99 protein-coding genes, 2 tRNA genes, 1 other RNA gene, 1 pseudogene and 1 riboswitch (2 of these 104 running past the window's edge) are annotated in these 111,795 nt (G+C 73.6%); of the genes and pseudogenes, 71 read left to right on the top strand and 32 right to left on the bottom strand.

The window, feature by feature from the left end; all coding sequences use genetic code 11:
* Positions 1 to 454, top strand: the 3' portion of a protein-coding gene (locus tag ACFZBX_RS13460) for a hypothetical protein (RefSeq protein ID WP_391533684.1). It extends 17 nt beyond the left edge of the window; the window shows 454 of its 471 coding nt (coding positions 18–471); the start codon falls outside the window, past its left edge; its stop codon occupies positions 452 to 454.
* A 172-nt stretch (positions 455 to 626) separates the two neighbouring features.
* On the opposite strand, the gene ACFZBX_RS13455 is transcribed toward ACFZBX_RS13460, so the two are convergent.
* Positions 627 to 3,446, bottom strand: a complete 2,820-nt coding sequence (locus ACFZBX_RS13455; RefSeq protein ID WP_391533683.1) for an FtsK/SpoIIIE domain-containing protein — start codon at positions 3,444 to 3,446, stop codon at positions 627 to 629.
* Between the two features lie 423 nt (positions 3,447 to 3,869).
* Here ACFZBX_RS13455 and ACFZBX_RS13450 point away from each other — a divergent pair, with 423 nt between their 5' ends.
* The 3 genes from ACFZBX_RS13450 to prfB all read left to right on the top strand — a co-directional run bounded on the left by ACFZBX_RS13450 (position 3,870) and on the right by prfB (position 8,487).
* Positions 3,870 to 5,789 carry a protein kinase gene (locus ACFZBX_RS13450; protein ID WP_391533681.1) on the top strand — a complete coding sequence of 640 codons (1,920 nt, stop codon included), beginning with the start codon at positions 3,870 to 3,872 and terminating at the stop codon, positions 5,787 to 5,789.
* A gap of 223 nt (positions 5,790 to 6,012) precedes the next feature.
* Positions 6,013 to 7,272 carry a serine/threonine-protein kinase gene (locus tag ACFZBX_RS13445; protein WP_391533680.1) on the top strand — a complete coding sequence of 420 codons (1,260 nt, stop codon included), beginning with the start codon at positions 6,013 to 6,015 and terminating at the stop codon, positions 7,270 to 7,272.
* 102 nt (positions 7,273 to 7,374) lie between these two features.
* Positions 7,375 to 8,487 (top strand): peptide chain release factor 2, encoded by a 1,113-nt coding sequence (gene prfB / locus ACFZBX_RS13440; protein ID WP_355372900.1) that lies wholly within the window; start codon positions 7,375 to 7,377, stop codon positions 8,485 to 8,487.
* Between the two features lie 83 nt (positions 8,488 to 8,570).
* Here prfB and ACFZBX_RS13435 read toward each other — a convergent pair whose 3' ends face one another.
* Entirely contained in the window at positions 8,571 to 8,765 is a 195-nt protein-coding gene (locus tag ACFZBX_RS13435) for a hypothetical protein (RefSeq protein ID WP_344325125.1), read from the bottom strand.
* A 351-nt stretch (positions 8,766 to 9,116) separates the two neighbouring features.
* Here ACFZBX_RS13435 and ftsE point away from each other — a divergent pair, with 351 nt between their 5' ends.
* The 8 genes from ftsE to ACFZBX_RS13395 all read left to right on the top strand — a co-directional run bounded on the left by ftsE (position 9,117) and on the right by ACFZBX_RS13395 (position 18,219).
* Entirely contained in the window at positions 9,117 to 9,806 is a 690-nt protein-coding gene (gene ftsE, locus ACFZBX_RS13430) for a cell division ATP-binding protein FtsE (RefSeq protein WP_344325128.1), read from the top strand.
* A gap of 76 nt (positions 9,807 to 9,882) precedes the next feature.
* The gene (gene ftsX / locus ACFZBX_RS13425) at positions 9,883 to 10,794 is read left to right on the top strand and encodes a permease-like cell division protein FtsX (protein ID WP_344325131.1); all 912 of its coding nucleotides are present in this window, start codon (positions 9,883 to 9,885) and stop codon (positions 10,792 to 10,794) included.
* Positions 10,795 to 10,937: 143 nt separating this feature from the next.
* The gene (locus ACFZBX_RS13420; RefSeq protein ID WP_391533679.1) at positions 10,938 to 12,083 is read left to right on the top strand and encodes a S41 family peptidase; all 1,146 of its coding nucleotides are present in this window, start codon (positions 10,938 to 10,940) and stop codon (positions 12,081 to 12,083) included.
* Between the two features lie 44 nt (positions 12,084 to 12,127).
* The gene (smpB, locus tag ACFZBX_RS13415) at positions 12,128 to 12,604 is read left to right on the top strand and encodes an SsrA-binding protein SmpB (RefSeq protein WP_350544683.1); all 477 of its coding nucleotides are present in this window, start codon (positions 12,128 to 12,130) and stop codon (positions 12,602 to 12,604) included.
* A gap of 88 nt (positions 12,605 to 12,692) precedes the next feature.
* Positions 12,693 to 13,074, top strand: a transfer-messenger RNA (tmRNA) gene (ssrA, locus tag ACFZBX_RS13410).
* Positions 13,075 to 13,202: 128 nt separating this feature from the next.
* Entirely contained in the window at positions 13,203 to 15,518 is a 2,316-nt protein-coding gene (locus ACFZBX_RS13405) for a HelD family protein (protein ID WP_391533677.1), read from the top strand.
* Between the two features lie 372 nt (positions 15,519 to 15,890).
* A complete protein-coding gene (locus tag ACFZBX_RS13400; RefSeq protein WP_391533675.1) occupies positions 15,891 to 17,363 on the top strand; it encodes an NAD-dependent malic enzyme in 1,473 nt (490 codons plus the stop codon).
* A 574-nt stretch (positions 17,364 to 17,937) separates the two neighbouring features.
* On the top strand, positions 17,938 to 18,219 hold the full coding sequence (locus ACFZBX_RS13395; RefSeq protein ID WP_030308200.1) for an HU family DNA-binding protein: 282 nt from the start codon (positions 17,938 to 17,940) through the stop codon (positions 18,217 to 18,219).
* A 75-nt stretch (positions 18,220 to 18,294) separates the two neighbouring features.
* On the opposite strand, the gene murA is transcribed toward ACFZBX_RS13395, so the two are convergent.
* Positions 18,295 to 19,647 (bottom strand): UDP-N-acetylglucosamine 1-carboxyvinyltransferase, encoded by a 1,353-nt coding sequence (gene murA, locus ACFZBX_RS13390; RefSeq protein ID WP_391533674.1) that lies wholly within the window; start codon positions 19,645 to 19,647, stop codon positions 18,295 to 18,297.
* A gap of 331 nt (positions 19,648 to 19,978) precedes the next feature.
* Here murA and ACFZBX_RS13385 point away from each other — a divergent pair, with 331 nt between their 5' ends.
* The 6 genes from ACFZBX_RS13385 (at position 19,979) to ACFZBX_RS13360 (ending at position 27,470) form a co-directional block, all read left to right on the top strand.
* On the top strand, positions 19,979 to 20,563 hold the full coding sequence (locus ACFZBX_RS13385) for a YqgE/AlgH family protein (protein ID WP_391533672.1): 585 nt from the start codon (positions 19,979 to 19,981) through the stop codon (positions 20,561 to 20,563).
* Between the two features lie 91 nt (positions 20,564 to 20,654).
* On the top strand, positions 20,655 to 20,933 hold the full coding sequence (locus ACFZBX_RS13380) for a DUF3039 domain-containing protein (RefSeq protein WP_391533670.1): 279 nt from the start codon (positions 20,655 to 20,657) through the stop codon (positions 20,931 to 20,933).
* Between the two features lie 90 nt (positions 20,934 to 21,023).
* Complete coding sequence (locus ACFZBX_RS13375) at positions 21,024 to 22,631, top strand: beta-N-acetylhexosaminidase (RefSeq protein ID WP_391533668.1); 1,608 nt, start codon at positions 21,024 to 21,026, stop codon at positions 22,629 to 22,631.
* Positions 22,632 to 22,951: 320 nt separating this feature from the next.
* Entirely contained in the window at positions 22,952 to 23,818 is an 867-nt protein-coding gene (locus ACFZBX_RS13370) for an FAD binding domain-containing protein (RefSeq protein WP_380764367.1), read from the top strand.
* A complete protein-coding gene (locus tag ACFZBX_RS13365) occupies positions 23,815 to 25,146 on the top strand; it encodes a 2Fe-2S iron-sulfur cluster-binding protein (protein WP_391533666.1) in 1,332 nt (443 codons plus the stop codon). The genes ACFZBX_RS13370 and ACFZBX_RS13365 overlap by 4 nt, the downstream gene beginning before the upstream one ends.
* Positions 25,143 to 27,470: a xanthine dehydrogenase family protein molybdopterin-binding subunit gene (locus tag ACFZBX_RS13360; RefSeq protein ID WP_391533664.1), complete on the top strand. Its 2,328-nt coding sequence runs from the start codon at positions 25,143 to 25,145 to the stop codon at positions 27,468 to 27,470. Before ACFZBX_RS13365 ends, ACFZBX_RS13360 begins: the two co-directional genes overlap by 4 nt.
* A 106-nt stretch (positions 27,471 to 27,576) precedes the next feature.
* Here ACFZBX_RS13360 and ACFZBX_RS13355 read toward each other — a convergent pair.
* A tRNA-Cys gene (locus ACFZBX_RS13355) sits at positions 27,577 to 27,648 on the bottom strand.
* Between the two features lie 257 nt (positions 27,649 to 27,905).
* A riboswitch (guanidine-III (ykkC-III) riboswitch) is annotated at positions 27,906 to 27,972 on the top strand.
* 45 nt (positions 27,973 to 28,017) lie between these two features.
* On the opposite strand from ACFZBX_RS13355, the gene ACFZBX_RS13350 reads away from it, so the two are divergent.
* Both ACFZBX_RS13350 and ACFZBX_RS13345 read left to right on the top strand, forming a co-directional pair.
* Positions 28,018 to 28,332 carry a DMT family transporter gene (locus ACFZBX_RS13350; RefSeq protein WP_391533662.1) on the top strand — a complete coding sequence of 105 codons (315 nt, stop codon included), beginning with the start codon at positions 28,018 to 28,020 and terminating at the stop codon, positions 28,330 to 28,332.
* An 84-nt stretch (positions 28,333 to 28,416) separates the two neighbouring features.
* Positions 28,417 to 29,856 (top strand): MFS transporter, encoded by a 1,440-nt coding sequence (locus ACFZBX_RS13345; RefSeq protein ID WP_391533660.1) that lies wholly within the window; start codon positions 28,417 to 28,419, stop codon positions 29,854 to 29,856.
* Between the two features lie 4 nt (positions 29,857 to 29,860).
* Here the strand turns inward: ACFZBX_RS13345 and ACFZBX_RS13340 are convergent, their stop codons facing one another.
* Positions 29,861 to 31,126 (bottom strand): hypothetical protein, encoded by a 1,266-nt coding sequence (locus ACFZBX_RS13340; RefSeq protein ID WP_391533658.1) that lies wholly within the window; start codon positions 31,124 to 31,126, stop codon positions 29,861 to 29,863.
* A gap of 425 nt (positions 31,127 to 31,551) precedes the next feature.
* Between ACFZBX_RS13340 and ACFZBX_RS13335 the strand changes: the two genes are divergently transcribed.
* Genes ACFZBX_RS13335 through ACFZBX_RS13325 form a run of 3 tightly spaced genes read left to right on the top strand, consistent with a single transcriptional unit; the run spans position 31,552 to position 36,154 of the window.
* A complete protein-coding gene (locus tag ACFZBX_RS13335; RefSeq protein ID WP_391533656.1) occupies positions 31,552 to 32,196 on the top strand; it encodes a class F sortase in 645 nt (214 codons plus the stop codon).
* Entirely contained in the window at positions 32,193 to 33,524 is a 1,332-nt protein-coding gene (locus ACFZBX_RS13330; protein ID WP_391533654.1) for an alpha/beta hydrolase, read from the top strand. Before ACFZBX_RS13335 ends, ACFZBX_RS13330 begins: the two co-directional genes overlap by 4 nt.
* A complete protein-coding gene (locus tag ACFZBX_RS13325) occupies positions 33,521 to 36,154 on the top strand; it encodes a bifunctional lysylphosphatidylglycerol flippase/synthetase MprF (RefSeq protein WP_391533652.1) in 2,634 nt (877 codons plus the stop codon). Before ACFZBX_RS13330 ends, ACFZBX_RS13325 begins: the two co-directional genes overlap by 4 nt.
* 63 nt (positions 36,155 to 36,217) lie before the next feature.
* Here ACFZBX_RS13325 and ACFZBX_RS13320 read toward each other — a convergent pair whose 3' ends face one another.
* The gene (locus tag ACFZBX_RS13320) at positions 36,218 to 36,649 is read right to left on the bottom strand and encodes an SsgA family sporulation/cell division regulator (RefSeq protein WP_391533650.1); all 432 of its coding nucleotides are present in this window, start codon (positions 36,647 to 36,649) and stop codon (positions 36,218 to 36,220) included.
* A gap of 330 nt (positions 36,650 to 36,979) precedes the next feature.
* Here ACFZBX_RS13320 and ACFZBX_RS13315 point away from each other — a divergent pair, with 330 nt between their 5' ends.
* The 4 genes from ACFZBX_RS13315 (at position 36,980) to ACFZBX_RS13300 (ending at position 41,135) form a co-directional block, all read left to right on the top strand.
* Positions 36,980 to 38,812: a DEAD/DEAH box helicase gene (locus ACFZBX_RS13315; RefSeq protein ID WP_391533738.1), complete on the top strand. Its 1,833-nt coding sequence runs from the start codon at positions 36,980 to 36,982 to the stop codon at positions 38,810 to 38,812.
* The gene (locus ACFZBX_RS13310; RefSeq protein WP_391533648.1) at positions 38,800 to 39,210 is read left to right on the top strand and encodes a DUF2752 domain-containing protein; all 411 of its coding nucleotides are present in this window, start codon (positions 38,800 to 38,802) and stop codon (positions 39,208 to 39,210) included. Before ACFZBX_RS13315 ends, ACFZBX_RS13310 begins: the two co-directional genes overlap by 13 nt.
* A gap of 376 nt (positions 39,211 to 39,586) precedes the next feature.
* Positions 39,587 to 40,237 carry an IclR family transcriptional regulator gene (locus ACFZBX_RS13305; RefSeq protein WP_270146684.1) on the top strand — a complete coding sequence of 217 codons (651 nt, stop codon included), beginning with the start codon at positions 39,587 to 39,589 and terminating at the stop codon, positions 40,235 to 40,237.
* Positions 40,238 to 40,328: 91 nt separating this feature from the next.
* The gene (locus ACFZBX_RS13300; RefSeq protein WP_391533646.1) at positions 40,329 to 41,135 is read left to right on the top strand and encodes a S16 family serine protease; all 807 of its coding nucleotides are present in this window, start codon (positions 40,329 to 40,331) and stop codon (positions 41,133 to 41,135) included.
* 18 nt (positions 41,136 to 41,153) lie between these two features.
* Here the strand turns inward: ACFZBX_RS13300 and ACFZBX_RS13295 are convergent, their stop codons facing one another.
* A complete protein-coding gene (locus ACFZBX_RS13295) occupies positions 41,154 to 41,729 on the bottom strand; it encodes an Lrp/AsnC family transcriptional regulator (protein WP_391533645.1) in 576 nt (191 codons plus the stop codon).
* A 277-nt stretch (positions 41,730 to 42,006) separates the two neighbouring features.
* Here ACFZBX_RS13295 and ACFZBX_RS13290 point away from each other — a divergent pair.
* Positions 42,007 to 42,453 (top strand): annotated as a pseudogene (locus ACFZBX_RS13290) (VOC family protein); the annotation flags it as partial.
* Between the two features lie 25 nt (positions 42,454 to 42,478).
* Here the strand turns inward: ACFZBX_RS13290 and ACFZBX_RS13285 are convergent.
* Positions 42,479 to 43,030: a hypothetical protein gene (locus tag ACFZBX_RS13285; RefSeq protein WP_391533643.1), complete on the bottom strand. Its 552-nt coding sequence runs from the start codon at positions 43,028 to 43,030 to the stop codon at positions 42,479 to 42,481.
* Positions 43,031 to 43,184: 154 nt separating this feature from the next.
* Here ACFZBX_RS13285 and ACFZBX_RS13280 point away from each other — a divergent pair, with 154 nt between their 5' ends.
* The 4 genes from ACFZBX_RS13280 to ACFZBX_RS13265 all read left to right on the top strand — a co-directional run bounded on the left by ACFZBX_RS13280 (position 43,185) and on the right by ACFZBX_RS13265 (position 48,957).
* Positions 43,185 to 43,910 (top strand): response regulator transcription factor, encoded by a 726-nt coding sequence (locus ACFZBX_RS13280; protein WP_344324670.1) that lies wholly within the window; start codon positions 43,185 to 43,187, stop codon positions 43,908 to 43,910.
* Positions 43,907 to 45,505, top strand: a complete 1,599-nt coding sequence (locus ACFZBX_RS13275; protein WP_391533641.1) for a sensor histidine kinase — start codon at positions 43,907 to 43,909, stop codon at positions 45,503 to 45,505. The genes ACFZBX_RS13280 and ACFZBX_RS13275 overlap by 4 nt, the downstream gene beginning before the upstream one ends.
* A 214-nt stretch (positions 45,506 to 45,719) precedes the next feature.
* Positions 45,720 to 47,393: a cellulose binding domain-containing protein gene (locus tag ACFZBX_RS13270; RefSeq protein WP_391533640.1), complete on the top strand. Its 1,674-nt coding sequence runs from the start codon at positions 45,720 to 45,722 to the stop codon at positions 47,391 to 47,393.
* 163 nt (positions 47,394 to 47,556) lie between these two features.
* Positions 47,557 to 48,957: a glycosyltransferase 87 family protein gene (locus tag ACFZBX_RS13265; protein WP_391533638.1), complete on the top strand. Its 1,401-nt coding sequence runs from the start codon at positions 47,557 to 47,559 to the stop codon at positions 48,955 to 48,957.
* 104 nt (positions 48,958 to 49,061) lie between these two features.
* Here ACFZBX_RS13265 and ACFZBX_RS13260 read toward each other — a convergent pair whose 3' ends face one another.
* Positions 49,062 to 49,478, bottom strand: coding sequence for an SsgA family sporulation/cell division regulator (locus ACFZBX_RS13260; RefSeq protein ID WP_350544727.1), 417 nt, complete (start codon positions 49,476 to 49,478; stop codon positions 49,062 to 49,064).
* A 411-nt stretch (positions 49,479 to 49,889) separates the two neighbouring features.
* Here ACFZBX_RS13260 and ACFZBX_RS13255 point away from each other — a divergent pair, with 411 nt between their 5' ends.
* The 6 genes from ACFZBX_RS13255 (at position 49,890) to mycP (ending at position 56,415) form a co-directional block, all read left to right on the top strand.
* Entirely contained in the window at positions 49,890 to 51,233 is a 1,344-nt protein-coding gene (locus ACFZBX_RS13255; protein ID WP_391533637.1) for an RDD family protein, read from the top strand.
* Between the two features lie 91 nt (positions 51,234 to 51,324).
* Positions 51,325 to 52,050, top strand: a complete 726-nt coding sequence (locus ACFZBX_RS13250; RefSeq protein ID WP_391533635.1) for an RDD family protein — start codon at positions 51,325 to 51,327, stop codon at positions 52,048 to 52,050.
* A 201-nt stretch (positions 52,051 to 52,251) separates the two neighbouring features.
* Positions 52,252 to 52,968: an endonuclease V gene (locus ACFZBX_RS13245; RefSeq protein WP_391533634.1), complete on the top strand. Its 717-nt coding sequence runs from the start codon at positions 52,252 to 52,254 to the stop codon at positions 52,966 to 52,968.
* A gap of 93 nt (positions 52,969 to 53,061) precedes the next feature.
* Entirely contained in the window at positions 53,062 to 53,514 is a 453-nt protein-coding gene (locus ACFZBX_RS13240; protein WP_391533633.1) for a hypothetical protein, read from the top strand.
* The gene (locus tag ACFZBX_RS13235) at positions 53,511 to 55,040 is read left to right on the top strand and encodes a hypothetical protein (protein ID WP_391533632.1); all 1,530 of its coding nucleotides are present in this window, start codon (positions 53,511 to 53,513) and stop codon (positions 55,038 to 55,040) included. The genes ACFZBX_RS13240 and ACFZBX_RS13235 overlap by 4 nt, the downstream gene beginning before the upstream one ends.
* Before the next feature lie 127 nt (positions 55,041 to 55,167).
* Positions 55,168 to 56,415 (top strand): type VII secretion-associated serine protease mycosin, encoded by a 1,248-nt coding sequence (gene mycP / locus ACFZBX_RS13230; RefSeq protein WP_391533630.1) that lies wholly within the window; start codon positions 55,168 to 55,170, stop codon positions 56,413 to 56,415.
* Here the strand turns inward: mycP and ACFZBX_RS13225 are convergent.
* Positions 56,406 to 57,002 carry a GNAT family N-acetyltransferase gene (locus ACFZBX_RS13225; RefSeq protein WP_391533628.1) on the bottom strand — a complete coding sequence of 199 codons (597 nt, stop codon included), beginning with the start codon at positions 57,000 to 57,002 and terminating at the stop codon, positions 56,406 to 56,408. The genes mycP and ACFZBX_RS13225 overlap by 10 nt on opposite strands.
* 67 nt (positions 57,003 to 57,069) lie before the next feature.
* Entirely contained in the window at positions 57,070 to 57,717 is a 648-nt protein-coding gene (locus ACFZBX_RS13220; protein ID WP_391533627.1) for an NAD(P)-dependent oxidoreductase, read from the bottom strand.
* Positions 57,718 to 57,862: 145 nt separating this feature from the next.
* Here ACFZBX_RS13220 and ACFZBX_RS13215 point away from each other — a divergent pair, with 145 nt between their 5' ends.
* Both ACFZBX_RS13215 and ACFZBX_RS13210 read left to right on the top strand, forming a co-directional pair.
* Positions 57,863 to 58,336, top strand: a complete 474-nt coding sequence (locus ACFZBX_RS13215; RefSeq protein WP_391533626.1) for a winged helix-turn-helix transcriptional regulator — start codon at positions 57,863 to 57,865, stop codon at positions 58,334 to 58,336.
* Positions 58,333 to 58,905 (top strand): DinB family protein, encoded by a 573-nt coding sequence (locus ACFZBX_RS13210; protein WP_391533624.1) that lies wholly within the window; start codon positions 58,333 to 58,335, stop codon positions 58,903 to 58,905. The genes ACFZBX_RS13215 and ACFZBX_RS13210 overlap by 4 nt, the downstream gene beginning before the upstream one ends.
* A gap of 33 nt (positions 58,906 to 58,938) precedes the next feature.
* Here ACFZBX_RS13210 and ACFZBX_RS13205 read toward each other — a convergent pair whose 3' ends face one another.
* Both ACFZBX_RS13205 and ACFZBX_RS13200 read right to left on the bottom strand, forming a co-directional pair.
* Positions 58,939 to 59,418, bottom strand: coding sequence for an RNA polymerase sigma factor (locus ACFZBX_RS13205; RefSeq protein ID WP_391533623.1), 480 nt, complete (start codon positions 59,416 to 59,418; stop codon positions 58,939 to 58,941).
* Positions 59,419 to 59,970: 552 nt separating this feature from the next.
* Entirely contained in the window at positions 59,971 to 60,783 is an 813-nt protein-coding gene (locus tag ACFZBX_RS13200; RefSeq protein ID WP_391533621.1) for a hypothetical protein, read from the bottom strand.
* A 256-nt stretch (positions 60,784 to 61,039) separates the two neighbouring features.
* On the opposite strand from ACFZBX_RS13200, the gene ACFZBX_RS13195 reads away from it, so the two are divergent.
* Positions 61,040 to 62,068: a hypothetical protein gene (locus ACFZBX_RS13195; RefSeq protein ID WP_391533619.1), complete on the top strand. Its 1,029-nt coding sequence runs from the start codon at positions 61,040 to 61,042 to the stop codon at positions 62,066 to 62,068.
* Positions 62,069 to 62,102: 34 nt separating this feature from the next.
* Here ACFZBX_RS13195 and ACFZBX_RS13190 read toward each other — a convergent pair whose 3' ends face one another.
* Positions 62,103 to 62,693 carry an isochorismatase family protein gene (locus tag ACFZBX_RS13190; protein ID WP_380762476.1) on the bottom strand — a complete coding sequence of 197 codons (591 nt, stop codon included), beginning with the start codon at positions 62,691 to 62,693 and terminating at the stop codon, positions 62,103 to 62,105.
* A 218-nt stretch (positions 62,694 to 62,911) separates the two neighbouring features.
* Positions 62,912 to 64,228: a nicotinate phosphoribosyltransferase gene (locus ACFZBX_RS13185; RefSeq protein WP_391533617.1), complete on the bottom strand. Its 1,317-nt coding sequence runs from the start codon at positions 64,226 to 64,228 to the stop codon at positions 62,912 to 62,914.
* A 200-nt stretch (positions 64,229 to 64,428) separates the two neighbouring features.
* Here ACFZBX_RS13185 and clpS point away from each other — a divergent pair, with 200 nt between their 5' ends.
* The 8 genes from clpS to ACFZBX_RS13145 all read left to right on the top strand — a co-directional run bounded on the left by clpS (position 64,429) and on the right by ACFZBX_RS13145 (position 70,211).
* Positions 64,429 to 64,722, top strand: a complete 294-nt coding sequence (clpS, locus tag ACFZBX_RS13180; protein ID WP_350544761.1) for an ATP-dependent Clp protease adapter ClpS — start codon at positions 64,429 to 64,431, stop codon at positions 64,720 to 64,722.
* Positions 64,723 to 64,787: 65 nt separating this feature from the next.
* A complete protein-coding gene (locus ACFZBX_RS13175; protein WP_391533615.1) occupies positions 64,788 to 65,366 on the top strand; it encodes a DUF2017 domain-containing protein in 579 nt (192 codons plus the stop codon).
* Between the two features lie 208 nt (positions 65,367 to 65,574).
* Positions 65,575 to 67,032 carry an amino acid permease gene (locus ACFZBX_RS13170; RefSeq protein WP_391533613.1) on the top strand — a complete coding sequence of 486 codons (1,458 nt, stop codon included), beginning with the start codon at positions 65,575 to 65,577 and terminating at the stop codon, positions 67,030 to 67,032.
* Positions 67,033 to 67,086: 54 nt separating this feature from the next.
* Positions 67,087 to 67,518 (top strand): Mov34/MPN/PAD-1 family protein, encoded by a 432-nt coding sequence (locus ACFZBX_RS13165; protein ID WP_391533611.1) that lies wholly within the window; start codon positions 67,087 to 67,089, stop codon positions 67,516 to 67,518.
* A 150-nt stretch (positions 67,519 to 67,668) separates the two neighbouring features.
* Positions 67,669 to 67,788 (top strand): putative leader peptide, encoded by a 120-nt coding sequence (locus ACFZBX_RS13160; RefSeq protein ID WP_326846449.1) that lies wholly within the window; start codon positions 67,669 to 67,671, stop codon positions 67,786 to 67,788.
* A 104-nt stretch (positions 67,789 to 67,892) separates the two neighbouring features.
* A complete protein-coding gene (locus ACFZBX_RS13155) occupies positions 67,893 to 68,171 on the top strand; it encodes a MoaD/ThiS family protein (RefSeq protein ID WP_344324737.1) in 279 nt (92 codons plus the stop codon).
* An 85-nt stretch (positions 68,172 to 68,256) separates the two neighbouring features.
* The gene (locus ACFZBX_RS13150) at positions 68,257 to 69,225 is read left to right on the top strand and encodes a PLP-dependent cysteine synthase family protein (protein ID WP_391533609.1); all 969 of its coding nucleotides are present in this window, start codon (positions 68,257 to 68,259) and stop codon (positions 69,223 to 69,225) included.
* A gap of 239 nt (positions 69,226 to 69,464) precedes the next feature.
* Positions 69,465 to 70,211 carry an MBL fold metallo-hydrolase gene (locus ACFZBX_RS13145; protein WP_391533607.1) on the top strand — a complete coding sequence of 249 codons (747 nt, stop codon included), beginning with the start codon at positions 69,465 to 69,467 and terminating at the stop codon, positions 70,209 to 70,211.
* 4 nt (positions 70,212 to 70,215) lie between these two features.
* Here the strand turns inward: ACFZBX_RS13145 and ACFZBX_RS13140 are convergent, their stop codons facing one another.
* Positions 70,216 to 71,133 carry a branched-chain amino acid transaminase gene (locus tag ACFZBX_RS13140; RefSeq protein WP_391533605.1) on the bottom strand — a complete coding sequence of 306 codons (918 nt, stop codon included), beginning with the start codon at positions 71,131 to 71,133 and terminating at the stop codon, positions 70,216 to 70,218.
* Positions 71,134 to 71,275: 142 nt separating this feature from the next.
* Here ACFZBX_RS13140 and ACFZBX_RS13135 point away from each other — a divergent pair, with 142 nt between their 5' ends.
* The gene (locus ACFZBX_RS13135) at positions 71,276 to 72,316 is read left to right on the top strand and encodes a LuxR C-terminal-related transcriptional regulator (RefSeq protein ID WP_391533604.1); all 1,041 of its coding nucleotides are present in this window, start codon (positions 71,276 to 71,278) and stop codon (positions 72,314 to 72,316) included.
* A 22-nt stretch (positions 72,317 to 72,338) separates the two neighbouring features.
* Here the strand turns inward: ACFZBX_RS13135 and ACFZBX_RS13130 are convergent, their stop codons facing one another.
* The 4 genes from ACFZBX_RS13130 to ACFZBX_RS13115 all read right to left on the bottom strand — a co-directional run bounded on the left by ACFZBX_RS13130 (position 72,339) and on the right by ACFZBX_RS13115 (position 78,105).
* Positions 72,339 to 73,628 carry an LLM class flavin-dependent oxidoreductase gene (locus ACFZBX_RS13130; RefSeq protein WP_391533603.1) on the bottom strand — a complete coding sequence of 430 codons (1,290 nt, stop codon included), beginning with the start codon at positions 73,626 to 73,628 and terminating at the stop codon, positions 72,339 to 72,341.
* Complete coding sequence (locus tag ACFZBX_RS13125) at positions 73,625 to 74,677, bottom strand: LLM class flavin-dependent oxidoreductase (RefSeq protein ID WP_391533601.1); 1,053 nt, start codon at positions 74,675 to 74,677, stop codon at positions 73,625 to 73,627. The genes ACFZBX_RS13130 and ACFZBX_RS13125 overlap by 4 nt, the downstream gene beginning before the upstream one ends.
* Before the next feature lie 452 nt (positions 74,678 to 75,129).
* The gene (locus ACFZBX_RS13120; protein ID WP_391533600.1) at positions 75,130 to 76,407 is read right to left on the bottom strand and encodes a PTS transporter subunit EIIC; all 1,278 of its coding nucleotides are present in this window, start codon (positions 76,405 to 76,407) and stop codon (positions 75,130 to 75,132) included.
* A gap of 408 nt (positions 76,408 to 76,815) precedes the next feature.
* Positions 76,816 to 78,105 carry a PTS transporter subunit EIIC gene (locus ACFZBX_RS13115; RefSeq protein ID WP_391533599.1) on the bottom strand — a complete coding sequence of 430 codons (1,290 nt, stop codon included), beginning with the start codon at positions 78,103 to 78,105 and terminating at the stop codon, positions 76,816 to 76,818.
* Positions 78,106 to 78,487: 382 nt separating this feature from the next.
* Between ACFZBX_RS13115 and ACFZBX_RS13110 the strand changes: the two genes are divergently transcribed.
* The 4 genes from ACFZBX_RS13110 to rdgB all read left to right on the top strand — a co-directional run bounded on the left by ACFZBX_RS13110 (position 78,488) and on the right by rdgB (position 80,857).
* Positions 78,488 to 78,721 carry a glucose PTS transporter subunit EIIB gene (locus tag ACFZBX_RS13110; RefSeq protein WP_030060521.1) on the top strand — a complete coding sequence of 78 codons (234 nt, stop codon included), beginning with the start codon at positions 78,488 to 78,490 and terminating at the stop codon, positions 78,719 to 78,721.
* Positions 78,722 to 78,895: 174 nt separating this feature from the next.
* On the top strand, positions 78,896 to 79,630 hold the full coding sequence (rph, locus tag ACFZBX_RS13105) for a ribonuclease PH (RefSeq protein WP_391533598.1): 735 nt from the start codon (positions 78,896 to 78,898) through the stop codon (positions 79,628 to 79,630).
* Between the two features lie 193 nt (positions 79,631 to 79,823).
* Positions 79,824 to 80,213 (top strand): hypothetical protein, encoded by a 390-nt coding sequence (locus tag ACFZBX_RS13100; protein ID WP_380764588.1) that lies wholly within the window; start codon positions 79,824 to 79,826, stop codon positions 80,211 to 80,213.
* Positions 80,214 to 80,251: 38 nt separating this feature from the next.
* Positions 80,252 to 80,857: an RdgB/HAM1 family non-canonical purine NTP pyrophosphatase gene (gene rdgB / locus ACFZBX_RS13095; RefSeq protein ID WP_391533597.1), complete on the top strand. Its 606-nt coding sequence runs from the start codon at positions 80,252 to 80,254 to the stop codon at positions 80,855 to 80,857.
* A 66-nt stretch (positions 80,858 to 80,923) separates the two neighbouring features.
* Here rdgB and ACFZBX_RS13090 read toward each other — a convergent pair.
* The 3 genes from ACFZBX_RS13090 to ACFZBX_RS13080 all read right to left on the bottom strand — a co-directional run bounded on the left by ACFZBX_RS13090 (position 80,924) and on the right by ACFZBX_RS13080 (position 82,404).
* Positions 80,924 to 80,998 (bottom strand) — tRNA-Leu (locus ACFZBX_RS13090).
* 14 nt (positions 80,999 to 81,012) lie between these two features.
* Entirely contained in the window at positions 81,013 to 81,843 is an 831-nt protein-coding gene (locus ACFZBX_RS13085; protein WP_391533596.1) for an HNH endonuclease, read from the bottom strand.
* A gap of 75 nt (positions 81,844 to 81,918) precedes the next feature.
* Positions 81,919 to 82,404, bottom strand: coding sequence for an HPP family protein (locus ACFZBX_RS13080; protein ID WP_391533594.1), 486 nt, complete (start codon positions 82,402 to 82,404; stop codon positions 81,919 to 81,921).
* Between the two features lie 127 nt (positions 82,405 to 82,531).
* Here ACFZBX_RS13080 and ACFZBX_RS13075 point away from each other — a divergent pair, with 127 nt between their 5' ends.
* Positions 82,532 to 83,113, top strand: a complete 582-nt coding sequence (locus ACFZBX_RS13075; RefSeq protein ID WP_391533737.1) for a CGNR zinc finger domain-containing protein — start codon at positions 82,532 to 82,534, stop codon at positions 83,111 to 83,113.
* Positions 83,114 to 83,383: 270 nt separating this feature from the next.
* A complete protein-coding gene (locus ACFZBX_RS13070; protein WP_391533736.1) occupies positions 83,384 to 85,750 on the top strand; it encodes a chitinase C-terminal domain-containing protein in 2,367 nt (788 codons plus the stop codon).
* Between the two features lie 105 nt (positions 85,751 to 85,855).
* On the opposite strand, the gene ACFZBX_RS13065 is transcribed toward ACFZBX_RS13070, so the two are convergent.
* Entirely contained in the window at positions 85,856 to 86,563 is a 708-nt protein-coding gene (locus ACFZBX_RS13065) for a hypothetical protein (protein WP_391533593.1), read from the bottom strand.
* 165 nt (positions 86,564 to 86,728) lie between these two features.
* On the bottom strand, positions 86,729 to 87,205 hold the full coding sequence (bcp, locus tag ACFZBX_RS13060) for a thioredoxin-dependent thiol peroxidase (RefSeq protein WP_391533591.1): 477 nt from the start codon (positions 87,203 to 87,205) through the stop codon (positions 86,729 to 86,731).
* A 141-nt stretch (positions 87,206 to 87,346) separates the two neighbouring features.
* Between bcp and ACFZBX_RS13055 the strand changes: the two genes are divergently transcribed.
* From ACFZBX_RS13055 to ACFZBX_RS13045, 3 genes are all read left to right on the top strand, one after another.
* A complete protein-coding gene (locus tag ACFZBX_RS13055; protein WP_380764210.1) occupies positions 87,347 to 87,688 on the top strand; it encodes a DUF3618 domain-containing protein in 342 nt (113 codons plus the stop codon).
* 199 nt (positions 87,689 to 87,887) lie between these two features.
* Complete coding sequence (locus ACFZBX_RS13050; protein ID WP_078881937.1) at positions 87,888 to 88,190, top strand: co-chaperone GroES; 303 nt, start codon at positions 87,888 to 87,890, stop codon at positions 88,188 to 88,190.
* A 140-nt stretch (positions 88,191 to 88,330) separates the two neighbouring features.
* Positions 88,331 to 89,491, top strand: coding sequence for a winged helix DNA-binding domain-containing protein (locus tag ACFZBX_RS13045; RefSeq protein ID WP_391533589.1), 1,161 nt, complete (start codon positions 88,331 to 88,333; stop codon positions 89,489 to 89,491).
* A gap of 6 nt (positions 89,492 to 89,497) precedes the next feature.
* Here ACFZBX_RS13045 and ACFZBX_RS13040 read toward each other — a convergent pair whose 3' ends face one another.
* On the bottom strand, positions 89,498 to 91,969 hold the full coding sequence (locus tag ACFZBX_RS13040; RefSeq protein WP_391533587.1) for a transglycosylase domain-containing protein: 2,472 nt from the start codon (positions 91,967 to 91,969) through the stop codon (positions 89,498 to 89,500).
* Between the two features lie 333 nt (positions 91,970 to 92,302).
* Here ACFZBX_RS13040 and ACFZBX_RS13035 point away from each other — a divergent pair, with 333 nt between their 5' ends.
* From ACFZBX_RS13035 to ACFZBX_RS12985, 11 genes are all read left to right on the top strand, one after another.
* On the top strand, positions 92,303 to 93,103 hold the full coding sequence (locus tag ACFZBX_RS13035) for an ABC transporter permease (RefSeq protein ID WP_391533735.1): 801 nt from the start codon (positions 92,303 to 92,305) through the stop codon (positions 93,101 to 93,103).
* On the top strand, positions 93,096 to 93,971 hold the full coding sequence (locus tag ACFZBX_RS13030; RefSeq protein ID WP_391533585.1) for an ABC transporter permease: 876 nt from the start codon (positions 93,096 to 93,098) through the stop codon (positions 93,969 to 93,971). Before ACFZBX_RS13035 ends, ACFZBX_RS13030 begins: the two co-directional genes overlap by 8 nt.
* A gap of 29 nt (positions 93,972 to 94,000) precedes the next feature.
* A complete protein-coding gene (locus tag ACFZBX_RS13025; RefSeq protein ID WP_391533583.1) occupies positions 94,001 to 94,960 on the top strand; it encodes an ATP-binding cassette domain-containing protein in 960 nt (319 codons plus the stop codon).
* A 180-nt stretch (positions 94,961 to 95,140) separates the two neighbouring features.
* Positions 95,141 to 96,496, top strand: coding sequence for a glycosyltransferase family 2 protein (locus ACFZBX_RS13020; protein ID WP_391533581.1), 1,356 nt, complete (start codon positions 95,141 to 95,143; stop codon positions 96,494 to 96,496).
* Positions 96,493 to 97,839, top strand: coding sequence for a nucleotide sugar dehydrogenase (locus tag ACFZBX_RS13015; protein ID WP_391533580.1), 1,347 nt, complete (start codon positions 96,493 to 96,495; stop codon positions 97,837 to 97,839). Before ACFZBX_RS13020 ends, ACFZBX_RS13015 begins: the two co-directional genes overlap by 4 nt.
* A 159-nt stretch (positions 97,840 to 97,998) precedes the next feature.
* Positions 97,999 to 99,258 (top strand): DUF445 domain-containing protein, encoded by a 1,260-nt coding sequence (locus tag ACFZBX_RS13010; RefSeq protein WP_391533733.1) that lies wholly within the window; start codon positions 97,999 to 98,001, stop codon positions 99,256 to 99,258.
* A 120-nt stretch (positions 99,259 to 99,378) separates the two neighbouring features.
* Complete coding sequence (locus ACFZBX_RS13005; RefSeq protein WP_391533731.1) at positions 99,379 to 100,446, top strand: adenosine deaminase; 1,068 nt, start codon at positions 99,379 to 99,381, stop codon at positions 100,444 to 100,446.
* A 146-nt stretch (positions 100,447 to 100,592) separates the two neighbouring features.
* Positions 100,593 to 101,159 carry a hypothetical protein gene (locus tag ACFZBX_RS13000; protein WP_391533579.1) on the top strand — a complete coding sequence of 189 codons (567 nt, stop codon included), beginning with the start codon at positions 100,593 to 100,595 and terminating at the stop codon, positions 101,157 to 101,159.
* A gap of 112 nt (positions 101,160 to 101,271) precedes the next feature.
* A complete protein-coding gene (locus tag ACFZBX_RS12995; RefSeq protein ID WP_391533577.1) occupies positions 101,272 to 102,108 on the top strand; it encodes a DUF4097 domain-containing protein in 837 nt (278 codons plus the stop codon).
* A gap of 41 nt (positions 102,109 to 102,149) precedes the next feature.
* Positions 102,150 to 103,112, top strand: a complete 963-nt coding sequence (locus tag ACFZBX_RS12990; RefSeq protein WP_391533575.1) for an ATP-binding cassette domain-containing protein — start codon at positions 102,150 to 102,152, stop codon at positions 103,110 to 103,112.
* On the top strand, positions 103,109 to 103,885 hold the full coding sequence (locus ACFZBX_RS12985) for an ABC transporter permease (protein ID WP_391533574.1): 777 nt from the start codon (positions 103,109 to 103,111) through the stop codon (positions 103,883 to 103,885). The genes ACFZBX_RS12990 and ACFZBX_RS12985 overlap by 4 nt, the downstream gene beginning before the upstream one ends.
* Before the next feature lie 69 nt (positions 103,886 to 103,954).
* Here ACFZBX_RS12985 and ACFZBX_RS12980 read toward each other — a convergent pair whose 3' ends face one another.
* A complete protein-coding gene (locus ACFZBX_RS12980; protein ID WP_391533572.1) occupies positions 103,955 to 104,686 on the bottom strand; it encodes a TetR/AcrR family transcriptional regulator in 732 nt (243 codons plus the stop codon).
* 161 nt (positions 104,687 to 104,847) lie between these two features.
* Here ACFZBX_RS12980 and ACFZBX_RS12975 point away from each other — a divergent pair, with 161 nt between their 5' ends.
* On the top strand, positions 104,848 to 106,374 hold the full coding sequence (locus ACFZBX_RS12975) for an MFS transporter (protein ID WP_391533571.1): 1,527 nt from the start codon (positions 104,848 to 104,850) through the stop codon (positions 106,372 to 106,374).
* Between the two features lie 79 nt (positions 106,375 to 106,453).
* On the opposite strand, the gene ACFZBX_RS12970 is transcribed toward ACFZBX_RS12975, so the two are convergent.
* From ACFZBX_RS12970 to ACFZBX_RS12950, 5 genes are all read right to left on the bottom strand, one after another.
* On the bottom strand, positions 106,454 to 107,113 hold the full coding sequence (locus tag ACFZBX_RS12970; RefSeq protein ID WP_391533570.1) for a peptidase inhibitor family I36 protein: 660 nt from the start codon (positions 107,111 to 107,113) through the stop codon (positions 106,454 to 106,456).
* Between the two features lie 95 nt (positions 107,114 to 107,208).
* Positions 107,209 to 108,255, bottom strand: a complete 1,047-nt coding sequence (locus tag ACFZBX_RS12965; RefSeq protein WP_391533569.1) for a CU044_5270 family protein — start codon at positions 108,253 to 108,255, stop codon at positions 107,209 to 107,211.
* Entirely contained in the window at positions 108,252 to 108,857 is a 606-nt protein-coding gene (locus ACFZBX_RS12960) for an RNA polymerase sigma factor (protein WP_391533567.1), read from the bottom strand. The genes ACFZBX_RS12965 and ACFZBX_RS12960 overlap by 4 nt, the downstream gene beginning before the upstream one ends.
* 521 nt (positions 108,858 to 109,378) lie before the next feature.
* A complete protein-coding gene (locus ACFZBX_RS12955) occupies positions 109,379 to 110,575 on the bottom strand; it encodes a serine hydrolase domain-containing protein (RefSeq protein ID WP_391533565.1) in 1,197 nt (398 codons plus the stop codon).
* Between the two features lie 262 nt (positions 110,576 to 110,837).
* On the bottom strand, positions 110,838 to 111,795 hold the 3' portion of the coding sequence (locus ACFZBX_RS12950) for a serine hydrolase domain-containing protein (protein ID WP_391533563.1). 296 nt of this gene lie beyond the right edge of the window; the window shows 958 of its 1,254 coding nt (coding positions 297–1,254); its start codon lies beyond the right edge, outside the window — the gene reads right to left on this strand; it ends in the stop codon at positions 110,838 to 110,840.

The following is a 111,795-nucleotide window of genomic DNA, read 5'->3' as shown; positions in this document are numbered from 1 at the left end:
CGCCCTGACGCTGGCCGGTGCTGCCGGTGCCGTGGCGATGCTGGCGGCGCCGACCCAGGCGGGTGCCGCCCAGGCCGGGGCGACGAGCACGACCGCCACCGCGGAGATCTGCAGCTCGACCAAGCTGCAGGCCGGGCTGTCGACCTGGCTGTGTGCCGAGGTGAACGGCAGCGATGTTCAGCTGGTGGGCTGGATCTACCTGGCCGGTCCGCCGAGCCCGGGCGGCCCGTACCCGCAGCCCGAGGACGTCGTGACCGTGCTCAACGGCGAGGTCGTGGGGGGTGCCTCGCTCGGCACGGTCAACAAGTGGACCCGGTTCAATCTCACCCAGACCGCCGTGCGCGGCGTCGGCGGGACCGTGGCCTGCGGCTCCACCGTGCACGGCAGCTTCAGCGTCACCAAGCCCGGCTGGGGATCGACCCCGGTCACCCTCGACGCCGTGGTGCCCTGCTGACCGGTAGGTCAGCGAGGTAGGTGCGGGTACGGGGGTCCCGGGCCTGCCAGGGGCTCTCTCGCCGGGCCCGCGTCTGTGGACGCGGGCCCGGCGTTTCCGGTCTGTCCGGAGTCGAGCCGCGACGGCCTCCGCCCCGCCGCGGCCGCGGCGGGGCGGTCGGGCGCTTCCCGGGTCAGCGCGCGGCGGCGCGTTGGAGGGCGCTGGCGAGGAGGGCGAGGTCGGTGGGGCCGTTGCCGAGTTCGCGGACGGGGCGGCGGGCGGGTGGGGCGCCGAGGGTGTGGGGGTCGATGGCGACGACGGTGGGGCGCAGGGTGGCGGTGCGGGGGATCCGGCCGCTGATCCGCGCGGTCTGGAAGGCGGTGACGCCGCCGTCGGGGAGGCGGAGGTAGCCGCGGCCGGGGGTGGAGTCGGGCAGGGCGGCGGCGTCGCCGAGGTGGATGAGGAGGTCGGAGTCGGTCGGGTCCTCGGTGCGCAGGGCGATGCGCAGCAGGGCGGCCTCGTCGACGTCGGTGCCGGTGGTCTCGTCCGGGCGGCCGGTGGTGACGGCGAGGTGGATGCCGAGCGGGCCGCCGCGGCGGGCGATGGCGGCGAGGGCGCGGGCGAGCGGGCGGCCGACCGGGGAGGTCGGGGCGAGCAGGGCGTCGTAGTCGTCGACCACGACGACCAGGCGGGGCGGGCACGGCCCGGAGACGGACGGCGCGGCCACCGGGGCGGCGGGGGAGTCGGGGCTGCGCGGGTGGATGACCCGGGCGGCGGCCGGGGCGGCCGGGGCGCCGACGGTGGCCGGGACCGGGACGGGCTCCCCGTCGAGGATGCGGGCGGCGTGCCAGGAGGCGAAGTCCAGCCCGTCGAAGAGCCGCTCGCGCAGCGCCAGTTCGTCCTCCAGCGCCTCGGCGGAAAGCAGCGCGGCGCGCGGGTCGGTGGCGGCGTTGACCCGGCCGGTGACGTGCGGCAGCTCGCTGCACCCGGCGAGCCCGTCCTCGGTGGCCCGTCCCTCGACGATGGTGACGGCGAGGCGTTCGGGCCGCTCGGAGACGGCCAGCGAGGCGACCAGGGTGCGCAGCAGCTCGGTCTTGCCGGAGCCGCGGGCGCCGCCGATCAGCAGGTGCGGGCCGCCGGGGTCGGGGGAGGGGAGGGCGAGTTCGGGGTCGGCGAGGTCGAGGACGCACAGCTCGTCGCGGGTGGTGCCGAGCAGGGCGGTGGCGGCGCCGATGCCGCCGGCGTGGGCGGTCCAGCGGGCGGAGAGCTTGGCCGGGGTGACGGTGTCGAGCTGGAGCAGGTCGAGCAGGCGCAGCGCGTCCGGCAGCGGACCGCGGTTGGCCGGGGCGGCTTCGCGCAGCGGGGCGAGGACGCGGGCGAGCCGCTCGGCCCAGGCGTCCGAGACGGCGTCCAGGGAGACCTCGTGCACGGTCTCGCGGCCGCGGGCGGTGGGGCTCGGGCGGTCGATCGAGAGCTGGGTGCCGACCTCGCCGGTGATCAGCGCGGTGGCGCCGAGGCCGCGGGGCAGCAGTTCGGGCTGTTCGGCGAGGCAGACCGGGAAGATGCCGACGGCCGGGCCCTGGCGCAGCAGCAGGTCGAGCGCCAGCCGGGCGGACTCGGTGCCCGGGCGGCCGTCGACCACGACGACGGTGGCGGGGTGGCCGCCGAGGCCGACCGGGCCGCTGAGCCGGCCGGTGAGCTCGGTGAGCCGGGCGGCGGCCTGCTCGTCGTCGAGGCCGAGCAGCAGTCGGCAGTCCTGGCCGTCGGTGGGACGCAGGTGGGGCAGCCACAGCGCCCAGGCCCAGGTGTCGGCGCGGTCCTGCGGGGTGCGGGCCGGGTCGGCGTCGACCACGACCAGGCTGAGCCCGGTCGGCGGGTGCAGGGCGGCGAGCTGGGCGACGACGGCGCGGACGAGCGCGTCGAGGCGCTCGCGCGGGCCGCTGAGGCCGAGGCTGCCGGCGGTCTGCAGGTCGACGGTGACCGGGACGGCGGGCAGCACGGTGCCGGGGGAGGTGCCGGGGCCGCCGGGCCGGTCGGCGGTGCCGAGCCGCAGGGTGAGCGCGTCGGGGTGGCCGGGCCCGCGCTCCCAGAGCCGGGGGCCGGGGCCGAGCGCGTTGAGCAGCAGGGTGGCGAGGTCGGGCCAGCGCTCGCGCTGGGCGGCGGCCTGTCGGACCCGGGCGGCGGTGTGGTGGCGTTCGGCGCTCTCCTCGGCCGGTTCAGCGGCGGAGCGGCCGAGCCGCAGCGAGAGCAGGCCGCGGCCGCGCCCGGCGGGCGGTTCGGGGGCGGCCGGCGGTTCGGCGGCGGGCGGCGCGGGGCGGACCGGGGCCGGGGCGGCGAGCTGGAGGTGGCCGTGGCCGTCGGGCAGTGCGGCGCGGGTGGGCGCCGCGGTGCCGTCCCGGGGGTCGGGGACGGTGATCCGCAGGGTGGTCTCGCCGATCCGCACCAGGCCGGTGCCGTCGAGCGGGACGGCCTCCTCGGGGGGGCCGGGCGGGACGATCCGGCCGTCGACGGTGGTGCCGTTGGTGGAGCCCAGGTCGCGGACGGTCACCGTGCCGTCGTCGGCGAGGTGCAGGGCGAGGTGGAGCCGGGAGACGTCGGGGTCGTCGACCGGGACGTCGGCCTCGCCGGAGCGGCCGACCCGGATCTCCCGGCCGTGCAGGCGGTGCACGCCGCCGGCGTCGGGGCCGCCGACGACGCGCAGCTCGGCGGAGGCCGGGGCGTCGTCGGGGTCGTCGGCGGTCGGGTCCGGCTCGTTGAGGGAGAGGACGGCGCCGTCGAGCAGCGGGGGGTGGCCGAGCAGGGTGTGCTCGTCCACGCGGTGCGCCCCGGAGTACAGGTGCACATGGGTGGCGGCCCGTGGTCCGCGCACTCCCACGGCACCCGCGAGGGCGCCCGCCAGGGAGCCGAGCGCGGTTCCGACGGGCGCGGTGACCAGCACGTCCACATAGGGGATGGCGGAGCCGGCGGCTGCCGGGCCGCTGCGCGGTCGGAGGACGGTCAGCCGGATCTGCATCTCGCCCGCGGTCCCTTCTGCTGGTGTGACGCCTTGTGCCGCTGTCTCGGGCCGCTGCGGGTGAGCGGGGGTGGCCGCGACACCGCTTGGGCCACAAGAGTGGCGAGTGTCATCCTGCCATCCGTCACGGACAGTCCGCGCACCGTACCGGATTTGACGATCTTGCGATCATCGCCATGGTGGAGGCGACGGGGAATCAGGTCAACCGGCGCCCGGAAGGGCACGGTCCGCGGCCCCCGTGGAACCGTTCGCGAACGCTCCGGGTCTTCCCGTAGGGGATGTCCCCCAACCCGGGCGAACGCCCCTGCCGGTCGCCTCAAAAACGTCAACGGACCCCGTTAGAGTGGCCGGAAACACGGGCCCGGCAGGCTCACCGCACCGGCGGAGGAGCGCCCCGCGCGGGCGGCACGACGAGGAGTGCGAGTGCGGCCAGTCGGCAGCAAGTATCTGCTGGAGGAGACCCTCGGACGAGGGGCCACCGGCACTGTCTGGCGCGGCCGGGTCCGCGCCGACGTCGAGGTGCCCGGCAGCGCGCCCGGGCAGCTGGTGGCGATCAAGGTCCTGCGCGAGGAGCTCGCCGCCGACCCGGACGTGGTGATGCGCTTCCTGCGGGAGCGCTCGGTGCTGCTGCGGCTGACCCACCCGAACATCGTCAAGGTCCGCGACCTGGTCGTCGAGGGCGAGCTGCTGGCGCTGGTGATGGACCTGGTGGACGGCCCGGACCTGGCCCGCTACCTGCGCGAGCAGGGCCCCTTCAGCCCGATCGCGGGCGCCCTGCTGATGGCCCAGATCGCCGACGCGCTGGCCGCCAGCCACGTCGACGGCATCGTGCACCGCGACCTCAAGCCGGCCAACGTGCTGCTCGCCACCGCCGTCATGGACGGCACCGAGCAGATGCACCCGATGCTGACCGACTTCGGCATCGCCCGGCTCGCCGACTCCCCGGGCATCACCCGCAGCCACGAGTTCGTCGGCACCCCCGCGTACGTCGCGCCGGAGTCCGCCGAAGGCCGGCCGCAGACCTCCGCGGTGGACGTCTACGGCGCCGGGATCATGCTCTACGAGCTGGTCACCGGCCGCCAGCCGTTCCAGGGGGACAACCCGCTGGCGATCCTGCACGCGCACCTCGCCCAGGAGCCGCAGCGGCCGTCGACCATGCCGGAGCCGCTCTGGACGGTGATCGAGCGCTGCCTGCGCAAGGATCCGGCGCAGCGGCCGAGCGCGGTGTCGCTGGCGGGCGCCCTGCGGGTGGTCGCGGCGGGGGTGGGCGTGCACGCCTCCCCGGCGGCGGTGGACGCGGCGCTCGCCGTCGGGGCGCTGCTCGTCCCGGACCCGCAGCCGGCCGCCGTGCCGGGGGCGCCGACGGGCGTGCCGGGCGGGCTGCCGGCGGACGCGTCGTTCGGCGCCGAGGACCGCACCCAGGTGCTCCCGGCCGGCCAGCAGCCTGCTCAGCCCGGCCAGGGGTACGACCCCGCGGCGGCGACCCGGGTGATGGGCACCCAGCCGCCCCCGTTCGACCCGGCGGCCGCGACCCGGGTGATGCCGCCCACCGCCGTGCCGCCGCCCCCGCCCGGCCCGCCGCAGGCCGAGACCCCGCACCCGTGGCAGACCCAGCTGCGGGCGGCCCGGGACCGCAACCAGCAGACCGAGATCGCCTACTTCGGACCCGAGGACTTCGAGGCCCCGCCGGTCGCCCCGCAGCCCTACCAGGCGGGCCAGGCCGGGCCGGGGGCCCGTCCGCCGCAGGGCGCCCCCCAGGACTACCAGCAGCCGGGCCGGCACCAGGGCCGGCAGCCCCCGGCCGGCTACCGACAGGCCCCGCCGCCCGGCTACGCCCAGCGCCCGCCGGTCGCCCCGCCGCCCTACCAGGCCGGCCAGGGCGGGCACGGCGGCCAGGCCGGTCCGGGCGCGGGCCGTCCGCAGCCGCCCGGCGGCTACAACCAGCCCCCGCAGCGCGGGCAGCAGCAGGCGCCCGGCGGCCACCGCCCCGCGCCCGCCCCGCAGCACCCCGCCCCGCAGCAGGCGGCCCCGCCCGCCCCGCCGCGCCGGGCCGAGCCGCCCGCCCCGCAGCACCGCGAGCCCCCGCAGCGCCGCGCCGAGCCGCCGCACGAGGCGCCCCGCGAGGCGCCGCGCCGCGAGCCGCGCCAGCGCAGCCGCAACCGGATGTACATCCCGGGCCTGGGCTGTCTGAAGGGCTGCCTCATGGTGCTGCTGGTGCTGGCACTGGCCGTGGTGGCGCTGTGGAACTTCACCCCGCTGCCGGAATACTGGGCCAATGTCCAGGACTGGTTCTCCGGCGCGAAGGACTGGGTGACCGGCCTCTTCGACAAGGTGGGCGGCTGACGCGACGGGTCCCGGTGGCCTCCCGGGAGGCCACCGGGACCGGACCGGGCAACGGGATTGACGCTTTGTCGACAATTCCCGGGATTTCCCGCCGCTCAGGACCCGCCGAGCGCCCTCAGGCGGCCCGCGGAGGGCGTCCGGGCGCGTAGGTTGGTCGCTGTTGTCCCGCCCCACCGAGCGCTCCGGACCCTCCCGGGGCACTCCCGCCGCCCACGGAGCAGCATTGGCACGCAAGATCGGCAGCCGCTACACCGTCCACCAGGTGATCGGCCGCGGCTCGGCCGGGACGGTCTGGCTCGGCGAGGGCCCGGACGGTCCGGTCGCGGTCAAGCTGCTGCGCGAGGACCTGGCCGCCGACCAGGTGCTGGTGGGGCGCTTCGTCCAGGAACGCGCCGCGCTGACCAGCCTCGACCACCCCCGGGTGGTCGGCGTGCGCGACATGGTCGTCGACGGCAGCGACCTCGCCCTGGTGATGGAGCTGGTCCAGGGCACCGACCTGCGCTCCCGGCTGGAGCGCGACGGTGCGCTGCCCCCGCAGCTCGCGGCCTCGGTGATCGCGGACGTCGCCGACGGCCTGGCCGCCGCGCACGCGGCGGGCATCGTGCACCGGGACGTCAAGCCGGAGAACGTCCTGCTGGACCTCGCCGCCGCCCCCGGGCCCGGCGGCGCCCCGCGCGCCAAGCTGACCGACTTCGGCGTGGCCCGGCTGGTCGACGCCCCGCGCCGCACCCGTGCCACCCGGATCATCGGCACCCCCGACTACCTCGCCCCCGAGATCATCGAGGGCCTGGAGCCGCGCGCCGCCGTCGACATCTACGCCCTCGCCACCGTGCTCTACGAGCTGCTGGCCGGCTTCACCCCGTTCGGCGGCGGCCACACCGGCGCGGTGCTGCGCCGGCACGTCACCGAGCAGGTGCCGGCGATCCCCGGCCTGCCCGACGGCCTGTGGCGGATCATCGCCGAGTGCCTGGCCAAGGCCCCGGCCTCCCGGCTGCGCGCCGCCGAGCTGGCCGCCCGGCTGCGCGAGCAGCTGCCGGCCCTCGCCGGGCTGCCGGTGCTGGCCGTCCCGCAACAGGGCCGGGCGCCCGTCGAGGAGCAGCTGACCCCCGGCGAGGCGGTGTACGCCGAGGTGGACGCCGCCCCCGGCACCCACAAGCGCCGCCGCGGCCCGGCCGTACCGCTGGTGCCCGGCGTCGCCCCCGACTCCACCCGGGACACCCACACCAGCCTGCGCCGCCCCTCCGCGCACGAGCTGGCCTCCTACGCGGCCGAGTCGCGGGCCCAGCGCACCGCCCCGGGCGCGGGCCACCGCCGGGACCGCCAGGCGCTGCTGCGCCGCCGCCGGGTGCTGGCCGTGCTGCTGGCCGTGGTCCTGCTGCTGGCCGGCGCGGCCGCGGCCTGGACCGCCTTCGCCGCCACCGCCCCGGACGCCGGACCCGGACCCCGCCCGACCGGCGTGTCCGGCGCCCCGAGGGCGCCGTAGCGGAGCGCTCCGGGCCCCTCGGCGGCGCGCTCCGGGGGTCCGCGGGCCCCAGGACGTACCCGGGGTCGTCATGAGCACCCCGGGAACCATTACCCTGGGGGCGTGGCAGCCGTCGATCCTTCCGAAGAGCTCAAGAACCTCGAAACGACCATGGGGTCGATCGAGGCCGTCCTCGACCTGGACAAGATCCGGGCCGACATCGCGCGCCTGGAGGAGGAGGCAGCCGCCCCCGACCTGTGGGACGACCTGGCGAACGCGCAGAAGGTGACCAGCAGGCTCTCCTTCCTCCAGGGCGAACTGCGCAGGGTCGAGGGCCTCCGCGGCCGCATCGACGACCTGGGCGTCCTGTTCGAGCTGGCCGAGGCCGAGGACGACGCGGACACCCGCGCCGAGGCCGAGACCGAGCTGGCGGCCGTCGCCAAGGCGGTCGAGGAGCTGGAGGTCCGCACCCTCCTGTCGGGCGAGTACGACGCCCGCGAGGCGCTGATCAACATCCGCGCCGAGGCCGGTGGCGTGGACGCCGCCGACTTCGCCGAGCAGCTGATGCGCATGTACCTGCGCTGGGCCGAGCGGCACGGGTACCCGACCGAGGTGTACGACACCTCGTACGCGGAGGAGGCCGGCATCAAGTCCGCGACCTTCACCGTCAAGGCCCCCTACGCCTACGGCACCCTCTCCGTCGAGCAGGGCACCCACCGCCTGGTCCGGATCTCCCCGTTCGACAACCAGGGCCGCCGGCAGACCTCGTTCGCCGGTGTCGAGGTGCTCCCGGTCGTCGAGCAGTCCGACCACGTCGACATCGACGAGTCGGAGCTGCGCATCGACGTGTACCGCGCCTCCGGCCCCGGCGGCCAGGGCGTCAACACCACCGACTCGGCGGTGCGCATCACGCACATCCCGACCGGTGTCGTGGTCTCCTGCCAGAACGAGCGCTCGCAGATCCAGAACAAGGCGTCCGCGATGAACGTCCTCCAGGCCAAGCTGCTGGAGCGGCGCCGCCAGGAGGAGCGGGCCGCGATGGACGCGCTCAAGGACAGCGGCAGCTCCTGGGGCAACCAGATGCGCTCCTACGTGCTCCACCCGTACCAGATGGTCAAGGACGTCCGCACCGAGTTCGAGGTCGGCAACCCGCAGGGCGTGCTGGACGGCGACATCGACGGCTTCATCGAGGCCGGCATCCGGTGGCGCAAGCAGCGCGAGACCGCCGCGCAGTAGTCGCGGCCGCCGTCAGGCGGAACGAGCGAAGGCCCCCGACCGGTTCACCCCGGCCGGGGGCCTTCCCCGTACGCGTACGTCTCTCAGGCCAGCGCCTGCCGCGCGATCAGCGCCACCGCGAGCAGTCCGGCCAGCACGGCCAGCAGCATCGCGGGGGAGAGCGCGGCGAACGGACCCTGCTGCTCCTGCAGCCGGGCCCGGGTGGCACGGCACGCGGGGCAGCGGCCCTCGCTGACGCGGCCGTTGCAGTGGGCGCACACCAGATGGTCGCAGGTCATGCGATCTCCTCCTCGCTGCTACTGCAAACGCACCGGACCGGGCCTTGGTTCCTTCTCGTGCCCTGTGCGGCGGAGCGGTCGTGCCCGACCGCACCCTCCACTGTGCCAGGTTCCGGGCGTTCCGGCCCCCGCGCTGTGAGATGGCTCCCAATTTTCGGGGCATACCAGGGCATTTTCCCCCAGCTCCGTTCGGCTGTCGCGGCCTGAACCTGCGGGCCGGGCGCCCGTTCGCGTATGGTCCCAAGCCGGGAGCGGCCGTTCCGCTCCCCTCGCCCGCCCCGGGCCGGGCATGCCCGAGGGGCGGACCGACCCAGGACTGGCGCCGCCTAGGATGGCCTCCGTGATGCAGCCGTGATCAGATTCGACAACGTCTCCAAGACCTATCCCAAGCAGAACCGTCCCGCCCTGGACAACGTCTCGCTGGAGATCGAGAAGGGTGAGTTCGTCTTCCTGGTCGGCTCGTCCGGCTCGGGCAAGTCCACCTTCCTGCGCCTGTGCCTGCGCGAGGAGCGGCCCAGCAACGGCGAGGTGCACGTCCTGGGCAAGGACCTGGGCAAGCTGTCCAACTGGAAGGTGCCGCACATGCGCCGCCAGCTGGGCACCGTCTTCCAGGACTTCCGCCTGCTGCCCAACAAGACGGTCGCGCAGAACGTCGCGTTCGCGCTGGAGGTCATCGGCAAGCCGAAGAGCGCCATCAACAAGGTGGTGCCCGAGGTGCTCGACCTGGTCGGCCTCGGCGGCAAGGAGGACCGCATGCCGGGCGAGCTGTCCGGTGGTGAGCAGCAGCGCGTGGCGATCGCCCGGGCGTTCGTCAACCGCCCGATGCTGCTGATCGCGGACGAGCCCACCGGCAACCTCGACCCGCAGAACTCGGTCGGCATCATGAAGCTGCTCGACCGGATCAACCGCACCGGCACCACCGTGCTGATGGCCACCCACGACCAGGCCATCGTCGACCAGATGCGCAAGCGCGTCATCGAGCTCGACAAGGGGCTGCTGGTCCGCGACCAGGCCCGCGGCGTCTACGGGTACCAGCACTGACCTCTCGGCGCTGACCCCGTGGGCCGCCCGCCCGCCTCGCCCGACCAGCAGTACCGACCCTGGAGTTGTTGAACGCATGCGCGCCCAGTTCGTCCTGTCGGAGATCGGTGTGGGTCTCCGCCGCAACCTGACGATGACCATCGCGGTCGTCGTCAGCGTCGCGCTCTCCCTCGCCCTCGCCGGTGCCTCCCTCCTGGTCCGCGACCAGGTGAACTCGATGAAGGGGTACTGGTACGACAAGGTCGAGGTGAGCATCTACTTCTGCACCAAGGCCGATGCCCGGAACTCGCCCCAGTGCGACAAGGGCGCGGCCACCGACCAGCAGATCGCCGACATCAAGACCCAGCTGGACAAGATGGACTCGGTGGTCCAGTCCTCGACCTTCGAGAACTCCGCAGAGGCGTACAAGCACTGGAAGGAGATGAACCCGGACAACCCGCTCATCTCCGTCCTCGGCCCGGAGGCCATCCCGCAGTCCTGGCGGGTCAAGCTGAAGGACCCGACCAAGTACGACGTCATCCAGAGCGCCTTCGCCGGCAAGCCCGGCGTCAAGTCGGTCGAGGACCAGCGGAAGATCCTGGAGAACCTCTTCGGCCTGCTGAACGGCCTCCAGACGGCGGCCTTCGTCATCATGGTGCTGATGCTGTTCGTCGCCCTGCTGCTGATCGTCAACACCGTCCGGGTGTCGGCGTACAGCAGGCGGCGCGAGACCGGCATCATGCGCCTGGTCGGCGCCTCGAACTTCTACGTGCAGATGCCGTTCATCGCGGAGGCCGCGTTCTCCGCGCTGCTCGGTGCGGTGATGGCCTCCGGTCTGCTGCTCGGCGGTCACTTCTTCGTCCAGAACTGGCTCGCCGAGCGGGTGCAGTTCATCCACTTCATCGGCCTGTCCTCGGTGCTGGCGGTGATACCGCTGCTGGTCGTGGTGGGTATGGGCATGGCCGGCATCGCGGCCTTCTTCACCCTCCGCAAGTACCTCAAGGTCTGACACCCCGACGGGCCCGGGCGGCCCGGCGGAACCGGACGGCCCCGAACGGCCCCGGACGGCACTGCGCCGTCCGGGGCCGTCGGCGTTTCGCCGCCACCCCTTTCCGGGCCGGGGCGTTCGCGGAACGCCCTAGACTCCGGTCCATGCCAGTCACTCCCCGCGCGGCACGTCAGGTGGCCACCCTCAGCCTGGTGTTCGGCGTGGCCCTGCTGGCGGGAGCCGCCACCGGCGCCTGGGGCGAGTCCGGTACGACGCCGCGCCCGCCGTCGGCCGACACCGCCGGGGTCGCCGCGACCATCGGCGCGGGCCAGGACCCGGCCGGCGCCGACCTCTCCGAGCAGCAGGCCGAGCACCTGATCGGTGCCACCGGCGACCGCTGGGGCGCGTACTACAGCGCCCAGGAGTACGCCGAGTTCAGCCAGGGCCTGGACGGCCGCTACCTCGGCGTGGGCCTGTCCGTGGGCCGCGGCGAGGACGGCGTCACCACCGTCTCCCAGGTGCGGCCCGCCGGGCCGGCCGCCGCGGCCGGGATCGCGGTCGGCGACCGGCTGCTGCGGATCGGCGACGATCAGGCGGACCGGCTGCCGGTCACCGAGGTGGTCGCCCGGCTGCGCGGGCGCGAGGGCGCCGAGCGGCAGCCCGGCTCGGAGGTCGTGCTGGCCGTCCAGCGCGAGGAGGGCGAGGAGCGCGAGGTCCGGCTGCGCCGGGCGCTGCTGGACAGCCAGCAGGTGACCGTCGAGCACCTGGCCGGCGGCGTGGTGCGGATCGCCGTGCGGGCCTTCACCTCCGGCGTGGCCGAGCAGGTGCGCGCCGCCGCGCGCGACGCGCGGGCCGGCGTGGTGCTGGACCTGCGCGGCAACTCCGGCGGGCTGGTCGACGAGGCCGCCGGCACCGCCGGGGTGTTCCTGGACGGCGGTCCGGTCGGCTCGTACCAGGACCGCGGCGGCACCCGGGAGCTGACCGCCCCGCCCGGCGGCGACCAGCGCACCCCGCTGGTGGTGCTGGTCGACGGCGGCACGATGAGCGCCGCCGAACTGCTCACCGGTGCCCTCCAGGACCGCGGCCGGGCCGTGGTGGTGGGCGCGCGCACCTTCGGCAAGGGCACCGTCCAGCAGCCCAGCCGGCTCGCCGACGGCGCGGTGCTGGAACTGACCGTCGGCCGCTACTACACCCCGGCCGGCCGCTCCCCGGAGGGCACCGGACTGGCCCCCGACGTCCCGGCCGGCGCCTCCGAGGACGCCGCCGCGCTCGCCCTGCGGGTGCTGGACGGTCTCGGCAGCCGCGCGTAAAGGGGCTGCTCCGCACCGGGCGGAGGTGCGAGAATGACCGCGCTATGGCAAAGGAAACCGGACACAAGCTGATCGCGCAGAACAAGAAGGCGCGACACGAGTACACCATCCTCGACACCTACGAGTGCGGCCTCGTGCTCACCGGCACGGAGGTGAAGTCACTGCGCGAGGGGCGGGCCAACCTGGTCGACGGCTACGCCTACATCCAGAACCACGAGGCGTGGATCGACAACGTCTTCATCCCCGAGTACACCCAGGGGACGTGGACCAACCACGCGGCCCGGCGCAAGCGCAAGCTGCTGCTGCACAAGCTGGAGATCCGCAAGATCGAGACGAAGGTCCGCGACGCCGGCCACACCCTCGTCCCGCTCTCGCTGTACTTCAAGGACGGCCGGGTGAAGCTCGAACTGGCGCTCGCGGTCGGCAAGAAGCTGTACGACAAGCGGCAGACCCTGCGCGAGAAGCAGGACACCCGCGAGACGGCGCGCGCGGTGGCGGCGGCACGGCGGCGCCAGCGTTAATCGGCTGGACCCTCGCTGGTCGCCTCGCGTACCATGGGGCCCAGCACCACGGACGGGCGACCGTCCGCGCTGTTTCTCAAAAAAACATGGGGATGATCGGTTTCGACAGGGGATGTTGAAACAGGGGAAGCGAGCCGAGGAACGCGGCAATGATCTCGTTAACCACGTGTCGCAAAAAAATAATCGCCAACTCTAAGCGCGATTCCCAGCAGTTCGCTCTCGCTGCCTAATAAGCACCGATAGCGCTTGGGTGTCAGACCGGGGGGTTCCCGACCCGGACCCTGGCATAATCTAGGGAACTCAACCGTCCGCCCGGGCTGCGAGGGCGGATGGGAAATCAAACAGCAGCTGGGCCTGTTGGCGGCTTGTCCGTGTGACCGCCAGGGCCGAGAAAAGCACAGCGGACTGCGCTCGGAGAAGCCCTCGATTGACTCCACTGGACCCGGGTTCGATTCCCGGCATCTCCACCACCCCATGTTCACAGTGAAGGCCGTCCACCGCGTTGCGGAGGGCGGCCTTCACGTTTCCCTCGGCCGGGGCGTAGGATCGTCCGTCCGCTCGTTTCCCGGAGCCGGATTCCGCCGCAACCACCGAGGCCATGCAGAGCAACACGGACACCAGCACCACGGACACCACCGCCACCGACCACGAGACCGTGCGCGAGCGCGAGATCGCCGGTGAGCAGCGCCACCTCGACACCGTCTACCACCGGCTGGAGGAGAAGCTCGCCGAGGCCGAGTACATCCTGGAGGACGCCGCCAAGCGCGTGCAGGTCGGCACCCCCGGCGCGCTCGCCGAGCGCGACGCCCAGGTCTACCGGGCCGGCGCGCACCTCCAGCGGCTCAACAACGAGTTCGAGGACTTCCTGTTCGGCCGCATCGACCTCCAGCGGCCGGACGCCCCGGAGGAGCACGGCATCCCCTCCGACACCCCGCTCGACCCGGCCGACCCGGCCGTCGCCGAGACCCTGCACATCGGCCGGCTCGGGGTGCTGGACGCGGAGTACGGCCCGCTGGTGATCGACTGGCGGGCACCCGCCGCGGCGCCGTTCTACCGCTCCACCCCGCTGGAGCCCGGCCGGGTCATCCGCCGCCGGGTGATCCGCTCCAAGGGCCGCAGGGTGATCGGCGTCGAGGACGACCTGCTGCGTCCCGACCTCACCCCCACCCTGGACGGCGAGGAACTGGCGGTGGTCGGCGACGGCGCCCTGATGGCCTCGCTCGGCCGCGCCCGCAGCCACTCCATGCGCGACATCGTCTCCTCCATCCAGAAGGAGCAGGACGAGGTGATCCGCGCCGCCGCGGCCGGCGCCACCCTGGTCACCGGCGGCCCCGGCACCGGAAAGACCGCCGTCGCGCTGCACCGGGCGGCCTTCCTGCTCTACCAGGACCGCCGCCGGTACGCCGGGGGCATCCTGGTGGTCTCGCCGACCCCGCTGCTGGTCTCCTACACCGAGGGCGTGCTGCCCTCGCTCGGCGAGGAGGGCCAGGTCGCCATCCGCGCGGTCGGCTCGCTGGTCGACGGCATCGAGGCCGGCACCTACGACACCCCTGAGGCGGCCCGGGTCAAGGGCTCGGCCCGGATGGTGCAGCTGCTGCGCCGGGCCGCCCGGGCCGCGCTGGAGCTGGGCGCGCCGCAGGAACTGAAGGTGGTCGCCCGCGGCGAGGTGCTGAAGCTGGACGCGGGCCGGCTCAAGGCGGTGCGCGGCAACGTCATCGGCTCCGGCGGCACCCCGCTCAACCTGCTGCGCCCGCGCGCCCGCCGGCTGCTGCTGGACGCGCTCTGGCAGCAGGCCACCCGCCACCTGCCGAGGCCCGCCGACCACTACGCCCGCGAGCAGCGCCAGGAGGAGAAGGAGTCCTTCGACGAGTACGTCTCGGACGAGGCGCCGTTCCTGGACTTCCTGGACGCCTGGTGGCCCGCGGTCACCCCGCGCCGGGTGCTCGGCACGCTGAAGCAGGCCCGGCACATCAACCGGATCGCCCGCCGCGCGGTCACCCCGGACGAGGCGAGGCTGCTGGCGGCGTCCTGGCGGCACCTGTCGGGGCGCGGCGAGGGCGCGCTGTCGGCGCACGACGTGGCGCTGGTGGACGAGTTGCAGGTGCTGCTCGGGGAGCCGGCCCGCCCGAAGGTCCGCGAGGTGGACGCGGTGGACCTGCTGAGCGGTCTGGAGGAGGTCACCACCTTCGCCGACCGCTCCGCCCGGCAGCGTGAGCGCGTGCCGGTCGAGCGGGTCGAGTACGCGCACGTGATCGTCGACGAGGCGCAGGACCTCACCCCGATGCAGTGGCGGATGATCGGCCGACGCTCCCGGATGGCCACCTGGACCATCGTCGGCGACCCGGCGCAGTCCTCCTGGCCGTTCCCCGAGGAGGCGCAGGCCGCGCTGGACGAGGTGCTGTCCGGCAAGCCCCGGCGCCGCTTCACGCTGACCGTGAACTACCGCAACCCCGCCGAGATCGCCGAGGTGGCGGCCAAGGTGCTGGCGCTGGCCGCGCCCGGCACGCCGTCGCCGAGCGCGGTGCGGCGGGTGGGCGTCGAGCCGCGCTTCGCGGCCGTCACCGACCCGTCGCCGGAGGCCTTCGGCGCCGCCGCCCGGGCCGAGCTGGAGCGGCTGCTGGGCGAGGTGGACGGCACGGTGGCCGTGGTGGTGCCGATGGACCGGCGGGCCGAGGCGGCGGGCTGGGCCGAGGGGCTGGGCGGGCGCGTGGTGGCGCTGGGCAGCCTGGAGGCCAAGGGCCTGGAGTACGACGCGACCGTGGTGGCCGACCCGACCGGGATCGCCGGCGAGTCGGAGGCGGGCCTGCGGGTGCTGTACGTGGCGCTGACCAGGGCGACCCAGCGGCTGACCGTGCTGTCCGGTCCGGACGACCTGCCGGACGCGGCCGGCGTGCCCGCGCTGCTGCGCGACTGACGGCCCGTACGCACGGCCCGCCCGGGACCGCCCGGGCGGGCCGTGCGCCGTCACGGACCGCGAGCACGACGAAGGCCCCCCACCCGGCGGGTGAGGGGCCTTCAGAAGTCACGACACCGACCCGCCATGCTCGCCTCGCGGCAAGTGGTCCCTCGAAGGGACGAAGGTTGGGCCCGGGGGCTTGGATCGAGCCGGTGTCCCGTCCAATGTAACGCATCGGGCGGCGGAGGCAAGAAGTTGTCGGGTCCGCACACTCAATGAACGTTATTTCTGGCTATGCCCCGGTAGGTGCGACCATCGATGTCTAGCATGCGCTGGCGAGGGTTATCAACAAACTGTTGACCTCGTGGACGGACGGAAGAAGGAACGTCGATGGCGACGGTGCCCAGTGTCTCGAACTCGATCACGGTGCGGCTGGAGGTGCCGGCCAGAGGCAACGCCGTCAGCGCGATCACCACGGCGGTGGAGTCCTCCGGCGGCTCGGTGACCGGCCTCGACGTGACCGCCTCCGGTCTGGAGGCGCTGCGGATCGACGTCACGGTGGCCGCCTCCTCGGTCGCGCACGGCGAGGAGATCGTCGAGAAGCTCCGGGCGATCGACGGCGTCGCCATCGGCAAGGTCTCGGACCGCACCTTCCTGATGCACCTCGGCGGCAAGATCGAGATGTCCTCGAAGCTGCCGATCCGCAACCGCGACGACCTCTCGATGATCTACACCCCGGGTGTCGCCCGGGTCTGCATGGCGATCGCCGAGAACCCCGAGGACGCCCGCCGCCTCACCATCAAGCGCAACAGCGTCGCGGTGGTCACCGACGGCTCCGCCGTGCTGGGCCTGGGCAACATCGGCCCGGCCGCCGCGCTGCCGGTCATGGAGGGCAAGGCGGCCCTGTTCAAGCGCTTCGCCGGGATCGACGCCTGGCCGATCTGCCTGGACACCCAGGACACCGACGAGATCGTGGCCATCGTCAAGGCGATCGCCCCGGGCTTCGCGGGCATCAACCTGGAGGACATCTCCGCGCCGCGCTGCTTCGAGATCGAGGCCCGGCTGCGCGAGGCGCTGGACATCCCGGTCTTCCACGACGACCAGCACGGCACCGCGATCGTGGTGCTGGCGGCGCTGATGAACGCGCTCAAGGTGGTCGGCAAGGAGATCGCCGACATCCGCGTGGTGATGTCGGGCGCCGGCGCCGCGGGCACCGCGATCCTCAAGCTGCTGATGGCGGCCGGCGTCGAGCACGCCACCGTGGCGGACGTGAAGGGCGTGGTCCACGAGGGCCGGGACGACCTCAACGACAGCCTGCGCTGGATCGCCGAGCACACCAACCGCTCGGGCCGCACCGGCAGCCTCAAGGAGGCCGTGGCCGACGCCGACGTCTTCATCGGCGTCTCCGCCCCGAACGTGCTGGACGGCGACGACCTGGCCACCATGGCGGAGGATGCGATCGTCTTCGCGCTGGCCAACCCGGACCCGGAGGTCGACCCGGCGGTGGCCCGGCAGACCGCCGCGGTGGTCGCCACCGGCCGCAGCGACTTCCCGAACCAGATCAACAACGTGCTGGTCTTCCCCGGCGTCTTCCGCGGCCTGCTGGACGCCCAGAGCCGCACCGTCAACACCGAGATGATGATCGCCGCCGCGCGGGCGCTGGCGGCCACCGTCGGCGACGACGAGCGCAACCCGAACTACATCATCCCCAGCGTGTTCCACAAGGACGTCGCCAAGACGGTCGCCGCCGCCGTCCGGGAGGCCGCCCTGGCCGCCGCCTCGGAGGAGCCCGCGCCGTCCCGCCCGACCCCGGGCATCGTCGGCACGCTCGACACGGCCTCCTTCCCGGCCGTGAAGCTCTGAGCCGTGCAGCCCTGACGCCGGACCGACACCCCGGGTCCCTGCGCCGGGCCCGGTGTCGAGCCCCCGTGCCGGCCGGTCGCGATGTGTCGCGGATCGGTCAAATGGCCGATTAGCGGTCGTACCCGCCCCTTCCCGCCCCGAACCCTTGCGACACAAGGGCGAGGGGCGTGTTTGGGCTTGTCGGACCTAGGGCGTACGGTAGCCCTGCACGGGGCAGGCGTGTCCGACAAGTACGGAACGTCCCCCTGGTCTTCCGGCGTGTCTTCCTTGACCGCCGCCCGCGCCCGGTCCGCCGGAGCCGACGGAGCGTCACACCTCCGGCGGGCGGGCGATGTTCGGGTGGTGCCGCCGGGGCCCGATTGGCATTCTCGGGGCCGGTCGGGGCAGGATTCGTATCCGGGCAGGCAGGCGGGCCTTCGACGGCACGGCGCGCGGCACTGGGTGCGGACCCGGCTCGCGACCACGCATTGCCTGCATGAGCACAGTGTGCGGACCTGCGGCCCATCCGGGTGCCCCCGGTGGGAGCACCGATGGGCCCCCGCACACCGCAAGCGAACAGACCACAGGAGTACACATGAACCGCAGTGAGCTGGTGGCGGCGCTGTCCGAGCGCGCCGAGGTGACCCGCAAGGACGCCGACGCCGTTCTGGCCGCCTTCGCCGAGATCGTCGGCGAGGTCGTCGCCAAGGGCGACGAGAAGGTCACCATCCCCGGTTTCCTGACCTTCGAGCGCACCCACCGTGCCGCTCGCACCGCCCGCAACCCGCAGACCGGCGAGCCGATCCAGATCCCCGAGGGCTACAGCGCCAAGGTCAGCGCCGGCTCCAAGCTGAAGGAAGCCGCCAAGGGCGCCTGAACCACCCCTTGAACGCCCGGGAGGCCGGGTCCCCTCCGTGGGGACCCGGCCTCCCGCCGTTGCCGTGGGCGCCGGTCAGGCGTTGACCAGCTCCTCCTCGGTCCGCCCGCTGGGCAGCTCGACGTGGGCGCCGAGGTCGCGCAGCTTGTCCATGAAGTTCTCGTAGCCGCGGTTGATCAGGTCGATGCCGTGCACGGTCGAGGTGCCCTCGGCCGCCAGCGCCGCGATCAGGTACGAGAAGCCGCCGCGCAGGTCCGGGATGACCAGCTCGGAGCCGATCAGCTTGGACGGGCCGGAGACCACCGCGGAGTGCAGGAAGTTGCGGGCGCCGAAGCGGCACGGGGTGGCGCCCAGGCACTCGCGGTAGAGCTGGATGTGCGCGCCCATCTGGTTCAGCGCGCCGGTGAAGCCCAGCCGCGACTCGTACACCGTCTCGTGCACGATGGACAGGCCGGTCGCCTGGGTCAGTGCGACCACCAGCGGCTGCTGCCAGTCGGTCTGGAAGCCGGGGTGCACGTCGGTCTCCAGGGCGATCGCCTTGAGCTCGCCGCCCGGGTGCCAGAACCGGATGCCCTCGTCGTCCACCTCGAAGGCGCCGCCGACCTTCCGGAAGGTGTTGAGGAAGGTCATCATCTCCAGCTGGCGGGCGCCGCGGACGTAGATGTCGCCCTTGGTGGCCAGCGCCGCGCAGGCCCAGGAGGCGGACTCCAGGCGGTCCGGCAGCGCGCGGTGGGTGTAGCCGTCCAGCTCGTCGACACCGGTGATCAGGATGGTGCGGTCGGTGCCCAGGGTGATGATCGCGCCCATCTTCTGCAGCACGCAGATGAGGTCGACGATCTCCGGCTCGATGGCGGCGTTGCGCAGCTCGGTGACGCCCTCGGCGAGCACCGCGGTGAGCAGCACCTGCTCGGTCGCGCCGACCGAGGGGTAGGGCAGCTCGATCCGGGTGCCGCGCAGCCGCTGCTGGGCGACCAGGTAGGTGCCCTGCGGGTGCTTCTCGATGGTGGCACCGAACTGGCGCAGCACCTCGAAGTGGAAGTCGACCGGCCGGCCGCCGATGTCGCAGCCGCCCAGGCCCGGGATGAAGGCGTGGCCGAGGCGGTGCAGCAGCGGGCCGCAGAACAGGATCGGGATGCGCGAGGAGCCGGCGTGCGCGTCGATGTCGGCGACGTTGGCGCTCTCCACGTGGGAGGGGTCGAGGATCAGCTCGCCGTCCTCGTCGCCGGTGCGCACGGTCACGCCGTGCAGCTGGAGCAGCCCGCGGACCACCTTGACGTCGCGGATGTCCGGGACGTTGCGCAGTCTGCTGGGACCCTGCCCGAGCAGGGCGGCGACCATGGCCTTGGGGACCAGGTTCTTCGCACCGCGGACGCGGATCTCGCCTTCCAGCGGGTTTCCGCCGTGGACCAGCAGGACGTCGTCGGTCATCGTTCTCGCAATCCGGGGTGCCAGAGGGGTGGGTGGGGCTCGGCGACGAGCCATGCGGTGGAACGGTTGCACGGGCGCGTCGGGCCCCCGGCGTGACCGAATCGGCACCGTGGACGGGCGTCCACCATCAGTAGATGGTAGTGGTCGTGCCGGTGGTTCCCGTGAGCCTCTCCCGTGATGGTGCTCTCCCCGGGCCCCGCGGCGCGCGCCGGTGCGTCCGTACGGGTGTTCGCGGACGGAGCGCCGCCCGGGCGCGGCGGACCGGGCCCGGGCGGGTCGCCCGCCGGTTTTCGGGTGTCCGCCGCGGGGGGTTCTGCGGGATCATGTGGACATGACGGCGGCCCAATCGCACGGAGGCCGGTCCCACACCGGCCGTCTGCTCGTCGCGACGCCCGTGCTCACCGACCCGAACTTCGCCCGGGCGGTGGTGCTCCTCCTCGACCACGACGCCGAGGGGGCGCTCGGCGTGGTGCTGAACCGGCCGACCCCGGTCGAGGTCGGCAGCGTGCTGGACGGCTGGGGCGTGCTGGTCGGCCGGCCCGCGGTGGTGTTCCAGGGCGGGCCGGTGGCCCTGGACTCGGCGCTCGGGCTGGCGGTGGCGCCGGGGGAGCCGGGCACCGGGGAGCCGCTCGGCTGGCGGCGGGTGCACGGCGCGATCGGCCTGGTGGACCTGGAGGCGCCGCCCGAGGTGCTGGCCGGCGAGCTCGGCGCGCTGCGGATCTTCGCCGGGTACGCGGGCTGGGCGCCGGGGCAGCTGGAGTCGGAGGTCTCCAGCGGCGCCTGGTACCTGGTGGACTGCGAGCCCGGGGACATCTCCAGCCCCGAGCCGGAGCGGCTGTGGCGCTCGGTGCTGCGCCGCCAGCGCGGTCCGCTGGCCCTGCTGGCGAGCTACCCGGACGACCCGACGCTCAACTGAGGGGTCCCCGGCGCGGCCCGCTCCGCCGCGTCACGGGCCGGCTGCTGCGACACTGGCCCGGTTTCGCGGGGCGCCCATAGACTTGGCACCCATGAGCACTCTTGAGCCCGAGCGCGGCCTCGGCACCGGCACCCTGGTCGAGCCCGTCCCGCAGGTGTCCCACGGGGACGGCGACCACGAGCGCTTCGCGCACTACGTCCAGAAGGACAAGATCATGGAGAGCGCCCTCTCCGGATCCCCCGTGGTGGCGCTCTGCGGCAAGGTGTGGGTGCCCGGGCGCGACCCGAAGAAGTACCCGGTCTGCCCGATGTGCAAGGAGATCTACGACGGCATCGGCAAGCCGCAGGACGGCGACGACAAGGGCAAGTAGCCCGTTCCGTTTCTCGCACCGCCGTTTTGCATAGCACCGCGATTGCCGGGTGGTCTATGCCGGTCGTCCGGGCGGGGGGAGGATGGCGCAATGGACCTCATTCCCGCCCCCGTGAGTTCCGTCCGCCTCCCGGACCAGGACTTCCCGCTCGACCGGACGACCACCCTGACCGCGCCGCCGGAGCTGGCCGGGGCCGAACGGTGGCTGCGTTCCTCGCTGACCGCCGCCACCGGCCTGCCCCTCGCCCCCGGCCGGCCCGGTGAAGGCGTCGAGCTGGTCCACGACGACACGCTGGCCGCCGAGGCGTACCGGCTCTCGGTGCGCCCCGGCCACGCCGTGATCACCGCCGGCGGGCCGGCCGGCGCGCTCTGGGGTGCCCAGACGCTGCGCCGGCTGCTCGGCCCGGACGCCTACCGGCGCGCCCCGCTGCGCTCGGAGTGGGTGCTGCCCGGCGTGGACATCGAGGACGCGCCCCGGTTCGGCTGGCGCGGCGCGCTGCTGGACGTCGCCCGCCACTTCCTGCCCAAGGCCGACGTGCTGCGCTTCGTCGACCAGCTGTCCGCGCACAAGCTCAACGTGCTGCACCTGCACCTGACCGACGACCAGGGCTGGCGGGTGGAGATCAAGCGCTACCCGGAGCTCACCGGGAAGGGCGCCTGGCGCGAGCGCTCGATGGTCGGCTACCGGGCCGGCCAGCGCCGTGACGACCGCCCGCACGGCGGCTTCTACACCCAGGCGGACCTGCGCGAGATCGTCGCCTACGCGGCCGAGCGGGGCATCACGGTGGTGCCCGAGATCGAGCTGCCGGGCCACACCCAGGCCGTCGTGGCCGCCTATCCCGAGCTGGGCAACACCGACGTGGTGGACACCGCGGCGCTCGGCGTGTGGACCGACTGGGGCGTCAGCCACAACGTGCTCAACCCCTCCGAGGCCACCCTGCGGTTCTTCGAGGGGGTGCTGGAGGAGGTCCTGGAGGTCTTCCCCTCCGAGTTCATCCACCTCGGCGGCGACGAGGTCCCCAAGGAACAGTGGAAGGAGAGCGCCTTCGCGCAGGCGCGGATCCGCGAGCTCGGCCTGTCCAACGAGGACGAGCTGCAGAGCCACATCATCCGCCACTTCGACACCTGGCTGGCCGAGCGCGGCCGGCGGCTGATCGGCTGGGACGAGATCCTGGAGGGCGGCCTGGCCCCCGGCGCCGCCGTGTCGTCCTGGCGCGGCTACGGCGGCGGGATCGCCGCGGCGCAGGCCGGGCACGACGTGGTGATGTGCCCGGAGCAGCAGGTCTACTTCGACCACCGGCAGGCGCCGGGCGAGGACGAGCCGATCCCGGTCGGTTTCGTCCGCACCCTGGAGGACGTCTACCGGTTCGAGCCGGTGCCGCCCCAGCTCGACGAGGCCGCCGCCCGCCGGGTGATCGGCACCCAGGCGAACCTGTGGAGCGAGTTCATGCACAGCGCCCGGGACATCGACTACCGGGCCTTCCCGCGGCTCGCGGCCTTCTCCGAGGTCGCCTGGTCGGCGCTGCCCGCCGACCCGGCCGCGCGCGACTTCGCGGGCTTCGAGCGCCGGATGGCGGCCCACCTGGAGGTGCTGGACGCGCTCGGCGTGGAGTACCGCCCGGCCGCCGGTCCGCACCCGTGGCAGACCTGGCCCGGTGTGCAGGGCCGGCCGATCGAGGGGCCGCCGCCGGTGGTCTGACGGCGTGGCGAGAAGGTGTCCGGTGACCGCTCGGGAACTTCCGAGCGGTCATCGGACGTCAGGAACAGATGAACATCCGACCAGGACCTTTGCGGACCTGGGCGGATACCGCCCGGTATCGGTCCCAATCGGGCAGTACCGTTCGCCCGTCCCGAAATGATCATCGAGCATTGTGTGCCAGAGTTGCCCAACCCGGCCCGATCGCCCGTACCCTACGGGCCAGGCCGGGCTGCCGGAGCGGACACCCGGCCGAGGGGCCGCGGCGGCAGGCGATCGATGAGCAAGTGGAGCACGGTGGGACCCAGGTGAACCGGACGATCATGCTGCCGGCCTCCCTCGACGAGGCTGTTGAAGCGCTGGCCGCTCACCCGGCCGCGGTGCCGGTGGCCGGCGCCACCGACCTGATGGAGGCCGTCAACGCCGGGCGGCTGCGCCCGGCCGCGCTGGTCGGCCTCGGCCGGATCACCGAACTCCGCGGCTGGCGCTACGAGGACGGCGGCACCGCCGTCCTGGGCGCCGGGCTCACCCACGCCCGGATGGACCGCCCCGACTTCGCCGCGCTCATCCCCGCGCTCGCCGACGCGGCCCGCACCGCCGGCCCGCCGCAGGTGCGCAACGTCGGCACCCTCGGCGGCAACATCGCCACCGCCGCCCCGGCCGGCGACACCCTCCCGGTGCTCGCCGCGCTGGAGGCCAGCGTCACCCTCGCCCGGGCCGGCGCCACCCGCGAGGTCCCGGTCAGCCACCTGCTCACCGGCCTCGACCCGGTGCGCCCCGGCGAACTGCTCACCTGGGTGCGCGTTCCGCTGCTGCACGCCCCGCAGGTCTTCCTCAAGGCCACCGGCCGCAGCGGCCCGGCCCGCGCCACCGCCTCCGTCGCCCTCGTCCTCGACCCGGCCCGGCGCGCCGTGCGCTGCGCCGTCGGCGCCGTCGCCCCGGTGCCGCTGCGGCCCCTGGAGGCCGAGGCCTGGGTGGCCGGCTGCATCGACTGGGACGGTTCGCGGGAGATCGACCCCGCCGCGACCGCGGCCTTCGGCGAGTACGTGGCCGCCGCCTGCGTCCCCGACGGCTACGGCGCCGAGGGCGCCTGGGAGGCCGTCACCGAGGGGCCGAGCGCGGCCGCCGTCCAGTTGCGGCGTACCGTAGCCGTGCTGGCCCGCCGGGCACTGGGAAGGGCGCTCAAGTGACCACAGACCACCCCATCGAGGCCCTGGACGCGGGGCTGCTCGACCACGCGCACGACCACGCGCCGCAGGTCAGCCGCGAGCTGCGGCCGACCACCTCGTACGCCCTGCGGGTCAACGGCTTCGAACGGCCCGTCACCGACGCCTGGATCGGCGAGAGCCTGCTCTACGTGCTGCGCGAGCGGCTCGGCCTGGCCGGCGCCAAGGACGGCTGCGAACAGGGCGAGTGCGGGGCCTGCTCGGTGCAGGTCGACGGGCAGCTGGTGGCAGGCTGCCTGGTCCCGGCCGCGCTGGCGCAGGACAGCGAGATCAACACCGTCGAGGGCCTGTCGGCCGGCGGCGGGGCCAGCGACGTCCAGCAGGCGCTGGCCGAGTCCGGCGCGGTGCAGTGCGGCTACTGCGTGCCCGGCCTGGCGATGGCCGTGCACGACCTGCTCCAGCGCAACCACCGGCCCACCGAGGTCGAGGCGCGCCAGGCGCTCTGCGGCAACCTCTGCCGCTGCACCGGCTACCGGGGCGCGCTGGCCGCCGTGCAGAGCGTCGCCGACGCGCGCGCGGCGCAGGCCGAGGCCGCGGACGAGGCGGCCGCGGAGGAGGCCGCGAAGGCCGCCGCGGCCCCCGCCCCGGACACCGCCCCCGAGCCGGTGCCCGCGCAGGCGCCCGCCGCGCCCCCGGCGGACCCCGCGGAGGACCAGGCGAGCGCCGCCGACCTGCCGGTGTACACCGACGGCGACGCCTGGATCGAGCACGTCCCGCAGCCGCCCGCCGAACCGGCCGGCCCCCCGCCCGCCCCCGCCCCCGGCGCGCCGTACGGCGGCTCCGACGGCCCGGGCGGCTACGACAGCGGGGTGTACGACACCACCGTGCTGGCCCCGATCCGGGACGTCCCGGCGCAGCCGGCCGCCGGGTCCACCGGCTTCCACCAGGCCCAGCCCGGACAGCAGCCCTACCCGGGCGCCACCCCGGCGCACGGCACCTACCTGCCCGGGGCCGACGGCCACCCCGGCGCGGGCGGCTACCCGCAGCAGCCCGGCTACGACCAGGCCCCGGTCTACGACGGCCCGGTGTACGAGGGTCAGGCCTACGACGGCCCGGTCTACGAGACCCCGCCCGCCGGCACCCCCGCGCACGGCACTCCGCTCCCGGGCTACGACTCCGCCGGCTACCCGCCGCAGCCCGGCCACGACGCCGGCACCCCCGCGCACGGCACGCCGTACGTCCCCACGCCCCCGCACGGCGTCCCGGCCGAGGGCGCCGCCCCCGCCGGCGTCCCGTACGGCGCCACCCCCGCCCACGGCATCCGCCTCCCCGAGGACGACCACGCATCATGACGTCGCCTACCGACATCGGCGCAGCACTCCAGCAGGACGGCGACGCGGGCGGCAGGACGGAGCCGTTCGGGCTGGGCGGCTCCCCGCTGCGCAGCGACGCCCTGCCCAAGGCGCTCGGCATCTACCCGTACGCCGCCGACCTGTGGGCCGAGGGCCTGCTGTGGGGGGCGGTGCTGCGCTCGCCGCACCCGCACGCGCGGATCCGCGGCATCGACACCTCGGCCGCGCTGGCCCTGCCCGGCGTGCACGCCGTGGTCACCGCCGCCGACCTGCCGGCCGGCCCGGACGGGCTGCCGGACGGCGCGCCGTCCGGACCGATCGTCGCCGACCGGCCGGTCCTCGCCGCCGGGGTGGTCCGCCACCACGGCGAGCCGGTGGCCGCGGTCGCCGCCGACCACCCCGACACGGCCCGGCTCGCGGTCGGCCTGATCGCCGTCGACTACGAGCCGCTGGACGCCGTCACCGACCCCGAGCAGTCCTTCACCGCCCCGCCGCTGCACCCGGACGGCAACCTCTTCCGCCACCTGCCGCTGCGCACCGGCGACCCGGAGGCGGCCGGCGAGGTCGTCGTCGAGGGCCTGTACCAGGTGGGCCGGCAGGACCCGGCGCCGCTCGGCGCCGAGGCGGGCCTGGCCGTGCCGCGCCCGGACGGCGGGGTCGAACTGCACCTGTCCTCCACCGACCCGCACGGCGACCGCGACCGCACCGCCGCGTGCCTGGGCCTGGAGCCGGACCGGGTCAGGCTGGTGGTCACCGGCGTGCCCGGCGCCACCGCCGACCGCGAGGACCTCTCCTTCCAGGTCACCCTGGCGCTGCTGGCGCTGCGCACCGGGCGCCCGGTGAAGATGACGCTCACCCGCGAGGAGTCCTTCCAGACCCACACCTCGCGGCACCCGGCGCTGCTGCGCTACCGCCACCACGCGGACGCCGAGGGCCGGCTGGTGAAGGTCGAGGCGCAGATCCTGCTGGACGGCGGCGCCTACGCGGACGTCTCGGCCGAGGCGCTGGCCGCCGCCGCCGCGTTCTCGGTCGGCCCGTACAACTGCCCCAACGTCTTCGTGGACGCCTGGGCGGTGCGCACCAACAACCCGCCGGCCGGCCGGATGCGCGGCGAGGGCGCGCTGCAGGCCTGCTTCGCCTACGAGTCGCAGCTGGACCAGCTGGCCGCCCGGGTCGGCGTCGACCCGGTGGAGATCCGCCGCCGCAATGTGATGGCGACCGGCGACCCGCTGCCCACCGGACAGGCCGTCACCTGCCCGGCCCCGGTCAGCGCGCTGCTGGAGGCCGTCGCCGGGGAGCCGCTGCCGGCGCTGCCGGTGGACGACCCGGACGCCGAGTGGCTGCTGCCGGGCGGGCCCGGCGGCGCCGGCGACCCGGCCGCGGTGCGGCGCGGCATCGGCTACGCGCTGGGCATGGTGCACATGCTGGGCGCCGAGGGCGAGGACGAGGTCGCCACCGCGACGGTGCGGGTCAGCGGCGACCACGCCACGGTGATCTGCGCCGCGGTCGACGCCGGCCAGGGCTTCGCCACGCTGGCCCGGCAGATCGTGCAGAGCGTGCTGGGCGTCGGCGAGGTGTACATCGCGCCGGCCGACAGCGACCAGTCGGTGGCCGGGCCGTCCGCCCGGGGCCGGCACACCTGGGTGTCCGGCGGCGCGGTCGAGCGGGCCGCGCTGATGGTCCGCCACCAGCTGCTCCAGCCGATCGCCGCCAACTTCGGGATGTCGGCGGAGCTGCTGCAGATCGCCGACGGCAAGATCACCTCGTACGACGGGGTGCTCGGCATGCCGGTGGCCGAGGCGCTGGAGGGCAAGGAGCTGTGGGCGACCGCGCAGTGCCGCCCGCACCCGACCGAGCCGCTGGACGAGGCGGGGCAGGGCGACGCCTTCGTCTCCATCGCGTTCTGCGCGATGCGCGCGGTGGTGGACGTGGACATCGAGCTGGGCGCCGTCCGGGTGGTCGAGGTGACGGTGGCCCAGGACGTCGGCCGGGCGCTGAACCCGCGGCAGATCGAGGACCGGATCGAGGCGGGCGTCGCCCAGGGCGTCGGGCTGGCGCTGCTGGAGGACCTCCGCACCGAGGGCGGTCTGCTGGCCAACCCCTCGCTCACCGGCTACCGGCTGCCGACCGCGCTGGACACCCCGGAGATCCGGGTGGCCGCCCTGCTGGAGGAACGCGACGTGGTGGCCCCGTTCGGGGCCAAGGCGGTCAGCGCGGTGCCGGCGGTGACCGCGCCGGCGGCGGTGGCCGCGGCGGTCCGCGCCGCCACCGGCCTGCCGGTGGGCCGGCTGCCGATCCGCCCGGAGGACGCCGTCACCGGCTGAGCGGCCGGCCGGGGAATTCGGCGGGAGGGTTCGCCGAATTCCCCGGAAAATGCATGAAGAATTGCCGGACGGCGCTTTCGCGCCGACCGGCAATTCTTTTTCTCGGAGGCCATGACGGGATTCGAACCCGTGTACACCGCTTTGCAGGCGGTTCCCTGAACCACTCGGGCACACGGCCGTGGGGGGTGGAGCCGATGACAGGCTGGACTGCGGGGGCGCCTCAGGCGCAGCGGCAGCAGCGACAGGCGCGACAACACAGGGGAGCGGGGGCGCAGGTGCGGGGCGCGCGGGCCGCCGTCTTCCTGTCCATGTCCGACTCCTGTCGTCGTTCGCCGTGTTGGTGAATTCAGTCTGGCGGAATGCCGGGCGGAACGTCAATATCCTTTTGTAAATTCCGTGTGACGGGATTCCCGGAGGGGTGTGCTACGGTCGGAGGCAGGTGGCCCTTTCGCGGCCGCCCCGGACGAGCGCGTCGTACCCGGTGACGACAAGACGGCGCAGTGACAGCGGCAACCCGGCCGCTGCCGACTGCGGAGGTACGACCGTCATGGCCTGGCTCGTTCTGATTCTCTCCGGCGTCCTGGAGACCGTGTGGGCGGTCGCCCTGGGGGCTTCCAAGAGCTTCTCCCGTCTCGTCCCGACCGTGGTGTTCGGCGTGGCGCTGGTGTTCTCGATGGGCGGCCTGGCGTACGCGATGCGCTCGATCCCGATCGGCACCGGCTACGCGGTGTGGGTGGGCATCGGCGCGGTGGGCACCGCGCTCTACGGCATGACGGTGCTCGGTGACGCGGTGACCCTGGCCCGGATCGGCTGCCTGCTGCTGATCGTCTCCGGCGTGGTGGGCCTCAAGGTGCTGCACTGACCCCCGGTCCTAGGACCGGGGGAGGAGGAGAGAAGCGACCAGGGTCAGGGTCGATCGGCCCAGACGCGCCTTACGATCATACGTATGACCACAGCCTCCACCGCCTCGGCCGACACCGCCCCCGTTCCGATACCGGCCGACCCCGGCGGCGGGGTGCTGGGTGACCGCTTCCGGGCCCTGACCCTGGGGATCGTCTCGGTGGTCCTGGTGATCGCCTTCGAGGCGACGGCCGTCAACACGGCGATGCCGGGGGCCGCCCGTGAGCTGGACGGGCTCGGGCTGTACGCCTTCGCCTTCTCCGGCTACTTCACCACCACGCTGTTCGCGCTGGTCGTCTCCGGCCAGTGGTGCGACCGCAGCGGCCCGCTGCAGCCGCTGTTCACCGGCATCGCGGTGTTCGGCGCGGGCCTGCTGGTGGCCGGCGCGGCGCCGGGGATGTGGATCTTCGTCGGAGGCCGGGCGATCCAGGGCCTCGGCGGCGGACTGGTGATCGTCGCGCTCTACGTGGTGGTCGGCCGGGCCTACCCCGAGCGGTTGCGGCCCTCGGTGTTCGCCGCCTTCTCCTCGGCCTGGGTGCTGCCCTCGATCATCGGCCCGGTGGTCTCCGGGGCGGTCACCCAGCACCTGGGCTGGCGCTGGGTCTTCCTCGCCGTCCCGGCGCTGATCCTGCTGCCGCTGGCCGTGATGGGTCCGGCGCTGCGCCGCTCGGAGAAGGAGCAGCCGGTGCTCAGGGGCGCCGCCTTCGACCGCCGCCGCACCGGGCTGGCCGCGATGGCCGCGCTCGGCGCGGGCCTGCTGCAGTACGCGGGCCAGCGGCTGGACCTGCCCGGTCTGCTGCCGGCCGTGGCCGGTGCGGCGCTGCTGGTCCCGGCGGTGCTCGGGCTGCTGCCGGCCGGGACGCTGCGGGCCGCGCGCGGGCTGCCGACGGTGATCCTGCTGCGCGGAGTCGCGGCGGGGGCCTTCTTCGCGGCCGAGGCGTTCATTCCCCTGATGATGGTGACCGAGCGCGGCCTGTCTCCGACGCTGGCCGGCCTCACCCTGACCAGCGGCGGCCTGTCCTGGGCGCTCGGCTCCTGGATCCAGGGCCGGCCGGGGGCCGAGCGCCACCGCGAGGCGATGATCCGCGGCGGCTTCGTGCTGACCGCGGTGGCCATCGCGGGCGCGGCGCTGGTGCTCGTCCCCGCGGTGCCGACCTGGGTGGCCGCGGTGGCCTGGGCCTTCGGCGGCATCGGCATGGGCCTGGCGATCGCCAGCGTCAGCGTGCTGATGATGAAGCTGTCGACGCCGGAGGACGCCGGGGCCAACTCGGCCTCGCTCCAGATGAGCGACGCGCTGGGCAACGTGCTGCTGGTGGGCCTGGCGGGGGTGCTGTTCGCGGCCCTCGGCGGCGGCTCGGTGGCCGCCGCCCACGACGGCGCCGCGGGCACCGGGTCGGCCGGCGCGTTCGCGGTGATCTTCCTGACCATGACCGGCGTCGCGCTGCTCGGCGCGCTGGTCTCGGGGCGGGTCCGGAAGTCCGCCTGAGTTCTCAGCCGGCGGACGGGAGGCCCAGGAAGGCCTCCCACCCGCCGGCGGGGGCCTGGCCGGGGCCGAGGGTCTGGAGCTTGCGCAGCACCGCGGGGTCCTGGACGTCGAGCCAGTCGACCAGCTGCCGGAAGGAGACCAGCCGGACCTCGGGGCGGCCGGCGATCGTCCTGATGACCTCCTCGACGGCGTTCATGTAGATGCCGCCGTTCCACTCCTCGAAGTGGTTGCCGATGACGAACGGGGCGCGGTTGGTGGTGTAGGCACGCTCGAAGCCCAGCAGGTAGGCGTCCCTGGCCTGGGTCTGGAAGCCGGGGTGGAGCGCCGGGTCGGCCTTGGTGTTGCTGCCGCACTGGTTGAACATGATGTTGTAGTCCATCGACAGCACCTGGAAGGTGTGCCCGGGGAAGGGGATGGACTGCAGCGGGAGGTCCCAGAGCGCGCCGCCCTGGATCTTCTGCGGCCAGATCTGCGTGCCGTTGCCGCTGCTGTCGTAGCGCCAGCCGCGCTTGACGGCGGTCGGCAGCAGGTTGCGCTGGCCCTCCAGGCAGGGGGTGCGGCTGCCGATCAGCTCCTTGCGGTAGTCGAAGGGCAGCGCCGGCAGGTCGGTGAAGCCGGTGTTGGTGCGCCAGTTCGTCACGAAGTCCATCGCCTGCTGGATCTCGCTGTCCCACTCCTCCGGCGACCACCTGCCGACGCCGGTGGCGCCGCAGAAGTGGCCGTTGAAGTGGGTGCCGATCTCGTGCCCCTCGGTCCAGGCGGCGTGCAGGTTCTCCAGTGTGTCGTGGATGTGCTGGTCGGTCAGGTAGCCGATGTCGGAGGCGCCGACCTTGTGCTGCGGCGGGCGGTAGAGGTCCTTGCGGGACTCCGGCAGCAGGTAGAGGCCGCTGAGGAAGAAGGTCATCGAGGCGTTGTGCTCCCGGGCGAGCCGGCGGAAGCGCTGGAACAGGCCGTTGTCGAGTTCGCCGGCGCCGTCCCAGGAGAAGACCACGAACTGCGGCGGGCGCTGACCTTGCCGCAGCGCCTCGGGGACGGGCTGGCCCGGCTGCGGGCCGGTGTCCGAGGTTGAGCCGTCGCCGATCAGGGTGACCGGGGGCCTGGCCGCCTCGGTCGGCACCACCGCGTCGTCCTCGGCCGGGGTGGCCGGCGCCGGGGCCGGAGCGGCCGTCTGCCCGCGGCCCGGGTCGGTCCGGGCCCCGCAGCCCGCGGCGAGGGCGGCGGCGCCGGCGGCACCCGCGGCGAGCAGGGTGCGACGGGAGAGGGCGTCCATGGTCACTCCGTTCGTGAGGCGTGCGCGGGGCGGGCGCGGCAGGCACGGCGCGACCGGGCGGGGCCCGGTCGGACAAGTGCGGTGATAGGCCTGTGAACGGGGTCAGCATGGCACGCGATCGAGATCGGTCAATGCTTCACCACGGGCGGTCGGAACTCATCGCCCGAAGGATGCAACCGGGACGGCTTTCCTGAGTGTCCGATGAAGAGATCGTCGCCGTTCCTGGGAGCCGCCAGGTAGCCGGGGGGTGACGTGGTGGTGACGTCTCACCCCTTCGGGCAACGCCTTGCCCCAAGGGCCCTGCCGATCGGGGGGAGTGAGTACGACCAACGTATGAATGTGACATAGGGTCCGATCCGGCTGCACGGTTCCCAGGAACCTCCCAGGAACCGGCGACCGGTCCGACGTCAGCAGAGGGGAGCGCCGTGGGCGCCCAGCAGAGCAGGAGCCCGTGGCCGGGCACCCTGGCGGCCGGTGCCGCGCTCGTGCTCGGCGCATGGCTGCTGCACGACGGTCAGACCGGCGCGCTCCCCCCGGCGCCCGGCGCCGGACAGGCCCTCACCGGCTTCGCCCCGGTCTCGGTGGTGCCGCCGCTGGGCCCCTCCCGGCCGACCCGGATCCGCATCCCCGCCGTCCGGCTCGACGCCCCGGTCACCGGCCTCGGCCTCGACCGGGACGGCCACCTCCAGGCACCGCCGCAGGAGGACCGCAACCTCGCCGGTTGGTACCGGGACGGCGCCGCCCCCGGCCAGCGGGGCACCGCGATCATCGCCGGACACGTCGACAACAGCAGCGGGCCCGCCGTCTTCTACCACCTGGGCGCCCTGCACCGCGGGGACCGGATCGAGATCCTCCGCGAGGACGGCCGCACCGCCGTCTACCAGCTCTACGCCATCGAAGTGCACGACCGAAAGGACTTCCCGGACGACCGGGTGTACCGCCAGGCCGCCGACGCCCAACTGCGGGTGATCACCTGTGGCGGCGGCTACAGCGAGGAGCGCGGCTACGACGGCAACGTCGTCGCCTACGGCTTCCTCGCCGGCACCACCCGCCCGGGGAAACCCGTATGACCTCCCTCGCCGTCACCACCACCGCGCTCGCCGTCCGCTGGAACCCGCTCGACTGGCCGCTCACCCACGGCCCGGTCCCGTACGCCGTGCTCGCCGCCGGCTGGGCCGCGCTCGCGCTGCTCGTCCTCTCCCGCGACCGGCGCTGGCTCGGCCTGCGCCCGATCGGGGCCGCGCTGCTCGCCGTCGCCGTCACCGGCGCGATCAAGGTCGTCGTGGACGGGTGGTGGCACCCCTTCCCCGAGGGCACCCCCGACTACGTGCTCGGCTGGGTCGCGCTCGCCGTCCTGGCCCTGGCCCTGGCCGGCTTCCGCGCCCCGCTGCTGCCCGGCCGGCAGCGGTTCCTGGCGGCCGGCGGCGCCGTCCTGGTGGTGCTGATGGCGGCCTCGCAGGTCAACCGCGGCTTCGACCAGTACCCGACGGCCCGGGTCATGCTGGCGCCGAGGACCCAGGCGCTGACCACCGGCAAGGCACCCGAGGTGGTGACCGCGCCGGCCGGCAAGGTGCTGGAGGAGGTCTGGCGGGCCCCGGCCGGCCTGCCGGCCCAGGGCACCGTCTCGACCACCCCGATCCCCGGGACCAAGTCCGGCTTCGACGCCCGCGACGCCTACGTCTACCTGCCCCCCGCCTACCAGGCCAGCCCCCGGCCGCTGCTGCCGGTCCTGGTGCTGATGGCCGGCCAGCCCGGCAACCCCTCCGACTGGGTCAACTCCGGCGCCATGCAGGAGCGGCTGGACGCCTTCGCCGCCGACCACCAGGGCCTCGCCCCGATCGTGGTGATGGTGGACCAGATCGCCACCATGTGGGGAAACAGCCTCTGCATGGACTCCAAGGTCGCCCGGGCCCAGACCTACCTCGCCGAGGACGTCCCGGACTGGATCCGCGGCCACCTCCAGACCGCCACCGGCCGCACCGCCCTGGCCATCGGCGGCGCCTCGCTCGGCGGCACCTGCGCGCTCCAGCTGGCCGTCAACGCGCCGCAGGTCTACGGCTCGTTCATCGACATATCCGGCCAGGACGAGCCCACCCTGGGCAGCCACGGCGAGACCGTCGGGAAGGCCTTCGACGGCGACGAGAAGGCCTTCGAGGCCGTCAATCCGGCGAACCTGATGGCCACCCGCCAGTACCCGGAGACCGCCGGCGTCTTCGCGGTCGGCGCCGGTGACGACGACTTCCGGCCGCAGCAGGAGACGATGTTCGCGGCCGCGCAGAAGGCAGGGATGAAGGTGGAGTTCCAACCGATCCCCGGCGGCCACAGCTGGGCGGTGTTCCGCGAGGCGCTCGACCGCAACCTGCCCTGGCTCGGCCGGCAGACCGGGATGATCCGGTGATCCGGCTCGGCGCCGCGCCCGCCCGGGCCCTGGCGGGCGACCGCACGCGGCAGGACGGCGAACAGCCGTGCCCGCGGGTCCCCGAGCAGCCCCGCGGCGGATCCGCGTCCGGCGCCGCCCCCGGTCCCGGCCGCGGTTCCGGCCGCGGTTCCGGACCCGGCGCACCCGGGCCGCGCTCCCCGCGGCGCCTCGCCCGCGCCGCCGCCGGCCTGGCGGCCGCCCGGCTCGGCGAGGCCCCGCTCACCCTGGTGCTGCTGCTCGGCCTCTGGACCGTCGGCGCCGCCACCGGCAGCCTCAACCGCGGCCCCTCCGACGCCCTGCTGGAGCAGGTCGGCGTCGGCGTCCCGACCCTCGGCGAGGGCCGCTGGTGGACGCCGCTCACCTCGCTGTTCTGGTGCTCCGGCACCGGCGCCTACCTCTTCACCAGCCTGCTGCTGCTCCTGGTCGCCCCGGCCGCCGAGCGCCGGCTCGGACCGCTGCGGACCCTCGGGGTGCTGGTCGCCGGGCAGCTGGCCGGCACTCTGGCCGGCACCGGCGCGGTCGCGGCGGGCGCCGCGTCCGGCGAGCAGTGGACCGCCTCCGTCGCCGGCCAGACCGCGGTCGGCCCCGGCGTCGGCCTGTACGCGCTGGCCGGCGTGATCGGCTACCGGCTCACCGTGCTCTGGCGCCACCGGCTGCACCTGCTGGTGGTGCTGGTGCCGCTGGTGATGACGCTGTACGTGGGGCACCTGCAGAGCGTCCAGCGCTTCGCCGGCGCGCTGATCGGCCTGGCCGCCGGCGCGCTGCTCACCCGCGGCCGCCCGTATCTGCGCTCGCACCGCTCCTCGTACACCGAGACCCGGGTGCTGGTGGCGCTCTGCCTGGTCGCCGCCGCGCTCGGCCCGCTGATCGCCTCGCTGTACGACAACGCGGCCGGCCCGCTCAACACCTTCTCGGAGATCTACCTCTCGCACCGGCTCGGCCCGGAGGAGGTCGCGGACTTCTGCGCGCTCTCGGCCCACGACTGCGCCCGCGCGCACGCCGTCGAGCGGATCTTCGACACCCCCGCCCGGCTGATGGCCACGCTCTTCCCGGCGCTGCTGCTGGTGCTGGCCGAGGGGCTGCGCCGCGGCCTGCGGCTCGCCTGGCGGATCACCGTCGCCACCGAACTGCTCTGGACCGCGATGCTGGTCCGGCTGTTCACCGAGACCGGCACCGGCTCGGGCGGCGTCCTCCAGTACTTCGTCGAGGCGCTGCTGCTGCCGCTCCTCACCCTCGGCCTGCTGCTGGCCACCCGCAAGCGCTTCCCGCTGCTGCTGCCGCGCGCGGTGCTGGTCCGGCTGACCGTCCGGCTCGGCGGCGCGCTGGCCGTCGCGAGCGCCGCGTACACCGGGCTGGGCGTGCTGGCCGCCGCGCAGTTCGAGCCGGGCGCGACCTTCGGTGGGCTGGTCGCCGGGCTGCCGGCCCAGTTCCTGCCGCCCGCCTACAACGACCTGCTGCCCGACTACCCGATCGCGGTCGGGCCGTTCGCCCGCGCCCTGGAGACCTACTGCGGGCCGGCCTTCTGGGCGGTCGCGCTGGTCGCGCTGCTGCTGGTCTTCCGCCGGCCGGTGGTGCACGCCGACGCCGAGGACGCCGAGCGGGCCCGCGCCCTGCTCACCGAGCACGGCGGCGGCACGCTCTCCTTCCTCACCACCTGGGACGGCAACCACTACTGGTTCGACGAGGACGGCCGGGCGGCCGTCGCCTACCGGGTGCTGAACACCGTGGCGCTGACCACCGGCGACCCGTTCGGCGACCCGGAGGCGCGCGCCCGCGCGGTCGCCGGGTTCGCCCGGTACTGCGACGCGCGCGGCTGGACGCCGTGCTTCTACAGCGTCACCCCGGAGACCCGGGCCGCCGCCGGACAGCTCGGCTGGCGCTCGCTCCAGGTCGCCGAGGACACCGTGGTCGCGCTGCCGGGCCTCGCCTTCACCGGACGCAAGTGGCAGGACATCCGCACCGCGCTCAACAAGGCCGGAAAGCAGGGCATCACCGCCGAGTGGTGGTCCTACCCCGAGGCGCCGCTCGCGCTGAAGGAGCAGATCCGCGCCATCTCCGAGGAGTGGGTCTCGGAGAAGGGGCTGCCCGAGATGGGCTTCACCCTCGGCGGACTGGAGGAGCTGGACGACCCGGCGGTGCGGCTGCTGATCGCCGTCGACGGGGACCGCGTCGTGCACGGGCTGACCAGCTGGATGCCGGTCTACGAGAACGGCGAGCCGGTCGGCTGGACGCTGGACTTCATGCGCCGGCGCTCGGACGGCTTCCGCGGCGTCACCGAGTTCCTGATCGCCTCCGCGGCGCTCGGCTTCAAGCAGGAGGGCGCGCGCTTCCTGTCGCTCTCCGGCGCCCCGCTGGCCCGCTCGGAACAGGAGCCGCCGGCCGGGCTGCAGAAGACTCTGGACTGGCTGGGCCGGGCGCTGGAGCCGGTGTACGGCTTCCGCTCCCTGCTCGCGTTCAAGGCGAAGTTCCAGCCGGAGTACCGGCCGATGTACATGGCCTACCCGGACCCGGCCGCGCTGCCCAGCATCACCCGGGCGATCGGCAAGGCGTACCTGCCGCACCTCACGCCGGCGCAGGGCGTGCGGCTGATGCGCAAGCTCTCGGCGTAGGAGACGGTCAACGGCCGTCCGGGCCCCGGCCCCGGGCGGCCGCCGACGTGCGCGCCGGGCCGTTCAGCCGAGCAGCTGGGCGAGGGCGCGGTCGGCGTCCAGGTGCAGGTGCTCCTCGCCCTCGGGGACGAGCAGGCGGCTGCGCCACAGGAAGCGCCGCAGGTCGGCGGTGTCGAACTGGACCATGGCGGTGCCCTCGGGCGCCCGCAGCTCGACCAGGGTGCGGCGGCCGAGCGCGGGGCGGACGTGGACGTCGCCGATGCCGGAGGGCACCTCCAGGCCGGCGGCGAGCAGCCGGCGGGCGAAGACCCAGACGATGTCGTCCGACTCCGGACACCCGTCGACCGGGTCGTCCAGCGAGAACTCGGCGGGGAAGCCCATCCGGACGGCCAGCGGGTCCTCCGGGCGGTAGGACAGGGTGACCCGCAGCCGGACGGAACGGTGGGCGGAGAGGATCAGGCGGGCCTGGACGGTCTCTTCGGCGGTGGCGTGCACGGCGGTTCCCTTCTCTGGGGTGCGAGGCCGGTGGCGGCTGTGGGGGGTTGGGGCGGCCTCACCCGGAAGAGAGGCGGTGGAGGGGGTTCCGCTTACCGCGTTTTCGCAACTTTCCGACGTGATCCACGTCACATCGATTTCCGGCCGCCACAGCCGCCCGCGGGCCGGACGGGCGCCCCGCCCGGCCCCGCCGCGGCCGCCCGAACGGCCCCGGGCCCGGTACGCTGGGCGGGTTGTCCGAACGCCGTCCGACCGTGGGGCGAGGCTGCCCAAACGCCTCTGACCTGCGATGATCCCCCCTCGGAGACCGTGAGTACTGCCGCCGCCTCGATGCCGCTCTTCTCCGACGCCCACGAGCCGCACGCGCCCGTCCGGGCCGTCGGCCATGCCGCGCCGACCTCCTCGCACCACCTGTCCCCGGCCTTCCCCGGCCGCGCCCCCTGGGGCACCGCGGGAAAGCTCCGGGCCTGGCAGCAGGGTGCGCTGGACAAGTACATCGAGAACCAGCCGCGCGACTTCCTCGCCGTCGCGACCCCGGGCGCCGGTAAGACCACCTTCGCGCTGACCCTGGCCTCCTACCTGCTCCACAACCACCTGGTGCAGCAGGTCACCGTGGTCGCGCCGACCGAGCACCTGAAGAAGCAGTGGGCCGAGGCCGCCGCCCGGATAGGCATCAGGCTGGACCCCGCGTACTCCTCCGGGCCGCTCTCCCGGGACTACCACGGCATCGTGGTCACCTACGCGGGCGTCGGCGTGAACCCGATGCTGCACCGCAACCGGACCGAGGCCCGCAAGACGCTGGTCATCATGGACGAGATCCACCACGCCGGTGACTCGAAGTCCTGGGGCGAGGCCTGCTTCGAGGCCTTCGAGCCGGCCACCCGCCGGCTGGCGCTGACCGGTACGCCGTTCCGCTCGGACACCAACCCGATCCCGTTCGTCCAGTACGAGGCGGGCGGCGACGGCATCCGCAAGTCGGTCGCCGACTACACCTACGGCTACGGGCACGCGCTCGCCGACCACGTCGTCCGCCCGGTGATCTTCCTCTCCTACAGCGGCAACATGCGCTGGCGCACCAAGTCCGGCGACGAGCTGGAGGCCCGGCTCGGCGAGCCGATGACCAAGGACCTCATCGCCCAGGCCTGGCGCACCGCGCTCTCCCCGCAGGGCGAGTGGATCCCGTCCGTGCTGCAGGCCGCCGACCGCCGGCTCAGCGAGGTCCGCAAGGCGATCCCGGACGCCGGAGGCCTGGTGATCGCCACCGACCAGACGGTGGCCCGCGCCTACGCCAAGATGCTGCGCGAGATCACCGGCGAGAAGGTCACCCTGGTCCTCTCCGACGAGACCGAGGCCTCCAAGCGGATCTCCGACTACGCGGCCGGGACCTCGCGCTGGATGGTCGCGGTCCGCATGGTGTCCGAGGGCGTCGACGTGCCCCGGCTGTGCGTCGGCGTGTACGCCACCTCGATCTCCACCCCGTTGTTCTTCGCCCAGGCCGTCGGGCGCTTCGTGCGCGCCCGCAAGCGCGGCGAGACCGCGTCCGTCTTCCTGCCGACCATCCCGATGCTGCTGGGCTTCGCCAATGAGATGGAGCTCCAGCGCGACCACGTACTGGACCGGCCGAAGAAGGAGGGCGAGGGCCTCTTCGACGAGGAGGACCGGCTGCTCGCCGAGGCCGAGCGGGCCAACGACGGCCCGGACGGCGCGGGCGGCGAGGAGTTCTCCTACGAGGCGCTGGGCTCCGAGGCGGTCTTCGACCGGGTGCTCTACAACGCCATGGAGTTCGGGATGCAGGCGCACCCGGGCAGCGAGGAGGAGGAGGACTACCTCGGCATCCCGGGCCTGCTGGAGCCGGACCAGGTGCAGATGCTGCTGCAGAAGCGCCAGCACCGGCAGATCCAGCGGAGCAAGACCAAGCCGGCCGAGGAGGCCGACCTGCTGGAGCTGCCGGCCGAGCAGCGGCCGGTGGTGACGCACCAGGAGCTGCGCGAACTGCGCAAGGAGCTGAACGCGCTGGTGGCCGCCTGGCACCACCGCACCAGCCAGCCGCACGGGACCGTCCACAACGAGCTGCGCCGGCAGTGCGGCGGCCCGCTGACCGCGCAGGCGACGGCCAATCAGCTGAAGGCGCGGATCGCCAAGATCAGGGAATGGGCGAAGTAACGATCCACCGGCGGGGCGGGCGGCTGCGCACGGCGTGGGCGCCGGTCGCGGTACTGGCCGCCGGCGCGGCCGGCGCGGCGTACCTGTGGTCGCGCAACCCCCACCTGCCCGGGCAGGTGCTGCCGTTCTGCCCCTTCCACAAGGTCACCGGGCTGCAGTGCCCCGGTTGCGGCGGCACCCGGATGGTCTACGACCTGCTGCACGGCGACCTCGCCGCGGCCTGGCACGACAACGCGGCGCTGCTGCTCGTGCTGCCGCCGGCCGCCGCGGTCCACCTGGTGTGGCTGCGGCACGGCCTGGCCGGCCGACTCTGGCGCCCGCCGGCGCTCGGCCGGCGCGGAACGGCCGTGCTGCTCGGTCTCACGGCCGCCTGGACCATTGGGCGCAACCTGTTCTGACACGATGTGTCCGGACACGACCTGTTCCGACGGGATCCCGTCCGGCGTTGCCCGATCCGTCCGGAACTCGGACTGTGGTCGAACCTGTGAGCGCCCGGCCGGGCTGTTCTATGGTGCTTTGTCCGGATTCTGTGGGGCATGTTGACTTGATCTTGCCCGAATTTTGGACAAACCCTTCCGCCGTCGCATTTCCTTCACTACCTTTCCCACACGCTCTCCCGCCGGGTGACCCCCGCGAGACGGCGCCGCAGGGCCCCAGGACGTCAAGGACGACTCTCCGCGGCCCGAGCGCGGCCACCCACCTGCGCGCGACATCCGAGTCCCGGACCGGCCGGCCGGCCGATCCGCGACCCGCCGCGGAAAGGAAATGCGTGTCGTGACTGCAGAGACCTCCCAGACCCTGGACCGCGGTGTCCGGGTCCTCAAGCTGCTCGCCGACTCGGAACGCGGGCTCACCGTGACCGAGCTGGCGGCCCGGCTGGCCGTCAACCGGACCGTCGTCTACCGGCTGCTGGCCACCCTGGAGCAGCACGGACTGGTCCGCCGGGACATCGGCGGCCGCGCCCGGGTCGGCCTGGGCGTGCTCCGGCTCGCCCACCGGGTCCACCCGCTGCTGCGCGAGGCGGCGCTGCCCGCGCTGCGCAGCCTCGCCGAGGACCTCGGCGCCACCGCCCACCTCACCCTGGTCGACGGCAACGAGGCGCTCGCGGTGGCCGTGGTCGAACCCAGCTGGACCGACTTCCACGTCGCCTACCGGACCGGGCTGCGCCACCCGCTGGGGGAGAGCGCGGCCGGCCGGGCGATCCTGGAGGCCCGGGCCTTCCCGAGCCAGCGCCGGCCGGAGCAGGGCTTCGTCATCACCCGGGCGGAGGAGCAGTCGGGGGCGTCCGGCGCGGCCGCGGCGCTGCTCGGGCTGAGCGGCATCGAGGGCAGCGTCGGCGTGGTGATGCTCAACGGGCTGGTCCCGGAGCGGGTCGGCCCCCGGGTGGTCGAGGCCGCCACCGAGGTCGCCGACGCGCTGCGCTGAGCGTCCGGCGCCGACCGTCCGGCGCGCCGGGTGGGCCGTCCGGGGGCCGTGCGCGTGCCCGCCGGGCGGCCCGGTGTGTTTGGATGCCTCTGTGTCCGAGACCAAGCCATCCCCGGCCCTCACCTCCCCCCGGGCCCGCGCCCTCGCGCTCTGCGGCGTCCTGGTCGCCGCGCTGTTCGGCGTGGCCGCCTTCGTCCCGCTGCCGTACACGCTGACCTTCCCCGGCGTGACCGCGGACACCCTGGGCAGCTACCAGGACCGGCAGGTGCTCACCATCACCGGCGCGCCGGTCCGCAGCACCCAGGGGCAGCTGCGGATGGTGACCATCTCGGCGACCAACCCGGGGGAGCGGACCGGCCTCTGGCGCTCGCTCCAGGCCTGGTTCGACCCGGACGAGGCCGTGCGCCCCACCGACACCGTCTACCCGCAGGGCGACCCGGCCAAGGCCGAGGAGGTCACCGTCCAGCAGATGACGGAGTCCCAGGACGCCGCCACCGCGGCCGCGCTCTCCTACCTCCAACTGTCGCCCGCCCAGGTCAAGGTGAAGATCGACCTCGGCGACATCGGCGGGCCCAGCGCCGGCCAGATGCTCGCGCTCGGCATCGTCGACAAGCTCGCCGGCGACGGCAAGGGCGGCGACCTCACCGGCGGGCTGACCGTCGCCGGCACCGGGACCATCGACGACCAGGGCGTCATCGGCCCGGTCGGCGGCGTGCCGCTGAAGACCCAGGCGGCGGCCCGGGACGGCGCGACCGTCTTCCTGCTGCCCAAGGACGAGTGCGCGGACGCCAGGGTGAACACGCCCGCCGGGCTGAGGCTGGTACCGGTCGGCACCCTGGCGGAGTCGGTCTCCGCGCTGGAGGCGCTGCGCACCGGCGGGACCGTCCCCGCCTGCTGAGCCCGGGCCGGCCGGGGCCTACTCGGCGGCGGCCTGGTCGACCAGCGGCAGGATCCGGTACGGCACCGGGTTCTCCAGCGCGATCGCGGTCGAGGACCGGACGATCCCGTCGAAGCCGACCACCCGGTCGATCACCCGCTGCAGATCGGCGTTCGAGCGGGCCACGATCCGCACCATCATGTCGCCGCGCCCGGTGATGGTGTGCAGCTCCAGCACCTCCGGCACCGCCGCCAGGTGCGCGCGCACGTCCATGCCCTGGCCCTGGGAGATCTCCAGGGTCGCGAACGCCGTCACCGGGTAGCCCAGCGCCGCCGGGTCCACCTCCGGGCCGAAGCCGCCGATCACCCCGCGCGCCTGGAGCCGGTCCAGCCGGGCCTGCACCGTGCCGCGCGCCACCTGGAGGCGGCGCGAGCACTCCAGCACACCGATCCGCGGCTCCTCGGCGAGCAGCCGGATCAGCCGGCCGTCCAGCACGTCGATCGCGTCGTTGGTGTTCCCGGCGGGGCCGCCGGGTGCTCCGGAATGTCCTTGTCCGACAGGCGGGTTGGACGATCCGGGGGCGCCCGGGGAGCCGGGGGAGTGGGCGGGGGGCATCGAGGGTTCCGTCCTCCGGTGGGCATTCTGTACAACGGTGCGCCCGATTCTCCCGCCCCGGAGCACAGCTTGACCAGGAGGAAACGGAACAGTTGCGCGGAAGTCGGTCCGGCGCCACCCTCCAGCCACAACCCCGTGCGCCCGTCGCCACCCCGGCGTGCCGGGGCCGTGGTCCCGCACCCCGACCGGGAGGGCTGACATGACCGACACCGCCGCCGAACGCGTGCTGTTCGTCCCGGCCCCCGTCCCGGGCCCGGAGGAACCGGGGCTGCTTCCGATGGGCACCGCCGACGCGGTGGTCTTCGCGGTCGGCGACGCCGAGCGGGCGGCCCACCGGTACGCGGTCGCGCTCGGGATGCGCTGCACCGCGTACGCCGGTCCGGAGACCGGCGAGCCGGAGACGGTCTCCTACGTGCTGCGGGCGCCCGGGACCAGGTTCGTGCTGACCTCGCTCGTCCAGGTGATCGGCCCGCGCGGCCGGGAGCTGGCCGGGCACCTGGCCGAGCACGGCGACGGGGTGATCGACCTCGCGGTCGCGGTGCCGGACGTCTGTTACGCGTACGACTACGCCGTGGACCGGGGCGCGGCCTCGCTCGCCGAGCCCTACGAGGTGCGGGACGCGTACGGCACCGTGGTGCTCGCCGCGATCGGGGTGCCCGGCGGGACCAGGCACACACTGGTCGACCGCTCCCGGTACCGCGGGCCCTACCTGCCGGGCTACGTGCCCTTCGAGAGGTGGTGACAGCCGGTCAGCGGACGACGGTGTCGACCCTCGGCGGGTACCCGTTCCAGGACACGATCACCGAGTTGGCCTGGTCGTCCTTGGTGAAGTCCACCCGGATCCACTGCGGGCCGTTCCAGACCTGCATCTGCCAGCCCGGGTCCGGGGCGGCGGTGACCAGCGAGGCGTGGTCCGGCTGGAGGTCCAGCGCGACCCGGCCGCCCGGGACGGGGTAACTGTGCACGGAGGACGTGGTGCCGGCGGTCGGTGCCGGGCGGGAGGGCGTCGGTGCGGCGGCCGACGTCGGCGCGGGGCCGGTCGCCCTGGGCGGGGTCGCCGACGCCCGGCCGGTGGACGGTGTCGCGGTCGGCTCGGTGCGGTCGGCCGCCTTCGGCTGCGTCGCCGAGGGCGTCGGCGTGGGTCTCGCGCCCTCGGCCGAGGCCGGCGAGGGCAGTGGCAGCGCCGTGGGCTGCTCGAACGCGGCGCCGGTCAGCACGGCGTGCACACCGAACCAGGACAGCGCCACCGCCGCCCCGGTGGCCGCCGCCCAGGCGCCGAGCTGTACCAGTCCGTTCCGCATCGTGCGCACATCCTGCCGTATCTCCCGCGCGGAGCGGCGGGCACCCCGGTACTTCCGCAGGGAACTTGCACAAGTCCTGCCAGCTCCGCACAGACCGGCGCGAACCAACCCGAGGTACAGACCAATCGGGGTCGATGGCGTACCGTGCAGCCCCATGGCAACAGTGCTCGTGGTCGAGGACGACCCCTTCGTGCGATCCGCCCTCATCCGCCACCTGACAGACACCGGCCACGCGGTTCGCAGCGTGGGCACGGCACTTGAGGCGCTGCGCGAGGTCGCCCAGGTCGGCTGCGACCTGGTGATCCTGGACCTCGGCCTGCCGGATCTGGACGGCAGCGAGGCGCTCAAGATGATCCGTGGCCTGACCAACGTCCCGGTCATCATCTCCACCGCCCGGGACGACGAGGCGGAGATCGTCCGGCTGCTCAACGACGGCGCCGACGACTACCTGGTGAAACCGTTCTCCGGGGAGCACCTCAGCGCCCGGATGGCCGCCGTGCTGCGCCGGCTCGGCGGCGGGGCGGCCCCGGTCAGCCAGGTGCTCAGGGTCGGCGGGCTGGCGATCGACCTCCAGCGCCGGGAAGCCTCGCTGGACGGGCGCGCACTGGACCTGACCCGCCGTGAATTTGACCTGCTGGCCTTCCTCGCGGCCCGGCCGGGCGTGGTGGTGCCGCGCAAGGAGATCCTGGCCGAGGTCTGGCGGCAGACCTACGGCGGCGACCAGACCATCGACGTGCACCTGTCCTGGCTGCGCCGCAAGCTCGGCGAGACCGCGTCCAGCCCGCGCTACCTGCACACCGTGCGCGGGGTCGGGGTCCGGCTGGAGGCGTCCGGGCAGTCCGCCGGCTCCGGGCCCGTCCCCGTGGAGCGCCGGACATGAGGCGGTTGCGGCACTCGCTTCGCTGGGCCCTGATCAAGGCCGCCGTCGCCGGGACCACCATGGTCGCGCTGGCCTTCCTCATCCCGCTCGGTCTGATGGTCCAGCAGACCGCCCGGGACCGGGCCTTCACGGCCGCCGAGCGGCAGGCCGCGGCGCTCGGACCGGCGCTGGCCATCACCACCGACCAGGACGCCATCGCCCGGGCGGTGGCCTCCACGGACGCGGGCGCGCAGGGGCGGATGGCGGTGCACCTGCCGCCGGCGGAGTCCGCCGTCGGGTCCGGCACCGTCTCGGGTCAGCCCGGTGCTGCGGGCGGGGTGGCCGCAGCACCGGGCGGGACCGGGGCGAGCGGGGGTGCTCCGGGCGCCTCGGGTGTCTCGGGTGCTTCCGGCACGCCGGGCGGGCCGGGGACGGTGGCGACGGCGGGCACGCCCGCGGCCATGGCCTCCGGCCCGGCCGCCGGTGCCACCATCGGCGAGGTCCGGGCGCTGGACGCCGACGTGGCCACCGCGGGCGGCCAGGGACGCTCGTTCACCGTGCAGGTGCCGGGCGGCTACGCGCTGCTCCAGCCGGTCGCCGTGGACACCGTGCGGACCGCCGTGGTCGAGGTGTTCGTGGCCGACGGCGACCTCACCCGGGGCGTCGCCACCGCCTGGCAGGTGCTCTCCGGGGTCGCGCTCGGACTGGTCGCCATCTCGGTGCTGGTTGCCGACCGGATGGGCGCCCGGATCGTCGCCTCGGCCCGCCGGCTCGCCTCCGCCGCCCGCTCGCTCGGCGCGGGCAACCTCGCGGTGCGGGTGCCGGTGGACGGCAAGCAGGCCGCCGGCAGCCCCGTGGAGCTGCACGAGGCCGCCCACGCGTTCAACGCGATGGCCGACCGGGTCGTCCAACTGCTCGCCGCCGAACGGGAACTGGCCGCCGATCTGTCGCACCGGCTGCGCACCCCGCTGACCGTGCTGCGGCTCAACGCCGCCTCGCTCGGCGAGGGCGACGCGGCCGACGCCACCCGGCACGCGGTGTCGCAACTGGAACGCGAGGTCGACCAGATCATCCGCTCGGCCCGCCGGGCGCCCGAGGACGCGCCCGCCGTCACCGTCGGCTGCGACGCCGCCGAGGTGATCCGCGAGCGGGTCGGCTTCTGGTCCGCGCTCGCCGAGGACGAGGGCCGGCCCTGGCAGTTGGCCGGCGCCGACCGCGAGACGCCGGTCCCGGTCCAGCGCGGCGACCTGGCCGCGGCGGTGGACGCGCTGCTCGGCAACGTCTTCCGGCACACCACGGTCGGCACCGCCTTCTCGGTGGACGTGCTGCCCACCGAGAGCTCGGTGATCGTGCTGGTCGGGGACGCGGGCCCGGGCTTCAGCGACCCGCAGGCGGCGCTGAAGCGCGGCGAGGGCCACGGCGGCGAGGGCTCCACCGGCCTCGGCCTCGACATCGTCCGCAAGCTCGCCGAGGCCACCGGCGGCGACCTCGCGCTCGGCGCGTCGGCCGTGCTCGGCGGCGCCGAGATCCGGCTGCGGCTGCGGACCAGGCAGGACGGCACGGAGCCGGCACGGACCGGCAGACGCCGCGGCCGCGGGCCGCTGTTCCCGCGCTGAACGGGGCCGCCGGCGGCCGATGGTGAAAGGTTTCGGCGCTTCGTCAGGCCCCCGGGGACGCGGGGGCGGAGCGCGTTCCCCATTTTCTTAAGTGCACCGTAAGGGAGTTCTACCCCTGGCTCAGGGGGCGCTTTCCGGCCATTCGGCGCCGTTAGCGTCATCGGCGTCGGTCACCCGCCGGCCGCACACCTGCCAGCCCCGGAGGTAAGCCCCCATGACGACCCAGCAGCCCCACCGCCGCCCCGGCGGCCGCCGTCGGCGCAGCCGCAAGGGCATGCTGATCGGTGCCTCGGCGGTCGCCGCAGCCCTGGTCGCGGGGGGCGTCGTCGTCCTCGCCTCCTCGGCCAGCGCCGCCTCGCTCGGCGCCGTCTACAGCCGCACCTCCAGCTGGGACTCCGGCTTCACCGGCCAGTACCTGGTCACCAACCCGGACAGCAGCGCCATCGAGGACTGGACGCTCACCTTCGACCTGCCGGCCGGCGCGAAGATCGATTCGCTCTGGAACGCCACCTTCACGGCCGAGGGCCAGCACATCACCGTCAAGCCGGAGGCGTGGAGCAAGCGGCTGGAGCCGGGCAAGGGCATCGTGGTCGGCTTCGTCGCCCAGGGCGCCGGCGCCGCGCAGTCCGAGCCGGGCAACTGCCTGATCAACAAGACCTCCTGCAAGCCGGGGGACGGCACCGTGCCCACCCCCTCCGGCCGGCCGACCACCACCGCGACGTCCTCCCCGTCCGCCTCCGCCTCCGCGACGGCCACCGCCTCGCCCTCCGCCACGGCCACCGCGACGACGAGCGCCACCGCCACCGCCACCGGCAAGCCGACCACCGGCGCGCCGAGCCCGACCGCCACGGCGACCGTCCGGCCCACCACCCCCGCCCCGACGGCCACCGCGACCGCCACCACCACGGCCGTCCCCACCACCCCGGCCCCCACCCCCACCGCCACCGCGACCGGCGCCCCGGCCCCGGCCGGCGCCGGCTTCTCCCCGTTCGTCGACACCTCGCTCTACCCCTCCTACGACCTGCTCGCCACCGCCAAGGCCACCGGCGTCAAGGACTTCAACCTGGCCTTCGTCGTCTCCGGCGGCGGCTGCACCCCGAAGTGGGGCGGCGTGAGCGACCTCGCCGCCGACCCGGTGGCCGCCCAGATCGGCGCCCTGCGCGCGATCGGCGGCGACGTCCGGGTCTCCTTCGGCGGCGCCAACGGCAGCGAGCTGGCCCTCGCCTGCACCTCGGCCGCCGACCTCGCCGCCGTCTACCAGAAGACCGTCGACGCCTACGGCCTCACCAAGGTCGACTTCGACGTCGAGGGCGGCGCGATCGCCAACGCCGCCGCCAACACCCGCCGCGCCCAGGCCATCGTCCAGCTCCAGAAGAACGCCGCCGCCAAGGGCAGGACCCTGGAGGTCTCCTACACCCTCCCGGTGCTCCCCTCCGGCCTGACCCAGGACGGCGTCAACCTGCTCGCCGACGCCAGGAACAACGGCGTGGCGATCAGCGCGGTCAACGTCATGGCGATGGACTTCGGCGACGGCGTCGCCCCCAACCCGCAGGGCCAGATGGGCAAGTACGCCATCGCCGCGGCCACCGCCACCCAGGCCCAGGTGAAGAGCGTGCTCGGGCTCGACGACGCGGCCGCCTGGCGCAAGGTCGCGGTCACCCCGATGATCGGCGTCAACGATGTCGCCAGCGAGGTCTTCACCGTCGCCGACGCCAAGCAGCTCGCCGACTTCGCCAAGAGCAAGCACCTGGCCTGGCTGTCGATGTGGTCCGGCACCCGCGACAAGGCCTGCGAGGGCGGCGCCAAGCCCTACGCCGACGCCAGCTGCAGCTCGATCGTCCAGCAGCCGCTGGACTTCACCCGGGCCCTCGGCGCCTACACCGGCTGACCCCGCCCCACCGACTCCGGCCGTCCGTGCCCCGACCGCAACGGGGCACGGCCGGCCGGCACCATTTCCCCGGACGGTCACCCTCCGTCACCGGAGCGATCCGGGCCGGCCGCGGGCCATCGGGTATCGTCGCTGGTTGGCCGACCGGCGGACGGAGCGAAGAGTGACAGCGGTGCAAGACGAGCGCGGCGTGGTGCCCAGCGCACCGGACCGGGCGCCCGCCCCCCTGTCGGACCGGCTGCGCACCGCCCTCGGCGCACCCCTGCGCGCCCTGCGCGAGGCCCCCCGCCGACCGCTGCTGGCCGTCTCCGCGGTCGCTTTCCTCTCCCTGCTCGCCTACGCGGTGGTGCGGCACTTCGCGCACACCTCGATGGTGGACATGATCGTCTACCGGGCCGAGGGCGCCGCCGTCGCCAACGGCGAGGACCTCTACGCCCTGCGCGTCACGCAGTGGAACCTGCCGGCCACCTACCCGCCGTTCGCCGCGATGCTTTTCGTGCCGACGACCTGGTTCCCCATCCCGTTCCTCCGGGTCGCGATCACGCTCTGCAACCTCGGGCTGCTCGCGCTGCTCACCCACCTGTCGTTCAAACTGGTCGGCTGGCCACGCCGGGACCTGCGCGCGATCGGCGTGATCCTGGTCACCGGCGCCGGCGTCTGGCTCGAACCCGTCTACACCACGCTGCGCTACGGGCAGATCAACCTCGCGCTGGCCTGCCTCATCCTCTGGGACCTCACCCGGCCCGACGGACGCCGCAGCAAGGGCGTCGCGATCGGCATCGCCGCCGGCATCAAGCTCACCCCCGGCCTGTTCGCGGTCTACCTGCTGCTCACCGGCCGGGTCCGGGCCGCGTTCGTGGCCGGCGCGACCTTCCTCGGCACCTTCCTGATCGGCGCGCTCGTCCTGCCCGACGCCACCTGGGGCTTCTGGACCAAGTACCTCTACGACTCCTCACGGGTCGGCAAGACCGAGATCGTCGACAACCAGGCGCTCAGCGGCGCCGTCGCCCGGCTGCTGCACACCGCCGAACCGGGCGCCCTCGCCACCCTGGCCGCCGCCGCCGTCGCGCTGGCCGGCCTCGGCGTCGCCGCCTGGGCCGCCCGCAGCGCGCGCTGGATGCCGCGGGCCGAGGCCTGGGGCGTCTGCTGCGCCGCCGTCACCGCCGTGCTGATCTCCCCGATCAGCTGGACCCACCACTGGGTCTGGTGCGTGCCGGTGCTCGTCCTGCTCGGCTGCGAGGCGGCGGTCGAACGGGCCCGTCCGGCCGCCGTCCGGAAGGTCCGCTGGCGGGCCGCCTTCGCCGCCACGCTGGTCGCCTTCCTGTCCTTCGCGATGTGGCTCGCCAAGCCGCAGGGCGCGCTGGTGCTGGAGCTGTCGCCGCTCCGCCAGATCCCGACCTCGGTCTACCCGATCGTCGGGATCTGCTTCCTGCTGGCCGCCGCGCTACGCGTCCGCGCCCGGCGCCTGGCGGCCGGTGCGCCGTCGGCGGCGCTGCCCGGCCAGCGGGGCGGCGGACGGCCGGACTCCGCGCGCGAGCGTCAGCAGGCCCCCGCGGCCCGCTGAGCCGGCGGGAGCGGGGCGTCGGCCCGGGTGCGGCGCGAGCCGCAGGAGCCGCGCGTGCCGCTTGCGGTGCTCATGGTGCTCTCGCTGTCCTCGCTGCTCCCGCTTCACGCGAGCAGCTCGGCCAGCGAGCCGTCCATGTCCAGCGCGGCCAGCTCGCTGCCCGGCGGCACCAGCCGGTGCGCCCGCTCCAGCCACGCGGCCACCGCCGGCAGCGGCGCCTCCAGCAGCGCGTCCCCCGCCGGCGAGCTCAGTGCCAGACAGAGCACGCTGCGCCGGCCGGACCGGGTCGGCCAGATCCGCACGTCGCCCTGGCCGCACGGCCGGAAGGTGCCCTCCACCAGCAGCTCTCGGGCGAACACCCAGGTCACTGGCGAGCCGGTGTCCAGGTGGAAGGTGATGTGCACGGCGTAGGGGTCGTGGCTGCCGTACGACAGCCGGGCCGGCACGGGGACGCTGTGCTCGGGGGACAGCACCAGGTTGAGCTCCAGCTCGTGCTCGACCACGCTCGTCGGGCGCTCCATGATCGTTCCTCTCTGCCTGCGGTTCGTGCCCGGTTCCGGGCCCTGTGCCTTTGGAGAGCGCGGCCCGGGAGCGCTCTTACACGGGTTTCCGGGATTTCCAGGATTTCTCGAATCTTTCGCGGAGATCCCTCGGTGGTGGTGTGGGGAGTGGTGAACGCGGGACGGCCGGCGCGTGGTCGGGCGTACGCGCCGTCTTCCTTACCGTGGGCGGCCTCCGGCTGTCCGGTGAATGGGGAACTTCGCTCCGCCCACCCGCCGAGGTACTACCCTTTGTGACTGCCCGGCGACTGTCCGCCCCCTCGGCGGCACCTCCTCGCGCGCCGACGGCGGCGCCGTCCGGGGTGCCCGTGCCACCGTCGCGCACACCCTCGCCGGGCACGCCGCATCGGCCTGCCAGGAAAGCGAGCCCCCATGACGGACCGGCCCCTCGCCGGCGGCAGCACGGACACGGCCGCCGGCCCCGCGCCGGGCTACTACCCCGACCCCTCCATCCCCGGGTTCGTCCGCTACTGGGGCGGCTCGGCCTGGGTGCCCGGCACCAGCCGGCCCGCCCCGGCCGAGGGCGAGGTGCTCGAACCGCCCCGGTACGCGACCCGCCGCCCGGGCACGGCCGCCGGCGGGGCCGGGGCGGGGCGGTACGTGCCGCCACCGGCGACGGCCGAGCCGGCGGCGGAGCCCGCGAGGCGGCCGTCGTCCGGCGGGGACAGCGGGCCGGTGTACCTGGACCAGACCGGGGGCGGGGCTTCGTTCACCTTCGTGGTGCCGGAGAACGGGCCGGTGTTCCGCCGTGGCGGGGAGCGGGCGTCCGGGGCGGAGCCGGCGGGGGAGGGGCGGGCGTTCGAACGGGTGCCTGAGCCGGATCCGGTGCCCGAGCCGGTGCTGGAGCCGGCGCTTGAGCCGGTGTTCGATGCGGGGCCGGAGCCGGGGCCGGAGTCGGCCGGGTGGCAGGCGGATCCCCGGGCGCAGCGCGGGCTGATGGAGGCGGGCGACGCGTCGCGCTGGGTGTCCTGGGGGGCGGCGCCCGAGGCGGTGGAGGAGCCGCCCGTCGAGGCGCCCGCGCCGGAGCCGGCGGCTCCGTCCCCGGTGCCGTCCCCCGAGCCGCCCGCCGCGGCGGAGGACGAGGGGGACGTCGAACCTTCGCCGCCCGTCGAGCCCGCCCCGTCCGCCCAGCCCGTCCCGGCCGCCGCCCGGCGCACCACCACCGTCCGGCCGGCGTCCCCCGCCGCGCGCCGCCGCCCCGCCCCGCCGCCGGTACGGCCCGCCGGGCTCGGCCGCCGGTTCGCCGCCCGGCTGGTCGACACCGCCGTGCTGGCCGTGGTCGCCGTCGCCGCGGGCGTCCCGCTCGGCCGCTCGGTCGAGGCCCACCTCCAGCGCAAGCTCGACCAGGCCCGGATGGCCAGCCGGCTCACCCGCCGCCAGATCGACGTGTGGCTGGTCGACGGCACGGTGCTCGGCAAGGCCGCCGTGCTGCTCGGCATCCTGCTGTTCGTGGGTCTGCTCTACGAGGTCCTGCCGACCGCCCGCACCGGCCAGACCTTCGGCAAGCGGCTCGCCCGGATCCGGGTGGTCGCGGTGGCCCGGACGGCGGCGGCCGGCGCCCCGGCCCGTCCGGGGATCGGCCGCTCCCTGGTCCGCTGGCTGGTCCGGCAGGCCTCGACGCTGCTGGTGGTCGGCCTGCTCTGGCCGCTGTTCGACCGGCCGGCCCGGCGCGGCTGGCACGACCGGGCGGCCCGCACCCGGGTCGTCCGGCACTGAGAGGCTCCACCGATCTCCCGTCCGTGGCCCTGTCGGACAAAACGGAGTCAATATCCCAAGTTCGTACAATGTGTGATGTTCTACTCGGGGAATGAGCACCTACGACCCCTCAGGCCCTGAGCCGGAGGGGGGCGGCAAGCCCTCCTTCGGCAAGCAGCCCCCGCAGTCGGGCGGCGGCACGCCGGAAGGTACGCCGTCGGACCCGTACGGCACCCCGTCCTCCGCCGACCCGCCACCCGACGGCGGCCCCGGCGCGTACGGCGGCACCTACGGCGGCTCTCCCACGGGCCCGCCCTACGGCCAGAACCCCTACGGCGGATCGCCGTACGACCAGCCCCCGCCCGGCTACGGCCCCACCGGCCACGGCGCGCCCGGCGCCGGCCCCGTCCCCGGCATGCCCCCGCTCGGCAGCTGGCCCAACCGGATCCTCGCCCGGCTGATCGACTACCTGCTGGTGCAGATCGTCGCCCTCCTCGTGGTCCTGCCGTTCGCCAGCCTCTCCGACCGCTCCGGCTCGGCCACCGCCTTCTGGCTCGCCTGCCTGCTCTACTTCGTCTACGAGGGCGTGATGCTCGGCCGGGACGGACAGACCCTCGGCAAGAAGGCCATGAAGATCCGGGTCGCCATGCTGGTCGACGGCAACTCCCCGACCCAGTCGGCCGCCTGGACCAGGGCGGCGGTCTTCGTCCTGCCCGCCCTGATCTGCTGTGCCGCGCTCTGGTGGCTCATCGACGGCATGTTCGGCGTCTTCGACCGGCCCTACCGCCAGTGCATCCACGACAAGGCCGCGAAGACGGTGGTGGTCTCCACCGCCTGAGCCGGCTCCGGGCCGGGCCGGGCCGGGCCCTGCCTGTGTTCCTTCCGACCGTGTTCCTTCCGACCGGCGTGCGGGACATCCCGCGCGCCGGTCGGCCGCGTACGGGGCGCGGAGGGCGGACGCCGTACCCGGGGCCGTCGGCCCCGCTCGGTACCGTGGGCCCGACCGCACCACCACCGCGCCCACCCAGGGGGAACCGCCGTGCCCATCCCCGCCGACTGGCCCACCACCGAGGCCGAGGCGCTCGCCGAACAGGAACGCCTGCGCCCGCTCGTCCGGGCGGCCGGCGCCATCGGCGCCACCGCCGGCCCGGACGGCGACGACCGGCTGATCGCCGGCGTCGACGTCGCCTACGACGACGCCCGCGACCTCGTCGTCGCGGCCGCCGTGGTCCTCGACCGCGCCACCCTCGCCGTCGTCGAGGAGACCACCGCCGGCGGACGCGTCGCCTTCCCCTACATCCCCGGCCTGCTCGCCTTCCGCGAACTCCCCGCCGTCCTCGACGCCCTCGCCGCCCTCACCCACCGCCCCGGCACCGTCGTCTGCGACGGCTACGGCCTCGCCCACCCGCGCCGCCTCGGCCTCGCCAGCCACCTCGGCGTCCTCACCGGCCTGCGCACCCTCGGTGTCGCCAAGACCCCGTTCACCTTCGACCACCGCGAACCGGGCCCCGCCCGCGGCGACACGGCCCCGCTCACCGACCCGGCCACCGGCGAGGAGGTCGGCCGCGCCCTGCGGACCCGGCCCGGCGTCAAACCCGTGTTCGTCTCGGTCGGCCACCGGATCGGCCTCGCCGAGGCCGTCGAGGCCACCATCCGCCTCACCCCCCGCTACCGCCTCCCCGAGACCACCCGGCACGCCGATTCGCTCTGCCGCCGCGCCCTCGGCGCCATGAGTGCGGCATCGGACGTGAACTGACGGCACACCAGGGACGGACCGTGTGTTAGACATGACCCACTCAGCGGAACCGTCGGCTGGACACCGGCCGGACGCACGGGGGAGGCGCCGAACGTGGCAACGGGGAACGGAACGGGATCGACCGGCGGGGCGGGGCGCGGCTACCGCGTCGAGGTCGAGCAGCTGCGCGCCTTCGCCGCCCAAGTGCGGCTGCTGCTCGCCGAGTTCCAGCACCACGCCGACGGCAACGCGGCCCACGGTCGCAGCGGCATCGGCCCCAGCTCGCTCGGCACCTTCGCCGAGGCCGACGACCTGCACGGCCGCTACCAGACCATGCGGGACGGCCTGCGCGACGTGCTCAACCAGCTCCAGGACGCCGTCGACGAGGCCCAGAAGAAGGCCGAACTCACCGCGACCAACTACGAGGAGCAGGAACACCGCACCAAGACCAAGCTGAAGCTCGGCGACGACGGCTGGTCCGTGGCCAACCCCTCCGCCACCAGCACCGCCGCCTACGCCCGGACCACCGCCCCGGCCCGGCACGACGACGGGAAGGGCGTCCGATGAAGTACACCGACTTCAGCAGCTACAGCCACGCCGAACTCCGCCGGATGGTCCAGGCGCTCAACCCCGGCGAGGTGATGGCCGCCGCCGACCCCTGGCGCCGCGCCGCCGACACCCTCAAGGCCATCCGCGCCACCCTCACCCGCGCCAGCACCGAGGCCGCCACCTCGTGGGAGGGCAGCACCAGCGACGCCTTCCACACCCGCATGCTCCACCTCGCCACCACCATCAACACCACCGCCTCCTACGCCAACGACGCCGCCATCACCCTCAAGGCGATCTCCGAGGCCATGGCCAAGGCCAAGCGCGACATGCCCGAGGAGCCCAGCGGCTGGGCGCAGTTCAAGGACGGCGTCGGAGACACCTTCTCCTCCCTCTTCGGCGCCGACGACGAGGACTCCCGCACGGACGTCGCCAACCAGAAGAAGGCCGAAGCCGCCACCGTCCTGCAGACCCTCGCCATGCACTACCGCACCGCCGGCCCGATGCTGAAGCCCCCACCGCCTCCGGGGGCGCCGCCGGGCCGCAAGAAGGACGACTACACGACCGAGCCGGAGAATGACGCGGGCTCGAGCGGCTACGCAGCCGTGGGAGGCTTCCTCGGCGGCGTCGGAGTTGGCAACGTCGGCCCAACTGCGGCACCGGTGTCGCGTCCGCGTGAGGGGGCGGTGGCGGATCCCCGGACCGGTGGCGCGGGGCGCTTGAACCAGCAGGGAACGAGCCCTTCGTTCTCGAAGGCACCGTCTGCTCCTTCCGACCCCGGTGTCAAGGGTGGCGTTGCCATGCCGCCGCCCAAGGCCTCGCCGGCGAAGTTCGGCGCCGGGACCGTCGTGGATGGCACGACCGCCGTCCCTGCCCCGGCGGCATCCGGAGGGCAGCCGCCGTCCGCGGGGAGCGGTACGTCGATACTCGGCTCGCCGGGGAACGGAGGAAGCCAGCACCTGCCCAACAGTCCTGTCGCACAGCCCGCCCCACAGGGCGTCAACACGGCCGGAACCCCCCACCCGAGCGGCCTCCCACAGGCCTTCGGCCCCGCCGGCAGGCAAGGGCAGGCGCCCAACGCCGGGTGGAAGGCGCAAACAGCCGGTCCGGAGGCTGTGCATGGCGGCCCCGAAGGGGCTCCGGGCCGGACCGGCGCCGGGCGCAGTGGCGCGATCTTCGGTGCTGAGGGCATGCCGGGGGTGAGCGGCGGTGGGGTTGTCGGCGGCGGTTCCACCCGAGGCAGGGGAGCCGGCGAAGGTACGTCCGGTCGAGTGGGCGGCACGGTCGTCGGTGTCGGGGACCAGTCCGGCAAGAGCGGCGGTGGCAAGCAGGCCTTCACCGAGGGCGGTTCGGGCGTGGGAGCGCGCGGCCGGATCCGGCCGGAGACCGGATCGGGGAGCCCGCTGACGCAGATGCCCATGGTTCCGCTGGGCAGCGCCGACCGAGGCCGGAAGGAAGACGAGAAGCGGAGGCGTCCTGACTACCTCGTCGAGGACGAGGAGACCTGGATGTCGGACGAGCCGGTCAATCCGAACGTGGTGGAATGACGGTCGGCCTTCGGGGCCGGGCGAATCGATCGGTTGCCCCGCGGCTGTCCGGGCCGCAGGGCAACCTCTGCGCTGAGTGGGGTGGCGGGGCTTGAGGTGCTGGCGTTCGGGCCGTGGAGCGGCCGCGTTGCTGGCAGGGGCATTGCTGGCGGTCGCAGGCATGGGTCCTGCCCAGGCCGACAGCATTCGCGATGCGCAGTGGCCGCTTGTCACCTACCAGGCGGAGTCAGCGATCTGGCCGGTCTCGCAGGGAGAGGGCGTGACGGTCGCCGTCATCGACAGCGGAGTGCTGAAGGACCACCGGGATCTGACGGGTCAGGTGCTGCCGGGGGCGGACTTCACCGGGGCGAAGACCGACGGTACGGAGGACAACGACGGCCACGGCACCGGAATGGCGAGTCTGATCGCCGGCCACGGCCACGGATCCGGGGCCGGCATCATGGGTCTGGCCCCCAAGTCCAGGATCCTGCCCGTCCGGATCACCTTGGACGAGGACTCGATCTCGGATCAGTCGGAGACCGCCAAGGCGATCCGCTATGCCGTTGATCATGGTGCGAAGGTCGTCAACATGTCGATCGGTGGACCCTCCGGCGCAGACCCCGATGAGCGTGCGGCGGTCAAGTACGCGCTCGACAAGGATGTGGTGCTGGTCGCGAGTACGGGCAATGACGGGGACAAGGGCAGCTCCGTTGACTACCCGGCCGCCTTTCCCGGGGTCGTCGCGGTCGGCGCGGTGGACCGGAACGGTCTGCTCTGGAGTAAGTCGAGTTTCGGCCCTGAGACCACCCTGGTGGCACCGGGCGCGGAGATCCCCCGGGCAGGCGCCGACTCGACGAGCGCGCAGGGCAAGGCCAACGGCACCTCCGACGCCACCGCCTACGTCTCCGCCACCGCCGCGTTGATCCGGGCGAAGTACCCGGAGCTTTCCGCCGGGCAGGTCATCAACCGGATGATCAAGACCGCCACGCCGCCCTCCGACGGGTCGGCGGTGCCGAGCGACCGGTACGGGTACGGGGTGCTGTCGCCGGCGAAGGCCCTGGAGGCGAATCCGGCGGTGGACGGGGGGCCGCGGGAGAATCCGTTGGCCGGGCGGGCGGAGGCGCAGGGGGGTGCGACCCCGACGCCGGTGCCGGGCGAGGAGGAGGACTGGGGGTCGCCGGTGGCGGTGCCGCCGGCGAGTGGGCCGAACCGCGGCGTGCAGTGGGTGCTGGCGGGGACCGCGGTGGTCGCGGTGGTGGTGCTGGCGGGCGTCGTGGTGACGGTGCTGCTGGTGGTGCGCGGGCGGCGCCGGCGCGAACGGGCCGCCGCCGATGCCGCTGCGGCGGCGTACCAGGGGTATCCGCCGCAGCAGCAGTGGCCGCCCTATCAGAGGTGAGCGGCGAGCCACTCGGGCCGCAGGGCGGCCATCTGGAGGACGTCGTGGTACTCGCCGGCCCAGTGGTGGGCCTGGCGGGCCCGGCCCTCGTGGACGAAGCCGGCCTTCTCGTAGGCGCGGGCGGCGCGGGGGTTGTAGGCGTAGACCTCCAGTTGGACGCGGTGGAGGCGGACCGTCCCGAAGGCGTGGCGCAGCAGCAGGACGGTGGCCTCGGTGCCGATGCCGCGGCCGGTGCTGCCGGGGGTGAGGGCGATCCGGTAGTGGGCGGAGGCGTTGTCGGGGTCGACGTCGTTGAGCGCGAGTTCGCCGAGGAAGCCGCCGGTGGCGCGGTCCTCGATGGCGAGGTCGAGCCGGTCGGGCTGCTCGGGGCGGGTGGTGCACCAGTCGCGGATCTCGTCCTCGGTGAAGGCCCGCCGGGTGCCGGTGAGGCGGTTGGTCTCCTCGTCGTCGGTGAACCGCCACATGGGGCCGGCGTGCCGGGCGGAGAGCGGGACGAGGGTGACGGTGGCGCCGGGCAGGGTCGGTTTGCGGGCGAGCGCGCCGGGATCGAAGGCGGCGTGGGGATCGTGGGCGGCGGAGGTCGGCATGCCGGTCAGGATGGACCGGAACGCTCCGCCCCTTCCAGTGGGTTTCCGCAGCCGACCGGGTCCCCGGTCACTCGGCGACGGCGATCTGCTCGCGGTGCCGGGCGGCCGCTCCGGCTAGTTGGTCGGTGACCGCGGCGGCGAGGTCGGCCTGGGCGATCCGCTCGCCGATGACCTGCGGGCCGCCCGTCCGGTAGCGGCCGGTGCCGGGGGCGGTGCGGTCGAGGTCGAGCGGCGGGGTGACGACGACCCAGTCGAGGGCGGCGGGAGATTCCCGGAGGAGGTCGAGGGCGGCGGCGTGGCCGAGCGAGAAGGCGCGGTGGGCCTCGGGGAAGGCGGGGTCGTCGTGGACGGCGACGCCGGGTGCGCTCTCCAGGGTGGTGGCGACGCCGACGTGCACGAGCCGGTGGACGCCGGCGGCACCGAGGCCGGTGACCAGGGCGCGGGCCGCGGCGGGGTAGAAGTCGCCGGACGGGACGTCGGGGCTGTAGACCGTGCTGACGGCGGCGGCGTGGCCGCGGGCGGCGGTGGCGACGGCGGCGGGGTCGGTGACGTCGCAGGGGACGAGGGCGACGCCGGGGCCGGCCAGGTCGGCGTGCCGCGCGGTGGTGCGGACGGCGGCGGTCACGGTCAGACCGCGTCGGCGGGCCTCGGCGACCACGGCGCGGCCGACCTGGCCGCCGGCGCCGAACACGATGACATCGGTGGTGGGGTTCACGGGGGATTCCGTCCGTTCGTCGGTGGCGGGGAGGTGGAGGGGCGGGGGCGCTGCTCGCCGCCCGCCGCTGCCGCGACAGTAGAACGGGGGGTGCCGGTTACTTCAACGGTACCGGCGGGCCCGCGTGTTCGGTTACCGTCGGGGCATGACACGGACCGTGCCCGCACCGTTGCCGCCGGACTTCTTCGATCCGCACTGCCCGGTGCAGCGGATCCCCGTGCTGGGCGGCAAGAAGTGGGCGTGGAAGATCGTGCGCTGCCTGGAGGGCGGGCCGCGCCGGTTCTCGGAGCTGCGGGTGCCGTTGGTGGGGATCACGGCCAAGGTGTTGGCCGAGTCGCTGCGGTCGATGGAGTACGACGGCGTTGTCAGCCGTACGGAGTACGCGGAGAACCCCCCGAGGGTGGAGTACGCGTTGACGCCGCTCGGCCGGACGCTGCTGGGGCCGATGGACGCGGTGTGCGACTGGAGCCGGGTCAATCTGGCCGATTTGCTCGCCGCCCGCGAGGCGGCCGAGGGCGCCGAGGGGGCCGGGAGCGCCGGGGGTGGCAGGATTTCGGTGGCCGCTGGCGGCGACGCCGCTGGTGGGAGGGGTGGGAGCGCGGCCATGCTGGGCGCATGAGCACTTCCGAACACAGCGGCGGTACGGCCGGCGAGGATGCGATCGTTCCCGACACCAAGGACTGGACGTGGGTGCTGGAACGCCCCTGCGCGGACTGCGGGCTGGATTCCGGCGCGGTCGGGCGGGAGGACGTGGCGGGCATGATCCGGGCCAACGCGGCGGCCTGGGAGGGGGTGCTGGCGGGGGAGCCGGAGGCGCTGCGCCGTCGGCCGCGTCCGGAGATCTGGTCGGACCTCGAGTACGCGTGTCACGTCCGGGACGTGTTCCGGCTGTTCCACGTCCGGCTGAACCTGATGCTGGACCAGGACGACCCGCTGTTCGCCAACTGGGACCAGGACGAGACGGCCGTCGCCGAGCGGTACGGCGAGCAGCGGCCGGCCGTGGTGGCGGGGGAGTTGGCGCGGGCGGCGGAGGTGCTGGCGGCGGCGTTCGAGGGGGTGTCGGACACGCAGTGGGGCCGCACCGGCAACCGCAGTGACGGGGCGCGCTTCACGGTGGAGTCGTTCTCCCGCTACCTGGTCCACGATCCGGTCCACCACCTGTACGACGTCACGGGTGAGCGGGTCTGAGGCCCGGGGGGACGCTCGTTTCCCGGCCCGGGTTCACCAGCCGGAGGCCTCGCGCAGCATGGTGCGGCGCAGCCGCCCGGCCACGCTGGCGGTGTCGGTGCCGATGACGTCGGCGATCTCCGGGGCGGCGAGGCCGACGACGTAGTGCAGGATGGCGAGGTCGTCGTCGGCGGGCCGGCCGGGGCGGTCCTGGGTGTGGGGACGCTCCTGGGCGCCGGGGCGGCCGGCGGACGGGCCGCTCTGCCGGGTGTGGTCGCCGACGGTGTCGCGCAGGATCTGCCAGGCGTGCGCGGTGGGGTTGGAACTGCCCAGCAACTCGCGCCACTGGACGGCGATTTCCGCGAAGGCCTGCTGGACGGCGCCGGCCGCGCGGTCCGGGTCGGGCAGCCAGACCCGGGCATAGCTGAGGTACCGCGGTCGGTGCAGCTCGCAGAACGCCGCGAACTCCAGCGGTACGGCGGGTTCGCCGGGCCCCGGGGGTGGCTCGGCGGTGCTGTCATGACGTTGGGTCATCTCGGCTTCTTGGCAAGTGAGATGGGCTTCTGACGGTCGATCATCTGTGCTCACTCTACGGTAGGCGCTCGGTGCGCTGGGTTACCAATCGGCTGGATTGCCCGGAAGGCGCCGCCGCGCGGCCGGTTCCGGCGGTGGGCCGGGTGGGGATCGGCGGGCGGTGCGGCGGTGGCGGACGGGCGGGGAGTGGTGCGCAGTGGTGTCAGAGGCGTGGGTGCGGAGCTTCGTGGCCGGTCAGCGGGGTGACACGGCCGACGGCGGCGGCCGGCCGGCATGCCGCCGCAGAGGGTGTGATGTGCCACCGTAGGCGGTCCGGCGGCTCTCGTCCACGTCTGCGGCGCGAAGCTGCGCCCGCACCACCGGTCGCACCACCGTCCGCGCGCCGGACGGGCTGTGCCGGACCCTCCCGGGCTGCGGCGATGCCCCGGGCGGGGCCTGTGGCGGCGCCCTCGGCGAGGGGGTGGGGCGATGGGCCGGCCCCGTCGCACGCATCCCGCGTGCCCGGCCCTTCGACGGTGGATCGCCGTGTACGAGCTGAAGGTTGACGAACAGTCAGGAGGTGCCGCGGTGGCCCTCCGGTGAGGCGACCCGGTCGTCCGGCGCGGTGGCCCGGGCGAGCTGGGCGGGGAACGCCTCGACCACCCGCCGGCGGGCGAGCCGCGCGGCCGCCGCAGCCGCGGCCCCTGCGGCCCCGGCCGCCTCCGTGGCGGCCGTCAGCCGCTCCCGCTGGTGCTCCCGTCCCCGGGTGTCGGTCCCGGGCTCCGCGGTCGCGTGTTCCACGCCCGCGCGCCCGCCGTCCTGCCGGCTCGCCGGGATCACCGGGATCACCGGGCCCGATGGGATCGACGGGAGCGTCCGGGTCTGCTGGATCTCCTGGTTCTGCTGGGCCTGTTGGGTCTCCTGTTCCTCGTGGGCCGAGTCGCGGGCCGCGCTGTGGGCCGCGTCGTGGGCCGAGTCGTGGGCGCTTTCGTGGACGGCCTCGCGCGCGGCCTTGGCGGCGGACCGCACGCGGGCCGCCTCGGAGCCCCGTCGGGCCCGGCCGTGGGCGGTGCGCGCCGCGTGTTCCTCGGCCGCCTGTCTAGCCGCCAGGTAGGCCTGGACGGCGGCCATCCCGTACACCGGCTGGATCAGCTGGTGGCCCTTGAAGAAGGGGCGGGCGGGGGCGAATCCGGCGGCGACCACCAGGTCGCGGATCTCCGCTATCTCCGCCTCGCTGCGTGCGGTGAAGCGGACCTCCCAACCCTTCTTGTAGGTATGGCCCTGTGCGCCGCTGCGGCGGGCCGGGTCCGGCCGGCGGACGTATCCGGGCAGGCGTCCGAGGCGGAGCTGGGCCGCCCGGAGGCCGGCGGTCTCGTCACGTGACATGTACTAAGGGTAGGCAATCCGGCGGGCTGGAGTGACGTCCGGAGGTGACTTCGCCGTATGTGCTTGATCACGCAGGGTCAGAGGTCCTGGTGGCTGATCGAGGATGATCAAGTATGACAACCATCTGATCACCCATTCCTCCGAATGGGTGAGGGTATGAGGACTTTAGTGCGGCCTGGTCCCGGTTTCACGACGGTTGGGTAACAGTGCGTCAGGCGGCCGCGACTGGCTCCGGGGCGTTGGGGATGGTGTCGGCATGAACTACCGGATTCCCATGCCGCCGCCGTCCCTGGAGGAACTGGCGCGCCGTCAGCAGAACGTCCTCACCGCCGGCCAGCTGCGCGCCCGGGGTGTGCCGGCCCGGATCATCAGCGAGCACTGCCGCCGCGGCGGCCCCTGGCAGCGGCTGCTGCCCCGGGTCTACCTGCTGCAGTCCGGCGACCCCTCGCCGGAGCAGCGGATGTGGGCGGCGCTGCTGTACGCGGCGCAGAACGGCCGCGAGGAGGGCGGCCGCGCGGGGGCGGTGATCACCGGCACGGCCGCGCTCGCGCTGTACGGCTTCGCCGCGGTGCCCCGGCTGCCCGCCGTCACCGGGGTGGACGTGCTGGTGCCCCGCCAGCGGCGGCTGAAGGATGCCGGCGAGGTGCGGATCCGGCGCACCGAGCGGGAGTTGGTGGCGCACTCGGTGCACGGGCTGGCCTGTGCGCCGGTGGCCAGGGCGGTGGCCGACGCGCTGCGCGAGTGGACGTCCGGCGACCCGGCGTGCGGGGGAGCGGGCGGGGCGGCGCCGGTGCGCGAGGTGCTCTGCGAGGCCGTCCGCCGCCCGGAGCTGCGCTGCCCGGTGCGGGAGCTGGCCGCCGAGCTGGCCGAGTCCGGACTGGTCGCCGACCCCCGGGTGCGGGCCGTGCTGGACGGCCTGCTGGCGGGCGAGCGGGACCGGACGCTGGAGCGGGTCGGCGAACTGGTGGACGAGTGGCTGCTGCCCGTCCCGCTGGCCGGCCCGGAGCTGCGGATGCGCGGCGGCACCTATGTGGCCGTGCCGGACCTCTACTGGCCGGAGGCGGGCGTCGCGGTCGAGGTCGACTCGGGGCTGCGCTGCGTCAGCGAGGGCGAGGCGGCCTGGGTGCGCGGCGGCCAGCACCGGATGGAGTACCTGGGGGTGCGGGTGGTGTACGTCTGCGGCACCCGGCTGGCCGCGGACGCGGACGCGGTCGGCGCCGAGCTGCGCGAGGCGTTCCGGCTCGGCGGGACCGACGTGGTGGAGCTGATGGTCTCCGGGCACTGAACGGGCCCGCGGCCGCGACCGCCGGCGCGCGGGCTCAGCCCCCGACGACCGGCGTGCCGACCAGCTCCACCCCGGCCGCCCGCAGCTCGTCCAGCGCCGCGGCGGTGGTCGGCGCGGCCACCCCGGCGGTCAGGTCGAGCAGCACCCGGGTGGTGAACCCGGCCCGCACCGCGTCCAGCGCGGTGGCCTTGACGCAGTGGTCGGTGGCGATGCCGACCACGTCGACCTCGGTGACCTGCCGCTCGCGCAGCCACTGCGCCGGTCCGCGGTCGTTCTCGTCCACGCCCTCGAAGCCGCTGTACGCCGCCGCGTAGGCGCCCTTGTCGAAGACCGCCTCGATCGCGCCGGAGGTGACGGACGGGGCGAAGTTGGGGTGGAAGCCGACGCCCTCGGTGCCCGCGACGCAGTGCACGGGCCAGCTGTGCACGTAGTCGGGCTGCTCGGAGAAGTGGTCGCCCGGGTCGATGTGGTTGTCGCGGGTGGCGAGGATGTGCCGGTAGCCGGGCGCGGACTCGGCGATGAGATCGGTGATCGCGGCGGCCACCTCGGCCCCGCCGGCGACGGCCAGGCTGCCGCCCTCGCAGAAGTCGTTCTGCACGTCGACGACGATCAGTGCCCGGTGCATGGCTGGAATTCCTCGGTCTGGTGGGGTCCTGCGGAGGACGGGGGAGGGGGGACGTGAGGGGGCCTCACGGTCCGTACGGGGGAACTCTACGGTCGACTGTAGGCAGTGGCATCCGGGGGCGGAAGGCCCGGGGTGCGCCCGGCCCTTCCCCCGTCCGCGAACGGTTGCGCGCTCCGTCGGCGGACCGTTCACGAACGGCCGCCGCCCGCGCGGCGCCGTCACACGTGCAGCTCGGTCGCCAGCACCGGGTCGCCCTTGGAGAGCTGGGTGGCCGACAGCGGCAGCGCCGCCCGGGCCCGGGTGTGCCGCTCGCGCGCTGCCTCCAGCGGCTCCCGGCCGACCACCTCGCCGGACTTGACCAGCGGCACCTGCACCACGTGCGGCGCCAGGGCGTCCGGGACCGGCCCGATGCCGACGACCTCGGCCTCGGCGACGCCGTCCGCGTCCGGCCGCCGGGCCGCCCACTTGCGCCCGCCGATGCTGGTCTTGCCGCCGGCCGCGCGCTTGGCGACCGGGACCATCGGGCCGTCGGGTCCGGCGGCGCGGGCGACCAGCTTGTAGACCATCGCGCAGGTCGGCTGGCCGCTGCCGGTGACCAGGCTGGTGCCGACGCCGTAGCCGTCCACCGGGGCGGCGGCGAGCGCGGCGATCGCGTACTCGTCGAGGTCGGAGGTGACGATGATCCTGGTCCCGGTGGCACCGAGCTCGTCGAGCTGGCGGCGGACCCGGTGGGCGAGCAGGGTGAGGTCGCCGGAGTCGATCCGGACCGCGCCCAGTTCGGGGCCGGCCACCTCGACGGCGGTCTGCACGGCCTCGCGCAGGTCGAAGGTGTCGACCAGCAGGGTGGTGCCCCGGCCCATCGAGTCGATCTGGGCCCGGAAGGCGTCCCGCTCGCTGTCGTGGACGAGGGTGAAGGCGTGCGCGGCGGTCCCGGTGGTGGGGATGCCGTAGGCGAAGCCCGCCTCCAGGTCGGAGGTGGCGGCGAAGCCGGCCACGTACGCGGCGCGGGCGGCGGCGACGGCGGCCCGCTCGTGCGCCCGCCGGGCGCCCATCTCGATCACCGGGCGGCCGCCGGCGGCGGAGGTCATCCGGGAGGCGGCGGCGGCGATCGCCGAGTCGTAGTTGAGGATCGAGAGGATCACCGTCTCCAGGATCACCGCCTCGGCGAAGCTGCCCTCGACGGTGAGCAGCGGCGAGCCGGGGAAGTAGACCTCGCCCTCGGGGTAGCCGTGGATGTCGCCGGTGAACCGGTAGTCGGCGAGGAAGCGCAGGGTCTCCTCGTCGACCACGCGCTGGTCGGCGAGCCAGCCGAGCTGGGCGGAGGTGAAGCGGAAGTTCTCCACCGCGTCCAGGACCCGGCCGGTGCCGGCCAGCACGCCGTAGCGCCGTCCGGCGGGCAGCCGACGGGTGAACACCTCGAAGACGGAGCGGCGGTGCGCGGCCCCGCTGCGCAGGGCGGCCTGCAGCATGGTGAGCTCGTAGCGGTCGGTGAGCAGCGCGGTCGAGCCGGCCGCAAGCACGGAAGTGGCGTCCATGAGGATGATGCTACTACCCCTTAGCGTCAATGTGACGATTTCTCGGTGCGGTGATCGCCGAGCGCGTCGCCGGGGCGGGGGCGGAATCGCCCGCGGGTCCCCCGGATGGCAGCATGGGGCTGGAGGGGCACGTGGAGGTCACGTGACGGCCGGGTGGGAGCCACCCGGGAACCGAACTGAGCGGCAGGAGGGATCCGGCGGTGAGTGTCGCGCCCGTGGAGATCGAGCGCCCGGAGGTCGAGGGCGTACCGGTGACGGAGCCGGACACCCCGTGGGTCACCATCGTCCACAACGATCCGGTCAACCTGATGAGCTACGTCCAGTACGTCTTCCAGGCCTACTTCGGCTATCCGAAGGAGAAGGCCAGGAAGCTGATGATGGAGGTGCACACCAAGGGCCGGGCGGTGGTCTCCAGCGGCTCGCGCGAGGAGATGGAGCGCGACGTGCAGGCGATGCACGGCTACGGCCTCTGGGCGACCCTGCAGCACGACTGACCACGGCCGGCCGTACGCGCGGCCGCGGACCACTGGAACCGACGAGGACGGGCTGACCGATACCGATGGCTGGGTTGTTCGAGAGTGCCGGCGGCGGGGGCGCGGTGCTCGCGCTGGACGAGCTGGAGGCCTCCATCCTGCGCTCGCTGGAAGTGCAGATGCTGGAGCTGATCGGCCCCGGCCCGGGCGGGGACGGGTCCGGCGACCCGCTGGCGGCGCTGTTCGCCGAGGGGCCGACCAAGGCGCCCGAGGACCCGGCGCTGGCCCGGCTCTTCCCGGACGCCTACGGGGATCCGGACGGACCGGCCGACCCGGAGTCCCGGGAGGCGTCCGGGGAGTTCCGCCGCTACACCGAGCTGGACCTGCGGGCCCGCAAGCGCGAGGACGCGCTGCGCGTCGTGCGGGCGCTGGACGGCCTGGGCGGCGAGGGCGGGCAGGTCGACCTGGACCCCGACGCGTGCCGGTGCTGGCTGGGCGCGCTCAACGACCTGCGGCTGACCCTGGGCGTGCGCCTGGAGGTCGACGAGGACGACGAGCAGGGCCTCTACGGCCTGCCGGACACCGACGACCGCAAGCCTCTGGTGATGGCCTACCTGTGGCTCGGCGCCCTCCAGGAGTCGCTGCTGGAGGCGCTCACCGACTGAGGGTCCCCCGTCCGGGCAAGCCCCGGCCACTCGTCCGCATGGTGGACGGTCGGCCGGGGCTTTTCCGTCCAAAACGGGCGAAACCCCCTCAGGGCATGCTCAAATATCGCTCAGATGGAAACCGCTATCCGGACCGTGCGTGGTACGACTGCTGCTCCCCCCGCCTCCATGAGTCCCACCCGCGACATCCCATCCAGGACGGTGCAGCATGGCCGAACAGCTCTACGACGAGGTCGTCGACGCCAGACCGGACGACGAGGGCTACCACCGAGGCCTGGGCAGCCGCCAGATCCAGATGATCGCGATCGGCGGCGCCATCGGCACCGGTCTCTTCCTCGGTGCGGGCACCGCCATCTCGAAGTCCGGCCCCAGCCTGATCCTGTCCTACGCGGTCGCCGGCGTGGCGATCTTCGCGATCATGCGGGCGCTCGGCGAACTGCTCACCTACCGCCCGGTGGCCGGCAGTTTCGCCGAGTACGCGCGGGAGTTCCTCGGACCCTTCGCCGGCTATGTGACCGGCTGGACGTACTGGCTCTTCTGGGTGGTCACGGGCATGGCGGAGACCACCGCCGCGGCCGTCTACGTGAAGTTCTGGGCCCCCGAGATCCCGCAGTGGCTCTGCGCGCTCTGCTTCCTGGTGCTGCTCTACGGGGCCAACCTGATCTCGGTGAAGATCTTCGGCGAGATCGAGTTCTGGTTCTCCATGGTCAAGGTCACCGCGATCATCGGCATGATCCTGATCGGCATCGGGGTGCTCACCCTCGGCTTCAGCGACGCCGGCGACACCGCGTCGGTCACCCACCTGTGGAAGGACGGCGGCTTCTTCCCCAAGGGCATCGGCGCCACCGTGATGACCCTGCAGATCGTCATGTTCGCCTACCTGGGCGTCGAACTGGTCGGCGTCACCGCGGGCGAGAGCGAGAACCCGAAGAAGACCCTCCCGCGCGCCATCAACACCCTGCCGTGGCGGATCGCGCTGTTCTACATCGGCGCCCTGGTCGTCATCCTCTCGCTCGTGCCGTGGACCGAGTTCCGGCCCGGCGTCAGCCCGTTCGTCGCCACCTTCGGCAAGATCGGCATCCCCGCCGCGGCCGGCATCATCAACTTCGTGGTGCTCACCGCCGCGCTCTCCTCCTGCAACTCCGGCATGTACTCCACCGGCCGGATGCTGCGCGACCTCGCCCTGCGCGGGCAGGCCCCCGGACGGCTCACCCGGCTCAACACCCACCGCACCCCGGCCGCCGCGATCACCGTCTCCACGCTGCTGATGGGCATCGGCGTGGTGCTCAACTACCTCGTCCCCGCCAAGGCGTTCGAGTACATCACCTCGGTCGCCACCGTCTGCGGCCTGTGGACCTGGGCGATGATCCTGATCTGCCAGATCCGCTACCGGCGGGCCTGGAAGGGGGGCCACCTGCCGCCGCCCACCTTCAAGGCCCCCGGCGGCGTCTGGAGCAGCTGGGCCGCGCTGGCCTTCCTCGCGGTGGTGGTCGTGCTGATCGGCCTGGACCCGGGCAACCGGATCTCGCTGTACGTCTTCCCGATCTGGGCCGTGCTGCTGGTCGCCGGCTACCGGGGCCTCGGACGCCGCGCCCCCGAGGCCGTGCACGCGGTCGCCCACGACCACCTGCACGCGCCGGACGGCGACGGCGCCGATCCCCGCTGACCGCGCCTCGGACGCCCCGGCGGGCCGCCGCCGGGGCGTGGCTATCCTGGCGCCATGCTGACCATCACCCGAGAACTGCGCGACGCGATCGTCGCCCACGCCCGTGCCGACCACCCGGACGAGGCCTGCGGCGTGGTCGCCGGGCCGGAGGGCAGCGGCCGCCCCGAGCGGTTCATCCCGATGCTCAACGCCGCCCGCTCGCCCACCTTCTACGAGTTCGACTCGGGCGACCTGCTCAAGCTCTACCGCGAGATGGACGACCGGGACGAGGAGCCGGTGATCGTCTACCACTCGCACACCGCCACCGAGGCCTACCCCTCGCGCACCGACGTGAGCTACGCCTCCGAGCCGAACGCCCACTACGTCCTGGTCTCGACCGCCGACGGCAACGGCCCCGGCGACCCGTACCAGTTCCGCTCGTTCCGCATCGTGGACGGCGTGATCACGGAGGAAGACGTCCAGGTCGTCGAGGCCTACCCGGCCTGACCCGCACCCACCTGGGCGAGGCCCGCCGACCGCCCGCGAGCGGTCGGCGGGCCGCTGCGTTTCCCGGGCCGTCTCGACATGGGGGACCAACTCATCCGCATCCCGAGACGGGCATGGAGGAGCGGGCCCGGGAATCTATACGATGAGCCCATGCGTTCCGTCGATGTGAGCACCCAGGCCCCGGGCACCCGCCTCGTGGCGCGCCTGCACATCGACCTGTGCCGGCTCGCCAGCGCGATCTGTCCCGGCACGCCGGCGCGCTCGCGCTGAGCCGCCCGACCAGGCCCGCCCGCGGAGACCACCGCCCCGGGCCGTACCACCCTGCCGCGTCCGCTGCGGCCCACCCACCTCACGACTCGCACAGGAGCGCAGCCATGGCCATCGAGGTCCGCATCCCGACCATCCTCCGCACCTACACCGACGGCGCCAAGGCCGTCGAGGGCTCCGGCAGCAACCTCGGGGAGCTTTTCCAGGACCTCGACGCCCGCCACCCGGGCATCGCCGCCCGCCTGCTGGACGGCGGCGAGCTGCGCCGCTTCGTCAACGTCTACCTCAACGACGAGGACGTCCGCTTCCTGGAGGGCATCTCCACCGCCGTGGCCGACGGCGACAGCGTCACCATCCTGCCCGCCGTGGCCGGCGGCGCCCGCTGACCACCCGCCCGCCCCGTCCCGCGCACCGCCCGGGACGGGACGGGCCGCCCGTACCGAACCCCACCGCCGCCCGCCGGAGGACCCCTTGCGTTACGACAGCCCGCTCGAAGCCGTCGGCAACACCCCGCTGGTCCGCCTGCCCCGGCTGTCCGCCGCGGTGCCCGGCAACACCGAGGGCCTGGTCACCCTCTGGGCCAAGCTGGAGGACCGCAACCCCACCGGCTCCATCAAGGACCGCCCGGCGCTGCACATGATCGAGCGCGCCGAGGCCGAGGGGCGGCTCACCCCCGGCTGCACCATCCTCGAACCCACCAGCGGCAACACCGGCATCTCGCTGGCCATGGCGGCCAAGCTCAAGGGCTACCGGATGGTCTGCGTGATGCCCGAGAACACCAGCGAGGAACGGCGCGAACTGCTCCGCATGTGGGGCGCCGAGATCATCTCCTCGCCCGCCGCCGGCGGCTCCAACACCGCCGTGCGGATCGCCAAGGAGACCGCCGCCGACCACCCCGACTGGGTGATGCTCTACCAGTACGGCAACCCCGACAACGCCGGCGCCCACTACGCCGGCACCGGCCCGGAGATCCTCGCCGACCTGCCCTCCGTCACCCACTTCGTGGCCGGCCTCGGCACCACCGGCACCCTCATGGGCGTCGGCCGCTACCTGCGCGAGAAGGTCCCCGGCGTGCGGATCGTCGCCGCCGAACCGCGCTACGACGACCTGGTCTACGGCCTGCGCAACCTCGACGAGGGCTTCGTCCCCGAGCTGTACGACGCCGAGGTGCTCACCACCCGCTTCTCCGTCGGCTCCGCCGACGCCGTCCGCCGCACCCGCGAACTCCTCCAGGAGGAGGGCATCTTCGCCGGCGTCTCCACCGGCGCGATCCTGCACGCGGCGATCGGCGTCGGCCGCAAGGCCGCCCAGGCCGGCGAGCGCGCCGACGTCGTCTTCGTGGTGGCCGACGGCGGCTGGAAGTACCTGTCCACCGGCATCTACACCGCCGAGTCCACCGAGGCCGCCGTCGAGGCGCTGCAGGGCCAGCTCTGGGCCTGACGGCGCCCGCCCGGCCGGTCCCGCCCGGGAACCGGCCGGAACCCGCCCGCCCCCCGCCGGCGCCGTCGCGCCCCCCGGCGTTCTGGTGATTCCAGCCACAGCACGGCACGGAGACGGGGGCAAAGTGCCGGTCCGCCCTTACCCTCGACAACACGCGCAGGGCAGCGCCTCCGGCCGGCATCCCCGGCCCGCTGTCATGACCAGCGGCAGCCAGGACGTGTCGGGGCGGAGGGGCTCGGATGAAACTGACCGTGGTGGGGTGCTCGGGTAGCTTCCCGTCGGCCGACTCGCCGTGCTCCAGCTACCTGGTGGAGGCCGACGGCTACCGCGTCGTGCTCGACCTCGGCAACGGGGCGCTCGGCGCACTCCAGAAGTACGTCTCGATCTACGACGTCGACGCCGTCCTGCTCAGCCACCTGCACGCCGACCACTGCGTCGACCTGTGCGCCTACTGGGTCGCCCGCAACTACCGGGCCGAAGGCTGCCCCGACCCGATGCCCGTCTACGGCCCGGCCGGCACCGCCGCCCGGATGGCCCGCGCCTACGACATGCCGGAGAACCCGGGGATGAAGGAGGTGTTCGAGTTCCGCACCCTCACCCCCGGACGCTTCGACCTCGGCCCGTTCCGGATCGACGTCGCCCAGGTCAACCACCCCGTCGACGCCTTCGCCTTCCGGCTCGAACACGACGGCCGCAGCCTCGTCTACTCCGGCGACACCGGCGAGAGCGCCGAACTCGTCGAGCTCGCCCGCGACACCGACCTCTTCCTCTGCGAGGCCGCCTACCTCGACGGCCGCGACACCTACCAGGCCGTCCACCTCAACGGCCGCGAAGCCGGCGAGCACGCCACCGCGGCCGGCGCCCGCCGGCTCGTCCTCACCCACATCCCCCCGTGGACGGACGCCGAACTCAACCGGCGGGACGCGGCCGCCGCCTACCCCGGACCGGTCGACATCGCCCGGGCCGGCGCCGTCTACGAGATCTGAACGGTCACCCCACGTACGTCAGCCAGTGCCGGTAGCGGTCGTCCGCGCCCGACACCGCCGCCTCGTAGGCCGCCCGCAGCCGCTCCGTCAGCGGACCCGGGGCGGCCGGCAGCTCCCGGTCGTCCAGCGAACGCACCGCCACCACCCCCGCCGCCGTCCCGCACACGAACACCTCGTCCGCCGCGTACAGGTCCGACCGCAGCAGCGCCTCCACCCGCACCGGCACCCCCAGGTCACGCGCCAGCGTCAGCACCGTGTCCTGGGTGATCCCCTCCAGCGCGCCCGCGCTCGCCGGAGGCGTGCGCAGCACCCCGTCGCGCACCATGAACACGTTCTCGCCCGTGCACTCGCTCACCGCGCCGTCCGCACCGAGCAGCAGCGCCTCGTCGTACCCCGCGTCGGTCGCCTCCCGGCGCGCCAGCACCGAGTTCAGGTACGGCCCCGTCGCCTTCGCCGCCGGCGGCACCGCGTTCGGATCGGTCCGCCGCCAACTGCTCGTCTTCAACCGGATCCCGCCCTCCGCGTCCGGCAGCAGGGAGTGCCACTCCCAGCCCGCGATCGCCGTCACCATCGGCGAGGACCGCATGTCCAGGCCCATCGCGCCGTAGCCCAGGAAGGCGAAGTGCCGCAGATAGCAGGAACGGTGACCGTTGGCCCGCACCAGGTCCACCGTCGCCTTCGCCAACTCGTCCACACCGTAGGGAAGTTCCATCCGCAGCATCCGCGCGCTGCGGTCCAGCCGGCGCAGGTGCTCCGGCAGCCGGAACACCGCGGGCCCGTCCGCCGTCGCGAACGCCCGGGTACCCTCCAACACCCCCGTTCCGTAGTGCAGTCCATGGGTGAGGACATGCGTGGTCGCCGCGTGCCAGGGCACCAGCGCGCCGTCCAGCCAGATCGTCGAAGCCTCGGGAAGAACCGTCATGGACGAACATCCTGACCGCCGGAACCCCACCGGTCAGCGCCCCGGGCACTGCCGGAACCGGCCATGACCGGGAGCGGAAAGACCCCGTCCCACACGCTGAAACCCCCGGCGGACGGACCCCGGCCCTGACTAGGCTGCGCCGATGGAGAGCCCCGCCGACCGGGACGCCACCCGGCTCTACGCCCGCCTGCTCGCCGAACCCGGCCGCCCGCCCGCCGAGTCGCTCCCCGACTGGGACGAGAACCGGCTCGCCGCCGCCACCACCGAACTGCTCACCCTCGGCCTGCTCCAGCCCACCGCCGCCGGCCCCGCCCAGGACCACGCCTGCGACCACACCTGCGACCAAGCCTGCGACCACTGCGCCGACCGGGCCGCCGTCTCCGTCGACACCGCCGTGCGGCAACTGCTGCTCGACACCGACCGGCAGGTCGCCGACCTGCTCGGCACCCTGCACCGGGCCCGCGACGCCGTCGACCGCCTGCACACCGACTACCTGCCCGTCCAGGAACGCCACCGCGCCGGCACCGCCCTCGAAGTCGTCCGCGGCGCCGACCGGATCGCCGCCCTGCTGGAGGACGCCGCCCGCGGCGCCCGCACCGAGGCCCTCTCACTGCGCCCCGGCCAGGACCTCTCCGGCCCCGCCCTCGCGGGCAAGCTCGCCCGCGAACGCCTCGCCCTCGCCCACGGCGCCGCGCTGCGCACCATCCACCCGGCCGCCGCGCTGCGCCGCCCGGCCGTGCTCGGGCACGTCCGGGAGCTGACCGGGGCCGGGGCGCGGATCCGGGTGGCCCACTCGCTGCCGCTCTGGCTGATCGTGGTGGACGCCCGGCTGGCGATCCTGCCCGCCCCCGGCGCCGGGCCGGACGGGGACGCGCCGGTCGCGGAGGCGGCCGTGGTGGTGCGCGAGCCGGCGCTGGTCGCACTGGTCGCCGAACTCTTCGAGTACTTCTGGTCCGCCGCCTGGACGCCCGCGGAGCTGCTGCCCGGCTCCGCCGAGCTGACGGATCGCCATGACGAGGTGCTGCGGCTGCTGGCCGCCGGGCGGACCGACGCGGCGATCGCCCGCAAGCTGGAGCTGTCCGAGCGCACGGTGCGCCGGCTGGTCGCCGAACTGACCGCCGGCCTGGGCGCGGAGAGCCGCTTCCAGGCCGGCGTGCACGCCGCCCGGCTGGGCCGGGTGTGACGGGCGGTGGCACCGCGCGGCGTCAGCGCCGGCCGGGCACCGGCAGGCCGAGATGCTCGCGCAGCGTCGTCCCGGTGTACTCGGTGCGGAACACCCCGCGCTCCTGGAGCAGCGGCACCACCCGGTCGACGAAGTCGTCCAGCCCGCCCGGGGTGAGGTGCGGGACGAGGATGAAGCCGTCCGCGGCGTCGCTCTGCACATGCCGGTCGAGCTGGGCGGCGACGCTCGCCGGGGTGCCGATGAAGCTCTGCCGGCCGGTCACCTCGATCACCAGCTCGCGGCTGCTGAGCCCCTTCTCGGCGGCCACCGCCCGCCACTTGGCGGCGATCTCCAGCGGGTCGCCGAGCGAGGTGCGGCCCTGGACCAGGCCGGAGTCGCGGACCGGGTCGACGGCCGGCAGCGGGCCGTCCACGTCGTGGCCGGACAGGTCGACACCCCAGATCTGCTCCAGGTAGGCGGTCGCGGTGGCCGGGCTCACCTGGGCGCGGCGGATCCCGGCGGCCCGCTCGACGGCCTCCTCCTCGGTGTCGCCGAGGACATAGGTGACCCCGGGCATGATCTTCAGCTCGTCCGGCTTGCGCCCGTACGCGGCGAGCCGCCGTTTGACGTCCGCGTGGAAGGCCTGGCCGGCGGCGAGCGTGGAGTGCCGGCTGAACACCACGTCGGCGGTGGCGGCGGCGAACTCGCGGCCCTCCTCGGAGTCGCCGGCCTGGATCACCACCGGGTGGCCCTGCGGCGGCCGGGGCAGCGAGAGGGTGCCCTCGACGTCGAACTGCGGCCCCTGGTGGCGGACCGTGCCGGTGCCCGCGGCGTCCCAGAACGCCCGGGCGAGCGCGACGGACTCGGCGGCCCGGGCGTAGCGGTCGGCGCGGTCGAGGAAGCCGCCGCGGCGGAAGTTCTCGCCGGTGAAGGCGTCGGAGGAGGTGACCACGTTCCAGGCGGCGCGGCCGCCGGAGAGGTGGTCCAGGGAGGCGAACCGGCGGGCCAGTTCGTAGGGCTCGTTGAAGGTGGCGTTGACGGTCGCGGCCAGCCCGAGGTGGGTGGTGACGGCGGCGAGCGCGCCGAGCACGGTGATCGACTCGGGGCGGCCGACCACGTCCAGGTCGTGGATCCGGCCCTTGACCTCGCGCAGCCGCAGGCCCTCGGCGAGGAAGAAGAAGTCGAACCGGCCGCGTTCGGCGGTCGCGGCGAGGTGGCGGAAGGAGTCGAAGGCGATCTGGCTGCCGGAGGCCGGGTCGCTCCACACGGTGGTGTTGTTGACGCCGGGGAAGTGCGCGGCGAGGTGGATCTGCTTGAGCGGGCGGTCCGTCATCGGGTCACCTCGGCGGTCGCGGCAGGAGCGGGGGAGGGCGCGGGGATGGTCGCGGCGAGCGCGTAGCGGCTGGCGGGGCGGGCCAGCCCGAGGTGCTCGCGCAGGGTGCGGCCGGTGTAGCCGGTGCGGAAGAGGCCGCGCTCGCGCAGCGCCGGCACGACGCGCCCGGCGAGCGCGGCGAGGTCCCGGGCCGCCTCGGCGGGCACCAGGTGGAAGCCGTCGACCCCGCCGCCGCCCTCGGTGACCTCGGTGAGCAGGGCGTCGGCCGCGGCGTCGTCGGGCAGCGCGGCCGGGATCCTGGCCAGGATGCGCAGCGCCTCGCCGCCGCGCAGCCGCAGTTCGGTGGCGGCGGTGAGCCGGGCGGCCCGGTCGGGGGCGTCGAGCAGGACGACGTCGGCGTAGCGGGCCGCGGTGGCGACCCGGGCGCGCCCGCCGGCTCCGGCGTCCGGCGCGAGGTCGGCGGCGGCGACGGTGACCGCGATCACCGGGCGGCCCTGCGGCGGGCGGGGGGTGATGGAGGGGCCGCGGACGGAGAAGTGCGGGCCCTCGAAGTCGATGTGGTGCAGCTTGGCGCGGTCGACGAACCGGCCGGTGGCGGTGTCGCGGATCTCGGCGTCGTCCTCCCAGCTGTCCCAGAGCCGGGTGGCGACCTCGGCGGCGTCGGCGGCCTCGGCCCAGAGTTCGTCGGCCGGGGCGGTGCCCTTGCGGCCGAAGGCCCTGGCCTCGGCCTCGGTGTCGGAGACGCCGACCAGCCAGCCGGCCCGGCCCTCGCTGACCCAGTCCAGGGTGTTGACGGAGACGGAGGTGTGGAACGGCTCGGTGTGGGTGGTGGTGACGGTCGGGACCAGGCCGAGGCCGCGGGTGACCGGGGCGAGCCGGGCGAAGGTGGCGAGCGCGTCGAGCCGGTGCGGCGCGGGGGCGTAGGAGTCGTCGAGGGTGACGAAGTCGAGGGCGGCCCCCTCGGCGAGCCGGGCGAGCGCGGTGAAGTGGGCGGCGTCGACGTGGCCGGGGCTGTCGAGGGCGGCGGAGAGGTGCAGTTGGCGGGGCATGGGCGGCCTGGACTTTCCTGGGACGGAAGCGGTGCGTGCGGCGCGTCGCGGACCGGCCCGCCCGCCACGGGGGACACGGGCGGACGGGGTGCGCGGGCAGGGGCCGGCCGGTCCGGGGTGCGGGCGGGCACGGGTGACGGGGTGGTGCGCGGGCCGGGGCGCGGCGGGGACGTCAGCCGGGCGGCGGCGGGGGGAACGCTCGGGTCAGCCGCGACACGCCGCGGACCACACGCGACCGAAGTCGATGTGGCTGCGGGCCACCAGCGGGCGGGGGGCGTTCACGGCTTCAGTTGACCAGCGGCTCCGCGGGTTCGTCAACCACCGTCTCAGCGGGCGGCCGTCGCGGTGGACGCGCGGGGAGGCGGTTCCCGGACACGCGGAACGGCCCCGCCCCGCCACCCGGGAGGGGTGGCGGGGCGGGGCCGTGAGCGGCTTGCGGGTGGTGCGGGGCGTCAGGCCTTGGTGACGTCCTCGATCTCGTCGTCGTCCTCGCGACCGGGGGTCTTGAGGTCGAACTTGACGATCGCGAAGCGGAACAGGAAGTAGTAGATCGCGCCGAACACCAGGCCGAGCGGGATGATCATCCACGGGTCGGTGGCCTTGTTCCAGGCGAGCAGGTAGTCGATCAGACCGCCGGAGAAGGTGAAGCCGTCGTGCACGCCGAGCGCCCAGGTCACGGCCATCGAGACGGCGGTGAGGACGGCGTGGATCACGTACAGCAGCGGGGCGATGAAGACGAAGGAGAACTCGATCGGCTCGGTGACACCGGTCACGAAGGAGGTCAGCGCCAGCGACAGCATCATGCCGGTGACGGCCTTGCGGCGGTGCGCCTTGGCGGTGTGGGCGATGGCGAAGGCGGCGGCCGGCAGGGCGAACATCATGATCGGGTAGAAGCCGGCCATGAACTGTCCGGCGGTCGGGTCGCCGGCGAAGAAGCGGGTCAGGTCGCCGTGCACGACGGTGCCGTCGGGCTTGGTGAAGTCACCGGTCTGGAACCAGGCGAAGGAGTTCACGAACTGGTGCATGCCGACCGGCAGCAGACCGCGGTTGACCAGGCCGAAGGCACCGGCGCCGAGCGCGCCGGCCCCGATCAGGGTGTCGTTCAGGCTCTTGATGGCGTCGCCGATCGGGCCCCAGGCCAGGCCGAAGAACACGCCGACGGCGGTGCCGACGAAGGCCATGATGATCGGCACCAGGCGGCGGCCGTTGAAGAAGCCGAGCCAGTCGACCAGCTTGGTGCGGTGGTACTTCTGCCACAGCACGGCGGCGAGCAGACCGATCACGATGCCGCCGAGCACGCCCGGGTTCTGATAGGTGGCGGCCTCGTCCTTGCCGGGGAGGATCTTGTACTCGGTGATCGGGAACGCGGTCAGCACGTTCTTGTAGACCAGGAAGCCGACCAGGGCGGCGAGGGCGGTCGAGCCGTCGGCCTTCTTGGCGAAGCCGATCGCGATGCCCACCGCGAAGAGCAGCGGCAGGTTGTCGAAGACGCCGTTGCCGGCGGTGAGGAAGACCGCGGCGACCTTGCCCCAGCCGAGGCCGTCCTTGCCGAAGACGTCGTCCTGGCCCAGGCGCACCAGCAGACCGGCGGCGGGGAGGACGGCGATGGGGAGCTGGAGGCTGCGGCCGATCTTCTGCAGACCCTGGAGCAGGTTCTGGCCGAACTTCTTCGTGGGACTCGGCGTAGCCGGAGCCGTGGCGGGCGCCGGTGCCTGCGCAGACTGACTCATGGGGGTGGCTTCCTTACGGCAAGGGCGGGTCGGTCGGGGGAAGGTGCACAGGGGGCGCCGAACCGCGAACTGGTCTACACCACACGTGGTGTAGACCAGTTTTGTAGCACGGGCGGAGGAGTCGGGGAACCCTCGAAAGCGCCGCAGATGGGAAGCGCTATGAAATCGAAACCTACTTGCGGATCGGCGATCTTGATTACCCGCCGTGATTGGCATTTTGGCTATTTGCGCAACAAAAAGCCGGGCTGGCCGGACGCTCCACGGCACGTCACCGGCCGGTCACCGACCGGCTGTGGCGCAGGGTGGGACCGCGTTGGCGCCGGAGGCCTTCGGCCCGTCCGGATATGCCGAAGGCCCTCGGACCGATGGTCCGAGGGCCTTTTCGGATTGTCTTCGACGGCGCCCGCTTTATGCCTTGGTGACGTCCTCGACCTCGCTCTCGGGCTCGCGCCCTGGCGTTTTCAGGTCGAATTTCACGATGATGAAGCGGAACAGCGCGTAGTACACGGCGGCGAAGCAGAGGCCGATCGGGATGATCATCCACGGTTTGGTGGCCAGGCCCCAGTTGATCACGTAGTCGATCAGGCCGGCCGAGAAGCTGAAGCCGTCGTGCACCCCCAGCCCCCAGGTGACGGCCATCGACGCGCCGGTCAGCAGTGCGTGCACGCCGTACAGCGCCGGGGCGATGTAGGCGAAGGAGTACTCGATCGGCTCGGTGACACCGGTCACGAAGGAGGTCAGGCCGACCGAGAGCATCAGGCCGTAGATCTCCTTGCGGCGGTGCGGCTTCGCGGAGTGGGCGATGGCCAGTGCGGCGGCCGGCAGTGCGAACATCATGATCGGGAAGAAGCCCGACTGGAACTGCCCCGCGGTCGGGTCGCCCGCCAGGAAGCGCGGGATGTCGCCGTGCACGATCACGCCGTCCGGCTTGCTGAACTCGCCGAACTGGAACCAGACGAAGGTGTTCAGCAACTGGTGCATGCCGATCAGCAGCAGTGCCCGGTTGAACACGCCGAAGATGCCCGCGCCGACCGCGCCCAGGTCGGCGAGGGTCTGGCTGAACGAGTTCAGGCCGCGGCCGATCGGCGGCCAGACCGCGACCGCCACCACGGCCAGCAGCATGCCGACCAGCGCGGTGATCATCGGCACCAGCCGGCGGCCGTTGAAGAAGCCCAGCCAGTCGACCAGCCTGGTGCGGTGGAAGCGCACCCAGAGCCAGGCCGACATCAGGCCGAGCAGGATGCCGCCCAGCACGCCGGGGTTCTGGTACGTCGCGGCCGCCGCCTTCGCCGAGGTGTAGTCCACGCACTGGTCGCTGACCAGCACCGTCCCCGGCGCGCAGTCCTCCGGGAAGGCGTGCAGCACCCTGTAGTAGACGAGGAAGCCGACCACCGCGGCCAGCGCCGTCGAGCCGTCGGCCTTCTTCGCCATGCCGATCGCGACGCCGATGCAGAACAGCAGCGGCAGGCCGAAGGAGGAGTCCAGCAGCGCGCCGCCGGCCGCCGCGAACACCTTGGCGACGTTGTCCCAGCCCAGGCCGTCCTTGCCGAAGACATCGGGCTGCCCGAGCCGGTTCAGGATGCCGGCGGCGGGGAGCACGGCCACCGGCAGCTGGAGCGAGCGGCCCATCTTCTGGAGGCCGCCGTAGAAGGTGTGCCACCACGTGGTTCGCGGTGCTGTGGCGCCTGCCGAACTCATCCTTCGCCCTCCGGGTGCAGTGGCCGTCCGGTGGCCCGCGCCGGGACCCCCGGGCGGGGACCGGGAACACCCGGGGTCCTTCCTGCGTTCATCGGAGTACACATATATTGGTGTAGACCACTTTGGGACGCAGGCCGCGCGCCGGGAGACGGGCCCCACTGCTCGTCATCCTCGGACGCCTACCCGGGGCATGCGCGTCGGAGTAGGCCGAAAGTGGACTAACGTGGCATATCGGTCCGGCTCGGGTCATGCTGGTCGCGCCGCTCGGGCAGCACGCCACGACAGCGACCCACCACTGACCGCACGTCACCCGCGACCGAGGTCACAGCGCAGGACGGCACCCGGCAGAGCAGCCGACGGGCCGAGACAGAGGGAGAAAGCAATGGCCAGCAAGGCTGAGAAGATCGTCGCCGGTCTGGGCGGCATCGACAACATCGAAGAGGTCGAGGGCTGCATCACCCGCCTGCGCACCGAGGTCAAGGACGCCTCCCTGGTCGACGAGGCCGCGCTCAAGGCCGCCGGCGCCCACGGCGTCGTGAAGATGGGCACCGCGATCCAGGTCGTCATCGGCACCGACGCCGACCCGATCGCCGCCGACATCGAGGACATGATGTGAGCTGAGCCCACCAGGCTCACTCCACCCGGCCCGCCGACCCCACCGGTCGGCGGGCCGTGGCACGTCCGGGCACACCGGCCCGCCCTCCCGGGCAGACCCGGACGCCACGGGACGCCTCGGGACGCCACGGGGCGTACCCGGAGCACCCGCCGAAACCGACTACGCTCGGTGCCTATGTCACGCATCGACGGCCGCACCCCCGACCAGCTCCGCCCCGTCACCATCGAACGGGGCTGGAGCAAGCACGCCGAAGGCTCCGTCCTCATCTCCTACGGCGACACCAAGGTGCTGTGCACCGCCAGCGTCACCGAAGGCGTCCCGCGCTGGCGCAAGGGCAGCGGCGAAGGCTGGGTCACCGCCGAGTACTCCATGCTCCCGCGCGCCACCAACACCCGCGGCGACCGCGAATCCGTCAAGGGCCGCCTCGGCGGCCGCACCCACGAGATCAGCCGGCTCATCGGCCGCTCGCTGCGCGCCGTGGTCGACCACCGCGCCCTCGCCGAGAACACCATCGTCCTCGACTGCGACGTCCTCCAGGCCGACGGCGGCACCCGCACCGCCGCCATCACCGGCGCCTACGTCGCCCTCGTCGACGCCGTCTCCTGGGCCCGCGAGCGCAAGCTGCTGCGCGCCAAGGGCAAGCCGATCACCGGCGGCGTCAGCGCCGTCAGCGTCGGCATCATCGACGGCGTCCCGATGCTCGACCTCCGGTACGAGGAGGACGTCCGCGCCGAGACCGACATGAACATCGTCTGCACCTCCGACGGCCGCTTCGTCGAGGTCCAGGGCACCGCCGAGGGCGCCCCCTTCGACCGCGCCCTGCTCGACCGGCTGCTGGACCTCGGCACCCTCGGCTGCGCCGAGCTCGACGAGGTCCAGCGCAAGGTCCTCGGCGAGCGGGAGGCCTGACCCCCGAGGGTCGCCCCTACCCCCTGAGGCACCGCTTCCGGTTCGCTTTCCGGAAATCACCGGGCTCCGGGCCGGGCCGCTGTACACGCCGGGCCCGGAGCCCGTACGGTTCCCGCAGCACCCGTTGCGGGAACCGCGCACCCCTCAGCGCGCGTCCTTCCCTTCCGGATACCCGCGCACCCAGGAGGACCGGATGCCCCAGAGCATCGCCCGCCCCACCATGCTCGCCGTGGCCGGCCTGATCGCCATCCTCCCGCTCAGCGCGGTCAGTTGCTCCGCCGCGCAGAAGGCGCTCGACTGCGGCAACACCGCGGTCAAGATCACCGGGGACATCAACGAGGTCAGCAACGCCTACAGCAACGCCAGCAACGACGCGGCCGCCGCCGGGCAGGCGCTGCAGAAGCTGAAGAACGACCTCGACCAGCTGGGCAAGAACTCCAAGGACACCGACGTCGCCCAGGCCATCACCGACCTCAGCACCCAGGTCGACAAGGTCCAGCAGGCGGTCAACAACAAGCAGGTGCCGGACTTCAAGCCGCTCGGCGACGCCGCCTCGAACCTCACCAAGGTCTGCACCGGCTGACGCCGGATCACGCCGTTTGCTCGGTTTAGGGTGGTTCCATGACCACTCGACTCATCCTCGCCACCCGAAACCAGCACAAGGTCGCCGAGCTGCGCGACATCCTCGGCGACGCCGGCCTGGACGTCGAACTGGTCGGCGCCGACGCCTACCCGGAGATCCCCGACGTCCCCGAGACCGGCGTCACCTTCGCCGAGAACGCCCTGCTCAAGGCGCACGCCCTGGCCCGCGCCACCGGCCTGCCGGCCGTCGCCGACGACTCCGGCCTCTGCGTCGACGTCCTGAACGGGGCCCCGGGCATCTTCTCCGCCCGCTGGTCCGGCAGGCACGGCGACGACCGCGCCAACCTCGACCTGCTGCTCGCCCAGCTCTCCGACATCGCCCCCGAGCACCGCGGCGCCCACTTCTTCTGCGCCGCCGCCCTCGCCCTCCCCGACGGCACCGAGCGCGTCGTCGAGGGCCGCCTCCTCGGCACCCTGCGCACCACCCCCGCCGGCGCCGGCGGCTTCGGCTACGACCCGATCCTCCAGCCCCTCGGCGAGACCCGCACCTGCGCGGAGCTGACCCCCGCCGAGAAGAACGCCATCAGCCACCGGGGCCAGGCCTTCCGCGCCCTCGCCCCGGTCATCCGGACCCTGTTGGGCTGAGCCCCGCACGGAACGAGACTGGCCCGTTTGCCTTCGAATCGAAGGCAAACGGGCCAATGTGCTCGGTACGCCCGGTGGGACTCGAACCCACGACAATACGGACCTAAACCGTACCTCTCTGGCCAGCTGGAGTACGGGCGCACGTCATGGCAAGCCTACCGGCTGCTGGGGGCGCCGGTGACTGGTTTGCGGTTCCGTCCGCAGTACGTCGGGGTGACGGCGTGGCAGTTCGGACAGAGCAGCCGGAGGTTCTCGCGCCGGTTGTCGAGCCAGTCGCCGTTGACGTGGTCCACCTCCAGCGTCATCGGTCGGCCCCGCCAGCGCGGCGGGGTTCCGCAGCCGGAGCAGGTGTCCGGTCGGCCGATGTGAACGAGCATGGCCCGCAGCCGGTCACCGGGGACACGGTGGCTTCCCGGTGGCAGCTTCACCAGGAGGGCGTCCGGATGGATCCGGGGCCCCGGTTTCGCTCCCCGATTGTGGGCTGACCCGGTGAAGTGGCTGGTGTCCAGGCCGTGACGGGCTATGGCGTCCTTGACGAGCTTGCGGGCCCCGCCGCTTTCGGGGAGGCCGAGGGCCCGGATCACGCCGGCGATGCTGCACTGATCGCGGACCGCCGCGATCACCTGTGCGCTTCGGTCCTCCTTGGCGAAGTGCGAGGTGTCGATGCCGAACTCGGCCAACCGGCGCTTCAGATAGGAGTAGGCGCTGTCGTACGGCACCACGCCCAGCTCGCGCAGCATCGGGCCGATTCCGGCGCTCCTCGCGGCGGCCTCGGCGAGCTGCTCCCGGCTGTAGCTCCGGCGTTCGTACGCAGGTCTGCCGCCGGTGAAGTGCGAGGTGTCGATGCCGTAGTGCCGCAACCGCTTGCTCAGGTAGCTGTGCGTGCCGCCTGCCATCGGTACGCCCAGCCGCCTCATCATGTCGTTGACGCTGGACGATTCCGCGGCGATTGCCGCGAGCAGCTCACGGGTGTACTTGACCGCCATGGGCCTCCCCCTTCGGGCTGGTGTGCGCCCGTCCCCCGTGTATGCGAACGACCGTCGGTCGGATCGGTTACGGGCTCACCACCAGTACGTCGGGTAGGGGCGGTTGCGGAGGCGGGCGGCGGTGAGGCCGGTGAGGGTGAGGAGGGTGGTGGCGAGGGTGAGGAGGGGGAGGAAGGGGAGGGGGGCGGGGGCGGTGAGGGCGACGATGACGGCGGTCGCGGCGGCGGGGGAGTGCGGGGTGCGGGCGAGGGCCATGATGCCGAGGGCGAGGCCGCCGGCCACGGCGGCGGACCAGTAGGTGGGGGCGGCGACGGCGAGGACGGCGTAGCCGGTGAGGGCGGAGAGCAGTTGGCCGCCGATGACGCTGCGGGGCTGGGCGAGCGGGAGGTCGGGGGCGCCGGCGATGAGGGCCATCGAGGCGGCGAGCGGCGGGATGAGCAGGGGGTGGCCGGTGAGGGTGCCGAGGGCGGCGAGGAGCAGCAGGGCGGTGATGGCGGTGGTGGTCGAGGCGAGGACGGCGGTGGTGGCGGGTCGTGCGGGGGCGCGGCTGGGCAGGGGCATGGCGGCTCGACGCTCCTAACGGCAATAGATTGAGGCAAGCGTTAGTTTGCGGGGCGTAGCTAGCGGATGGCAAGTCGCGTTACCGTTAGGTGTGGATATGGGCGGAGAAGCGGGCGCCGTGGGCGAGATGCCGGTCGACGGTGAGCACCTGGTGCTGGACCTGGTGAACACCACGTTCGTGCGCGGCGGTCTGCGCGGGCGTCTGGTGGACGTGCTGACCGTGCCGGACGATCTGGCGGACTGGGTGGAGCGGCACGCGGTCGAGTTGGACGCGTCGAGCGCGCCCGCGGGGGAGTTGGGTGCCGGGGACCTGGCGGCGTTCCTGGAGTTGCGGCGGGCGTTGCGCGCGGTGCTGGCCGCGGTGGTGGCGGGCGGGCCGGCGGCGGAGGGGGACGTCGAGGTGGTGAACGCGGCGGTGCGGGCGGCGCCGTGGTGGGCGGAGTTGCCGCCGGGTGCGGTCGGCGGGGCGGTGGCGCGGAGTGTGTCGGGGGAGCGCGGGCGGGTGCTGCTCGCGCGGGTGGCGGGCGCGGCGGTGGAGTTGTTGACGGGGGAGCGGCGGGGGTCGGTGAAGGCGTGTCCGGCGCCGGGTTGCATCCTCTTCTTCCTCCAGCAGCACGCGCGGCGCGCCTGGTGCTCGGCCTCGTGCGGGACGCGGGTTCGGGTGGCGCGGCACAGTCGTCGGCATGCGGAGGAGGCCGGTGGCGGCTGAGGCCGGTGGTGCGTCGGCGACCGTCGACAATCGGCCGTTCGACCGGGGATGTTGGGGAATTGATTACCAATTGGTACAGACCTATTGACCTATGTGGTTCAGACCACATAGCTTCAGCGCCAATCTGGTTTCCCCCACGTGCGTGCTCCCCCACAGGCACGCGCCGACACTCTGCCCGGAGGACGAGTGTTGATCCGATCCCTGGCGGAGCGGCGTCCCACCGCCGCCCGTCGTTCCACGAGCCCGGCGGCCCGCGCCGGCCTGGCCTCGATGGCGGCAGCCGCGATGGCCGGCCTGCTGGTGGCCACGCTGGGCGCGGCGCCTTCCCAGGCGTCCGCCACCGTTGACAACGCCGCCTGTCGCCCTGACGGCCTCTACGCCACGCCGGGCGTCGACGTCCCGTACTGCAGCGTCTACGACACCGAAGGCCGCGAGAAGATGGGCGCTGACCACCAGCGCCGCATCATCGGCTACTTCACCAGCTGGCGCACCGGCCAGGACGGCACCAAGCCGTACCTGGTCAGCGACATCCCGTGGGACAAGGTCACCCACCTCAACTACGCGTTCGCCCACGTCGATTCCGGCAACAAGCTGTCGGTCGGCTCGGACAACGCGCAGAACGCGGCCACCGGGATGTCCTTCCCGGGCGTGCCGGGCGCCGAGCTGGACCCGTCGCTGCCCTACAAGGGCCACTTCAACCTGCTGACGAAGTACAAGAAGCAGTACCCGAACGTCAAGACCATGATCTCGGTGGGCGGTTGGACCGAGACCGGCGGGTACTTCGGGGACGACGGCAACCGCGTCAACTCCGGCGGCTTCTACTCGATGACCGTCAACCCGGACGGCAGCGTCAACCAGGCGGGCATCGACACCTTCGCCAACTCGGCCGTCGACTTCATCAAGAAGTACGGCTTCAACGGCGTCGACATCGACTACGAGTACCCGACCTCGATGAAGGACGCGGGCAACCCGCTCGACTGGCAGATCGCCAACGGCAAGCGCGGTTCGCTGGCCAAGGGCTACGCGGCGCTGATGAAGACGCTGCGCGAGAAGCTGGACCGGGCCGGCGCCGCCGACGGCAAGCACTACCTGCTCTCGGTCGCGGCCCCGTCGTCCGGCTACCTGCTGCGCGGCATGGAGACCTTCCAGATCGCGCAGTACCTGGACTACGTCGACATCATGTCGTACGACCTGCACGGCTCCTGGAACAAGTACGTCGGCCCGAACGCCGCGCTGTTCGACGACGGCAAGGACGGCGAGCTGGCGGCGGCCAACGTCTACGGCACCGGCCAGTACGGCGGCATCGGCTACCTGAACGCCGACTGGTCGTACCACTACTTCCGCGGTGCGATGCCGGCCGGCCGGATCAACGTCGGCCTGCCGTACTACACCCGCGGTTTCAAGAACGTCCAGGGCGGCACCAACGGCCTCTGGGGCACCGCCTCCGCGACCACCTGCCCGGTCGGCTCCGGCCTGACCACGTGCGGTGACGGCGCGGTCGGCATCGACAACATCTGGAACGACAAGGACGACGCGGGCAAGGAGTCCCCGGCCGGGTCGAACCCGATGTGGCACGCCAAGAACCTGGAGAAGGGCATCGTGCCCGACTACCTCTCCAAGTACGGCGTGAGCGACACCGCCCTCCAGGGCAGCTACGTGCGCAACTACAGCTCCACCCTGGTGGCGCCGTGGCTGTGGAACGAGACCAAGAAGGTCTACCTGTCCACCGAGGACGAGCAGTCGATCGCCGCCAAGGCCGACTACATCGTCAACCAGGGTGCCGGCGGCACCATGATCTGGGAGCTCGCGGGCGACTACAAGTGGGACGCGACCGCCAACGGCGGCAAGGGCCAGTACGTGCCCGGTGACACGCTGACCACGCTGATGTACGACAAGTTCAAGGCGGCCTCGCCGTACGGCGCCACCCGCTCGACGGTCGCGCTGCCGAAGCAGACCCTGCCGATCGACGTCTCGTTCACCAACTTCGCGCTTGGTGACTCGAACTACCCGATCAACCCGAAGATCCACATCGTCAACAACTCGACGACGACCCTGCCGGGCGGCACCGAGTTCCAGTTCGACTACAGCAACTCGGCCCCGGGCAACGCCAAGGACCAGTCCGGCTTCGGCCTGACCGTGATCCGCCAGGACCACACCGGCCCCGGCAACGTGGGCGGCCTCAAGGGCACCTACAACCGGGTCTCGGTGAAGCTGCCGGGCTGGCAGTCGCTCGCGCCGGGCGCGTCGATCGACATGGACTTCGTCTACTACCTGCCGGTGTCCACCCCGTCCAACTGGACGGTCAACGTGGGCGGCACGCTGTACGGCCTCAAGGGCGACCTGAGCCGCGGTGCGGTGGACGGCGGCACCACGCCGACCACGACGCCGACCACGACGCCGACTACGACGCCGACCACGACGCCGACCACGACGCCGACCACCACGCCGACCACGACGCCGACCACCACGCCGGTTGGTTGCACGGGCGCGCCGAGCTGGGACGCGGGCACCACCTACGGTTCCCCGACCAAGGTCTCCTGGAAGGGCCACTACTACCAGAACAAGTGGTGGACCAAGGGCGACGACCCGAGCGCCAGCGGCTCCTGGGGTGTCTGGAGCGACCTCGGCGCCTGCTGATGACAGCGGCTGCCTGAGGTGAGAGACGGCGGTGGCGGTGCACCCGGTCGGGGGGTGCGCCGCCACCGCTGCTTTCGTTCCCGGGCCCGCCCCGGGCCCGCGGGCCTACTTCTCGATGTCGCCGCGCATCTTGGTGAACAGGGCGGCGGCCTCGGCCGGGGTGGTCTTCGGGAACAGTGCGACGCCGGCCGTGGAGGCGTCGGACCAGCCGCAGACGACGTCCGTGGTGGGCGCCTCCGGCAGTTGCAGGCACTCCAGCGAGCCGCCGAGCGGGCCGGCCGGGTAGGGGGTGGCGGTGGTCGGGTCGCCACTGGAACCGTTCTGCAGGGCGTAGTCGATCATGCCGCGCCAGAGGTGCTCACGGCGCTTGGCCGGGTCCTCGGGGACGTTGTCGACGGCGATCAGCAGGATCCGGCGGCCGGAGGTCTGGCCGGGGCGGTCGAAGTCGGAGAGCACCAGGTGCATGTTCTCGCGCATCTCGCCGGGGTCGACGGCGACGTCGGAGACCGCGTCCTTGCCGGTGGTCTTCGCCAGTCCGCCGGCCGTCCTGGCCTCGACCACCTGGCGCTTGCCGGCCGGGGCCGAGGGGGCCGAGGGGGCCGGGGCGGCCGCGGTGGGCTGGGCGCTCACGGGGGCGCTCGCGGTCGGCTGGGTGGTCGGCTTGGCGGTCGGCTGGGTGGTGGCCGTCGCGGTGGCCTGCGGAGGCGCGGCGATGTCCTCGTTCTCCGGCCCGCAGGCGGTCAGCGCGAGGGCCGCGACGATCGCGCCGGCGACGGCGACACGGGCGGTGGAAACGGGTCTGGCACTCTGCACTGCTCTACTCCTGTGGCAAGAACGGAACCCGGGCGACCGGCGCCCGGTGAGCAGAACGCTAGGGGGTGCCGGACCCCGGCCGACAGGTTCCGGGCGGAGCGCGGACAGCACCGGGACACGGCGGTGACGAAGCGTCACTCGCCGCCGCCGTGTCCGGACGCTGCGTCAGGCCGCCTCGACCTTGAGGTCGCGCAGCAGCTTGGCCACGTGGCCGGTCGCCTTGACGTTGTACAGCGCGTGCTCGACCTTGCCCTGCTCGTCCACGATCACGGTGGAGCGGATCACGCCGGTCACGGTCTTGCCGTACAGCTTCTTCTCGCCGAACGCGCCGTAGGCCTCCAGCACCTTCTTCTCCGGGTCGGAGACCAGGGTGACCTTGAGGTTCTCGGCCTCGCGGAACTTGCCGAGCTTCTCCGGCTTGTCCGGCGAGACGCCGATGACGTCGTACCCGGCGCCGGCGAAGACCTCCAGGTTGTCGGTGAAGTCGCAGGCCTGCTTGGTGCAGCCGGGGGTGAGCGCGGCCGGGTAGAAGTAGACGATCACCTTGCGGCCGAGGTGGCCGGCGAGGGACACCTCGTTGCCGTCGGCGTCGGGCAGGGTGAAGGCGGGCGCGGTGTCGCCGGGCTGGAGACGCTCACTCACGGGATTTCTCCTGGTGCTGGACGGGCGGTCGTACCACGGCAAACTTACCTCCGATGGTGGGTGGGGCCGCGCGGCCCCGCGTGGTAGCTGACACACTGGGTCAGTCGCACAGGACGAACATCAGTGAATGGGGTGGCCCGCGTGGGCGAGGCGAGCAGTACGGACAAGTCGGCGCGGACGACCGCCCAGATCGAGGCGGACATCACCCGGACCCGCACCCAGCTGGCGGCGACGCTGGACGAGCTCGCCGTGCGCGTGCACCCGACCACCATCTCCGCCCAGGTCAAGGCGAAGGCCGTGGCGGCCGTCGAGGAGAAGGCCGGCCGCGCCTACGTGGCCGCGAGCGGCCTGGTCGAGCAGGCCCGCGCGCAGTTCGTGGACGAGAAGGGGCAGCCGCGCAAGGAGCGGATCGTCCCGGCCGCGCTGGTCGGCGTCGGCCTGGTGCTGCTGGTCGCCTCGGCGCGCAAGCGCCGCAAGGGCTGACCGCCGCCCGCACCCCCCCGGGCCGGGCACCCGGTGCCCGGCCCGGCGCCGTTCGCCCACCGGGCTGGCGTCACACGCCGAGCCCGGGACCGGTACCTTCGGGGTCGTGAGTACGAACGACGAACCGACCCAGCAGTCCCTTCCCGGCGAGGCCGACTCGCCGCGTCACGACCGGCTCGGCGAGAAGCTGCCGATCAAGATGCTGCACGACCGCGTGCTGGTGAAGACCGAGGCCGGCGAGGGCGAGCGCCGCTCCACCGGCGGCATCCTGATCCCGGCGACCGCGGAGATCTCCAAGCGCTGCGCCTGGGCCGAGGCGGTCGCCGTCGGCCAGAGCGTGCGCTCCGTCGAGCCGGGCGACCGGGTGCTCTACGACCCCGAGGACAAGCTGGAGGTCGAGGTCCGCGGCGCCACCTACGTGCTGCTGCGCGAGCGCGACCTGCACGCCGTCGCCGCGATGCGCTTCGGTGACACCGAGGGCTCGACGGGGCTCTACCTGTAGCCGCCGAGCGGGCTTCCCCGGTGGGCTGCCGTGCCGTGGGCGCGGCGGTCCACCGTCGTTTCCCGGTCCGCCGCGCCCGCCGGCCGCACGGGTTCCCCCGTTCTGTCGCCCGGCGGCCGGGCGGGTTCTAGGATCCGCCCATGGTGATCGACGACGGGCAGCGGCGGGCACGGCTGGGGCGGCGGTTGCTGCTGGCGCCCACCGGGTGGGCGGGGCGGGTGGAGGAGGTGGCCGACGCGGTCGTCGGGCTGCACGCCTCCGACCCCGCGACGGTGTACCTGTCGGCGTGCGCGCGGCTGCGCGAGCCGTCGGCGGCCGAGGTGGACCGGGCGCTGTACGACGAGGTTTCGCTGGTGAAGCTGCTGTCGATGCGACGGACGCTGTTCGCGGTGACCGAGGCCTTCGCGCCGTACGTGAGCGCGGCGGCGGCGCGGCAGATCGCGGCCAAGGAGCGGGCGACGCTGCTGAAGCACCTCGCGGAGTTCGCCGACGGGTGGAGCCCGGAGCGGCTGGCGCGGACCGAGCGGGCGGTGCTGGCGGCGCTGGCCGTGCGCGGCGAGGCGACCACGGCCGAGTTGGGCGCGGACGTGCCGGCGCTGCGCGAGACGATGCTGATGTCGGCGGGCAAGCCGTACGAGGCGAAGCAGAGCGTGGGGAGCCGGTTGCTGCGGCTGCTGGCCTCGGACGGGCATGTGCGGCGGTGCCGGCCGCGCGGGTCGTGGCTGAGCAACAGCTACCCGTGGGCGCCAGTGGCGCCGTGGCCGGAGGTGCCGGCGCGGGAGGCCAAGGCGGAGGTGGTGCGGCGCTGGCTGGCGTCGTACGGGCCGGGGACCGTCGAGGACGTGAAGTGGTGGACGGGCTGGACGCTGGGGGACGTGCGCCGGGCGCTGGCCGACGTGGGCGCGGTGGAGGTGGCGCTGGAGGGTGGCGCGGCGGCGCTGGTGCTGCCGGGGGACGAGGGGCCGGTGGCGGAGCCGGAGCCGTGGGCGGCGCTGCTGCCGGGGCTGGATCCGGCGGTGATGGGCTGGCGGGGCCGGGACTGGTACCTGCGGCCGGAGGACGTGCCGGCGCTGTTCGACCGGGCGGGGAACGCGGGGCCGACGGTGTGGTGGTGCGGCCGGGTGGTCGGCGGCTGGGCGCAGCGGGCGGACGGCGAGGTGGTGTGGCGGCTGTTCGAGGACGCGGGTGCCGGGGCGCGGGCGGCGGTCGCGGCGCAGGCGGAGCGGCTGGCGGGCTGGCTGGGGGAGGTCCGGGTGACGCCGCGGTTCCGTACGCCGCTGGAGCGTGAACTGGTGGCGTAGGAGGTCCTAGGCCGGGGGCGGGGTGGCCGGTTGGGCGGTGGCAGGGGGCTTGGCGGTGGCGGGCGGGGCCGGGGTGTGCGGGGTGGGGTCCGGGGCCTTGGTGGGGGCGACGGTGGTGGGTGGTTCGGCGGTGGGGCGGTCGGCGGTGGGCCGTGTGCTGGGGGTGGCCTGCGGTTGGTCGGGTTCCTGCGGGGTGGGCGCGAGGGGTGTGGACGGTTCGGGGTCGGCGGTGGTCCGTTCGGGGGTCGGGGTGGTGGCGGTCTGGGCCGGGGCCGGGGCCGTGGTGGGCCGTCTGGGCACGGTCGGTGCGGCGGGGGCCGCGGGGTTGGCCGGTACCGCGGGGGCGGCCGGGGCCTGGACGGTGCCGCCGCGGTCGGCGGTGGGCTCCGGGGTCGGCGTGGGGGTGGTGGTCGCGGTGGCGGTGGCGGTCGCGGTGTCGGTGGGACCTGCGGCGGGCCGCCCGCTGCCTTCGCCGGGTTCGAGGTCGAAGTCCTGTACGTCGGTGCCTTCCAGGGCCTCGCCCATGTAGGCGGTCCAGATCCGGGTGGGGAAGGCGCCGCCGTTGATCCGGGCGTAGCCGGCGGTGCCGGCCAGCGGTTCCTTGGCGTGGGTCTTCGGGTGCTCGCGGAAGAGGCCGACGGTGGTGGCGAGTTCGGGGGTGTAGCCGGCGAACCAGGCGGAGAGGTTGGCGTCGGTGGTGCCGGTCTTGCCGGCGGCGGGCCGGCCGAGGCCGAGGGCCTCGGCGCCGGTGCCGTGGGTGCTGACGACCCCGCGCAGGACGTCGGTGACGGCGTCGGCGGTTCCCCGGTCGAGGGCGGCGGCGGGCTCGTGTCCGGGCAGCTCGGGCGGGTCGACGGGGCCGGTGCCGGGGTTGACCCGTTCGAGTCCGGCCACCGACCAGGGGCGGTGGGCCTCGCCGTGGTTGGCGAGGGCGGCGTAGACGCCGGCCAGGTCGAGGGCGCTGGGGGTGGCGGTGCCGAGGGTCATCGAGGTGTTGGCCGGGTCCATGCCGGGGACGTCGTCGGGGATGCCGAGCCGGATGGCGGTTTCCCGGACGTGGTCGAGTCCGGCGTCGACGCCGACCTGCGCGTACACCGAGTTGACGGACTTGGCCATGGCCTGGCGCAGGGTGATGGGCCCGTAGTCGATGTCGTCCTCGTTGGGCGGCGCGTACGGGGTGGGGCCGTCGGTGACGGGGCGTTCGCTGGTGCCGTCGTAGCGGGTCTCGGTGGTGATCGGGCGGCCGTCGCCGCTGCTGTGGTGGGAGGTGAGGCCGGCGGCGAGGTCGATGGGTTTGAAGGTGGAGCCGATCTGGTTGTCCTGGCGCAGCGCGTCGTTGTAGGGCTGCTCGGCGTAGTCGGGTCCGCCGTAGACGGCGACGACGCGGCCGGTGGCGGGTTCGACGGAGGCGCCGGCGACCCGGACGTCGGTGTCGGTGTCGGGCCGGGCCTCGGGGTCGAGTTCGTCGGTGAGCTCGTCCTGGACGGCGCGGGCGAAGGCGTCCTGCTTGTGCTGGTCGAAGGTGGTGGTGATGCGCCAGCCGCCGGCCTTGAGGGTGGCGCTGTCGAGGATGCCGCTGCCGACCAGGTACTCGTCGGCGACGCCGACCAGGTAGCCGGCCTGGCCGGCGAGGCCGGAGGCGGGCTGGGGGTCGAGCGGGTCGGGGAAGACGAGCCCGGCGCGTTCGGTGGCGCTGAGGAAGCCGAGCTGGACCATGCCGTCGAGGGTGTAGTGCCAGCGGGCGACGGCCTTCTCGCGGTTGGCGGGGGTGGCGGTCTTCACGTCGTAGGCGCTGGGGGCCTGGAGCAGGGCGGCGAGGTAGGCGCTCTGCGGGACGGTCAGCTCGGAGACGTCGACGCCGTAGTAGGCGCGGGCGGCGCTCTGGACGCCGTAGGCGCCGCGGCCGAAGTAGCTGGTGTTGAGGTAGCCGGCGAGGATCTCGTCCTTGTCGCGCTGCTGGTCGACCTTGAGGGCGATGAGGAGTTCGCGGCCCTTGCGTTCGATGGTCCGGCTCTGGGTGAGGTAGTAGTTCTTGACGTACTGCTGGGTGATGGTGGAGCCGCCTTGCAGGCCCTGGCCGGTCAGGCTGTTCCAGCCGGCCCGGGCCATGCCCGTCAGGTCGATGCCGCGGTTCTGGTAGAAGGTGCGGTCCTCGGCGGAGACGACGGCCTGCCGGGTGCTGACCGGGACCTTGTCGATGGTGACGTCGGTGCGGTTGACGGCGCCGGTGCGGGCGATCTCGGTGACGCCGTCGGCGTAGAGGTAGACGTTGCTCTGGGCGACGGCCTGGGCGTTGGGGTCGGGCAGCGGGACGATGACGTAGAGCACGGCGAACGCGCCGACGGCGAGCAGGGCCGTGGTGAGGACGGCGCCGAGGGTGACCCGCCAGGTGGGCAGCAGGCGTCGCCGAAGCGGTAGGGCGCGGCGCGCCTCGCGGCGGGCGGCCCGTTTGGTCCGGCGGCTGGTGCTCGGGGTCATGCGGAGATTATGTGCTATTTGACTGTCGATCAGGCGCCGGGGCGACTCCGTACGGGTGGTGGAAAAACCGGGTGCGTGCGGGACTTCGCCGCAGTACGGTGAAAGGTGCAAACCACATAGCGCGGCCGCTTTTCGGGCTTCGGCCCGGTTCAGCTCCGTCCGCCCGGCCCGGTACCCCCGGGGGAGGGCGGCCGGGGCCGGTCCGGCATGTGCGGCTGCGGTCAGGGACCTCCCTGTGCCGCTATTTGTCGATAAGGAGACAATATGCAGGAGCTTGAGTCTCGGCAGAGGGAATCCCGTCCTCCTGATCCCGGCGGCGGCGCGCGCGCCGCCCTGCGGTTGTACGCCGCGGTCGTCCGCGGCGCGTTCCTCCGCTTCTCCACCTACCGGGCCGCCACCCTGGCCGGCGCCTTCACCAACACCGTCTTCGGCTTCATCCTCGCCTACACCTTCCTCGCCCTGTGGCACGTCCGCCCCGGTCTCGGCGGCTACGACGAGGCCGCGGCCGTCACCTACATCTGGGTCAGCCAGGCCCTGTTGATGACGGTCGCCGTGATGGGCGGCGGCTTCGAGGACGACATCCAGGAGCGCTTCCGCAGCGGCGACATCGCCGTCGACCTCTACCGCCCGGTGGACTTCCAGGGCTGGTGGCTGGCCAACGACCTCGGCCGGGCCGCCTTCCACCTGCTCGGCCGGGGCGCGCCGCCGGTGCTGGTCGGCGTCCTGGCCTTCCGCACCCGGATGCCGGAACACCCGCTGACCTGGGTGGTCTTCCTGCTGTCGGTGCTGCTCGCGGTGGTGGTCAGCTTCGGCCTGCGGTTCCTGGTCGCGCTCACCGGCTTCTGGCTGCACGACTCGGAGGGGGTGCGGACCCTGATGCTGATGGTGTCGATCTTCTTCTCCGGGATGCTGCTGCCGCTCGCGCTCTTCCCCGGCCGGCTCGGCGAACTCGCCCCGGTGCTGCCCTGGGCCGCGCTGGTGAAGGTGCCCACCGACGTCTTCCTGGAGCGGGTCACCGGCACCGGGCTGCTCGGCGCGCTGGGCTTCCAGCTGGCCTGGGCCCTGGTGCTGCTCGCGGCCGGCCGGCTGGTCCAGCTGCTCGCCACCCGCAAGGTGGTGGTCCAGGGTGGCTGACCAGGCCCTGACGACCCCCGGGACCACCGGGCTCGGCGGTCCCCGTGAACCGCTCGCCGCCCGGACGGCGTGGGCGGTGCGCTCCTGGTGGCTCACCGCCGCCATGTGGACCAGGGCGCTGATGTCCTACCGGGCGTCGTTCGCGATGATGGCCCTCGCCAACGTCGTCATCACCTTCCTCGACTTCGTCGTGATCATCCTGATGTTCCAGCACACCGACAGCCTCGGTGACTGGACCCTGCCCGAACTCGGTTTCCTCTACGGCACCTCCGTGTTCGCGCTCGGCACGGCCAACCTGTTCGTCGGCACCGTCGAGGCCCTCGGCGAGCGCATCCGCACCGGGACCCTGGACACCATGCTGGTGCGGCCGGCCCCCGCGCTCGCCCAGGTCTGCGCCGAGCGCTTCTCGCTGCGCAGGGTCGGGCGGGCCGTGCAGGCCGCGGCCGTGCTGGGCTGGTCGCTGTCCGTGCTGGACGTCCACTGGACCTGGGACCGGGTGCTGCTGGTGCCCGTGCTGCTGGTCTGCGGCACCCTCATCTTCGCGGCGGTCTTCATCGGCTTCGCCAGCCTGCAGTTCTGGTGGGGCGAGTCCGGGCAGCTGCACCACTCCTTCACCTACGGCGGCGCGACCCTGCTGCAGTACCCGCCGACCGTGTTCGCCAAGGAGCTGGTCGCCGGCACCGTCTTCGGCGTGCCGCTGGCCTTCGTCAACTGGCTGCCCGCCCTGCGCATCCTCGACAAGCCCGACCCGCTGGGCCTGCCCGCCGCCTTCCGGTTCGCCTCGCCGCTGGCCGCCGCGCTGAGCCTGGCCGCCGCCGGACTGGTCTGGCGGGCCGGCCTGCGCGCCTACCGCGGCGCCGGCAGCTGACTCCCCGTCCCCCGTACCAAGGAAGAACCATGGCACTGATCGAACTCGACGACGTCCGCCGCACCTTCACCGTCCGCGCCAGGACCGGCCGGCTGAAGCGCGAGAAGCGCGAGGTGCGCGCCGTCGACGGACTGAGCTTCACCGTCCGGGCCGGCGAGTGCGTCGGCTACATCGGCCCCAACGGCGCCGGCAAGTCCACCACCATCAAGATGCTCACCGGCATCCTCGTCCCCAGCTCCGGCCGGCTGCGCGTGGCCGGCGTCGACCCGGCCCGCGAACGGGCCGCGCTGGCCCGCCGGATCGGCGTCGTCTTCGGGCAGCGCACCACCCTCTGGTGGGACCTGCCGCTGCGCGACTCCTACGAACTCGCGCGCAGGCTCTACCGGATCCCCGACCACCGATATCGCGCCAACCTGGAACGCTGCGTCGAGCTGCTCGACCTCGGCGCGCTGCTCGACACGCCCGTGCGCCAGCTCTCGCTCGGCCAGCGGATGCGCGGCGACCTCGCCGCCGCCCTGCTGCACGACCCCGCCGTGCTGTACCTGGACGAGCCGACCATCGGCCTGGACGTGATCAGCAAGGGCAAGGTCCGCGAGTTCCTGCGCGAGGTCAACCGCGACCACGGCACCACCGTGCTGCTCACCACGCACGACCTCACCGACATCGAGCAGCTCTGCGACCGGGTCATGGTGATCGACCACGGCCGGGTCGTCTACGACGGCGGGCTGGAGGGCCTGCACGCCGCCGGCGACAGCGAGCGGACCCTGGTCGTCGACCTGGCCGAGGCCGGCCCGCCGGTCGAGGTGCCCGGTGCCCGGGTGGTCCGGGTCGAGGGCCCGCGCCAGTGGCTGGCCTTCCCGGCCGAGCAGAGCGCCGCCCCGGTGGTGGCGGCCGTCGCCGCCCGCTACCCGCTGGTCGACCTCTCGGTGCGCGAGCCCGCGATCGAGGACGTGATCGCCCGGATGTACGCGGAGGTCGCCATCGGCTGAGCGTTCGACCGGGGAACGGGTGTCCGGAGTCGCTCGCCCGTGCGGGTGGCGGACGTGACCCCGTGCCGCGCCGACTGGTTGACCGTTGCATCGTCCGGCGCCGCGCCGTCCGTCCCGTTCCGCGGGCGGCGCGGCGCCGGGCACCGTCCTGGCGAGCCGCGCACCGGAGGGCAGCACCCGATGACCGTTCCCGACGTGACCGTGGTGATCGCGGTCTACAACACCATGCCGTACCTGACCGCCTGTCTGGACTCCCTGGTCCGGCAGAGCATCGGGCACGCGCGTATGGAGGTGGTCGCGGTCGACGACGGCTCCACGGACGGCGGCGGCGAGCTGCTCGACACCTACGCGGCCCGGCACCCCGGGCTGTTCCAGGTGGTCCACCAGGCCAACTCGGGCGGTCCGGCCGCCCCGACCAATCGCGGCCTGGCGCTGGCCCGCGGCCGGTACGTGTTCTTCCTCGGTGCCGACGACTGGCTCGGCGACGAGTCGCTGGAGCGGATGGTGGCCTCCGCCGACGCCTGGGAGTCCGATGTGCTGATCCCCAAGCAGATCGGGGTGAACGGGCGGCTGGTCCCGCAGGGCATCTTCGACGCCTCCGCCGCCTCGGTCGGCTTCGAGGACTCCGCGCTGGCCTGGGCGCTCGCCGACACCAAGCTGTTCCGGCTGGACCTCGTCCGGCGGCACAACCTGGCCCGCAGGGAGGAGCTGAAGGTCTACTCCGACCAGCCCTTCACCCTCGCCGCCTGCCTGCGGGCCGGGCGGATCTCGGTGCTCGCCGACTACGACCACTACTTCCTGGTGCTGCGCGAGGACCGCGGCAACGTCACCCAGCGGGCCGGGGCGCTGGACCGCATCCGGGGCGTCGCGGCGGTGCAGTGGGTGGCCGCCGAGCTGGCCGCGCCCGGCGGGCAGCTGGACGCGATCAGGGCGCGGCACTTCGGCTGGGAGGTGCCGCAGCTGCTCCAGGCCGGCCTGCTGGCGCTCGACGCCGCCGTGCGGCAGGAGGTCTGCGCCGGGGTCGGCGAACTGGTCCGGCGCTTCGCGGCCCACGAGGTGTACCACCGGCTCGCCGCGGCGGACCGGGTCCGGCTGGAGCTGGCGGCCCGCGGGAGCCACGGCGTGCTGTGCGAGCTGATCGCGTACGAGGCGGAGCACGGCGCGCCGCCGGAGGTGACGGAGGACGGGGCGGACGGGGTGCGGCGGCGGTACGCGGGCTACCCGGTGTTCCGGGACGGCTCGGTGGGGCTGGCGGACGAGCTGTTCCTGCTGGGGGAGGAACCGGTGGGGGTGGCCGGGGAGGCCGGGGCGTCCGGGGCGTCCGGGGCGGTGGCCGCGCCGCCGCCGGGGCTGGTGCAGCAGCTGTGGCGGGGCGCGGTGCCCGTCGGGGTGCGCCGGCGGCTGCGGCGCCACCCGGCGTGGCGGCGGCTGGCGAACGCGGTGGCCGGGGTGGGTTCCGCGGGGACCGGTGCTGCCGGGGCCGGTTCCGCGGGGGCCGGTTCCGCGGGGACCGGGGTGGACGGGGGTGGCCGGTGAACCCGCTCCACGTCCGGCCGCCAGCCGACCGTCCGCTCGACGTCTGCGTGGTCGGCCTCGGCAAGCTCGGCCTGCCGCTCGCCGTCCAGTTCGCCGCCAAGGGCCACCGGGTGACCGGCGCCGACGTCGCCGCGCCGGTCGTCGAGGCCGTCAACGAGGGCCGGCCGCCGTTCCCCCGGGAGGCCGGGCTGGACGAGGCGCTCAAGCGGGTGGTCGCCGAGGGGCGGCTGCGCGCCACCACCGACACCACGGCGGCCGTCGCCGGGGCCGACGCCGTCGTCCTGGTCGTCCCGCTGGTCACCACCGCCGACGGCGCGCCCGACTTCACCCTGCTCGACGCCGCCACCGACGCCGTCGCGGCCGGGCTGCGCCGGGGCGCGCTGGTCAGCTACGAGACCACCCTGCCGGTCGGCGTCACCCGGGGCCGCTGGGCGCCGCGGCTGGCGGCCGGCTCCGGGCTCACCCCCGGCCGGGACTTCGCGCTGGTCTTCAGCCCGGAGCGGGTCCGCACCGGCCGGGTCTTCGCCGACCTGCGCCGCTACCCCAAGCTGGTCGGCGGGACCGACCCGGCCGCCACCCGGCGCGGCGCCGGGTTCTACCGGGCGGTGCTGGACTTCGACCCGCGCCCGGACCTGGACGCCCTGGGCCGGCCGAACGGCGTCTGGGAACTGGAGTCCGCCGAGGCCGCCGAGTTCGCCAAGCTCGCCGAGACCACCTACCGGGACGTCAACATCGCGCTGGCCAACCAGTTCGCCCGGTACGCGGACCGGATCGGGGTGGACTTCGCGGCGGTCGCGGACGCCTGCAACTCGCAGCCGTTCAGCCATCTGCACCGGCCGGGCATCGCGGTCGGCGGCCACTGCATCCCGGTCTACCCGCGGCTCTACCTGTGGAACGACCCCTCGGCGACGGTGGTGCGCGCCGCGCGGGCGGCCAACCTGGAGATGCCGGCGTACGCGGTCGGGGTGCTGGACGGCGCGCTGGGCGGCGGGCTCGCCGGGCAGGGCGTGCTGGTGCTCGGCGCCGCGTACCGGGGCGGGGTCAAGGAGAGCGCGTACTCGGGGGTGTTCCCGCTGGTCGAGGCGTTGCGCGCGGCCGGCGCCCGGCCGTACGTGGCCGACCCGCTGTACCCGGCCGGGGAGCTGACGGCGCTGGGCCTGCCCGCGTACGGCGGCGAGCCGGTGGCGGCGGCGGTGCTCCAGGCGGACCACCCGGAGTACCGGGAGCTGGCGCCGGCCGACCTGCCGGGCGTCCGGGTGCTGCTGGACGGGCGGCGGTGCACCGATCCGGCCCGGTGGGCGGGCGCGGACGGGGTGCGCCGGATCGTGCTCGGGGGCGTGTGACGGCCGCTGCGCGCTGATGTCCGCCCTTGCGGATCGGCTCGCGCGGGCGGGTGCCACACCGGACCGGCGCGCGATTGCCGGGCGCGCCGTCCGTTCGCGCCGGGCAGCGGGCAGACTGGCGGGGTGAGCGACGAAGCCTTCAGCGGGACCGGCCCCGGAATGCGGTTCACCGCGGCCGACGAGGAGAAGAGACGCGGCGTCCGCCGGATGAAGACCATCGCGACCGGCCTGCTGGGCCTCGCGACCCTGGTCTTCGCCCTGGCCACCTGGGCGAAGGCGGCCGGCGCCGGCGCCTGGGCGGGCTATCTGGCGGCCGCCGCCGAGGCCGGCATGGTCGGCGCGCTGGCCGACTGGTTCGCGGTGACCGCGCTGTTCCGCCGTCCCTTCGGCCTGCCCATCCCGCACACCGCGATCATCCCGACCAAGAAGGACGCCTTCGGGCGCTCGCTCGGCGACTTCGTCGGCGAGAACTTCCTCTCCGGCCACGTGGTGCGCGGCCGGCTCGCCGCGCTCGGCATCGCCCGGCGGCTCGGCGAGTGGCTGGCCGCGCCCGGCAGCGCCGAGCGGGTCACCAAGGAGGCCTCGGCGGCGCTGCGCGGGGTGCTCGCGGTGCTGCGCGACGACGACGTGCAGGCGGTCGTCGCCGAGGCGGTCACCCGGCGGGCCGCCGCCACCTCGGTCGCCGAACCGGCCGGCCGGATGCTCGGCAAGGTGGTCGCCGACGGCGGCCACCACGGGGTGGTCGACCTGATCACCGTCCGGGCGCACGACTGGCTCACCGACAACCACGCCGAGGTGGTCCAGCGGGTCACCCAGAAGACGCCCGGGTGGACCCCGAAGTTCATCGACCACCAGGTCGGCGAGCGGGTCTACAAGGAGCTGATGCGCTTCGTCACCGACATACGGGACGACCAGCGGCACCCGGCGCGCGGCGCGATCGACAAGTTCCTCGCCGACTTCGCCACCGAACTGCAGACCGATCCGGAGACCATCGCCAGGGTCGAGCGGGCCAAGGGCGAACTGCTCGCCCGGCCCGAGGTGCAGGACCTGATCGCCTCCACCTGGGCCGCCGTCCGCTCGCTGGTGCTGAACGCCGCCGAGGACGAGGAGAGCGAGCTGCGCCAGCGCATCCGCGAGGGCGTGCGGAGCTTCGGCACGCGCCTGGCCACCGACGCCAAGCTCCAGGCCAAGGTGGACGGCTGGCTCCAGGACGCCGCCCAGTACCTGGTCGACACCTACCGGGCCGAGATCACCTCGCTGATCTCCGAGACGGTGGCGGGCTGGGACGCCGAGGACGCCTCGCGCAAGATCGAGGCCAACGTCGGCCGGGACCTGCAGTTCATCCGGATCAACGGCACCGTGGTCGGGGCGCTCGCCGGTCTGCTGATCCACACCGCGGCGGTCGCGCTCGGCGGCTGAGCGTCGGCTGCCTATCCTTGCCAGCACCGCTCGAAACGCGCGTAGAACCCAGTGCGCGGACTCCGTGCGCAGAATCCAGAGAAGAAGGGCACCACCGTGGTCCAGCCGGACGGAAGTCGGATCGGAACCCCCAGCGCCAGCACCCCCGCGGCCCCCGCGGACCGCTCCATCGAGGCGTTCATCGCCGCGATGCCCAAGGCGGAACTGCACGTCCACCACGTCGGATCGGCCTCGCCCCGGGTGGTCGCCGAGCTGGCCGCCCGCCACGAGGGCCGGGCCAGGGTGCCCGTCGACCCGCAGGCCCTCGCGGAGTACTTCACCTTCACGGACTTCGCGCACTTCATCGAGGTCTACCTGAGCGTCGTGGACCTGATCCGCGACGCCGAGGACGTCCGCGCCCTGACCTACGGCGTCGCCGAGGACATGGCCCGGCAGAACATCCGCTACGCCGAGCTGACCGTCACCCCCTACTCCTCGGTCAGCCGGGGCATCCCCGACGTCGCCTTCATGGAGGCCATCGAGGACGCCCGGCTGCGCGCCGAGAAGGAGCTCGGGGTGGTGCTCCGCTGGTGCTTCGACATCCCCGGCGAGGCAGGGCTCGCCGCCGCCGAGGAGACCGCCCGGCTGGCCGTCGACCTCGCCCCGGAGGGCCTGGTCAGCTTCGGCCTCGGCGGCCCGGAGATCGGCGTCCCGCGCCCCCAGTTCAAGCCCTACTTCGACCGGGCGCGGGCGGCCGGCCTGCGCAGCGTGCCGCACGCGGGCGAGACCACCGGGCCGGAGACGGTCTGGGACGCGCTGCGGGTGCTGGGCGCCGAGCGCATCGGCCACGGCACCCAGGCGGTCAACGACCCGGCGCTGCTGGAGCACCTGGGCGAGCACCGGATCCCGCTGGAGGTCTGCCCGACCTCCAACATCGCCACCCGCGCGGTGGAGCGGATCGAGGACCACCCGATCAAGCGGATGGTCGACTCCGGGCTGCTGGTGACCGTCAACAGCGACGACCCGCCGATGTTCGGCACCGACCTCAACACCGAGTACGCGGTGGCGGCCCGGCTGCTCGGCCTGGACGAGGCCGGGGTGGCCGCGCTGGCGAAGAACGCGGTGGAGGCGTCCTTCCTCGACGCCCCGGGCAAGGCCCGGCTGGCGGGCGAGATCGACGCCCACCTGACGCGGTGGCGCCAGGTCTGACCTGCGCGTTCGCGCTCCCGAGGGCCCCGTCGGCGTGTGTCGGCGGGGCCTTCGGCGCCAGTGGTGCCGTTCACTCGTTCGAGTGGCGCCATGGTGTGGTGCCAAAAAAGCTCGACATGGCGCCATGAGTGTGCCATTCTCTAGCCATGGATCTCACGCCGTACGTCGACAACCTCCGGCACGAGCTCGCGGTGGCCGCGGGCGCGGGCGGGGACGAAGCACGCGCCCTGGCCGAGCGCCTGACCCTGCCCTTGGAATCGGCCGCCCGGCTGACGCTGCTGAACGCGCTCTCCGATGCCATGGGGGAGGTGACGCGGGATCTGGCGCCGGGGTCGGTGGACGTCCGGCTGCGCGGGCTGGAGCCGGAGTTCGTGGTCTCGGTGCCGCCGGGCGCCGATTCCTTCCACGGCATGGAGCCGGCCGGTGTCGGGCTGGTGCCACCGGTGCCGCCGGTGGTGCCACCCGTGGCGTCCGGGCTCCCGGCCGGCGGCCCGGGCGAGGCGGCCGACGACGGCAACACCGCCCGGATCAACTTCCGGCTGCCCGCCCACCTCAAGGCCCGGGTGGAGGAGGCCGCCGGCCAGGAGGGGCTCTCGGTCAACGCCTGGCTGGTCCGGGCGGTCGCCGCCGCGCTGGACCCGGGCGCGCCCGTGCGGTCCGAACCGCGGACCAGGCGGGCCACCGGCCAGGGGTTCACGGGCTGGGTTCGCTAGCCGTCCGTCCACCGCGTCCACCACGCCATCCATCCATCCATCCATCCATCCGCCAACCCTCACCCCTACCACCTGCGGAAACGCAGGGCAGAGCCATGAGGACGGGACAACCATGCCTTCTTTCGAAACCCCCGACCCGATCAGCGTCACCCTGGAGTTCGACATCGGCTCGGTGCGGATCATCGCGGCCAAGCGCACCGACACGGTGGTCGAGGTGCGCCCGGCCGACCCGGGCTCCGAGGTGGACGTCCGGATCGCCGAGCAGACCAAGGTCACCTGCGCCAACGGCGCGCTGGTCCTCAAGGCCCCGAAGAAGCGGTCGATCTTCGGCCGGGCGGGATCGATCGACGTCGCGATCGAGGTGCCGGCCGGCTCCGCGGTCCGCGGTGACGTCCCGATGGGCGACTTCCTGCTGGAGGGCGTCTTCGGCGACTGCCGGCTGAAGACCTCGGTCGGCCGGATCGAGGTCGACGAGGCGGCCGCCGTCCACCTGCGGAGCGACCACGGCGAGGTCCGGCTGGGGCGGGCCGACGGGGACGCCGAGGTGCTGTCCTCCGGCCGGATCGAACTCAACAGCGTCGCGGGCGCACTGACGGTCAAGAACCTCAACGGCGAGACGGTGGTCGGGCAGGTCGGCGGCGAACTGCGGGCCAACTCCTCCAACGGCGCCATCACCGTCGGCAGCGCGCTCGCCGGGGTCGACGCCAAGTCCGCCCACGGCACCATCCGGATCGGCGAGGTGGTCCGCGGCCGCACCGTGCTGCAGACCTCCATCGGCGATCTGGAGATCGGCATCCGGGAGGGCACCGCGGCCTGGCTCGACGTGCACACCAAGGTCGGCGGCGTCCGCAACGCGCTGGAGACCTCGGGTGCGCCGGGGGAAGCCGCGGAGACGCTCGAAGTGCGGGCCCGGACCCAGCTCGGCGACATCGTGATCCGGCGCGCCTGACCGGCCGCCGGTCCGACCACAGCACAGGGGGAGCGACCAGCATGACCACCACCATCAGCAGCACGCTCGGGCCGAGCACGGCGATCTCCGCCGTCGGCCTGACCAAGGCCCTCGGCGGGCGGACCGTGCTCGACGGCATCGACCTGCGGGTCCCGGAGGGCACCGTGTTCGCCCTGCTCGGGCCCAACGGCGCGGGCAAGACCACCACCGTGGAGATCCTCTCCACACTCCTCCCGGCCGACGCGGGGGCGGTCCGGGTGGCCGGCCACGACGTGCTCCGGGAGGCCGACCGGGTGCGCGCCGCGATCGGCGTCACCGGCCAGTTCTCGGCGGTGGACAACCTGCTCACGGCCGAGGAGAACCTCCGCCTGATGGCCGACCTGCACCACCTCGCCCGCCGGGAGGGGAAGCGGCGGGCGGCGGAGCTGCTGCGGCGCTTCGACCTGACCGGGGCGGCCACGAAGCCCGTCACCACCTTCTCCGGCGGCATGCGGCGCAAGCTCGACCTCGCCATGACGCTGGTCGGCGACCCCCGGGTGATCTTCCTCGACGAGCCGACCACCGGGCTGGACCCGCGCAGCCGCAGGACGATGTGGGAGCTGATCGAGGGGCTGGTCCAGGACCAGGGCGTCACGGTCTTCCTGACCACCCAGTACCTGGAGGAGGCCGACCACCTGGCGGACCGGATCGCCCTGCTCGACGGCGGGCGGATCGTCGCCGAGGGCACGGCCGCCGAACTCAAGCGGCGCATCCCCGGCGGCCACCTCCGGCTCCACTTCGCCCGCCCCGGCGACCTCGACGCGGCCGCCGCGCTGTTCGACTACGCCGGCGCCGACGCCGAGGAACTCACCCTCTCGATCCCCGGCGACAACTCGATCCTCACGGTGAAGGCGGTGCTCGACGCCCTCGACAACGCGGCCGTCCGGGCCGAGTCACTCACCGTCCACACGCCCGACCTCGACGACGTCTTCCTGACCCTGACCGCGGAGGGGGCAGCCCGGTGAGCACGATGTCCTACGCCGTCAGCGACTCGCTGACGATGCTGCGGCGCAACCTCAAACACGCGCGGCGCTACCCGGCGATGACCTTCTCGGTCGTGCTGATGCCGGTGATGGTCCTGCTGCTCTTCAACTACGCCTACGGCGACACCCTGGGCGCGGGCATCGGGGGCGGCGACTACATCGACTACGTGACGCCCGGCATCGTGCTGATGGCGGCGACCGCCGGCTCGCTGGTGACGGCCGTCGGGATCTGCGTCGACATGACCGAGGGCATCGTCAACCGGTTCCGGACGATGGCGATCGCCCGCTCGTCCTTCCTGGCCGGGCATGTGCTCGGCAGCCTGATCCAGACCGTGGCGGGCCTGCTGATCGTCGTCGCGGCCGCCTTCGCGATGGGCTTCCGCCCCGACGCCGATCCGCTGGAGTGGCTGGCGGCGGGCGGGCTGCTGCTCTTCGTCACGCTCGCGCTGACCTGGGTGTCGGCCGGCATCGGCCTGGTCGCCAAGACGCCGGAGAGCGCCAGCAACCTGCCGCTGCCGCTGCAGTTCCTGCCCTTCGTCGGCAGTGCGATCGTGCCGCCGGAGTCGATGCCCACCGCGCTGCGCTGGTTCGCCGAGTACCAGCCGTTCACGCCGCTCATAGAAACCCTGCGGGGGCTCTTGATGGGCACGGCCATCGGGTCGAGCGGGGTCGTCTCGCTGGCCTGGTGCACCGGGCTCACCGCCGCCGGGTACCTCTGGGCCCGCGCCGCCTTCCGCCGTCCGGTCAAGCGCTGACGGCGAGGGTGGTCGCGGCACCCGCGGTCGCCGCAGGGACGGGCGGCGGCCGCGGGGTCATCACGGCCCCTAACGGGGCGGCAGGCGGAGCGCCAGGCCGTCGAGGATGACGTTCAGGCCGTAGGCGAACTTCTCGTGCCGCAGGTCGGCCGGGTCCTTGACGGCGTTGGCCGCGGCGTCGGCGAAGGCGTCGGAGAGGAACTCGTGCCCCGCCACCGCCTCCTGGGCGGAGGGCATCAATCCGGCGATGAACTCGGACTCGCTCTGGCCGCTGCGCATCACCGTGGTGAGGAAGGCGGCCTCGGTGGTGCTCATCCCGAGCACGTAGGAGAGCGTGGTGTCGATCGCCCGGGACGGCTCCGGGAAGCCGGCGGCCGAGAAGAGCGCGGCCATCCGCTCGGAGACGTTGATCAGGTTGGGGCCCAGGTAGACCAGTCCGGCCTGGCCGATCACCGACCCCAGCCAGCGGTGGCGCAGCGTGGTGTCTCGGAAGGCCTCGCAGGTCGCGGTGACGTCGGCCCGCCAGTCGGTGGCGCTGGGATCGGGAACGGGGATCTCGCCGAAGACCTCGTCCACCGCGAGCTCTATCAGCTCGTCCTTGGTGGCGACGTGCCGGTAGAGGGAGGTCGCGCCGGCGTTGAGCCGAGCGCCGAGCTTGCGCATCGAGAGCGCCTCGACCCCGTCGGCGTCGAGCATGGCGATCGCCTCACGGACGATCGTCTCCCGGCTGAGCGCGGGCTGGTCGGGCTCGCGCTGGCGGCGGGCCCATACGGACGGGATCGGGTTCGTCTTGGCGGCCATCGGCCGGTCCTCCCTCAGGGGATCGGTACAAGGAAATCCCTGCGTACACCGTTCGCGGTGAGCGTACAGGACGCAAGGTTGCGCACACTGTTCCACACTGCGTACAGTGTGCGCATCGACGGAACATCGTACGCACGTCGTACTTCGGAGGGGAAGAAATCATGGAAGGCCGTAACCCACGGCGCTGGTGGATCCTGATCGTGCTGTGCCTCAGCACGCTCGTCCTGGTGGTCGACAGCATGGCGCTGACGGTCGCGGTGCCGTCGATGACCGAGGACCTGAACGCCACCGCACAGGACACCCAGTGGATCCTGGACTCCTACATCCTGGTCTTCGCCGGACTGCTGCTGACCTCGGGAAGCCTCGGCGACCGGTTCGGCCGGCGGAAGATCATGATCTTCGGCCTGCTGCTCTTCGGGGCGGCCTCGCTGGCGGCGACCCTCTGCACCAACCCCGGTGAGGTCATCGCGAGCCGGGTGGCGATGGGCGTCGGCGGCGCGCTGATCATGCCCTCGACGCTGTCGATCCTCATCACCGTCTTCGAGGAGGACGAGCGCGGCAAGGCCATGGCGGCCTGGGGCGCGGTCTCGATGCTCGGCCTGGTCGGCAGCCCGGTGCTCGGCGGCCTGCTGATCGACCACTTCTCCTGGCACTCGATCTTTTTCATCAACGTGCCGGTGGTGGTGCTGGCGATCACGGCCGCGCTGGTCCTGATGCCCGAGTCCAAGGGCCCGTGGCAGAAGCCGGACCCGCTGGGCGCGGTCCTCTCGGCGGTCGGCATGACCGCGCTGATCTGGTGGATCATCGAGATCCCCAAGCACGGCGCGTTCGGCGGCACCTCACTGATCTCCCTGACGGTCGGGGTCGTGGCCCTCGGCGGCTTCGTGATCTGGGAGAACGTGGTGGCGGAGCCGATGGTCCCTCTGGTGCTCTTCAAGCAGCGCAACTTCAGCGGCGGTTCGCTCTCGCTGACCCTGGTCCAGATCGGCAACGGCGGTCTGCTGCTGGTCCTCACCCAGTACCTGCAGTTCGTGCTGGACTACTCGCCGATGAAGGCGGGCCTGGCCTTCGTGCCGATGGCGGTCGCCGCGCTGATCGGCAACGGCGTCGGCGCCGGCCTGACGGCCAGGATCGGCTTCCGCCCGCTGGTCCTGGTCGGCATGGGGCTGATGGCCGGCTCGTTCGTCCTGCTCAGCACGGTCGACGCGGACACCGGCTTCACCGTCCCGGCGGTGGCGCTGGCTCTGCTCGGCCTGGGCGCCGGTCTCGCGATGCCGGCCGCGGTCGGTGCGCTGATGGGGGAGATCCCGCCGGAGAAGGCGGGCGTCGGCTCGGCCCTGAACGACACCATCCAGCAGGCGGGCACCGCGCTCGGCATCGCGATCCTCGGCTCGCTGCTGGCCAGCGGCTACGCCGACAAGATGCCGGCGGGCACCTCGGAGCCGGCCAGGCAGTCGATCATCGGCGCGCTGGCCGAGGCCGGGGCCAAGGGCGACGCGGGCCTGGCCCACACGGCCCGGGAGGCGTTCACCTCGGCGATGTCCACCACCCTCATCGTGAGCGCGGTGGGCGTCCTGGCGGCGGCCCTGCTGGCGGCGGTGGTGCTGCGGAACAAGAAGCCCGCCGTCGCGCAGGTGCCGGGGACCCCGGAGTCCCCGAAGGAGGACGTCGCCGAACTGGCGGTGTGACCAGGCGGTTCAGGACGGAGCGGCGAAGGCCGGCCCCTCGGGAGAGGGGTCGGCCTTCGGGCGTTCCGGCGGGCGGCGGCTACAGGTTGACGTAGTCCGCCTTGTCGTTCCAGTTGCCGCCGTACGGGTAGCCGAAAGTGCTGAGGTCGTAGCAGTAGCCGTTCGGCGACAGGACGACCAGGGGGTCCGGCTGCAGGGTGCGGTCGTCGTAGATCGCCAGGTTGCCGCTGGAGCGGAAGACGCAGGCGGCGCTGGCCTTGTCGCGGAACCCGTAGTCACTGAGGTACTTGGTGCCCGGCTGCGTCCAGCGCAGCACGTCACCCGTGGCGTTGGCGTGCTCCCAGAGGCAGGCTTGGCCGGCCTCGCACTTCACGGGCTCCTGCAGCGACAGTCCGGCCCCGGCGGGCACGGCCGGTGCGGCTTTGGCGGCCTCGGCGAGGGCCGGGTCGATGACGGCGATCGCGGCGTCGGCCTCGGCGACGCTGTCGTGGCAGTAGACGTCGCCGCCCGTCACCTCGGTGCAGACGCCGGCGCCGCCCCAGCCCTTGGAGAGGTCGATCCTCTGGCCTCGGTAGAAGGCGATCACCGGCTTGGACGACGTTGCCTCCGCCGGACCGATGGACTGTTGGGCGTCGGCGGACGGGACCGTCGGTGCGGGCGCCGCCGTGGCCGCCGGGGCCGCCAGCACGAGCGCGCCGGCCGTCGCGGTGACGACGGCGAGCATGCGGAAGGAACGCACGGTCGACTTCTCCTCTGATGGGTCGTGGCAGGACGGTGCTGACACGAACCCAACGCCGGATCGGCCGTTCGCACAATAGTTCCGACGGGGACCGGTCAATGGCTGGCCGAATTGGCCGACTGGCTTGATTTGGCGGGTTCCGGAGGAATCGGCTCGCCGGGGGCGCCGACGATGCCCTGGGCGAGGACGGCGGTGGAGCCGACCTCGTCGCCGCTCCTGCCCCACGGACCGTCGCTCAGCGCGACGGTACGGGTGCCGAGCAGCGCCAGGGTCGTCGGGTCGAAGATCCACTCGAAGCGTCGGCCGTCGTTCACCCGGGCCACGGCGACGCCGTGCCGCCCGGTGGCGTCGACCGAGTCGTTCACGGTGACCACCCCGGGGATGCGGGCGGCGGCGCGGTAGAGCGCCGAACCCGTCTGCGGAGGGACGACCGAGCTGCGCAGGATGTCGCCGATGGCGATGAAGGCCTCGTGGTCCGGCCCGGTGGTCGAACCCGAGCCGGGGCCGTGGTTCGCCACGGCGTCGGCGTAGATCAGCTTCAGCAGGGCGTCGGGGTCGGTCGGCAGGGTGGCCAGCAGGCGGTAGGTGGGGGAGTCCAGCGCGCTGTGGGTGACGGAGGGGAGCGGCTCGTCGGCGCCGTCGCGGCGCAGCAGGCCCTCGCGGTTGCCGTCCACGGCGGTCCAGCGCTCGACGACCTCGGTGGTGTCGGTGCGCGTCATGGTGCCCTCGGGGGTCTCGGTCAGCGCCTTGAAGTGGGTGACCGTCCACAGGTAGGTGAACTGGGAGTCCTGGGCCGGGGGCTGTGGGCGGTTGTGGGCGGCCTGGGCGATCCGGTTGAGGAGTTCGGCGGAGGCGGCGCTCTCTGCGGGCGAGGCATGCGACGAGGAGGAGCCGGGGGTGAGGGCGACGGCGGTGAGGGCGGCGGCGGTGGCGATGACGGTCACCGCGACGAGGCCGCGCCAGCGGGCGGTGAGGGCGGCGAAGGGGCGGGGACGGGCGAACTCGGCGAGGAGGAAGTCACGGCGGAGGGCCAGTTGGGAGGGGGAGGGTTCCGGGTGGGGCGGCGGGGGGAGCAACCGGGCGAGTTCACGGCGCTCGCAGTGTTCGTTCCACTCGGAGTGGTCGGTGCGTGTGTTGCTCATGGCCGCCTTTCCTGATGGTGGCCCACGGACTGATGGCTGATGGCGAGGCCGACCCGGCGTGGCTCGGGGGGATCCTCGGCGTCGACGATCCGGCGGAGCTTGTCGCGGACGCGGGAGAGCCGGGAGCGGACGGTGCCGACGGGTATGCCCAACGCCTGGGCGGCCTCGGCGTAGCCGAGCCCGGACCAGACGACCAGCGTGAAGACCTCGCGCTCCGGCTCACCGAGCTGGTCGAGCGCGCGGACGGCCGCGGCGGCCGTGTTGGCGTCGGCGATCCGGCTGACCACCTCGTCGGCGAAGTCGGGGATCGGGTCGCGCCGGGGGAGGCGGGACATCGCGTCCCGGTGGCGGCGCGCGGTGCGGGCGGTGTTGCGGAGCACGTTGGTGGCGATGGCCAGTAGCCAGGCACGGGGGTGGAGGACCTCGTCGCGGAGCTTCCGCCGCAGCCGCCAGGCTTCGAGGAAGGTGAGGGAGACGATGTCGTCGGCGAGGTCGCGGTCCCCGATGGACCGGTACGCGTGCGCGAAGACCGTGCGAGCGTGCTGATCGTAGAGCTCGGCGAACACTTGGCGTTCGCCGGCCTGCGTCTGCTTACTGGACAAGGAGGACTCCACGCAGATCTGGTGTCCGCAGGACGGAGGCGGTTCCAGGGAAGTTTGGGGAAATTGTGCCTCAGACGTCGAACTCCCCGCCACGGATCCCGGCGAGGAGGTCGCGCCACTCGGTGGGGCGGAGGCTGCTTCGTGGTCTGGTTCGAGTCCGACCGCGCCGCCTGACCGTGATCGGCCTACTGGCCCTCATCATCACCGCCGCAGTCACCGCCGCAGTCACCGGCGCCGTCTGCCGACTCCGGTGGGACTCCCTCCACGACCGCCACCACGACCACCGCATACCCGATTGGCCCCCGCCCCCCGGCGGGCGTCCGACCTGACCGGCTGCCCGGTCGGCCAGGTCGGCCGCGCCTGCCGTGGACGTTGCCCCGCCATCGCCGCCGCAGGGGTGGGCAGGGACGGCGACGCCCTCGGCCCGCTCATCGTCCCCGCGGTGAACTGCCCCCGTCCATCTGCCGATCGGCGGGTCGAAGCTCCTCCCCGAAGCGCACTTCGGAGCCGGAAACGCCGCCTCAGCGTCCCGCGCCCCGCAGGGCCGACAGCCCGGCCGCCGCATCGGCAACCGCCCCGGCCGGGGCCGCCGCACCGTTGCACAGGGTCTTGACCGCCACGTTGACGACCGCCATGTCGATACCCGACGGGTCGGTGCCCTCGTACGGGTTGTACGACAGAGCCACCTGCCGCTTCCCGTCCGCCGTGCCGAACAGCAGCGTGCCCCAGCCCGGGATGCCGCCGTCGTGCCCCCACAGGGGGCCGCAGCCGAAGTCGGCCTGGGCCACGCCGAGTCCGTAGGACGAATGCCCCGAGCCGGTCGGCACCGTGCGCTTCAGTTCCGCCTGCTCGGCCGGCCGCAGCAGCTTGCCGCCGAACAGGGCGGTGTGGAAGCGGTTGAGGTCGGCCGGGGTGGAGATGCCGTTGCCCGCCGCGTCGGCGACGGTCGGGTTGAGCCGGGTGATGTCCGCCGGCCCCTCCGCCAGCTTGGCGTACGCGTGGGCGTGCGGGCCGCGCACGCCGGTCTCCGAGCCGGGGAACGCCGTGTCGTCGAGGTGCAGCGGGCGGACGATCCGCCGCTCGACCTCGCGCTGCCAGCTGTTCCCGGTCAGCTTCCTGATCAGCATCCCGGCGAGGACGTAGTTGGTGTTCGAGTACCGCCACCCCTGCCCCGGCGCGAAGTACGGCGCGTGCGCGACGCCGACCGCCGCCAACTGCTCCGGCCGGTAGTCCTGCCAGCGGCTCGCCCCGTGGACCCAGTCGCGCAGGCTCGCCTCGTCCCGGAAGAAGAACTGCGGATCCTCCAGGTAGTCGAACAACCCGCTGGTGTGGTTGAGCAGTTGGCGCACGCTGATCGCGTCACCGTTCGGCACCAGGCCGGGCAGGTGTCGCTCCACCGGGTCGTCCAGCCGCAGCCTCCCCTCGGCGACCAGCTGGAGCACCACCGTCGACACGAACGCCTTGGTGACACTGCCGATCCGGAACCGGCCGTCCGACCTGACCGGCTGCCCGGTGGCCAGGTCGGACGTCCCGGCCGCGCCGCGCCAGATCCTGCGGCCGTCCTGCCGGACCTCGGCGAACGCGGCCGTCGAGGAGCCGTCCGCGATGAACGCCCGCAGCTCCGCCTGTGCGTCGACGCCGGAGCGTGGAGCCGCCACCGCCGCCGGGGCGAGCGTGACGACGGTGGCCCCGGCCAACGCGACGGCGGCTGCCCGCATCCCCAACCGGCCTTTCCCGCGTGGTGCTTGAGTCTGGACGAACGCCATGGTGAACCACCCTCCCCGGCCCGGACCTCGGGCCCTCGTCGCCCAGACTCGCACCCGCCCCACCCGCCCCGCGTCGTCCTCCGGGCGGGCCTCGGAGGCCCCCGGCCGTCCCTCGGTGGTATCCCGGGGCCCGGCCGAACGGCGGGGGTGGTGCGCGTCCCGATCGGCGCCACCGGGCTTGACACCGCGCCCGCCCCGCCGTCCGGCCGGTCGCTCAACGCACGAAGGTGAAAGCCGAGTTCGCCACGGCGCCGTTGGCGCTGGGCGTGCCGGAACCGCAGGAGGCGTTCACGATGAAGGCGTTCAGCGTGGTGAAGGTCTCCTCGGTCTCGGCCCCCTGGGAGAGGTTGAAGGAGAGCGAGAACTGCCGTGCGCCGTCCTTCGACCCGAGCCATATCGTGTTGTATCCCGGCAGGCCGCCGGTGTGGCCCCAGGCCTCGCCGCAGGGCAGGTCGTAGCGGATCAGGCCCAGCCCGTAGTGCGCGCCGATCATCGGCGCCGGGACGGCCGTCGTCATCTCCGCGAACCGGGCGGCCGACAGCAGCCTGCCGCCGAACAGGGCGGCGTGGAAGCGGTTGAGGTCGGTGGTGGTGGAGATGCCGTTGCCGGCCGCGTCGCCGAAAGTGGGGCTCAGCCTGGTGATGTCGGCCAGGCCCTCCGGCAGTTTGACGTATCCGTGGGCGTGCGGGCCGGGGACACCGGTCCGGGACGTCGGGAACGTGGTGTCGTCGAGGTGCAGCGGCTTGACGATCCGCCGGTCCACCTCGTTCTGCCAGGTGTGCCCGGTGACCTTGCGGATCACCTCGCCGATGAGGACGTAGTTGGTGTTCGAGTAGTGCCAGCCCTGCCCGGGCGGGAAGTCCGGCGTCCCCCGCACGCCGACCTCGATCAGCTGGGCCGGGCTCCAGTTCGTCCAGCGGCGCTCCGCGAGGTAGGTGCGCAGGCTGGCCTCGTCGTGGAAGAGGAAGCGCGGGTCCTCCAGGTAGTTGTACAAGCCGCTGGTGTGGTTGAGGAGTTGGCGCAGGGTGATCGCGCCGCCGTTCGGCACCAGGCCCGGCAGGTGCCGCTCCACCGGATCGTCCAGCCGCAGCCTCCCCTCGTCGGCGAGTTGCAGCACGACCGTCGCGACGAAGGTCTTGGTGACGCTGCCGATCCGGAACCGGCCGTCGGCG

It is taken from the genome of Kitasatospora sp. NPDC008115 (genome assembly GCF_042957205.1).
In the GTDB taxonomy this organism is placed as follows: domain Bacteria; phylum Actinomycetota; class Actinomycetes; order Streptomycetales; family Streptomycetaceae; genus Kitasatospora.
Note: the sequence above shows the minus strand (reverse complement) of the source record. Positions and strands in the feature narration are given on the sequence as shown.

Excerpts from the sequence above, each read along its gene's own strand:
- ACFZBX_RS13455 (WP_391533683.1), bottom strand. The coding sequence starts at position 3,446 with ATGCAGATCCGGCTGACCGTCCTCCGACCGCGCAGCGGCCCGGCAGCC.
- ACFZBX_RS13435 (WP_344325125.1), bottom strand. The coding sequence starts at position 8,765 with ATGACCTGCGACCATCTGGTGTGCGCCCACTGCAACGGCCGCGTCAGC.
- ftsX (WP_344325131.1), top strand. The coding sequence starts at position 9,883 with ATGCGCGCCCAGTTCGTCCTGTCGGAGATCGGTGTGGGTCTCCGCCGC.
- ACFZBX_RS13420 (WP_391533679.1), top strand. The coding sequence starts at position 10,938 with ATGCCAGTCACTCCCCGCGCGGCACGTCAGGTGGCCACCCTCAGCCTG.
- smpB (WP_350544683.1), top strand. The coding sequence starts at position 12,128 with ATGGCAAAGGAAACCGGACACAAGCTGATCGCGCAGAACAAGAAGGCG.
- ACFZBX_RS13405 (WP_391533677.1), top strand. The coding sequence starts at position 13,203 with ATGCAGAGCAACACGGACACCAGCACCACGGACACCACCGCCACCGAC.
- ACFZBX_RS13400 (WP_391533675.1), top strand. The coding sequence starts at position 15,891 with ATGGCGACGGTGCCCAGTGTCTCGAACTCGATCACGGTGCGGCTGGAG.
- ACFZBX_RS13395 (WP_030308200.1), top strand. The coding sequence starts at position 17,938 with ATGAACCGCAGTGAGCTGGTGGCGGCGCTGTCCGAGCGCGCCGAGGTG.
- murA (WP_391533674.1), bottom strand. The coding sequence starts at position 19,647 with ATGACCGACGACGTCCTGCTGGTCCACGGCGGAAACCCGCTGGAAGGC.
- ACFZBX_RS13385 (WP_391533672.1), top strand. The coding sequence starts at position 19,979 with ATGACGGCGGCCCAATCGCACGGAGGCCGGTCCCACACCGGCCGTCTG.
- ACFZBX_RS13380 (WP_391533670.1), top strand. The coding sequence starts at position 20,655 with ATGAGCACTCTTGAGCCCGAGCGCGGCCTCGGCACCGGCACCCTGGTC.
- ACFZBX_RS13375 (WP_391533668.1), top strand. The coding sequence starts at position 21,024 with ATGGACCTCATTCCCGCCCCCGTGAGTTCCGTCCGCCTCCCGGACCAG.
- ACFZBX_RS13370 (WP_380764367.1), top strand. The coding sequence starts at position 22,952 with ATGCTGCCGGCCTCCCTCGACGAGGCTGTTGAAGCGCTGGCCGCTCAC.
- ACFZBX_RS13360 (WP_391533664.1), top strand. The coding sequence starts at position 25,143 with ATGACGTCGCCTACCGACATCGGCGCAGCACTCCAGCAGGACGGCGAC.
- ACFZBX_RS13350 (WP_391533662.1), top strand. The coding sequence starts at position 28,018 with ATGGCCTGGCTCGTTCTGATTCTCTCCGGCGTCCTGGAGACCGTGTGG.
- ACFZBX_RS13345 (WP_391533660.1), top strand. The coding sequence starts at position 28,417 with ATGACCACAGCCTCCACCGCCTCGGCCGACACCGCCCCCGTTCCGATA.
- ACFZBX_RS13340 (WP_391533658.1), bottom strand. The coding sequence starts at position 31,126 with ATGGACGCCCTCTCCCGTCGCACCCTGCTCGCCGCGGGTGCCGCCGGC.
- ACFZBX_RS13330 (WP_391533654.1), top strand. The coding sequence starts at position 32,193 with ATGACCTCCCTCGCCGTCACCACCACCGCGCTCGCCGTCCGCTGGAAC.
- ACFZBX_RS13315 (WP_391533738.1), top strand. The coding sequence starts at position 36,980 with ATGCCGCTCTTCTCCGACGCCCACGAGCCGCACGCGCCCGTCCGGGCC.
- ACFZBX_RS13310 (WP_391533648.1), top strand. The coding sequence starts at position 38,800 with ATGGGCGAAGTAACGATCCACCGGCGGGGCGGGCGGCTGCGCACGGCG.
- ACFZBX_RS13295 (WP_391533645.1), bottom strand. The coding sequence starts at position 41,729 with ATGCCCCCCGCCCACTCCCCCGGCTCCCCGGGCGCCCCCGGATCGTCC.
- ACFZBX_RS13285 (WP_391533643.1), bottom strand. The coding sequence starts at position 43,030 with ATGCGGAACGGACTGGTACAGCTCGGCGCCTGGGCGGCGGCCACCGGG.
- ACFZBX_RS13280 (WP_344324670.1), top strand. The coding sequence starts at position 43,185 with ATGGCAACAGTGCTCGTGGTCGAGGACGACCCCTTCGTGCGATCCGCC.
- ACFZBX_RS13275 (WP_391533641.1), top strand. The coding sequence starts at position 43,907 with ATGAGGCGGTTGCGGCACTCGCTTCGCTGGGCCCTGATCAAGGCCGCC.
- ACFZBX_RS13270 (WP_391533640.1), top strand. The coding sequence starts at position 45,720 with ATGACGACCCAGCAGCCCCACCGCCGCCCCGGCGGCCGCCGTCGGCGC.
- ACFZBX_RS13260 (WP_350544727.1), bottom strand. The coding sequence starts at position 49,478 with ATGGAGCGCCCGACGAGCGTGGTCGAGCACGAGCTGGAGCTCAACCTG.
- ACFZBX_RS13255 (WP_391533637.1), top strand. The coding sequence starts at position 49,890 with ATGACGGACCGGCCCCTCGCCGGCGGCAGCACGGACACGGCCGCCGGC.
- ACFZBX_RS13250 (WP_391533635.1), top strand. The coding sequence starts at position 51,325 with ATGAGCACCTACGACCCCTCAGGCCCTGAGCCGGAGGGGGGCGGCAAG.
- ACFZBX_RS13235 (WP_391533632.1), top strand. The coding sequence starts at position 53,511 with ATGAAGTACACCGACTTCAGCAGCTACAGCCACGCCGAACTCCGCCGG.
- ACFZBX_RS13225 (WP_391533628.1), bottom strand. The coding sequence starts at position 57,002 with ATGCCGACCTCCGCCGCCCACGATCCCCACGCCGCCTTCGATCCCGGC.
- ACFZBX_RS13215 (WP_391533626.1), top strand. The coding sequence starts at position 57,863 with ATGACACGGACCGTGCCCGCACCGTTGCCGCCGGACTTCTTCGATCCG.
- ACFZBX_RS13210 (WP_391533624.1), top strand. The coding sequence starts at position 58,333 with ATGAGCACTTCCGAACACAGCGGCGGTACGGCCGGCGAGGATGCGATC.
- ACFZBX_RS13205 (WP_391533623.1), bottom strand. The coding sequence starts at position 59,418 with ATGACCCAACGTCATGACAGCACCGCCGAGCCACCCCCGGGGCCCGGC.
- ACFZBX_RS13200 (WP_391533621.1), bottom strand. The coding sequence starts at position 60,783 with ATGTCACGTGACGAGACCGCCGGCCTCCGGGCGGCCCAGCTCCGCCTC.
- ACFZBX_RS13195 (WP_391533619.1), top strand. The coding sequence starts at position 61,040 with ATGAACTACCGGATTCCCATGCCGCCGCCGTCCCTGGAGGAACTGGCG.
- ACFZBX_RS13190 (WP_380762476.1), bottom strand. The coding sequence starts at position 62,693 with ATGCACCGGGCACTGATCGTCGTCGACGTGCAGAACGACTTCTGCGAG.
- ACFZBX_RS13185 (WP_391533617.1), bottom strand. The coding sequence starts at position 64,228 with ATGGACGCCACTTCCGTGCTTGCGGCCGGCTCGACCGCGCTGCTCACC.
- ACFZBX_RS13175 (WP_391533615.1), top strand. The coding sequence starts at position 64,788 with ATGGCTGGGTTGTTCGAGAGTGCCGGCGGCGGGGGCGCGGTGCTCGCG.
- ACFZBX_RS13170 (WP_391533613.1), top strand. The coding sequence starts at position 65,575 with ATGGCCGAACAGCTCTACGACGAGGTCGTCGACGCCAGACCGGACGAC.
- ACFZBX_RS13165 (WP_391533611.1), top strand. The coding sequence starts at position 67,087 with ATGCTGACCATCACCCGAGAACTGCGCGACGCGATCGTCGCCCACGCC.
- ACFZBX_RS13160 (WP_326846449.1), top strand. The coding sequence starts at position 67,669 with ATGCGTTCCGTCGATGTGAGCACCCAGGCCCCGGGCACCCGCCTCGTG.
- ACFZBX_RS13155 (WP_344324737.1), top strand. The coding sequence starts at position 67,893 with ATGGCCATCGAGGTCCGCATCCCGACCATCCTCCGCACCTACACCGAC.
- ACFZBX_RS13145 (WP_391533607.1), top strand. The coding sequence starts at position 69,465 with ATGAAACTGACCGTGGTGGGGTGCTCGGGTAGCTTCCCGTCGGCCGAC.
- ACFZBX_RS13140 (WP_391533605.1), bottom strand. The coding sequence starts at position 71,133 with ATGACGGTTCTTCCCGAGGCTTCGACGATCTGGCTGGACGGCGCGCTG.
- ACFZBX_RS13135 (WP_391533604.1), top strand. The coding sequence starts at position 71,276 with ATGGAGAGCCCCGCCGACCGGGACGCCACCCGGCTCTACGCCCGCCTG.
- ACFZBX_RS13130 (WP_391533603.1), bottom strand. The coding sequence starts at position 73,628 with ATGACGGACCGCCCGCTCAAGCAGATCCACCTCGCCGCGCACTTCCCC.
- ACFZBX_RS13125 (WP_391533601.1), bottom strand. The coding sequence starts at position 74,677 with ATGCCCCGCCAACTGCACCTCTCCGCCGCCCTCGACAGCCCCGGCCAC.
- ACFZBX_RS13120 (WP_391533600.1), bottom strand. The coding sequence starts at position 76,407 with ATGAGTCAGTCTGCGCAGGCACCGGCGCCCGCCACGGCTCCGGCTACG.
- ACFZBX_RS13115 (WP_391533599.1), bottom strand. The coding sequence starts at position 78,105 with ATGAGTTCGGCAGGCGCCACAGCACCGCGAACCACGTGGTGGCACACC.
- ACFZBX_RS13110 (WP_030060521.1), top strand. The coding sequence starts at position 78,488 with ATGGCCAGCAAGGCTGAGAAGATCGTCGCCGGTCTGGGCGGCATCGAC.
- rph (WP_391533598.1), top strand. The coding sequence starts at position 78,896 with ATGTCACGCATCGACGGCCGCACCCCCGACCAGCTCCGCCCCGTCACC.
- ACFZBX_RS13100 (WP_380764588.1), top strand. The coding sequence starts at position 79,824 with ATGCCCCAGAGCATCGCCCGCCCCACCATGCTCGCCGTGGCCGGCCTG.
- rdgB (WP_391533597.1), top strand. The coding sequence starts at position 80,252 with ATGACCACTCGACTCATCCTCGCCACCCGAAACCAGCACAAGGTCGCC.
- ACFZBX_RS13085 (WP_391533596.1), bottom strand. The coding sequence starts at position 81,843 with ATGGCGGTCAAGTACACCCGTGAGCTGCTCGCGGCAATCGCCGCGGAA.
- ACFZBX_RS13080 (WP_391533594.1), bottom strand. The coding sequence starts at position 82,404 with ATGCCCCTGCCCAGCCGCGCCCCCGCACGACCCGCCACCACCGCCGTC.
- ACFZBX_RS13075 (WP_391533737.1), top strand. The coding sequence starts at position 82,532 with ATGCCGGTCGACGGTGAGCACCTGGTGCTGGACCTGGTGAACACCACG.
- ACFZBX_RS13070 (WP_391533736.1), top strand. The coding sequence starts at position 83,384 with ATGGCGGCAGCCGCGATGGCCGGCCTGCTGGTGGCCACGCTGGGCGCG.
- ACFZBX_RS13050 (WP_078881937.1), top strand. The coding sequence starts at position 87,888 with ATGCTGCACGACCGCGTGCTGGTGAAGACCGAGGCCGGCGAGGGCGAG.
- ACFZBX_RS13045 (WP_391533589.1), top strand. The coding sequence starts at position 88,331 with ATGGTGATCGACGACGGGCAGCGGCGGGCACGGCTGGGGCGGCGGTTG.
- ACFZBX_RS13040 (WP_391533587.1), bottom strand. The coding sequence starts at position 91,969 with ATGACCCCGAGCACCAGCCGCCGGACCAAACGGGCCGCCCGCCGCGAG.
- ACFZBX_RS13025 (WP_391533583.1), top strand. The coding sequence starts at position 94,001 with ATGGCACTGATCGAACTCGACGACGTCCGCCGCACCTTCACCGTCCGC.
- ACFZBX_RS13020 (WP_391533581.1), top strand. The coding sequence starts at position 95,141 with ATGACCGTTCCCGACGTGACCGTGGTGATCGCGGTCTACAACACCATG.
- ACFZBX_RS13010 (WP_391533733.1), top strand. The coding sequence starts at position 97,999 with ATGCGGTTCACCGCGGCCGACGAGGAGAAGAGACGCGGCGTCCGCCGG.
- ACFZBX_RS13000 (WP_391533579.1), top strand. The coding sequence starts at position 100,593 with ATGGATCTCACGCCGTACGTCGACAACCTCCGGCACGAGCTCGCGGTG.
- ACFZBX_RS12995 (WP_391533577.1), top strand. The coding sequence starts at position 101,272 with ATGCCTTCTTTCGAAACCCCCGACCCGATCAGCGTCACCCTGGAGTTC.
- ACFZBX_RS12990 (WP_391533575.1), top strand. The coding sequence starts at position 102,150 with ATGACCACCACCATCAGCAGCACGCTCGGGCCGAGCACGGCGATCTCC.
- ACFZBX_RS12980 (WP_391533572.1), bottom strand. The coding sequence starts at position 104,686 with ATGGCCGCCAAGACGAACCCGATCCCGTCCGTATGGGCCCGCCGCCAG.
- ACFZBX_RS12975 (WP_391533571.1), top strand. The coding sequence starts at position 104,848 with ATGGAAGGCCGTAACCCACGGCGCTGGTGGATCCTGATCGTGCTGTGC.
- ACFZBX_RS12965 (WP_391533569.1), bottom strand. The coding sequence starts at position 108,255 with ATGAGCAACACACGCACCGACCACTCCGAGTGGAACGAACACTGCGAG.
- ACFZBX_RS12955 (WP_391533565.1), bottom strand. The coding sequence starts at position 110,575 with ATGCGGGCAGCCGCCGTCGCGTTGGCCGGGGCCACCGTCGTCACGCTC.